This window comes from Arthrobacter burdickii (genome assembly GCF_030433645.1).
Classification (GTDB): domain Bacteria; phylum Actinomycetota; class Actinomycetes; order Actinomycetales; family Micrococcaceae; genus Arthrobacter_D; species Arthrobacter_D burdickii.
The window spans coordinates 285562-398767 of the sequence record NZ_JAROCG010000002.1; the positions used below are offsets into that span (position 1 = coordinate 285562).

Consider the following 113206-nt stretch of genomic DNA (forward strand, 5'->3'; position numbering starts at 1 on the left):
CGTTGTCGTCGCGCTCGGTGTTCGAGTAGACGCCGTACGCGACCGTGAGCAACTGCTTGCCGTTCTTGCGCCCGAAAGCCGGGCCGAAGGTCACGCCGTCGATCCCGCTGCTGCCGTAGCGGTGGTCCGGGGTGTCGGCAATGTTGCCGTCGAAGACGCCGTTGCCGTCCATGTCCGCTGTGAAGTCCTGCACCACCTCGTGGAGGTAGACCGCGGTGACGATGCCGTCCGTCTCGGCGTCCATGTCCATCCCCGTGATCCTGTCCACGTCGAAGATGGCGATGTAGAAGGACTCGGCCGCCTTGTACTCCAGTGACCCGTAGACGCGGCCGTCCTTCTCGTTGAAGTCGAGGTCGCCGAGGTGCCCGGTGAAGCCGGTGACGGTGCCGAGCACAGTCCCGTCGAGGTCGGTCTTCACGAGCATCGAGGTGAAGGAGTAGTAGACGAATTCATTCTCGGTGTCGACGGCGATGCCCTGGACGTGCCCGGCCGGCCAGGCACCGCCGTCGACCGTGGCAGGGAAGTCCTCGACCGCGGGCTTCGCGGCGCCGGTGACCAGGACGGCGGACAGGAGGACGGTGATGGCGCGGACGATTTTTCTCACAGGCGGGCTCCTCGTTCGGCAGCGGTGGTGTCAGTTCCACGGTGTCGAGGGGGAGCCACGGGCGGGTGGCCTGCGCTGGGCCCGGAGGTGAACAGCCCGCGAAGCGTTTCCCTCGCCTTCCACCCGCCGCACCTGATGTACTCGGGATCAGGACTGCCTCCCGAAAGGACACCATGACCATCGACCCCGCCGTCTTCGAGCTCTCCGACGCGCACACCACCGCGATGCACGAGCTCTACCGGCACCTGCACGCGCACCCTGAGCTCTCCATGCAGGAGACCCACACGGCCGCGTTCATCCTCGAGAAGCTCACCCATCTCGGACTCGAGACATTCATGTGTGGCGGCACAGGCGTCGTCGGGATCCTGCGCAACGGCGACGGACCGGTGGTCGGCTACCGCGCCGACACGGACGGCCTGCCCATTGAGGAAAGCACCGGGCTGAAGTACGCGAGCACGACGACGGGCACGCTCGCCGACGGCACGGCCGTGCCGGTCATGCACGGCTGCGGGCACGACACCCACATCACCGTGGGGCTGACCGCCGCACAGCTGCTGACAGAGAGCCGCGACGCATGGTCCGGCACAGTGGTGTTCATCTTCCAGCCGGGCGAGGAGATCGGCGAGGGCGCGGAGGCCATGGTGGAGGACGGGCTGTGGGACAAGGCGCCCATGCCGTCGATCATCTACGGGCAGCACGTCTGGCCCGGACTCGCCGGCACGGTGAACATCAGCAAGGGCACGGCCATGGCGATGGCCGACTCCTGGAGGGTGACGGTCCACGGCAAGCAGGCGCACGGCTCGCAGCCGGAGCAGTCGATCGACCCGATCGTCCTCGGCGCCCATATGGTGGTGCGCATCCAGACGATCGTCTCCCGCGAGGTGCACCCGATGAAGTCGGCCGTCGTCACGGTCGGCACATTCCATGGCGGACTGAAGGAGAACATCATCCCGGCGTCGGCGGAGTTCACACTCAACGTGCGGACGTTCGACGTCGACGTGCGCGAGCGCGTCCTCGGCTCCCTGCGGCGCATCATCAGCGCGGAGGCTGCGGCGTCGGGTGCCCCGGAGCCGACTATCGAGGAGATCTCCAGCTTCCCGCAGTGTTACAACGACCCATCCTCGACGGAGGATCTGATGGCTGTCCTCGGTGGGGTGTTGGGCGAGGACGCCGTCATCGAGGCACCGCCGGTGATGGGTAGCGAGGACTTCGGTCTCCTGGCCGAGGCCATCGGCGTCCCGAGCGTCTACTGGTTCTTCGGCGGGCACCCGCAGGAACTGCTCGACGGAGACCACCCTGTTCCTGGCAACCACTCGCCGTTCTTCGCCCCGATGATCGAGCCGACGCTGACCACCGGTGTCCGGGCGGCGATGACGGCGCTGCTGTCGAAGGTAGGGCCGCGTGAGGGCTGAGCTTCACGAACTGTCCGCCGTCGAACTGACCGGGGCCATCCGCCGTCGTGAGGTGTCAGCCCGCGAAGCACTCGACGCCCACTTCGATCGCATCGACGCCGTCAATGGTTCCATCAACGCCGTCATCACGGAGGACCGGGAGGGCGCTGCAGCGCTCGCGGAGGCTGCTGATCAGTTGACGATGTCGAGCGCGGATCTTCCGCCGCTGCACGGTCTGCCGATGACGCACAAGGACACGCACAATACGAAGGGGCTGCGCACCACGCAGGGCTCGGTGGCGTTCAAGGACTTCGTGCCGACGTTCGACGACCTGATCATCGGCCGCCTCAAGAAGGCCGGCGTCGTGACGACGGGCAAGACGAACGTGCCGGAGTTTGCCGCCGGAGCGCACACCTTCAACGAGCTGTTCGGAACGACTGTCAACCCCTATGACACCTCGCGAAGTGCCGGCGGTAGCAGTGGGGGAGTGGCGGCGTCGATCGCGGCCCGGATCCAGCCGTTGGGCGAAGGTAGCGACATGGGCGGCTCGCTCCGCAACCCGGCGTCATTCTGCAATATCGTCGGGTACCGGCCGTCGATCGGCGTCGTTCCCTCCGTTCCGACCCGCAACGCCTGGGCGTGGCTGAACCGCAACGGGCTGATGGCACGCGACGTCGAGGACATCGCCCTGGGGATGGCAGCGATCGCCGGCGCCGACCCCGCCGTTCCGTACCCCTACCCCGTCGCGGGTTCGTTCACGGCACCGCTCCAGCGGGACCTCACCGGGTTGCGGATCGGGTGGTCGCCCGACTTCGGACTCGGAGTGCCGGTGGATCACGAGGTGCTGCGGGTCCTTGAGGGCCAACTGCAGGTCTTCGCGGACCTCGGTGCCATCGTCGAGGAAGGGGCGCCCGACCTGCGGGGCGCCGATCAGGTATTCGGGACGACGCGTGCCTTCGATTTCGTGCTCGGCCTCGGTGAGCTCGTCAAGAAGCACGGCGATGCGATCAAGCCCGAGATCCGCTGGAACGTGGAGCAGGGGCTGCAGCTGACGGCTCAGGACATGGTCGACGCCGCCCTTGCCCGGACCCGGCTCGACGCCAGCGTGCGGCGCTACTTCGGGAAGTACGACGTCTTCGCGAGTCCGACCGCGCAGGTGCTGCCGTTCGATGCCTCGCAGCGCTACCCGACGTCGGTCAACGGTGTGGAGTTCGAAACGTACCTGGACTGGATGCGTTCGGCCACCCTGATTTCGGCGACCGGTCTCCCTGCGATGTCGGTGCCCGCAGGGTTCAGTGACGACGGCTTGCCGGTGGGGCTGCAACTGGTGATGCCGCATGGCAAGGACATCGAGTTGCTGCAGGTCGCGTATGCGTTCGAGCAGGCAACGGGTTGGGCGAAGCGGGCGCCGGAGCTGCAGTAGCTGACATGCTGAACGGTCGTTGAACGTCCTCACGATGTTTGGAGATTTGGTTGCAGCATAAGAGCTGTTCCGGAACCTGTCTTTAGGGCTTGAAGTCCTCGTGCACGACCACGCGCGACAGTTCGATGACTCCGTCGGAGCACTTCCAGTAGTGCAGCCGCCGGGCTGCCTCGACGCCCAGCTCTATGCTCAGTCGCCAGCAGATCTCCGATCCTCCCGCTCGCGTCACCGCAGGTGCATCACCGGCGGACGAGGTGCGGAGAATATGAGCATCTCGTGCGCGGAGGGTACCGGGCAACGCCGAGAGGAGATCGACGACGGCCTTCAGTGCTTTCTGCTTCTTGTCCGCAGGGAGCACGCTGAGTGAAGCTGCAAATTCGCTGCCGAAGCGGTGCTCGCCGAGCGGGTGCGCCTCCTTCTCCATAGCCGGAACTCGCTCAACCCACGCTACATAGAGATCATGTTCAACCTGCTCCTCAGCAGTAAGGAAGGCCGGGGAAGCCGATTGCCTGCTTCCCTCGGCGCGGGTCGGGCGGCGTTTCCCCCGGAGCCTCGCGAGCTGCTCATTGAGGTGCGAAACTCGTTCCGTCAGCTGCTGATTACGTCGTTCGACGCGGCCCAGCTCGGTCCCGAGGCGAGCGAGAGCTTCGCCATCCACTGCCGCCTGCGTACGGATAGCCGTGCTGTCCGGTGTGTTGCTACTGAGCCTCAGGCGTTCCTCGCGCAGCGTCATGATTTCGGCCCTTGCGCTCTCCAGCGCCAGCTGGGTGTCGCGCAGGGCGGTGCCGCGCCTCACCTTGGAATTCGCCGGTATCAACTCGGTGCTGCCACCAAGATCAGGAGCATGCGCGGGTTCGTCCGGAGCAGGATTGAGGTTGCGACCGAATTCGAGCCAAGGTGTTCCCTCAGCGACAAGAACGGGAGCCGGAACTACCGGTTCATCGTCATCAATATCGAGCATGGTGAGTTGAACCCGACCTGCGTCGCGGCCGATACGAACGACGACGACCTCGCCCGGCGACAGGAGGTCGTCAACAGTGTCCATCTCGTTCGTCGAGACATCCGTGGCGGTCAGGAAAAACGTCATGCCCGGGTAGAGCATGACCTCCGCACCGGTCGTGTTCAGCGATGTCACGAGACCGAGGGCGAGGGAGCCTTCCGGGTAATAGGCAGCAAGGCTGGGGACTTCGAGCAGCTCGCAGCGCATTTGGTTGACTGCGGGGTCGACGACGCCGATTACGCGCTGTCCGGGCGACAACAGCCAGGACACAGGAACTTCCGGTACGAGTTCCTCCTGGCGCACCATGGCTTGACCGCCTCCATCGAGTTCGACAACTGCGCGGGACCCTTCGGCAACGAAAGTCTGCACGGTTCCTGTTCGCACGGTGGTTGTCGTGGCGTCCAGAGCTTCTTGTCTGGACTGGGCCCAGTGCCTCGCGGACGCGAGATCCTCAACCTGTTCAAGGACCCGCGTTACAGCGGGCCGGACGTCCGCAGGCCTCGCCAGAATGTGCAGCGGGCTCTGGTAGGGGTTGTTCAACCACTTCAGGTGCGCAGGATAGACGCGGAGGGCGTCGTTGAAGATCCCTGTCTTGGGTGGTAGCAAATCTGCGAGGGCCATGGTCACCGGTCCGCTCGGCACGATCCACAAATCCGCGTCGTCGCCCAACTTGGCCGCCAGATCCTGGACGTCTACGGCATCCTCGCCCGTGAACTTCCACTGCGAGACGACCACCACCGGACGTTGCCGCTGTGGATCCAGCAAGAGTTCAGCGAGCTCGGCTACGCCGGATGCCTCCGTCAGTAGACGGGTACCAGGGTGGCCCAGCGTCGACGGCGGAGGAAACGTCATGGCTGGTGCACCGCCACTTACGCGATGTCGCTTGCGGGCCGGCATTGCGTCTCCTCTTTTCCAGTCAGGTGAGCTTCACGGGGGTGGCAGTCTCTTCATGAGATGGTGCTGCCCAGTCTGGGCAGGATCTCGTCATCGGTTCGGCGAAGTGTGTTGAGCTACAGTCGCACCGGCGCCGCTGGTCGTCACGGCCCTGGTGGCTGCCGCCGCTACCCCTTCACCCTGACGATGGAAGGATCAGCAGCATCCTTCACTGCAGCTATACCGGCTACGGCCGCCTGCGCCAGGCACCACTTCCCGAGGCTGCCCAGCGCGAGGCTCGCCAGGTTCCTGTCTTTTTCAAGACGCTGCCCCACCAGCGCGCCGAACTGTCCGACATGGACACCGCTCTTGCGCAACTGCCCGTCCTGCAGTGCTGCGAGGAAAGCAGCCCGCACATGATCTGGCCCAGCAGCCGAGGACGGGACGTGCTTGACGACGTGTCGCTTCAGATGTCCATTGCCCGGTGGAACCTTTTTGACCGACCCGGCGACAGGTGGTGCTGTTTTCTGAGTGACGGGTGCAGCGGCGAGCACTACTGCGGAAGACTTGGGTGCAGCTATCGGCTCAACCGTCGAAGGCTTGGAAGGAGCCACCGGCGCTGCTGCCGGCGGCCTGGGCACAAGCTCGGGCGCCAGCGTGGCGAGCGTGACTGCCGTTACAGACCCCTCGTCGAGGAGTGCGGCGAGTTCCAGATGGAGCGCGGCCAGTTCGCGGTGGATGGCCGCGATCCTTCCCTGCGGGCTAGGTACGACGGGAATCGGCGGCGCGATCTTCCTGCGCACCGTTTGGCTGATCGAGCACCGAAAAAGCTCTGCCAACGCCTCGGCGAGATCAACCTGCGCGGTACCCCCGGCGGCAATCAGGGGAACCGTGACTGCCCTGCGCTCGACCATGAGGGCGACTTCGTCGAGCGAACCGTGCACCACGCCGTATCGCAACCGTTCCCGCCGTGTGGCCTCGTTGACCTGCGGGGAGTAGACGCTCGGATACAAGTTGATGGAATGCTGGTCGGCCGACGGGAAGTGCTTCCTGCAGATGCTCAGTCGAAGGGCCCGGCGGACGGCGTCGAGTTGCTTACCGACCTGTTCGACCGGATTAGGTACGAGGGACCCATTTGCCAGAACCCACGGTTCACCCGTATCCGTCACCTGAATGACAGGTGCTGGGAATCGCTTCCATTCGCTCAGGATGAAGGTCCCATTGATCGAGTTGTAGAAGAGCCAATCCACCTCGGCGACCGGCAGCCCTGGTGCGTCGACACGGCAATTGCTGAACGCCCAGACGTGGTTGCACAGCAGTTGGTGCAGGCGGGTCACGTCGGCAGGATCCGCCGTGTGGGCCGCGCTGTTCTTCGAGGGGAAATGGAGCATGGGAATCTTCCGTACAGGGAGTAGGTGGAGCTCGGGTCGGGGAGAGGCAGCTCAGAAGGGCAGGATGCCCGCGGCCGACGCGAAGAATGTCGCGGGCACCGCGAGGAGCCAGCCGATCCGCCGTCGTCGTGCCTGTTCCACCAGCCGGTGCAGTGCCTCGAACGGTTCGACGACATCGGCCGGGTCCCGCAGCACGGGCGCGGAGCGCCGCCACGTCGAGGGCTGAGCTGCGGCCGCTGACAGGAGTGCGACCTGCTGCTCGGAATAGACGACCGGTCGCCGCGTGATCCACCGCAGGAGCTGGTCCTGGCGAAGCACTGCCACGGACCGGTGCTTTTCCTTCACGGTGACCTGACGTGCGCCGACGACGACGATTGCAGCCGAGGCGGGAACACTCTGCAGGACAGCGGCGGAGAGCAGCTTTCCTGCCCGTGCTGCCTCGTGTTCGGAATTGCGGACGTAGGGGTAGCGCGTCCCGGCGACCATAAAGGTGCCCTTCGCCGTCCAGGCGTTCTGGCCGGGATGCCGCTTCGTGTTGATCGTGAAGACGCCAGTCGGACCGATGACCACATGGTCGATGTCGGACGACTTCTCGCCGACCGGAACGGCGTGCAGCACGGTCCACTCCGGTCCCAGTGAGGCGAGGGTGCGACCCACCGCGCGCTCGCCGAGTGCTCCCCAGTACCAGGGAAGACTGCCAGGACTCAGTGGACGGACGCCGAGGACCCGGGCCAGTAGTCCCCGTCGGTCCCTCGCGCCATGGCCGTCGAGCAGCTCCTCCATGACGGACTGACCGGGGACGCGCCGCTTGAGCAGCCCGAGCGTCTCGGGCTCGACGTACGCTTCATCGCCGTCGAGCGGGACAGCCGCGCTCATGTTCCGCTTCCCGACGCCATGCGAGTCCCCCTGGACCTGAAGCCCGGGCGAGCTGAGCCTCGCCCGGGTAGGTCGAATCTACCGGGCGATGCGCAGTGGCACGCTGCTTCGTCCGCCCGGTTGGAGACAGGATTGCCGCAGGATTTACGCACTGCGGGGGAGGCCGGGAGAAGGCCCGCCTGATGGGGGCCGATAGGCTGGGCAGGGCCGCGGACGAGTGGCGACAGCCTGAGGGGGAACAGTGCACGGTCTCAACTTCACCGCGATCGACTTCGAGACGGCCAACAGCAAGCGCGGCTCGGTCTGCGCGGTCGGTCTGGCGAAGGTGCGGAACGGCGTCGTCGTCGATACCGCGTCGTGGCTGATCAAGCCCCCGCGCTCCGTCAGCGAGTTCTCCTCGATGAACATCTCCGTCCATGGCATCGGCCCTGCCGATGTGCGGACGGCACCCTCGTGGGCCGAGAGCCTGCAGCGCATCCTGGCCTTCGCCGGGGACGATCGGTTCGTCGCCCACAATGCCTCCTTCGACCGTTCGGTGCTGCGCGGAGCGTGCGCGGAGTCAGGGCTGGCGGTGCCGGACACTACGTTCCACTGCTCCGTGAAGCTCGCGCAGCGTCTGCTCGACCTGGACTCGAATCGGCTGCCGCACGTCGCGAAAGCCCTGGGGCTGGGGGCATTCCAGCATCACGACGCCGGGAGCGACGCCGAGATCTGCGCGGCCGCCGTCGTCGCCATCGCTCAGAAGTATGCACTCCACTCGCTGGACCTGCTCTGGCCGGCGAAGACGCCGACGTCGTCGGCCGGTTCCCACCGCTATGCCAAAACTCCGACCCTCGCCGAGCTTCCTCGGGCCAATGGTCAGGCCGACCCGTCGAACCCCCTCCATGGCCAGGTCGTGGTGTTCACCGGGGACCTCGCCACGATGACGCGCGAGGAAGCGATGGGCCGGATCGCCGCCCTTGGAGCGACGCCGGCCAACAACGTCACGAAGAAGACCACGATGCTCGTCGTCGGCCAGGAGGATGCCAGCCGGCGCACGGTCTTCCTGACCGCGGGTAGCAACAAGGAGCGGAAGGCGCTCCAGTACATGGGTGCGGGTCAAGCCATCTGCGCCGTCAGCGAGTGCGAGCTGCGCGAGTGGTTCGGCCTGGATCGGCCCGAGGACTCCAGAGAGGAGACACCGGCAGATGTTCTGGGCACGCTCGAGTCGGCGGTCACCGGACTGCTCGCCTGGATCGGACGACGCCGGGTGCAGTAGGCCCTAGGCCGTCGGGGCCTTCAGCAGTGCCATCGCCTGCCGCAACCCCTCCTGCATGCTCACGCCCTTGTCGTAGAGCCACTGGATCTGGATCCCGTCGAACACACCGATGAGCAGACGCCCGGCCCATTCCGGATCGATGTCCGTGCGGTATTCACCCGACCGCTGGCGCTCCGTCACCTCCCGGGCCATCTCGCGTACCAGCATCTCGTAACGCTCACGGAAGTACTGGTGGGACGCGTGGGACGCTTCGTGGGCGGTCGCCGACGCCACCGCATAGAGCGCCGTCAGCCCCGGCTGCTGCTCGTTCCGCTTCGCGACCGCCGGGAGGTGGTCCACGCTGAACTGCGCCTCGCCGATCAGTTCACGCGCCCGCTCGTCGCGCTCGGCCAGGACTGCCTGCTGCAGCTCCTGCTTGCTGCTGAAGTAGTGGAAGAGCGTCGCTTCCCGGACGCCGACGAGCTCTGCCACGTGCTTGAGCGCCGCGCCCTCGAAGCCTTCCGTGGCGAAGACGTCCGTCGCCGTCTGCACGATCGTCCGTCGTCGCTCTTCCCCTTTTGCGTACGGTCCGCGCAGTCCTCGTGTAGTCACCGACCCAGTCTAGGAGCCGAAAGCACACGTCGATGCGTAAAAACCTAGTAACACTCAGTTTTAGCGTGTACTCTCGTTCCAATCCCAACGACGGGTCCTTACAAGGAGGCAATGTGGCCAACCTTCCAACGTTCATCCCCGAAGCAGCACCCACCCAGCGCGCCAGCAAGGCATTCATGGTCGGACTCCCGATCGCCAGCGCAGGCCTGTGGATGGCGGTCCTCGCCCCCGCGCTCGTGGTCCTGGCGATCAAGATCGCAGAACTCACCACCCCCGACACCCGCGCCGGCGCCTACAGCCTCGTCGCGGGCGTCGGCGCCCTGATCGCCCTCCTCGCCAACCCGGTGTTCGGCCGCCTCAGCGACCGGACCACCTCGCGGTTCGGCATGCGGAAGCCCTGGATCATCGGAGGCTCCCTCCTCGGACTGGCCGGCCTGTTCATCCTCGGCTCCGCCACCGGCGTTACGGGCGTGCTGATTGGCTGGATCATCGCCCAGCTCTCCTTCAACGCGGCGCTCGCAGCCCTCGTCGCAGCACTGCCCGACCAGGCGGCGCCCGACCAGCGCGGCAAGCTCTCCGGCCTCGTCGGCATGACACTGCCCATCGGCCTCGTCGCCGCGGCCTTCTTCGCCCAGTTGTTCGACACCGCCTTCCTGATGGCCGTCGTCCCCGGCGCGGTCGGCGTACTCATCGCGCTGGCCTTCGCGTTCACCTTCAAGGACCGCGTGCTCACCGAGAAGCCACGGGACAAGTACACGATCAAGGACTTCCTCGGCTCGTTCTACTTCAACCCCGTCCAGCACCCCGGCCTCGGCTGGGCCTGGTTCACTAAGTTCCTCGTCTACATCGCCTACTGCTGTGGCCTGCTCTACATGCCCTACTTCCTCGGCGACCACCTCGGCGTCGCGCAGGACGACGTCGCCACCCTGGTCTTCCAGCTGACCCTCGTCAGCGCGGCCGGAACCGTCGCCACCAGCTTCCTCGGCGGCTGGATCAGCGACCGCATCGGCAAGCGCAAGAACCTCGTGATCCTCTCCGCCGTCGTCATCATGGCCGGGCTCATCACCATCGCCACCAGCAGCGACTTCAGCCAGGTCCTCCTCGGCCAGGCCATCGCCGGCATCGGCCTCGGCTGCTTCACGGCGGTCGACGTCGCCCTCATCACCGACCTGCTGCCCGCCGACCAGAACGAGAACGCCAAGACCTTCGGCGTCTTCAACATCGCCCAGGCGCTGCCGCAGTCCCTCGTTCCCGCCATCGCCGCACCGGTCATCGCCCTCGCCGGCTACCCCGGCCTGTTCCTCGGAGGAGCGGTGGTCGGTCTCATCGGCGCCGCCCTCGTCACCCGCATCAAAGGAGTTCAGTAAATGACCGTCACCACAACGGCGCCCGTCGCCGTCGACCCCCGTATTCGTGAGCTGGCCGAGAGCCTGACCCTCGAGCAGCAGGTGAGCCTGCTGACCGGCGCGGACGTGTGGAGCACCGTGGCCATCCCCGAGATCGGGCTCGGCCGCGTGGTCCTCAGCGACGGCCCCGCGGGTGTGCGCGGCGAGGACTTCGACGAGCGGCATGACTCGATCAGCCTGCCGTCGTCGTCCTCCCTCTCCGCCGCCTGGTCCGTGAACCTCGCACGCCGTTACGGTCAGGTCCTGGGCCAGGAGGCGCACCGCAAGGGCGTCCACGTGGTCCTCGGGCCCACGATCAACCTGCACCGCTCCCCGCTGGGCGGCCGGCATTTCGAGTGCATGAGCGAGGACCCGGTCCTCACCGCGCAGCTCGCCGCGGGCTATGTAACGGGCGTGCAGTCCATGGGCATCGGCGCGACGCCCAAGCACTTCGTCGCCAACGACGCCGAGACGGACCGCTTCACGGCCGACTCCGTGGTCGCCGAGCGGCCGCTGCGGGAGCTGTACCTCGCGGCGTTCGAGCAGGCCGTCACCGAGGCGAAGGCCTGGCTCGTCATGAGCTCCTACAACTCCATCAACGGCACGACGGCGAGCGAGAACCATTTGCTCGAAACGCCGCTGTCCACCGAGTGGGGCTTCGACGGCGTCGTGGTCTCCGACTGGACCGGCGTGCGCTCCATCGACGCCGCCAAGGCACACCAGGACCTCGAGATGCCCGGCCCCGTCGGCCACTGGGGACCGAAGCTCGTCGCCGCCGTCGAAGCCGGCGAGGTGTCCCGCGAGGCGATCCTCGAGAAGGTCACCCGGATCCTGCGCCTCGCCGCGAGGGTCGGCGTGCTGGAAGGCTTCGAACCCGCCGTGACCGAGATGCCGGACGAGATCGACGGACGCGCGTTCGCCCGCGAAGCCGCCGTCCGCGGCTCGGTGCTCGTGCGCAACGAGAACAACCTCCTGCCCCTGAACGCCGCAGCCCTGACGCGCGTCGCCGTCATCGGACACAACGCGTCCGAGGCCCGCACGCAGGGCGGCGGCAGCGCCACCGTCATGCCGCTGCAGATCGTCTCCCCGCTCGAGGGCCTGCGCGAGGCATTGCCCGACGACGTCGAGCTCACCTACTCGCGCGGTGCGAAGGTCGCGGACGGGCTGCAGGAATTCCCCCGTTCCACGCTCTCCAACCCGGTGTCCGGCGTGCCCGGCCTCCGCGTCTCCTTCTTCGACGCCACCGGCGCGGAGATCTCCGGCGAGGACCGCCTCGCCTCGCACCTCATCTGGTTCGGCGTGGGCATCCCCGAGGGCACCTCGCGCATCCGCATCCAGACCGAGTGGACAGCCCCCGACGACGGCGTGCACCACCTCGGCGTCGGCACCGTCGGCGAGGTGAAGCTCATCCTCGACGGGGACACGGTGTTCGACGGCGAGCTCGTCGACGAGCACGACGTGCTCGGGGCCGCACTGTTCTCCCCGCCGCAGAAGACCTTCCCGGTCTCCACCACGGCCGGTGCGCGGGTGTCCGTGGAGGCGGTCTTCACGATCCCGGCGAGCCAGGTCATCCCGTTCTCCGCCATCCTGCTCGGTGAGGAGGCCGTGGTGGACGACGCCGACGCCGAGATCGCCGCGGCCGTGGAGGCCGCACGCGAGGCCGACGTCGCCGTCGTCGTCGTGGGCACCAGTGCAGCCATCGAATCCGAGGGCTTCGACCGGAAGGACCTGGACCTGCCCGGGCACCAGGACCGCCTCGTCGCCGCGGTCGCGGCCGTGAACCCGCGCACCGTCGTCGTCGTGAACTCCGGCTCGCCCGTGCTGATGCCGTGGCGCAACGAGGTCGACGCGATCCTGCTGGGCTGGTTCGGCGGCCAGGAATTCGGCGCGGCGATCGCCGACGTCCTGCTGGGCGTCGAGGAGCCGGGCGGACGCCTGCCCACCTCTTGGCCCGCGGCACTCGAGGACGTCCCCGTGCTCAACACCACGCCGGTGGAGGGCAAGGTGCACTACGAGGAGGGCATCCACGTCGGCTACCGCGCGTGGCTGAAGCAGGCCGCCGACGGCGGCGCGAGCCCGGCCTACCCGTTCGGCTTCGGCCTCGGGTATACCTCCTTCGACCTGGGCGCCGCCTCCGCGGACGCCTCAGCAGTGGCGGCGGGGGAGGGCCTGACCGTGCGCGTTCCCGTGACGAACACCGGTTCCCGGTCCGGCCGCGAAGTGGTGCAGGTGTACGTCGCGCGCACCGACTCCGCCGTGGAGCGCCCCGTGCGCTGGCTCGCCGGCTTCGGCTCGGTCACCCTCGAGCCCGGCGCAACCGGCACCGTCGAGGTCCCCGTTCCCGGCCGCGCCTTCGCGCACTACGAGGACGGCTGGCAATACGAGGCCGGGCAATTCCAGCTGCTCGTCGGCCGCTCCGCCGAGGACCACTTCCAGGAACTCGCGGTCATCGTCGAGTAGGACAGCGTCGAGTAAGACAGCGAGGAACGGCCCCCGGCACACTGTCGGGGGCCGTTCCTCGTTAATCATTCAGCTCAGGATGTCCTTGGTGCTGAACCGCCCGTAGGCCAGCGTCCCGAAGACGGCGATGTAGCCGAACTGCAGCAGGGCGTTGTCGGCGAACGAGTTCCAGACGATCGGCTGCCGCAGCAGGTCCCCGAAGCCCAGCCAGTAGTTCGTGAACAGCCACGGGTGCAGCCACTCGAGCTGCGGCAGGGCGCCGAGGATCTGCGAGACGGCGGCCAGCGCGGCCGTCGCGGCCATGGCGCCGACCGGAATGGTGGTGAGCGTCGAGATGAAGAGGCCGATGGCGCTGAGGCCCATCAGGGACACCGTCACGTAGAGCGCCAGGAGCAGCAGCCGCACGAAGTAGCCGGGGATGCCCACGGTGTCGCCGGACAGCAGCGTTACGGGCCCGATCGGGAACAGCACTGCCCCGATGATGGCGCCCGTCACGACCACCGTCAGGGTCGCCACGAAGCAGAACAGTGCCGCCCCCGCGTACTTCACGAGGAGCAGCCGGATGCGCCCGGCCGGGGCTACCAGCAGGTAGCGCAGCGTGCCGAGGTTCGCCTCGCCGGCGATCGTGTCGCCCGCGACGACGCCGATGGTCAGCGGCAGGAACAGGGGAATGGCGACGGTCAGGGCCGTCAGCGACACGAACAGCCCGTTCTGGGTGATGCTGTTGAGGAATGCTGGACCGCGTCCGCTCGCCGACTCGTCGGAGGACACCCGGACGACGACGGCGATGAGGATCGGGATCAGCGCCAGGGCCCCGATCATCGCCCAGGTGCGCAGCCTGCGGAACAGGACGCTGATCTCGGAGAGTACGAGTGTCAGTCCGAGGCCTCCCGCGCGGGAGCGGGTCTCGACGGATTCAGCCGGCAACGTCGAACCCCTCTCCGGTCAGGGCGACGAAACGGTCCTCGAGGGAGGCGCCGCTGGCCTCGAACCCTCGCACCCGGACGTCCGCATGCACCAGGGCCGCGTTGACGCTCTCCGGCAGGAGGCCGGGGACGGAGAGCTCCGCGGTGAGGACGTCGTCGCGCCCGTGGCGCTCGGGGGTGAGGCCGAGCCCGGTGAGGACCCGGTGGGCGTCGGAATGGTCGGGCGTCGTCACGCGGACGTGGGCGGTGCCCTCGGCGCGGAGCTCGTCGAGGGTGCCCTGCGCCACGAGGCGCCCGGCGCTCATGATGGCGATTCTGGTGCACATCTGCTCCACCTCGGCGAGCAGGTGGCTGGAGACGAAGACGGTGGTGCCGTCGTCGGACAGGGAACGGATGAGGTTGCGGACCTCGCGCGTGCCCTGGGGGTCGAGCCCGTTGGTGGGCTCGTCGAGGATCAGCAGGTCCCGCGGGGCGAGCAGCGCGTTGGCGATGCCGAGGCGCTGCTTCATGCCGAGCGAATAGGCATGCGCCCGTTTCCTCGCCGCATGGCTGAGGCCCACGCGCTCGAGGGCGGCGTCGACGCGCTTGTCCCGGGTGGCGGGGGAGGTGTGGCGGTCGGCGGCGTCGAACCGCTGGAGGTTCGCCCGGCCGGAGAGGAACGGGTAGATGGCGGGCCCCTCGACGAGGGCGCCCACCCGCGGCAGGACGGCCCGGGCGTCCTTCGGCATATCGCCGTCGAGCAGCCGGATGTCGCCGCTGGAGGCCGACGCGAGGCCGAGGAGCATGCGGATGGTGGTGGTCTTCCCCGACCCGTTGGGGCCGAGGAATCCGAAGACCGTGCCGCGGGGTACTGTGAGGTCGACGTCGTCCACCGCTTTCTGCCGGCCGAAGGCCTTGGTCAGTCCGTGCGTCTCGATCGCGAACTCGCCCGACCGCGGACTCGCGCTGACCCGCGGACCCGCACTCGGCGTGCGGGTCGGGCGGGTGGTCGCGGTCACCGGCGGGACGCGGCGACGAGCTGGTCGGCGCTGACGGCTCCTGCGAGGATGCGTCCGTCGTCGGTGATCAGCACCGAGACGAGTGACGTCTGCAGGGCGCGGCCGCCGTCGACCTCGGTGAGTGCCTGCTCCAGCATGGCCTGGGCGCCGGCGACCTCCTCGGGATCCATGCCGGGCTTGACCTCCATGATGTCGCCCATCCCGGCGGCCTCATCGGTGCCGGGGTTCAGCCCGAGCTGCGCGGCGCTGCCGGCCGGCAGTTCCACGATGGTGCTCCAGCCCTCGCCGATCACCACGGGCTCCTCGGAGGGGGCGGGCTGGTCCTTGCCGTCGACGCGCGCCTTCGCTTCGTCGATGTGGGTCCTCGCCTCGTCGGCGGTGGGTGCCTCCGTGACGGTGGCGCCCTCCGGCGGGGCGAACTGGAAGATGCTCGCATCGGGGGTGCTGAAGTCCACGGCGCTGAAGCCGGCGTTGAACGCGGCCTCGTCCTGGCCCTTGGCCTGCACGGTGACGCTGAGCGGGACGCCGGTCTCGGAGTCGATACTGACGGCGATGGAGCCGATCAGGGTCGCTGCGTCCTCGGGGGTGAGCAGGAGTTCGTAGGCGCTGCGGCCCGCGACGCGGCTGGTGCCGTCGACGGTCACCTCGGTGCTGGGATCGATCGTCGCGAGGAAGGCCTGCGCGAGTTCCGCCGGAGTCCGGGGAATGTTCTGCAGTTCGGGGTGTTCGGCGACCTTCTCCTGCAGCTTCGCCTCGAGCTCGGCCTTCGCGGCGTCCTTGTCGGGCAGGACGGCATGGGCTGCTTCGTTGGCGCTGGAGTCGTAGTACCAGGCGTCGGTCTCATTGATGACGACGCTGCGCTGGGCCAGCTGGTCGAGTACCTGGACCTTGGCTTTGTCCGGCCCGTCGACGTAGACCTGGGCGGAGTGCTCGCCGGTCAGGAGTTCGAGGACCATGGACGTCGGGTCCGAACTGGGGGTGCGGCCCGGGGGAGAGGCGAGGCTCAGGTCCGGCAGGCCGAGGTTGGAGGACTGCTCGACGGTGCCGGAGTAGGCGTCGTCGGTGCTGGTGGCCACAAACTCGAGCAGCTCCTGCGCGGTCCGGGCGGGGAGTTGCGGCTGGGCCTCGGCGACGGCCGAACCGCTCACGGCAGCAGTGACGATGACCACCGGAACGATGCCGGCAGGGAGCCAGCGCCAGTTCTTGTTCATGATTGAGCCTTCCGAACGAATCTTCGCCCCATCTGACGTCAACGCTACACCTGCAAGCTGGGAGGGGTGAGGCGTCTATACCGGGTGAACGAGCGGGAGGGGCGTGGCGTGCCGGACACGCGGGAGGGCGGCGAGCGACGACGTCGGGCACCGGTCCCGACACGCGGAAGGGGCGGCCGAAGCCACCCCTTCCGATGCCGGGAAGTCCTAGCGCCTGACGTGCCGGCGTCCCGCAACGGTCTCGGCGACACCGATCAGCAGTACTGCGGCGATGACGGACACAATGAACCCGAGGAAGTTCAGTTCGAAGATCCGGCCGGTGCCGAGCAGGCTCGCGATCGTGCCGCCGATGATGGAGCCGACGAGGCCCAGCAGCAGCGTGGCGAGCAGGCCGAGGTTCTGCTTGCCCGGCTTGATGAGCCGTGCGAGTGCGCCGATGATGAGGCCGGCGAGGATGAATCCGATCATGGTCAATCTCCTTCTCTGTGCCCGCGGTGTGCGGGAAGTCCCTGATACTGCTGGTGGTACCGCCGCGTCGGTTCTGCCCGTGACGTGCCCAGTGACGCGAAATGCCGTGCTTGGTGCCGTACTTCTGCCGTAAGGCAAACGCCCTGCCCGGAACCGGGCGGGTGTTGCCACCAGCGCTGATCAGTTCAACGATAGAGGAATGCGAAGCCTACTGAGGAATTTTTGATGGCGCGGCCCCCTCGACAACGCAGGACCGGTGCAGTGTTCGCCGGGCGGACCACGCCCCATGGGGCCAGCCGCATCATCGGCCTCATCGTCGGATGGCTTCTGGTGCTGATCGGTCTCGCCGCCCTGGTGCTGCCCGGGCCCGGGCTGCTGGCCCTCGTGGCAGGTCTCGCCGTTCTCGCCCAGCAGTACGAGTGGGCGCGGCGCTGGCTGCAGCCCGTCAAGCGGAAGGCCTTTGCAGCGGCCGCGCAGGGGGTGAAGAGCACACGGAACATCGTGCTCAGCTTCACCGGCGCCCTCATCCTCGTCCTGCTCGGTGTCCTGTGGGGTGTGCACCCTGCCGTGCCGGGGTGGTGGCCGCTCGGCGACCGCTGGTGGCTGCCGGGCGGCTGGAGTGTCGGATCGGGGCTCGTCGTCTCCGGGCTCCTGGCCGCGGCCTTCATCGTGTACAGCATCCGGCGGTTCCGGCCGCAGACCTGACCGCTTCCCGCAGATCCACCTTTCCCGGCACCACCCAACGAGGAGCACGCCATGTCTGACGCCCGCGCCATGCTCGACACCTACCCCCAAGGCCGGAACGGATTCGACAGCGACCTGCTCGCCGAGTGCATCGAGGCCTGTTTCGACTGCGCGCAGGCCTGCACGGCCTGCGCGGACGCCTGCCTCGCAGAGGACATGGTGGCCGAGCTGCGGAAGTGCATCCGGACCGACCTCGACTGCGCGGATATCTGTGACACGACCGGGCGGATCCTGTCCCGCCACACGGGGTACGACTCGAACCTGACGCGCGCCGTGCTCGAAGCCTGCCGGGCCGCGTGCACTGCGTGCGGCGACGAGTGCTCGCAGCATGCCTCCATGCACGAGCACTGCCGCGTCTGTGCGGACGCATGCCGTCGATGCCAGCGTGCCTGCGAGGCCCTGCTCGCGTCACTGGACTAGGCCGCCGTGGCATTCCAGGAGGTCATGGAGGGCGTGGGCCAGGCGGTCGATGCCGCGGGTGTCGCCGCCATCGTCATCGGCGCCGTCATCGCCACCGTCCTGGCGGGATTTGCGCTGCTCCGGCGTCGTACGGAGGACGGCGTCTACCACCGGTACCGTCAGCGGCTGGGCCGCTCGATCCTCCTGGGCCTCGAACTGCTCGTCGCCGCCGACATCATCCGCACCGTGGCCGTGACCCCCACGTTCGAATCGGTCGGAGTGCTGGCCCTGATCGTCATCATCCGGACCTTCCTCAGCTGGTCCCTCGAACTCGAGATCAGCGGCAGGTGGCCCTGGCAGAAGGGCGCCGCGAACCCCGCTACGGACGGACAGTAAAAACAGTATTGACAAAAAGATTTGTCGGCGAGACAGTTGACGCATGGATGATATCCGCGTCATCGAAGACCCCGCAGCCGCCGTCGCGTCCCTGGACCCGACCCGGTCGCGGCTCCTCGACCTGCTCCGCGAGCCCGGCTCGGCGTCGTCGCTCGCGTCCCTGACCGACCTGCCGCGGCAGAAGGTCAACTACCATTTGCGCGCGCTCGAAGCGGTCGGCCTGGTGGAACTGGTCGAGGAGCGGCGGCGCGGCAACATGACCGAGCGGGTGCTGCAGGCGAGTGCCGCGTCGTTCGTGATCTCACCGTCGGCCCTGGCCTCCGTGGCACCGGACCCGCGGCGGTTCACCGACCGGTTCTCTGCGTTCTGGCTGCTGGCGCTCGCAGCGCGCCTCGTCGAGGAGGTCGGCCGGCTCATCACCGGTGCCGCGACGGCGGGGAAGACCCTGCCGACCTTCGCGATCGACGGTGAGGTGACCTTCGCCTCCGCTGCCGACCGTGCGGCCTTCGCGGAGGAGCTCGGCACCGCCGTCGGGCAGCTTGCGGCTCGATACCATCGGCCGGGCGCGGGCGGACGGCGCCACCGGGTCGTCGTCGCGCTCCATCCGACACTGAAGGATGCGCGGGCGGACCGCCCGGCACCGATCGATACCCCAGCTACCAGCCCGGCCACCGGGCCGGCCCTCGAGGAGAAGCAATGAATAAGAACGGGTCCTTCGAGATCGTCGTCGACACCATCGTGGGCGGGGCGCCCGACCGGGTGTGGGAGGCCGTCACCACGGGCACGCCCGCGTGGATGTTCCCCACCGATGACTGGCCCGCCTCCTTCCCGGTGGAGGAGAGGCCGCACCACCTCGTCAGCCGGATGGACGGCGAGGACGGCTGGTTCAACCAGCTCGAGCACGTCCTCGAACCGCTGGGCGACGACCGGACAAGGCTCCACTACGTGCACAGCGGCATCTTCGTGGACGACTGGGACCAGCAGTACGACGGCGCCTCGCTGCACACGCACTTCTATCTCCACACCCTCGACCAGTACCTGCGCTACTTCGACGGCGTGCCCGTCACGTTCACGGACATCCAGGCGCCCGCCTCCTCCGCTGCACCCGACGGCTTCACCCGCCTCATCAGCGCGCTGGAGCTCGACGGCGCGGTGCAGGGGGAGCGCGTCACGGTGATCGGACCCGACGGCGCACCGCTCGACGCCGAGCTCGACTACCTGACGGAGCACTTCCTCGGCCTGCGCACCGGCGACACCCTGTATCGGTTCTTCGGCCGGAATGCGTGGGGTGCCACGGTCGGCATGACGGTGCACGACTTCTCCGGCACCGATCGCGACCAGGCCGGGCCGTGGGGCCGGTACTTCGAGGGCATCTACGCCTGACGGCACCGCTCGATTCGGCGCGCAGGTGATGGCGTCGCGCCGGCGACGGTCGCTCAGGACGACGCCGTGCCCCGGTGGAGGGACACGACGCCGTGCCCCGGTGGAGGGACACGGCGCCGTCGTGGAATGACTACTGCCTGCTGTAGTCCAGGTGGGCGCGGACCAGTGTGCCGTTGGGCTCTTCCGGAACGCTCGGCGCTTCTGGATCGCTCGGTTCTTCTGGATCACTGGGCAGTGCGTTCGTCGTGGCGTAGAGGTACTTGCCGTCGATCTCGACGTCCGCCGGGAGGACTGCCTCCAGGAGCGGGACTGCCTGGTTGGTGCCCGCAGCGATGACCGAGATCCTGCCGGCGAAGAGCTCGGCGATGAAGATGTTGCCCCGTCGGTCCAGTGCGAGGCCGGTCGGTGTCGTGAGGCCGGAGGCGACGACTTCCTGGGTGCCGGTCGCGGGGTTGATGCGGCGCACCGATCCAAGGGTCGGGTCCTCGGGGCCTCCCGGCAGGGATGTCACGTACAGCATGCCGTCCGGGCCGATCTCGATGTCCGTGGGAACGGGCTCGGCGATGAAGGTCTCACCTACAAGGCAGTCGGGCAAGGGTTTCTCCAGGCCGACGCTGAGGGAGGCGACCAGTTCCGCGGTGATCAGCGTCGGCACCGGTTCGAGAACGGCCGCACTCACGGTGTTGCTCCGCGTATCGATGGTCAGCACTGCGTTGGCGCCGGCGTCGGCGACGTACACGTAGCGGCCGGAGTTCGACACCGCCGTCGCGTAGGGGTGCGAGTTGATGTCGCCGGGATACGGGGCGGGCGGAATCTCGGGTGGGAGGTCCGCAGCACAACTAGCCGGAAGATCCTTGAACCCGTACATTGTGCCGGCGTCGTAGTTGTTCGCGGTCTCCAGTGCGGCGAGGTCGGCGAGCATGCGAACCTTACCTTTCTTGATGACGTTGACAGTGGCGACCAGGGGGCCGGGATTCCCGGGGTCTCCGCCGGCACTCCGCGTGAAGTACACCTCGCCGTGGCGGGTGGAGACGCCTCCGATCTCGATGGTGGGTTCGGTGACGAGTGTGGGTGCCTTGCCGGTGCGGGCCACGCTGGTCAGCATCCCGCCGAAGTTCTGCGAGACGTAGGCGGTATTGCCCCGGCCCACGGCGACGCGAAGTGGCCCGACGAGGCCGGTCGCCAGTGTGTCCGGCTCACCGGCGGTGACTGTCCAGCTGTGCTGGGAAGAGCCGGGTGCTGCGGTTGCGGCACCGGCTGTAGAGAGAAGGGCGACCGCGAGTGCGGCCGCGACTATGGGCGTGCTTGTACCCTTCATGAGGCTTGTCCTTCGGGGGTGCGAGAGATCGTCGAGACGCTCTGACCGGCTCCAGCACCGAGCAGCGGCCTGGCCGCTGTGTTCCACGCACTGCCCTGTTGGTCCCCCAAGGAATCGCGTGCTGGGAAAAGCGTAGGACTGCCCTCGGCGAGTGTCTACGGTGTCCCTGAACGTGACGGCCCCCGGTACTGATGAGGCAGGAGGGGGTTCTCAATCAGAGAGCGCCCGCACCTGGTCCATCAGTTCGCGGGCCTTTTCGTCCGCTCCCGCCTCGGAGTAGAGGCGGGCGGCTTCGGACAGGTGGTGCGCGGCCTGTTCGACCGACTTCCTTGCAGCGTGGTACTGGCCGAGGCAGGCTTCGAGCTCGGTGGTGGACTCGAAATCCAGCAGGTCGCGCTGGCCCTGAATCCCGTCGAGCAAGTCCCCCGCCGTATCAAGGTCAGCCGTCAGGACGGCGAGGTGGGCCTTCGCGATGGTCAACTCGAGACGCAGGCCGGGAGTGCCGACAAGACGAAAGCCCTGCTCGGCGTTGCTGAGCGATTCGCGGACGGAGTCGTCGACGACGCCCGCCTGCAGCTTGAAGGTCGCGCTCGCTTTATGGAACTCCGCCCAGGCCCCCAGATCGGCCTGCGGATGCAGGAGTTTGGCGGCAAGTGCGTGCTGCTGACGTCCGAACTCCACTTCGCCACGGCGGAAGGCGACGTTGCCGACCGCCCACGCCCCTCGCGCTACGAGGAGTGAAGGCACGGATGGCGTACCCTCGCAGACACTGAGGGTTCGAGCCACGTCCCACGCCTCATCGAGGTCGCCCTTGACCGAGAGTGCAGCAATGAGGATGAACGCGGCCTGAAGGCGTGCCGGCGATTGCTCGGAGAGTTGTGCTGCGGACTCCACGGACTGCCGGGCGAGGTCAAGTGCCTCGAGCAGGCGCCCCGTGTTGCGCGCGATAGTGGACAGGCGTCCCTGGACGACGGACCGGAGTTCCGGCGTCGCGACCATGAGCGACGAGTTCTCCATCCGCAGCAGGACGGTCTCGGCCTCCTCCAACCGGCGCAGTGCGATCAGAGACTGCGCCTGCAGCATGGACATGTCCCACCACGGCGCGGCGTTGCGCTGCTCGAACGCGATGCTCGCAGCGTACTCAGCCTCGGACGCCGCGAGGGCGTCGTCCTGCATGTCCCGCGCATAGTTGGCTGCGAACATGGCGGTTGCAAGGGCAGGGTGATCGTCTGTAGCCGGCGGCTCGACCCACCAGTTGAGAGTCTGTGCGTCCATACCGAGGCGTATCGCGAAATGCCGCACCATCTCGGAAGTCGGTTGGCGCTGTCCGCGCTCGAGGAGGGAGATGTAGTGGGTGGAATACACCCCTGCACCGAGTTCCTCCTGGGTCAGTCCCTTGGCGCTGCGCGCCTGGCGCAGCATCTCCCCGAATTGCATGTACTCGTGCCCCCAGATACGTAGTCACTACGACCCGCTCCGCTCGCAGGATTCCATTAGTGACTTCCCTTGTCTAACAGATGCTCCGGACAATCTGGAAAACGCAGGAAAGACGCTGTAAAGGGGCATCAGCGGGCAGTGCTCGGTCAGCGGTGACGATACGCAGGGGCGGTTCCTTGAAACCTCTCGAGAACGGCGCCGCTCAGGCCTCGGGCGGCAGGGCCTCGTGGTGCTCCTTGCCCTTGGTGCGGCGGTCTTCCTTCATCTCCGCTTCGAAGAGGTGGCGCTTGCCGTCGGCGAGGGCATCGCGGGTTTCCTTCTCGAAGGTCTTGAACTCCGAGTAGTAGTGGTCGTCGTAGTCCTCCATGATCTGGAACGTCCACCGTCCCTCGATCACGTTGCGGCCGATGATCTCGCTTGCAAGCCTGTCGGCGATGTCGGTGTGGCCCGCTTTGCGGAACAGTTCTTCGGCTTCGGACAGGTTGAGATCCGCCGTGCCGGTGAGCCGGTGGAACCCGTAGAGGAGCCCGCGGGCATGCTCCACGACCTCGAGTGCTTCGGACAGTTTTCCGAGTGCTTCGACCGTGATGTCGGAAACGCCCTCGGGGCGCTGGTGGGTTGCGTCGGGACCGGGAGTATCGAGGGTAGCCATACTTCGTACCGTACCCGGATGGTTCGCCCCTTACACAGGTCTTGCGGAATCACTCCAACGCCCACTCGCAGCTTCGCTTTGTGCGTAAATGCAGAAGTGCTCTGCACTAATCGGCGTTGATCACGCCACCGCCGGGCGAAATACTGCTAACGCTCCGGTGTGCCTTCCCAGTGCGCACCGGCCGGCGGAGGCCGGTCACGGCGAGCCGCGTCACCAAGGACGTGTCAACGAAGACACCGAAGGAGTAGCCCGCATGAGTTCAACGCAGCACACCCCACCGCAGCGGCAGGAGCCCGACGTCGAACAGTCGGGCCTGAAGAAGGTCGTCGTCGCGTCGATGGCCGGCACGGTGGTCGAGTGGTACGAGTTCTTCCTCTACGCGGCGGCGGCGACGCTCGTCTTCGCCAGCGTCTTCTTCCCCAGCGCGGACTCGGAGCTGGATGCGATCATCGCAGGCTTCCTGACCTACGCGGTCGGGTTCGTGGCCCGTCCCATCGGCGGGATCGTCTTCGGACACTTCGGCGACAAGTACGGGCGCAAGCAGCTGCTGCAGGTGAGCATCATCCTGGTGGGCGTCTCGACGTTCCTCATGGGCTGCCTGCCCACGTTCGACCAGGTGGGCTACTGGGCGCCCGGACTCCTCGTGGCGCTGCGCTTCATCCAGGGATTCGCCGTCGGCGGTGAGTGGGGAGGCGCCGTCCTCCTGGTCGCCGAGCACAGCCCGAGCCGCAGCCGCGGCTTCTGGGCCAGCTGGCCCCAGTCCGCCGTGCCCCTGGGCAACCTCCTTGCCACCGGCGTCCTGTTCGGCCTGTCGGCCGTGCTGGACGAGACGGCCTTTCTCGGCTGGGGCTGGCGCGTGGCGTTCTGGCTCTCCGCCGTGATCGTGATCGTCGGGTACTACATCCGCACCAAGGTCAACGACGCCCCGATCTTCCTCGAGGCCCGCAAGGAGGTCGTCGAGGAAGCCAAGGGCTACGGGGTGGCCGAGGTCTTCAAGCGCTACCCCCGCGGCGTCTTCACCGCCATGGGCCTGCGCTTCGCCGAGAACATCCTGTACTACCTCGTGGTCACCTTCAGCATCACGTACCTGAGCACCGTCGTCGGCGAGGACCGCACCCGGATCCTCCTGCTCCTGCTCGTGGCGCACTTCCTGCACTTCTGTGCCGTCCCGGTCGTGGGGCGCTTCTCCGACAGGGTGGGACGCAAGCCGGTGTACCTTGCCGGTGCCGTGCTCGGCGCCACCTGGGGCTTCTTCGCCTTCCCCATGATGGACACCGGCAACGACGCCATCATCCTGGCGGCCGTCAGCATCGGACTGCTGTTCCACGCCCTCATGTACGCCGGGCAGCCCGCCATCATGGCCGAGATGTTCCCGACCCGCATGCGGTACTCGGGCGTCTCCCTGGGCTACCAGGTGACCTCGATCGTCGCCGGTTCCCTCGCGCCGATCATCGCGACGACCCTGCTGCGGGACTACGGGTCCGCGACCCCGGTCGCCATCTACCTGATGCTCTCCTGCTGCGTGACCGTCGTGGCGGTCCTCCTGCTCCGTGAGACCCGCGGGATCTCGCTCCTCGACGTCGACGAGGCCGATGCCCGCGGTACCGCCGACCTCCTCGCCGCAGCGAAGAGGTAGCCGCTCCGACAGCGGACCAGCAGGAACCCGGGAACGACGACGGCGGCGGATGCGCCGTCGTCGTTCCTGTTTCCGCACCGGCTTCCGGGTGAGTTCCGGCTCCTAGGTGAGCTCCGGCTTCGCGATGACGGCGATGTCGTCGTCGCCCGCTCCCGCGCGCTGCGCCTCGGTGAGTGACTGCAGGGCCGCCGTGAGCGCGGGGAGGGGATCGGGGGTGGAGCGCAGCATCAGCCGCACGTCCTTGGCGAGCAGGTCCGCGGAGAACTGGGTGTCCCCGAACGTGCCCCCGGTGATGACCGGGCCCTTCATGCCGGCGATGGCCCCGAGGCCGGTCCCCTGGAGCAGGTCGAGGACGGCTTCGGCGTCGAGTCCGTTCGCCTTGCCCAGGCGCAGCGCCTCGATGAGACCCTGCAGGGTGATGCCGAGCGCGAGGTTGGCGAGCAGCTTCCCGGTCGCGGCGTCCGACGGCGTCGCGACGCGGCGGAGGCGCTCGCTGTCGCCCCACAGGGCGGCGAGCGGTTCGACGACGTCGACATCCTCCGGCGCGCCGCCGAGCAGGACGCCGAGCTGGCCCGCGCGGGCCGGGGCGAGGCTCCCGATGACGGGTCCGTGGACGTAGCGGACCCCGGCTGCGGCCGCGTACTCGGCGAACTCGCGGGCGTCGTCGGGGGAGACGGTCGTGACGTCGAACCAGACGGCCTCGGCGGGCAGTTCCAGCCCGGACAGCACCACCTCGCGCACGGTGTCGGGTCCGAAGAGCACCGTCAGGACGACGTCGGCGTCGCGGACGGCGTCCTCGGGTGAATCGGCCTGTGCGGCCCCGGCGTCGCGGAGGCGTTCGACGGCACCGGCCGTCCGGTTCCAGGCCGTGAGTTGGTGGCCGGCTGCGAGCAGGTGCACGCCGAGTTCGTGGCCCATGCGTCCGACGCCGAGCAGTGCGATCTTCATGAATCCTCCGGTGGTGACGGGTGGGTGGTCGTCCTGCCAGTATCTGCCTTTCCGGAGCGTGCCCCGAATTCGCGCTGTCAGTCGTCAGGCCGGACCATCACGGAACTGACTGCCGCTGAGCCGACCTGCGCACAGTCGTCAGGCCGAGGCGCCGACTATTGCAGAACCGACCGGCGCGACGGATTCCCGGCGGATGAGCCGGGACGGCAACGCCAGGTGCTCGGGCTCGCTACGGTCCCCGCCGATGCGCCGGAGCAGTATTGCAGCCGCAGCGACGCCCTGGTCGTACACGGGCTGGGCGACCACCGTAATGGGCGGCGTCATCAGGCCGGCCCAGGGCAGCTCGTCGAACATGAGGAACGAGACGTCGTCGGGAATGCGGACACCGGCGCGCTGGAGTTCCGCGAGGGCCTCGAGGGCTATCACGCTGTCGGAGGCGACGATGGCGGTGGCCGGATCAGGGCCCGTCACCAATGCCTGCACCAGATCGCCGATGCTGTGCTGCTTGCCCCCCCCGAGCCGGATCAGGTCGGTCGGCAGGGCCACGCCGGCCTCGTCGAAGGCCCGGCGGATGCCCGCGAGCCTCTCCGTGACGGGATTCGTGCCGAGGTCCAGGTCCAGCGTGAACTCGACGCCGCCGACGTCGAGGGAGGAGATGTAGCCGACCCGCGTGTGCCCCTCGTCGAGGAGGTGGCGCGCGGCTTCGTAGGACACCTGCCGCATCTCGGCGACGACGGAGTCCACCGGCAGGCTCGGCAGCTTCCGGTCCAGCAGGACGACGGGGCGTCCCGAGTCGACCACCCGGTTGAGGTGCGTGCTGGAGGATCGAGTGACGGGGGCGACGATCATCCCGTCCACCCGCTTGTCCAGGAGGACATTGACGGCGTCGATCTCGGTGGCGAGGTCCTCGCCCGTGTTGATCAGGATGACGTCGAAGCCGCCGGCCTTCGAGGTGTCGTAGATGCCGCGCATCGCGAGGCTGAAGTAGGGGTTCTCGATGTCCCCGACGACGACGCCGATCGTCTTCGAGCGGCCCGTGTTCATGCTCCGGGCCAGTTCGTTGGGGTGGTACTGCAGCGTCTCGGCAGCGGCCAGGACCCGGGAGCGCACCTCGTCGCTGACGGCGCCGTAGCCGCCGAGGGCGCGGGCCGCCTGGGCTTTCGATACCTGGGCGAGGCGCGCGACATCGGCAACGGTCGTGTAGCGGGATGCTGAAGAAGATTCCATGAAGCCCTTTCCGAAAAGAGTTGACCTACGTCGGAGGGCGGGGTACGTTCTTCACCAACCCGTGTGAGTCCGGTCTCATTCTAGGCAGGTGAGACCGGACTCAACAAGTAAGGCCGAGGCATTGCCGACAGCGAGCATGGGCCACCACCCCCACAAGAAACCTTTGGAGTACCCGGACATGATGCGCACCATCTCCCGCCCCCTCGCCCTGGCTGCGGCCGCACTCGCAGCAACCCTCACCCTGAGCGGCTGCGGCGGCACCGCCGCCTCGAGCGGGGAGGAGAACCCCTACGGCCTGATCGATCCCGGGACCATCCGCGTGGCGAGCCTCGGGGATTCGAAGCCGTACACCTTCACCGACGAGTCGGGGGAATTCACGGGCTTCGACGTCGAACTGTTCACCGACGTCGCCCACCGCATCGGGGTCGACGACGTCGTCTTCACCGGCCAGGACTTCTCCGGACTGCTCTCCGCCGTCGCCAATGAGCAGTTCGACGTCGGAGTGGCAGCGATCGGGATCACCGAGGATCGCCAGCAGACCGTCGACTTCAGCGACGGCTACCTTGCCGGCTACCTGACCCTCATCACCCGCGAGGACTCGGGCATCGGCAGCGAGCAGGACGTGGCTGGCCACCGCCTCGGCGTCGTGCAGGGAACGCTGCAGGAGGCCTACGCGGTGAAGAACTTCACCGAGTCGGACCTCGTGCGGTTCCCCGACAACAACACCGCGATCGCCGCGGTGAACAGCGGCGCCGTCGACGCGCACTTCCTCGACTACGAAGCCGCCCAGGACTACATGGAGAAGTTCGGCCTGGTGTCCGCAGCGGACATCCCCTCCTTCGACGCACCGGCAGGCTTCGCCATCGCCAAGGACAAGGAAGAGTTCAAGGCCGCGCTCAACGAGGCCCTCGGTGACGCGATGGAGGACGGCACGTGGAAGGAACTCTACGAGAAGTGGTTCCCCGGCTCCCCGATGCCCGAGCAGTACCTGCCGAGCGCCGAGCAGACGGCGACCCCGGCTCCCACGAGCAAGTAGCCGGCGCCTTCCCGGTGCCGCACCCAACTAACTGAGAGCCCCTCATGGACTTCCTCGACAACCTCGTCAAGACCTTCTTCGACGTCGACTCGATGCTCACCGTCGCACCACAGCTCCTGACGGTGGGCCTCGTTAACACGCTCGTGATCTCCGCCGCGTCCACCGTCATCGGCCTCGTCCTCGGGATGGTGGTCGCGGTCATGGGCATCTCCACTTCACGCTGGCTGCGGATCCCCGCGCGGATCTACACCGACCTGTTCCGGGGCCTCCCCGCGATCCTGACCATCCTCCTGATCGGCCAGGGCTTCGCGAAGTTCAGCCAGAGCATCTTCGGGCCGTCACCGTACCCGCTGGGCATTATCGCGCTGAGCCTCATCGCCAGCGCCTACATCGGCGAGATCTTCCGCGCCGGCATCCAGAGCGTGGACAAGGGCCAGCTGGAGGCATGCCGCGCCCTCGGCATGAACTACGGGCGGGCCATGGCACTCGTGGTCATCCCGCAGGGCGTCCGGCGGGTGCTGCCGGCACTCGTGAACCAGTTCATCGCGATCGTCAAGGACTCGTCCCTGGTCTACTTCCTGGGACTGCTCGTCTCCGAGCGCGAACTCTTCCGCGTCGGCCAGGACGCCGCAGTGAACACGGGGAATCTCTCGCCGCTCGTGCTGGCGGGCATCTTCTACCTCGTCGTCACCGTCCCGCTCACGCACCTCGTGAACTACTTCGACCAGCGCTTCCGGACCGGCCGCCGCCGGCCCACGGCTCCGACGAGCGGGCTCAAGGAAGTCACAGAACTCGATGCGGTCACTCCGCTCACCACAGGGAGCAACACATGAGCAGCACCACCAGCACCTCCGCCGACCAGCTCACCTTCCGCGGTTCCAGCCTCCAGCTGAAGAACCTGTGCATGGCCTACGGCGACGTCCCGGTCCTCCGCAACGTCAGCCTGGAGATCGCCCCCGGCACCACCACCTGCATCATCGGCCCGTCCGGGTCCGGCAAGTCGACCCTGCTGCGGGGCATCAACCGGCTGCACGAGCCCAGCTCGGGCGACGTCCTGCTCGACGGCGAGGACGCCCTGCGCGTCCGGCCGGACGTGCTGCGCCGCAGGATCGGCATGGTGTTCCAGCACTTCAACCTCTTCCCGGACCACACCGCCCTGGAGAATGTCGCCCTCGCCCTTTGGAAGGTCAAGGGGATGTCGAAGAGCGAGGCGACCGAGCGCGCCCGACGGCGCCTCACCGAGGTGGGGCTGGGGGAGCGCGCCGACCACCGGCCGCGCGACCTGTCCGGCGGACAGCAGCAGCGGGTGGCCATCGCCCGTGCGCTGGCGATGGAACCGGAGGTCATGCTCTTCGACGAAGCCACCTCCGCCCTCGACCCGGAACTCGTCAAGGGAGTCCTCACCCTCATGGCCGGACTGTGCGAACGCGGCATGACCATGGCGGTGGTGACGCACGAGATGGGCTTCGCCCGTCGGGTCGCCGACCAGGTGGTCTTCATGGACGAGGGCGAGGTCGTCGAGGCCGGCCGCCCGGAGGACCTCTTCGACAACCCCCGCAGCGCCCGCCTGCAGCGCTTCCTCTCGGAGGTGCTCTGATGCGCCGGCCCTTCCGCACAGCCATCCTCGGGTTCGGGATCTCCGGCAAGGTCTTCCACGCCCCGCTCGTCGCCGCGAACGGGGACTTCACCCTCGACGTGATCGTCACCGCCGATCCGCAGCGGGCGCAGGACGCCCGGGCGACCTACCCCTCCGCCCGGATCGTCGGCACCCCTGCCGAGCTGTTCGCGCTGATCGACGCCGGGGAGGTCGAGCTGGACGTCGTCGTGCTCGGCACTCCGCCGGGAACGCACGCCGAGCAGGCGCGGCAGGCCTTCGCGCGGGGCATCCATGTCGTCGCCGACAAGCCGTTCGTCCCCACGAGCTCCGAGGGAACGCTCCTCCTGCAGGAGGCGGCCGAGGCCGGAGTGCTGCTGACCGTCTTCCAGAACCGCCGGTGGGACGCGGACTTCCTGACGCTCGGGAAGCTCCTCGCATCGGGCGAGCTGGGGGAGGTCCACACGTTCGAGAGCCGCTTCGAGTGGTGGCGGCCGGGCGGCTTCGGCAACTGGCGTGACACCACGACCGTCGCGGAGGGCGGCGGCATCCTGCACGACCTCGGAGCCCACCTCATCGACCAGGCCATCCGCCTGTTCGGTCCGGTGCAGGAAGCGTACGGCGAACTGGACCGTAGAACGGCCGATGCGGTCGGGGACCAGGACAGCTTCGTCTCCCTGCGCCACGCCTCCGGAGTCCGTTCGCGGCTGTGGATGAGCGGGTTCGCAGCCCTGCCCGGCGCCCGGTTCTCCGTCTCCGGGTCCTCCGGCGCCTACACGAAGTGGGGACTCGACACCCAGGAGCCCGCCCTGGCGGCAGGTGCCGACCCCGCCGCCGAGGAGTACGGCGTCGAACCGGAGGAGGCCTGGGGCACCGTGTCGGACGGGACCTCGGAGTGGCTCATCCGGCCCGAACGCGGGGACTATCCCGCCTTCTACGCCCTCCTGGCACGCGCACTGCGCGGCGAGGGTCCGTTGCCCGTCGACCCGCAGGACTCCATCGACGTCCTGCGGATCATCGAGGACCTGCACAACCGGAGCGGACACCCGGCTCCGGCTCCATCACCTGCACCTATCACGAAGGAAACAATCCATGAGCACGGCTGAACCAACACGACGCGTCGCAGTCCTCGGCGGCGGGATTCTCGGGGTCTCGACGGCGGTGCACCTCCTGCGCGAGGGCGCATCGGTCGTCCTGGTCACCGAGGCGGAGCTCGCGAGCGGCGCCTCGGGCAGGTCCCTGTCCTGGCTGAACAGCGCGGGGGAGCGGACCTCCCCGTACCACCAGCTGCGTGTGTGCGGCATCGACCGGTACCGGACGCTGTTCGCCGCGGACCCGTCCCGCGACTGGCTGCGCTTCGACGGCGGCCTCCACTGGGCCGGCGCCGGCTCGGACCAGGACACGGTGGCGCGCCACGAATACGAGAAGGCCCACGCCTACGACTCCGTCCTGGTGTCTCCTTCCAGCGTGAACGACCACACGCCGGGTATCAGCGAGGACGCGGTCGGCACTGTGTCGATCTTCAACCCGGGTGAGGGCTGGGTGAGCCTGCCGCACCTGATCGACTTCCTGATGGAGGAGTTCAGCGCCCGCGGCGGCGAGCTCGTGACCCACGCCGGTACAGCCCGCGTCCTCGTCGAGGGCGGCCGTGCGGCCGGCATCGAGACCCCGAACGCCGGGTCCTTCCGGGCCGACGACGTCGTCGTCGCCTGCGGACCGCAGACCCCCGCCGTCGTCGCCGAACTGGGCGTGGAGATCGCCGACGCCTCGCCGGTGTCGATGCTCGTGACCACCGCTCCCGTGGAACACCCCGCGAAGACGGTCATGAACACCCCGAGGGCGGCCGTGCGACCCAACCCGGGCAACACCTTCGCGCTCGACCACGACTGGTACGAGGAGAGCATCACGCAGAACGCCGACGGGACGTACTCCATCCCGGAGGAGGTCGTGAACGAGCTCGCCGACGAGGCCGCGAAGCTGCTGGAGGGCGAGCCCCAGCTCACGGCGGCATCCTGGAAGATCGGCCGCAAGCCCATCCCCGGCGACGGGGAACCCGTGTTCGGCGAACTCGAGACCGTGCCGGGATGCTTCGTCGCGTTCACCCACTCCGGCGCCACCCTCGGGCTCATCGGAGGCGAACTGCTGGCGAACGAGATCGTGACCGGCCGCAAGCACCCGATGCTGGAGACCTTCCGGCCCGGACGTTTCGCCTGACCGGGATCCGGTGGGGAGGTGCAGCGCGTCGGCGGGGAGGGCTCAGGCCTTCCCCGCCGGCGCGGCCTGCTGCACCCGGGAGGGCGGCCCGATGGACGAGCGGACCATGAGTTCGGCGGGGAGCATGTGCAGCCGGGGTTCGTACTCCGGCGAGCCGATACGGGACGCGACCTGCTCCACCGCCAGCCGCCCCATCGCGTCCACCGGCTGGGCGATCATCGTGAGCGGCGGCTGCATGACGGTCGCCCAGGACGTGTCGTCGAAGCCCACGAGGGACACGTCCCCCGGGTAGGAGAGCCCCAGGTCCTGGACTGCATGAAGGGCACCGATGAGTGCTTCCGCCTCGGTCGCGAAGAGGGCTGTGGGAGGATCGTCCGACCGCAGCATGGCGGAGGCAGCCTGCGCCGCCGCTGCCTCGGTCTTCGCTCCGGTGGTGATGAGGGCGGGCGAGTAGGGGATGCCCGCGTCCCGGAGCGCGTCCAGGTACCCGCGTAGCCGCTCCGCATCGCTCCACAGGCTGCGGGTGTTGACGGTCAGGAGGTCATCCAGGGTGTCGATCCCGGCGTCGGTCGTCGGGCCCCACAGGAAACCGATCCTCCGATGTCCCGCCTCGATGAGCGTCCGCGTCACGCGCCGGGCCTCCGCCCGGTTGTCGACGACGACCGCGTCGAGGTGCAGCCCCGGGACCAGCCGGTCGATCAGGACCACGGGGGTGCCGCGTCGGGTCGCCTCGGTGAGGTGCTCGGCCTCGGGCGCGCCGACCGCGGCCGAGGACACCACGATGCCGTCCACCTGCTTGTCGAGGAGGACGCCGACGGCGTGGCGCTCGGCTGCCAGGTCCTCGTACGTGCTGATGACGATCACGTCGAGGTTCCTCGCACTCGCCGCGTCCGACGCTCCGCGGATGAGGCCGGAGAAGAACGTGTTCCCGATGTCCGCCACGACGATCCCGAGGGAATTGGTGACGCCCGTGGTCATGCTGCGCGCGAGGATGTTCGACCGGTAGCCCAGGCGCTCGGCGGCGGCCAGGACCCGCTCGCGGGCGACGGCGCTGACCGAGCCGTAGCCGCCCAGGGTGCGCGCCGCCGTCGCGCGCCCCACACCCGCTTCCGCCGCGACGTCTGAGATGGTGGGGGCGCTGATGGGAGGATGCTCGGACGCCATGGGCTAATGGTAACGAGGCAGCGGGACGCTCGGCCCGACCAGCGCGGCCCGCGCCTCGTCGGGATCCGCGTCGGAGAACGGCCAGCCATGCCCGAACGCACCCTCGACCGTGCACTGCTGCGCGGAATAGCGGGCGGCCGCATGCATCGAGGCTGCGACGTCGACCGCATCCGCGCGCCGGTCCCGCGACCAGCCGGCCTGCAGCAGCCGAAGGAGGAATGCCGTCAGGTACGCATCCCCGCAGCCCATCGTGTCGACGACGGACGACGGCGGGACGTACTGCGCACCGTCCTCGTAGAACGTGCCGCCGTCGAGGAACAGGGCGCCCTCGGTGCCGCGGGTCGCCAGGGCGGCGCCGGCACCGTGGCGGATCGCCGTCGAGAGGAGATCGCGTGTCTCCCGATCATCGAGGTCCGCGGAGGAGAACTGCGCCAGGTCGACGGAGGGGCACACCGCGGCGAGGTAGGCGTCGGACCGCCGGTCGTCGTCCGCGGAGAAGTCGAAGCTCACGCGGGGGACAGCGGCATGGACGGCGGGCAGGTGCTCCTCGATGCCGGAATAGACGCTGGAGTGCACGACGTCAAACCCGGCCAGGTACGCGAGGTCCTCGGCGGACGGCCGCAGTGGCTCGGCGAGGGTGATCCCGCCACCGTTCCAGTCCAGGAACTGGCGCTCGCCGGCGTCGAGCCGAATGTTCGTCCAGCCGCTCGGCCCGTTCCTCGTGACCGAGCGTGAGATGTCGACGCACTCCGCGAGGAGGGACTCCTTCAGCAGGTCGCCGAAGCGGTCGTTCCCGAAGACGCCGAGGTATGCAGCATCGGCACCGAGGCGGCGCGCGAAGACGGAGAAGTTGACGCTGTTGCCGCCCGGGTAGGAGGTGCGGCGGTCGATGAAGCGGTCGACGATATTGTCGCCGTAGCCGAGAACGCGCATGGGTGCCTTGCTGCTCGAAGGAGTCCCGGCCGGGTGACGGGCACCCGGCCGGGAACGAGGGACTCGCCGTCCGGTGGGCTCAGTACTCCACGACCCGGTAGTACCGGCGCAGGTCGAGCGAGTGGTCGCGCTGCTTCTCGAGGTGCTTGCTGATCCGGCTGGTGATCGTATCCATCACCAGCGGGCCGAGCAGGCCGCGGAATTCGTCGTCGACCCCCTCCAGCGCGTAGTCCGCGGTGTCGAGGACGGTGGTCGCCTGCGAGTACTTCTCCGAGAACCTCACGACACGCTCCATCAGGGGGCGGGTCTCGTCCTCGCCGACGAAGAGCAGGACGCTGGTGTCGGGCTCGATCAGCTCGAGGGAACCGTGGAAGAACTCCGCACCGTGCACCCTGGTGGTGTGCAGCCACTGCATCTCCTCGAGGATGCACATGGAGTACAGGTAGGCGTGGCCCCAGAGGTTGCCACTGCCCACGACGAAGTGGAAGTCCGTGTCCTTGTGGCGTGCCGCGAAGGCCTCGGCCACGGGCTCTGCCTGGCGGGCCACCTCGACGAGGGCCGCCGGCACGGCCGGCAGCTGGTTGACGAGCTTGTCGTAGCCGGCGAACTCGCCGCGTTCGGACAGGAACCGCGTGGTGAAGAGCAGCAGGCCCAGGTCGAACGGCCAGGCGTCGGGCTCGGTGATGAGTGCGGAGTCGACGGCCTGGGCGATCGGACTGTCGGCGATCCCGGTGAATCCGACGGTGCGGACACCGCGGGCGCGGCAGTACTCGATGGCCTGGATGACATCCTCGGTGGTACCCGAGGCCGAGGCGAAGACGGCGACCGCCCGCTCGGTGAGCAGGGCATCGCCGGAGAGGACCAGTTCCGCCGCGATGGCGGAGCGGACCGGGATCCTGGTGTTGCGGCGCAGAAGGTGCTCGTAGGGCCACATCGCGGCGTAGGTTCCTCCCGACCCGATGAGGAAGACGGCGTCGACGTCGGAGAGGCCGGCGACGATTTCTTCTATTTGCGGCTGGAGGCCCAGGAAGCTCCGGGCGCGGGTGAGGAACTGGTCCTCATCGAACTTCAGCATGATGATCCCTTCGGAAGAGGCGAGGTGGCCGGACTGATACCGGTATCACCGGCACATCGTTGCACGGTGAAATCTGAAGCGTCAACCACTCGCTCTGCTTTTCAGCTCGGTTCGACCGGGGTTGCGAAATATTCGCTCGTCCCTCTGGTACCGGTATCAATCTTGCGCTACTGTGATCCGCACCACGCGGAGATGGACCGGCCCACCGGGCAGTCGTCGATCCGCAGCGGAGGCTTCCGGGCAGGTCCCGGTCAATGAAGGAGGATCGGCCATGAAGAACGTCCGACTGAGGGTATGCGCGGTCACCGCCGCGGCACTGGTGAGCCTCACGGCCTGCGGAGGCGGAGCCGAGGTCGAGGCAGCAGACCTCACCGCTCCGCCCGAATACGAGGGCACCCTGTCCATCCTGACGAAGTTCGGCGGAGAACCGCTGTCCCCCTACTTCGAGGACCTTGCGGCCGAATACACGGCCCTGCACCCGGACGTCGACTTCGAGATCATCCAGGAGACGGACCAGAGCATCAAGGACAAGACGAAGACCCTCGTCGCCTCCTCGGCCCTGCCCGACATCTACTTCTCGTGGACGGGCGACTACGCCGACAAGTTCATCGAGGGCGGCCTGGCCGCGGACCTCAGCGCGGTGCTCGCTCCCGATTCGGAGTGGGGAGGCACGTTCGGGGCGGCGTCGCTGGATGCCTTCGCCCAGGACGGCAAGTACTACGCCGTCCCCCTGTACAACAACGGCAAGTTCATGGGCTACAACAAGGCCCTGTTCGACAAGGCCGGGGTCGCCGTCCCCACTACGTTCGAAGAACTGATCGCCGCCTGCCCGAAGCTCGAGGCGCAGGGCGTGGAGCCGCTGGCCTTCGGCAACAAGGACGGCTGGCCCGGACTGCACTTCCTCCAGCAGCTCTTCGCCTACAACGTGCCGCAGGACGTCCTCGAGAAGGACTTCGTCCCCGCGACCGCCACCTGGGACCACCCGGGCTACGCGAAGTCGCTCGAGGAGTTCCAGGCCGTGGTGCAGGACTGCACCACGACAGGATCGGACTCCAACGGCGTGCTGTACTCGACCGCCCAGCAGGCCCAGTCGGCCGGCCAGGCGGCCATGTACTTCCAGGAGATCCTGGAGTTCGATTCGGTCGTCACGGAGTCCTCGAAGATCACCGCCGACAACTTCGGGATCTTCGCCCTGCCGGCTCCCGAAGGCGCCGAGGGCGACCCCGCCGCACTGGAGGGATCACCCGAGGGCATGATGGTCAACGCCAGGTCCCCGCGCCAGGCGCTCGCCGTCGACTTCCTCAAGTTCGTGACGACCAAGGCGAATGCTGAGAAGCTCGCCGGGGCGCCCTTCAGCCAGCCGAGCACCGTCGTGGGCGCCGTCTCCGGGTCGACGGCGAGCCCCGCCGTGGTCGAGGGCGTCGAGAAGCTCAACGAGGCCAGTTACCTGCTCGGGTGGCTCGACGCCGTCACGGTGCCCGACGTCGCGGATGCCTGGCTCGCCGGCGGCGAGGCGCTGGTGTCCGGATCCGAGACTCCCGAAGAGGTTCTGAGCAGTGTCCGCGCCGCTTCAGACAGCGCCAAGTAGGACCGCACCCGCCGCACCCCTGCTTCCCCGGACCGGGGAAGCAGGGGTGCGGCGGCACCGCAGGACGCGGGGCTGGGCCTGGGTGGCTCCGGCACTCCTGATCCTGGGCGTGTTCGTCTACCTCCCCCTGCTCCAGAATCTGCAGTACAGCGTCATGGAGTGGGACATCTACGGAGGCGGGTCCTCCTTCGTCGGGATGGCCAACTACGAGAAGCTGGTCGGCGATCCGGTGTTCTGGCACGCCCTGCTGAACAACTCCGCCTACGCCGCGGTCTCGCTGGTCTGCCAGGTCTTCGGCGCGCTGCTCCTCGCCGCGCTGGTGGAGGGCCTGCGGTCCGAGCGGTGGCGGCGTGCGCTGCGGGCCATCTACTTCGTTCCGTCCGCGATCTCCCTGACGGTCGCGGGACTGCTGTTCTACTTCATCTACGAGCCGGAGCTCGGCATCCTGAATGCGGCCCTGCGGGGCGTCGGACTCGACTCCCTGACGCAGGCTTGGCTGGGCCAGGAGGGCACGGCCATCTGGGCCGTGATCGCCATGAGCCAGTGGCAGGGCTTCGGCTACTCCACGCTGCTCTTCGCGATCGCCATCCAGCGCATCCCGCAGGACCTCTACGATGCCGCCTCGCTCGACGGCGTCGGCCCGGTCCGCAGGTTCCTCCAAGTCACGGTCCCGCTGACCCGCGAGATGACGGGCCTGATGATCATCGTGACGCTCTCGGGTGCCTTCCAGGTGTTCAACGAGGTCATGGTCATGACCAGCGGAGGTCCCAACAATTCGAGCCAGGTCCTGGTCAGCTGGCTCTACCGGATGGGCTTCGGCCGCAACGACTTCGGCTACGCCGCCGCCATCGCCACGGTGATCTTCCTCCTGACACTGGGCGTCGCGCTCCTGCAGCTGGCCATCACGCGAAAGAGGAGAGTGGAATGGTAACCCGGACAAGTCTTCTGGGCGTCGTCGCGCGTACCTTCGTGGCGTCGTTCCTGCTGGCCCTCGCCGTCGTCGTGATCTATCCCTTGCTGTGGATGGTGCTGAACGGGTTCAAGACCAACAGCGAGCTCTTCGGGAACCCCTTCGCGCTGCCGCTCCAGCTCAGCTGGGACAACTACGTGAAGGCGTGGAACCGCGGCGTCAGCAGCTACCTGGTGACGAGCATCCTGGTCACCGTCACGTCGACCATCGCGACGGTGTTCATCAGCGCGTGGGCCGCGTACGGGCTCACCCGGATGCAGATCCCCTTCAGCCGCACCGTGCTGGCCCTGATCCTCGGTGGCCTCATGCTCGCCCCCGCCGTCGCGCTGATCCCGCTCGTCAAGATGTTCCAGGCGCTCGGGCTCTACAACACGTTCTGGGCGCTGTTGATCCTCTACGTGGCGTTCCGGATCCCGTTCACCACCTTCCTGATCCGCGCCTACATGGTCGACCTCCCGCTGGAGATCGACGAGGCGGCGGCCGTGGACGGGGCCGGCAAGGCGAGGGCGTTCTGGAGCATCATCCTGCCCATGTGCAAGCCGATCCTCGTCTCCAGCGTCATCCTGAACATCCTGTTCACCTGGAACGAGTACCTGTTCGCGATGGTCTTCACGAGCGGCGGAGACCTGCAGACGCTGCCCATCGGGCTGACGAATCTCATGAGCAAGCACGGCACCGAATACCCCGTGGTCTTCGCCGGCATGACGATCGCCGCCGTGCCGGTCATCCTGCTCTTCTTCCTCACGCAGAAGTACTTCGTGCGGGGGCTCGCGGACGGCGTCGGGAAGTAGCGTCAGCGCCACCACAGCGCCATCCCGGGCTGTCCGGGTCCGGGCCTTTCCGGGCTCGGGCCTTTCCGGGCTCGGGACGGCGTGCCGGCGGGTGCTGCTCAGCCCGGAAGGAGAGGACCGCGCGTCGCTGTCGGATCGCCCGACAGGTGCGGCATCAATCTGCGCTGATCTGCCGGCGGAAGGTGTCCCGCCGGGCGTGAAGGTCCCAGAGGACGCCGGCGAGGACGTTGGGGTCCTTCTCCGGATCGCCCTCGACGATCCGGCCGCCGATGATGAGCTGCGATACGTGGATGCCTTCCTCGGCGAGCACCTCGTGCAGCAGCTGGGCGTAGGCGGCCTGGCCCGCGAACGCTACCGAGGTACCGGTGACAGCGCGCCCGGGTCTGACCGCGGAGCCGCCGTTGACGAAGAGGATGGTGCCGCGACTCTGACCGAGGAACCGCATGCCGGGCAGCACCTGGTGCACTGCGGCCACGGACCCGTAGATCGAGAACTCCACCGGACCCTTGAGGTCCGCCGGCGTCGTCTCGAGGACGGGCCGCATGAAGTCCTTCTGGGGGAGAGGGCTGTACTGCAGCACCTCGATCGGTCCGAGCGTCTCGGTCGCGGCTTCGAGGGCGGCTGCGATGGATTCCGGATTCCGGACGTCCGCGGCGAAGCCCCGGGCGTGGATGCCTTCCTTGCCGAGGTCCTCCGCGAGGGCGTCCACCTTGCCCTGGCTCCGGGAGATGAGGGCTACGGAGAACCCCTCCGCCCCGAAACGCCGTGCCATTGCGGCTCCGAGACCGCGTCCTGCTCCGATGATTGCGAGAGTAGTCATACCCGGTGCAATCGATCAGCTGGCTGAATAATTCCGTGACCGCGGGTCCTCACCCGAGTGTCCCGAGGATGGTGCGCTGGATGGCGACGGCGGCGGCGCCACGGGCCCACTGCGCGAAGTCCGTGGGTTGCCGCCTCAACCGGAGGGGCGCTGCCTCCGGGTCGCGGTGGTAGGCGACCGAGTCCTGCAGGGGAGCGGCGGCGACCTCCGCGAGGTCCATGCCCTCGCCCGACAGGATGACGAGGTCCACCATCGTCAGGTTCGCGACGGCGGACACCAGCAGGCCGAGCCTCCAACCAGCCGCCTCGACGATCCCGCACGCAGCGGGGTGTCCCTCCGCTGCGAGCCCGAGGATGTCCTCGTAGGTCCGTTTTTCACCCGTCGCCGCGGTGAACTGCGAGCAGATGGCCGGGATGGTCAGGACCGCCGAGGCGCAGCCTTCGTGGCCATCGGGGCATTCCAGCCCCGAGGCCTCCAGCGGGTAGTGGCCCACGAGGCCGAGTCCGGCGTCCGGGGGTGCGATGACGGAGTCGTTGATGACGAGGCCGTACCCGACGCCGACGCCGATCGTCAGGACGGCGAAGTCCTTCTCGCCCCGCCCGGCGCCGAACCACTGTTCCGCGATGGTGAGGGCTACGACGTCGTTCTCGACCACGACCGGCAGGCCGGTCCGCTGATGCAGGAGGTCGGCGAGGGGTACGTCGCGCCAGCCGAGGAAGGGGGCGCGTACCACCCGGGCACCGGAACCGACCTTGCCGCCGATGCTGATGCCCACGCCGCTGAATGCGTCGAGGGGGCCGAGGTCGGTGATGGCCTCGACGATCGTGCCCACGACGTCGTCCACGCCCTGGCCGGGCAGGACACGCTCGCTCGTGTCGATGACGTCGGACTTGAGGTTCGTCGCCACTGCCGCCGCGCTATGGCCGGTGAGCTTGATGCCGACGAACCGGTGCGCGTCCGGGCTGATCTCCAGGGGGCGCGTCGGCCGGCCGATCGGTGCGGCGACGTGCTCCTCCGATTCGCGGAGCACGCCGGCGTCCAGGAGCGGCTTGCTCAGGCGTGTCAGGCTCGCGATCGACAGGCCGAGGCGGGCGGCGAGGTCGGCGCGGGAGATGGGGCCGCGGACGAGGACTTCCCGCGCCAGGGCGCGGGCGGGGCTGTGAAGCGCTAGCGACCGAACCGCCTCCATCGCAAGTCCTCCTTCAGCTTTTCCGGCCATTGACACGCCTCTTATTTCTATCGTAAAAATAATCTCTGGGTGAATTGCTGGGCGACTCTTTCAGCAGGGCCGCGCCGGCAACCCCAGTGCCCACACTTCCACATCACAGAGGGACGACACCCGTGACATCCACCGTTAATCCCGACGTTGAATCCGCCGTCGATGCCGCTACGGAGCTGTCCGCCGAGGCGCTTGCCGAGCGCATGCAGGATCCCGACTGGTGGCGCCAGGCCACCGTCTACCAGGTCTATCCGCGCAGCTTCGCCGACTCCAACGGCGACGGCATCGGTGACCTCAAGGGCATCACCTCCCGGATTCCGTACCTCACATCCCTCGGCGTCGACGCGGTCTGGCTGAGCCCCTTCTATCCCTCCGCGCTCGCGGACGGCGGGTACGACGTCGACGACTACCGCGATGTCGATCCCAAGCTCGGCACCCTCGAGGACTTCGACGAGATGATCGCCGCACTGCACCGGGCCGGCATCAAGCTCATCGCCGACATCGTGCCCAACCACACCTCCAACCGGCACGCCTGGTTCCAGGAGGCGCTGGCCTCGCCGAAGGGATCCGCAGCCCGCGACCGCTACATCTTCCGCGACGGCAAGGGCCCTGATGGCGACGAGCCGCCGTCGGACTGGGACTCCGTGTTCGGCGGACCGGCATGGGAGCGGGTCGAGGACGGCCAGTGGTACATGCACATCTTCGCCCGGGAGCAGCCCGACCTGAACTGGGACAACCGCGAGGTTCGCGACGACTTCCTGGCGACGCTTCGCTTCTGGTCCGACCGCGGCGTCGACGGCTTCCGCGTGGACGTGGCGCACGCCCTGACCAAGGACATGAGCGAGCCGCTGCCGTCCAAGGCGGACCTCGGCCCCGAGGGTGGGAACCACAACGGAAAGCACCCCTTCTGGGACCGGGACGAGGTACACGAGGTCTTCGCCGAGTGGCGCAGGGTGTTCAACGAGTACACCCCGCCGCGCACCGCCGTCGCCGAGGCCTGGGTGCATGCCGACCGCCGCGCCCGCTACGCCAGCCCCGAGGGACTCGGTCAGGCGTTCAACTTCGACCTGCTGAAGGCGGACTGGGACCCCCACCAGTTCCGCGACACCATCACCAAGAACCTCGTCGAGGCGAAGACCTCCGGTGCGTCGTCGACCTGGGTCTTCTCCAACCACGACGTCGTCCGGCATGCCACGCGCTACGGCCTGCCGCCCGCCGGGCCGGACAGCGTGAGCAAGCCCGGCCAGGGCGGCACGGACAGCCAGGACGGCTCGGCCTGGCTGCTGAGCGGCGGCACCGAACCCGAGCTGGACCGCGAGCTGGGGGAGCGCCGCGCCCGCGCCGTCACGCAGCTCATGCTGGCGCTGCCCGGCTCCGCCTACCTGTACCAGGGGGAGGAGCTCGGCCTGCACGAGGTGGCCGACATCGCCGACGAGGACCGCCAGGACCCCACGTTCTTCCGCAACACCGGTGTGGACGTGGGCCGTGACGGCTGCCGCGTGCCGCTGCCCTGGACCAGGGACGGCGAGTCCTTCGGCTTCGGCTTCGCCGGCGCGCACCTGCCGCAGCCCGAGTGGTTCGGCGAGTACGCCGTGGAGGTGCAGGAGGGCGATCCCGACTCCACCCTCAGCTTCTACCGTCGGGCGCTCCAGCTGCGCCGCGAACTGCAGGGCGAGGAGGACTTCGAGTGGATCGAGGAGCCGTCGCCCGAGGTCCTGCACTTCACGCGTCCGGGCGGCTGGCACTGCGTCACCAACTTCGGTGCGGAGCCCGCTGACCTGCCTGCGGGTTCGGTGCTGCTGAGCAGCTCGCCGCTCGTTGACGGCAAGCTCCCGGCGGACACGACGGCCTGGATCGCCTAGCGCACTAGTGCTGGCCGCTTTTCTGCGGCAGCTTGTTCCGGCTCTGGGTGCTCGCGGCGCGGGCGCCCAGAGCCGTGGCGCGTGTACCCCCGGGATGGGGCCGCCGCGCCGGGTGTGCAGATCTGGGGCAGAGGTAGCGCCGCTGTGTGCGCAGGACGACGAAAGGCGAGCCCGTTCATCCGCCGGAGAACCGGTTGCGAGGGTCGGTGGGACGTCGGAATACTGGAAAGACCGGCACGATCGACCCGGAGGGCAGCGACATCAGCAGGTCCCAGGAGAACGAGGAGCGGCTGCGGAAGGCAGCCCAGTTCCGCGCTGCCCGAGGGGACGCCGGTGATGCGATGGCCGAGCTTGAACGGCAGAACGACGACGGCGACTCCGCCTCCGGCGAGATGGCCCCGCTGCGTGAGGGCGAGGACGAGGTCAAACGCGCACGGCTGATCGTGGACCGGGCCGTGGCACGCGGCGACTTCGACAACCTCGCGCTCGCGGGCAAGCCCATCCCTGGACTGGGGGAGAGCCACGATCCCGACTGGTGGGTCAAGGGCCTGATCCAGCGCGAGAACATCACCGGGCTCGGCCCGCGGGCCATCCTGCTGCGCACGGAGGACGCGGAGCTCGATGACCGCCTCGACCGCCAGTACACCGAGAAGCAGGTGCGCGAGGTCCTCGAGGACTTCAACTACCGCGTAATCGACGCGAGGCGCCAGCTCCTCGGCGGCCCTCCGGTCATCACCAAACTGCGCGATGTCGACGCGGAGGTGGAGCGGTGGCGTGAGCGCCGGGCCGCTGCCCGGCGTGCGGCGGAGGCCGCCGCGCCGCCCGCACCACCGAAGGCCTCCTTCTGGCGGCGCATCTGGCGCGGCGGCACCTGAGCAACGGCTGCAGCGGCAACGCCACCGCCCTGGTGTCCTGCTAGGCGCGCAGCGAAATGGTGGGCATCGACGCCGTCACCAGCGTGCCGTCCGCCCGGCGGGTTCCTTCGATGTCGCGTGTGCTCGGAGTGCCGGTCAGGCGCGGGCCCTGGTGGTCGAGGAGGACCGTGACGGGATGGTCCGCCCCCACGTACACCCGCTCGCCGCGGACGGTGACCGTCGCACTCACGCCTGCTTCGACCGTCAGGGTCATCGCATGCTGGGTCACGTCGGCACGCACCCGCGTACCGTGCAACGTCACTCGGAAGCTCATGCGCGTCCAGGCCTCGGGAAGGCGCGGGTCGAAGGTGATGCTGCCACCATGGTCGCGCATGCCGGCGAACCCGTAGGTGAGGGCGCTCCACACCCCACCGGTCGAGGCCACGTGGATGCCGTCCGACGTGTTGTGGTGGAGGTCGGCGAGGTCCACGAACAGGGCGGACAGGAAGTACTTCATCGCCAGGTCCTGGTACCCGACCTCGGCCGCGATGATCGACTGGACCACCGCGGAGAGGGTGGAGTCCCCGGTCGTCAGGGCTTCGTAGTACTCGAAGTTTGCTCGCTTCTGCTCCGGGGTGAACTCATGGCCCTGCAGGAGGAGGGCGAGAACGACGTCGGCCTGCTTGAGGACCTGGAAGCGGTAGATCACCAGCGGGTGGTAGTGCAGCAGCAGTGGGCGCTTGCTCGCGGGGGTGTGCTCGAGGTCCCACAGTTCCTTCTCCAGGAACGCCTCGTCCTGCGGGTGGATGCCCGCCCGCTTGTCGAAGGGGATGTACATCTTCTCGGCGGCAAGCGCCCATTCGTAGATCTCGTCCTCGTTGAGCTTCAGGCGCGAGACCATCCGCTCGTAGGAGACGGGATCAGCGGACCGCAGCGACTCGACGGCACGCGTCGCCGACTTCAGGTTGGCCCGCGCCATGACGTTCGTATACAGGTTGTCGTTGACGACGGTCGTGTACTCGTCGGGTCCCGTGACCCCATGGATGTGGAAGTAGTCGTCGCCGTTGCTGCGCCAGAAGCCCAGGTCGGCCCACATCCGCGCCGTCTCGACGAGGATGTCGATCGCCCCGCGGACGAGGAAGTCCTTGTCCCCTGTCGCCGCGACGTACTGCATGAGCGCATAGGAGATGTCGGCGTCGATGTGGTACTGGGCGGTGCTGGCGGCGTAGTAGGCCGACGACTCCTGCCCGTTGATCGTGCGCCAGGGGAACAGCGCCCCGCGCTGGTTGAGTTCGACGGCCCGGGCGCGCGCCGGTTCGAGCATGGTCTGGCGGAAGCGGAGGGCATTCCGTGCGACGAGGGGAGCGGTGTAGCTGAGGAAGGGGAGGACATAGACCTCGCTGTCCCAGAAGTAGTGGCCCCCGTAGCCGGAGCCGGACACGCCCTTCGCCGCGATGCCGCCGCCGTCGGTGCGGGCCGTGGACTGGGCCAGCTGGAAGATGTTCCAGCGCACGGCCTGCTGGGTGACGGGCTGCCCCTCCACCTCGACGTCGGAGCGCGACCAGAAATCGGCCAGCCATTCCCGCTGCTTCTGGTACTGCTCCTCGACGGGGACCTCGAGGGCGCGGTCCAGCGTGCGGCCGCAGCGGTCGGCGAGCTCGCGGACGGGCACGCCACGGGAGGTGTGGTACGTGATGGTCTTGACGAGCCGGATGGGCCGACCGGGCTTCGCCTTCACGCGGTAGACGTGCTTGGCGAGGTCGTCCTCGAGATGGGACCGCTGGTCCCACTCGTTGTCGGTGACCAGGTCGTGCTCGACGCCGCACGCTACGGTCATCGACGAATTGGTGGTGCGGTAGCCGAGCAGGTAGCGCGAGCCGTCGACGCGCTTGAGGCGCGGCTGGAGTACCCGATCCTTGAACGAGTCCGCCTTGCGCGGATCGAACGTCGCGCTGTCGGCTGCTGGGAGCACCTGATCCTCGTCGACGCCGTCCTGGCGGTTGAGGATCTGGCTGGAGATGAGGATGGACGCTTCGGCGTCGAGCATCTCCACCTCGTAGTCGACGACGGCCAGGTGGCGGTCCGAGAACGAGACGAGACGGCGCGTCCGCACGAGGACGCGCTTGCCGGAGGGCGTGCGCCACTCGAGCTCCCGCACCAGGACGCCGTCGGCGAAATCGAGGCGCCGCGAGTAGCGCAGGATGTCGGCCTCCGTCAGGACGAACGGTTCGTCGTCGACGTACAGGCGGATGATCCTCGCATCGGGGACGTTGACGATCGTCTGCCCGACCCTGGCGAAGCCGAAGGCCTCCTCCGCGTGCTGGATGGGCCAGGTCTCGTGGAAGCCGTTGATGAAGGTGCCGTAGTGGTGCCCGTCCCGGCCTTCGTCCACGTTGCCGCGAAGGCCGAGGTAGCCGTTGCCGACCGTGAAGAGGGTCTCGGTGCGCCCCTGGAGGGAGACGTCGAATTCCGTCTCGACGAGCGCCCACTCATCGACGGGGAAGTGGTTGCGGTCCAGGGGGTCGGAGGAGATGAGGTTCATGAGGGGAGTTCCTGGGGTACGAGGTGCGCGCTCGGACCGGCGACGGCCGGTCGGGCAGGGAGGAAGGGGATGAGTTCGGCGAGGTCGTCGACGACGGTGTCCGCGCCATGGGCGAGGAGGGTATCGGCGCCGACACCCCGGTCGACGCCGATCACGAGACCGAAGGCGCCGGCGCGGCCGGCAGCGACGCCGGAGTGGGCATCCTCGACGACGGCACATGCAGAGGTGGGGAGGCCGAGCAGTTCGGCGGCGTAGAGGTAGGTGTCGGGAGCAGGTTTGCCTGCGATGCTCCGGCCGGCGGCGAGGACGCCGTCGACGACGACTTCGAAGCGATCACTCAGCCCGGCCGCTGCCAGGACGGGGACGCCGTTGCGGGAACTGGTGACGACTGCGACCTGGATTCCGGCGGCGACGGCGGCGTCGAGGAATGCGAGGGAGCCGGGATAGGGCTTTACTCCCTCCACCTGGAGGGTCTCGTTGAAGGCCTTGTTCTTGCGGTTGCCGAGTCCGCAGACAGTCTCGGCCTCGGGCGGATCCTCGGGCAGGCCCTCGGGCAGCGTGATGCCGCGGGAGGCGAGGAACGCGCGAACGCCGTCGTAGCGGGGGCGACCGTCGATGTAGGTGAAGTAGTCCGCGTCGGTGTAGGCCTGCTCGATCCCCTGTGCCTCGAGGTAGGCGGTGAACAGCCGCGCCCAGGCATGCATGTGCACCTCCGCGGTGGGCGTGAGGACGCCGTCGAGGTCGAAGAGGAGTGCGCTCAGGGACGAGAGGCGCGCGTGGGCGGGGAGGGAGGTCATGGTGCTGATCGCCTTCAGGGGTGGCGGGAGCCGTGAATGGTCATCACGGTGCGGATCGACAGCGGCGGCGTTGATCAGCACTGATCCTGCACCGGGGAGAGCGTGTCCGAGGAAGCTGGCCGGACGGGGTCGTCAACGGCGAGACCAGAACTGGGACGGGCGGGCCTGGACGGCCCAAATCCTGCAGCGCTGCTGCCGGACACGTTAAAGTCTACCGTCAACAAGTCCGTTCCCGCGCCCAGAACGGGCTGGATCGATACGCAGCCCAACGGTTACACTCGCGATCCCCGCCGGCGGTCAGTTCGGGATGATCCCGAACAGGACCTTCCTCTTGACCATCAGCCAGATGGCGAGGGTCACGACGGCGTGGATGACAAGACCCTGCCAGGCGCTCGCGCGGTCCAGCCCGGGGATGTTGGCGACCGCGAGCACGAAGAACACGTGGAGGATGAAGACGTACAGGCTCGCACGTCCCAGCGGGATGTACAGCCAGCCGGTCAGCCTGTTGATGGGCTTCCAGAACGACGTCAGGATCACGTGCGCCGCGACGATGAAGAAGGCCAGGTTCAGGAGCCGGCCGGGTTGCAGGAACACGCGCACGTACGCGGATTCATACAGGGTCTCGTAGAAGCCGGCCGGGATGAAGGGCAGGCCGAGTCCCAGGGCGTAGTTCAGCCAGAGCACTCCCAGGACGAGCGCATATGCGCCGGTGGCGACGCCGACGAGGATCTTCCCCCGCGGGGTGCTGAGCGCGTCGATGATCGTCCGGCGGTGGTAGCCGATGACGACGCCGTGGACGAAGATCACCTGCCACGTGAGTACGGGGAAGACGTCCTGGAACTGCGAGTTGAGGATCCGCAGGGAGAAGGCCGCGTCGAGGGCATAGAGCGCCCAGCTGATGGCCAGCAGCAGCCACCACAGCTTCTTCCGGAGCAGCAGGACCAGCAGTGGAACCGTCAGCGTCAGCACCACGTAGAGGCCCATGATGTTGAAGGCCCATGGTCCCATGTTCAGCAGCAGCAGGTCCCGCACCGCGTACCCTGGCGGCGGGTAGTCGAGCAGCCGCTGGACGTTGGGGTACAGGTCGTACACGCGGCCGGTGGCCCCGATGCCTGCGGCGCCGGTCCCACGGTCCGTGAAGGTGGTGAGGACGGACGCGTCGAGGAAGGGCACCAGGGAGAGCAGGTAGACGGTGAGGACCACGGCCAGGGACGTGAGGTAGAGCTTGACAGCCCGCCTGGTGGTCCCCTTCGCCGCCTCGACGGCCCCGCGGCGCTTGACGGCCATCGGGTGCACCATGCCGAGCACGACGCCGGACAGCATCACGAACAGCTCGGCACCCGTGATGGTCCCGATGAGGTTGCGTGAGATGAAGGACCACGGACCGGCGATCTCTATGTGGGTGACGACCACCGAGGTGATGATCCAGCCGCGCAGCAGGTCGATCCGGCCATCGCGGGGAGCATGCTCGTCCGGATACCGCCACTGCGGGACCACGCGCCTGGCGAGCCCGGCCAGGAGGATCAGGGCGAAGAGTCCGACGACGCACGCGACAAGATAGCCCATCACGGTGCTGACCGGGGCGCCGGCCTGCCACACCTGCTTTGTCGATTCGTTCGCGTCATCCTGGGCGACCACCTGGGTCACCGGCCCGAGCCGGACGCCCCGCGCTGCGTCGAGGGTCTCCCTCAGCGCCGCTTTTGTCGCGTCATCCGCGCCGAGCCTCCAGTCGACGGTGTGGCCCTGTGCTTCGGGCTCGGGGCGCTCCGCCTCGAGCCAGGCCACCATGCCGATCTCGGGGTACTCCTCGGCGATCGCTGGGTCGAACAGCTGGTCGAGCCAGGCGCGCTTGATGTCGGCTTCGGGTGCGCTGTCGGCGTCCTCCGGGTCGTACAGCGCGGCCGTCTGGACGAGGAAGCGCTTGCCCTTCGCCGCCGCGTACTGCTTCGCGAAGTCGATGCGTGGAGCACCGGGGGCCGCACCGTAGGTGCCCGCGAGCTGGTCGGCGAACTTGTCCGGCTCGGGCAGCACGGAGGTGCTGATCGCGCCGGAATACTCGCGGGTGCCGTCAGCATTCCTGGTGGCGCCCTGCTCGTAGCTGCCGTAGTGGTACATCGTCAGGCCCACCCAGTCCACGGCGTCGTCGCCGGGGTAGTAGGGCTCGTAGGGGTCGTCGCCGGTGTCGATCAGGCCGTTGCCGTCAGTGTCCAGTCCGGTGACCGCTCCGGACTCCCGTCCCTCCACCGCGCCGTACGCCTCGGTGAACGGATAGCCGGCCGCGTACGACGGCGACCACACCATGGCTGTGCCGGGCGCTCCGTCGTGGACGGCGTCCGCGACGGTTCGAAACGCACCGATGTACTCGTCGGGCTGCTGCCCCCAGCTGAACCAGGTGCCGTTCATCTCGGGCGCGAAACGGAGGAAGAACGCGGTGCGGAACTCGTCGCTGATGCGCCCGAGCGCGTCGGCGAGGCGCACGGCGTCGTCGTCGGTCAGGTCCTCCAGCGGCTTCGACGGTTCGAGGGTGACCACCGCGAGGGACCCCAGCGGTGCCTCCTGGCGTGCGAGGTCGAAGAGGTCGCGCTCCGCTGCGTCGTCGAGCGGGTAGGGGATCGGACGGCTGAAGAACGACGGTGTGATCCCCGTGCGGTCCGCGTAGGCGCGGGCGTTGTCGGAGGACCAGTCGAGTTCGGGGCCGAAGTATCGGCCGTCCGCAAGGGCGGTGGGGTTTTCGAGGGGCGGTTGGTCCGAGGTGGTCGTGGTCGAGGGCAGGCCGGCTGCCTGCGCGGGAATGCCTCCGGCGAGGAGCCCGACCATCGACGCCACCAGGACCCAGGCCGCCATCCAGGCCCGAGTCCGCGACGTGGTCGCCGTCATCGGGTCGATTCCCGCTGTGCCTTTGCTTTCGCAATGTCGGACTGGTAGTGCTCGTATCCGCGGTAGCGGACAGCCTCGATGATGACGCTGAAGATGACAAGGTCGAAGATCACCCAGACGATGTTCACGGACGTCCCCAGGAGGTCGGCCTGGCCCACGGCCATCCGGATGATCCCGATGATCACCGCCGCCACGAGCAGCCCCATGGCCCACAGCTGGGGCTTCACGAGGTCCCACCGCAGCTGGGCGTCCTGCTGCAGGGTCTTCGGCGTCACCGCGAAGTCGAGGCTCCGCCCGAGGTAGACGTTGCCGAACGCGGAGGTGATCGACCGGATCCAGACGGGGAACAGGGCCAGCGAGTACTGCTGGCCGCGCCAGGTCTTGACGCCCTTGCCGACGACGGCGAACAGCAGCTGGTTGACCAGCAGGAACGGGATCAGCCGGACGAAGAACTCCGTGCTGATCGAGTTGACCGGAAGGATGCCGAAGATCAGGTAGATGATGGGCGCGGCGATATAGACAACGGCGGCGAACCCTGAGAGATAGCTCCACATCGTCGCCCCGTACATGAGCTTCTGCGCGAAGGTCAGCCCCTTCTGCGCGAAGGGGTTCTCCCGGAACATCACCTGGATCGTCCCCTGTGCCCAGCGGAGGCGCTGGGTCAGCATGGAGTTGAGGTCCTCAGGGGCGAGACCGTCAGCCAGCTTCTCGTGGTGGTAGGCGGACTCCCAGCCCAGGGCGTGCAGCCGCATGCAGGTGGCCATGTCCTCCGTGACGGAGATGGTGGCCATGGGCATGACGGCCTGGGCCTCGCCACTCCGGTCCGCATTGACCGATTCGATGAGCACGCGGACGGCCTCGATCGCGGCGAGCGGCGACCAGGAGCGCTGCGCGAGCTGGTCGAGTGCGCTGTCGTCGACGAGGGCGAGGCCGGGGGTGGTTCCGGACGCGTCCTGCGATCCCGACTCCAGGCCTTCGATGTCGAGGTCCGAGAGGGAGGCGAGGTCCTCCTGGAAGGCGGCGATGTCCGCGGCGACCAGATTGCGGGTGACGGCGGCGACGCGCTGCTGGAACTCGTAGGTGACCTCCGAAATGCCGTGGCCCTTCTGCAGCCGGCGCCGGACCCTGCGGAGGTCCTTGGCCACCAGGTCCAGTGCCTCGCCCACGCGTTCGTTCCCCGGGCCCAGGCTCTTCTTGGCTTTCGCGATCACCTTGTTCGAGGTCTTCAGCGCCCTGTAGAGCGCGAGTTCTATCTCCGAGACATATCGGGTGACGCCGAGCTGCATGAGGGCCTCACGGCGGATGATCGCGTTCGATCCGCAGAAGAAGGCGGCGTTCCAGCCGTCTTTGCCCTGCTGGATGGGCCCGTAGAAGAGCGGCGCCTGGCTGCCCAGCGGATCGGAGTCCGGCACGTTGATGAACACCTGCGGGGTCTGCACCAGCGCCATCTTCTCGTTGGTGAAGTACCCGAGGGTCCTGTCCAGCAGGAGCGGATCGGGGATCTGGTCGGCGTCGAGGATGACCAGGAACTCACCGTCCGTGGACATCAGGGCGTTGTTGAGGTTGCCCGCCTTCGCGTGGCGCGGCATGTCCTTCCAGTCGGCGGACCGGGTGATCCAGCCGATGCCCTCGGCCTCGGCGGCCTCGCGCACCTCCGCCCGGTTGCCGTCATCGAGGATCCACGTCTTGTGCGGATAGCGGATGGCCTTCGCGGCACGGGCCGTGGTGAGGACGAGGTCCAGCGGCTCGTTGTAGGTGGTGATGAAGACATCGACGGTGAGTCCCTCGGGGGCCTTCGGCGGCACGCGCTTTTTCAGCTTCCAGACCGTGAAGCCGAACAGGAGGGAATCGATGAGCGAGTACGTCTCGGCGAGCACCAGGGGGATGGCGATCCACCAGGCGTCCCAGTTGATCGAGAACAGCCACCGCCAGACGATGTAGTTCAGCCCCAGGACTGCCGTGACGAGGACGATCGCCCGGATCAGCAGGGTCCGCCCGCCCGAGGTGGCATTCTGGTCGGCGCTTTCCTGATCGCTCTGGAAAGAATCGCTCGGTGACGGCTGCATGCTCCAGCACTCCACTTCCTGCTCGGCGTGCGCGAGGCACTGTTCCGGTGACTTGTGTGCGCCGGGATGGCAGCACGGAGACGCTCACCGGCCCCTGAAGGGCCATGAAGCACTTGAACTAAGGTACCCGGTCCTGCGCGCAGCCGTCCGGCGACACCGGCTGCGGCGATGCCGGGTGATTTCCGTGGGTGATTTCCGTGCTATCGACCAGGAGCGGCAGGTGCGCGGGCGGGAGGGGGAGCCCGATGCATGGCCGGGCGGGAGGGGGAGCCCGATGCATGGCCGGGCCGGGGAACCCGATGACCGGCCGGACGGGGCAGGTCAGGCCATGTCGGCGTATCGCCTGGCCTGCCCGAGCGCCTCGCGCACGCCGTCGGCATCGTGCGCGGCGACGTAGGCCGGGGTGTCCCGCTGGAAGCGCCAGCCCTCCGCAAGAGGCCCCGCGTCCACGGCGTCGAAGCCGAACTCATCGAGAAACTCCACCACGGCCTGCTTGGCGTCCGAATCGTCACCGGCGATGGCCAGCGCACGGCGGTCCGGTGTGCCCGCGGGAGTACCGTCGGTGGTCAGCTGCGCGGCGAGGATGTTGTTGAAGACCTTGACCACCGAGGAACCCGGGAGGTGGCGCTGCAGGAGTTCGCTCGTCGTCGTGCTCTCGTCGTCGAGTTCGGCGATCTGCCCGTCGCGCTGGGGGTAGTAGTTGCAGGTGTCCATCACGAGCTTGCCGACGAGCGGCTCGACGGGAACCGAGCTGATGTCCTTCAGCGGGATGGTGACGACGACGACGTCGCCCTCCCTCGCCGCGTCCTCGACGGACCCGGCACGCGCGGCGTCACCCAGCTCGCCGATCAGGTCCTGCAGCGTCTCCGGGCCGCGGGAGTTGCTCATGACGACGTGGTAGCCGTTCGCAACGGCGAGGCGTGCGAGCTGCGAGCCGATATGGCCGCTCCCGATGAAACCGATCGTGCTACGCGATGCGCCTGTCCGGCCTGCTGTGTTTTCACTCATGCCCAGCACAACCCCCGTTCGCGGGGGTTATTCCTCACCCCCGCTGGGCGCCGTCCGTCCACACATAGAACTTCTCCGGGCGTCCCGCCGAACCGTACTGCGGGACGATCCGCGCCTGCCCCCGCGAGACCAGGAATTCGAGGTACCGCCGGGCGCTGACGCGGGCCATGCCGAGGCGGTCGGCGACGTCGGACGCCGAGGTGCCCCGGCCGTGGCTGCGGAGGTCGAGCATCACGGCGTCGAGCGTGGGGGCTGACAGGCCCTTCGGAGTTGCGATGGTCGCTGCGCGGGGCGACGCAGCCGCACTGCCGGCCCCCGCCGTCGTCCGCAGCAGTTCGTCGATCCTGCCCTGGTCGAGGGACGCGGCACCGTCGGCCCCATGCGTGTCGAGGTTCCGCCGGTACGCCACGTAATGGTCCAGCCGCTGGTTCAGCACCGCCGCGCTGAACGGTTTCACGAGGTAGTGCAGCACCCCGCCCGCCACCGCGGCACGGACGACGTCGAGTTCGCGGGCTGCGGTGATGGCGATGACGTCGAGGGGCTCGCCCGGCCGATTCCGCAGCGCCCGCAGCACGTCGATCCCCGTCATGTCCGGGAGGTGGATGTCCAGCAGGACCAGCCGGGGCTGGAGCTCGTCCGCGAGTTCGAGCGCCCGCGCGCCCGTGTGGGCGGCACCGATGACGTCGAACGCGCCGTGGGCGAGGAGGAAGCCGGTGTGGATCCCGGCGACCTCGTGGTCGTCGTCGACGACCAACGTGGGGATCAGGGGAGGATCCGCCGGGGGACGGGCGGCAGCATTCACGAGAGGCTTCATCGGGACGTTCCGCCGCTCATGGCACCTGCAGGGTGGAACGTGGAGCGTCGATGAGTGACGGCGCGAGCCAGACCGTGAATTCGGCACCGCCGAGCTCGGAATCGTCGACGACGACCTGTCCCGAGCGGCGGCGCGTGATGCGGTCCACGAGCGCCAGGCCGAAGCCGCGCGTACCGGTATGGCCGCCGTCCTTGGTGGAATAGCCGGACGAGAAGATGTCGTCCATGTCCTCTGTGGCGATGCCGGGGCCGTTGTCGGAGACGGTGATGCGGACGGCGTCGTCGGCTGTGTCCAGGTGGACGGCGACCTGCCCGTCGGGGCGTCCGCTGCCCGTGACGGCTTCCATCGCGTTGTCGATGAGGATGCCGAGGACCGTGACGACGTCGGTGGTCCCGTCCGGCTCCAGCGTTGAGGTGTCGTCGATGGACAGGGTGATGCCCTTCTCGGCGGCGATGGTGCTCTTGGTCATGAGCAGGCTGGCGGCGTCCGGATCCTGGATCCCGGGTGCGATGGACCCCGAGACGAGCGAGCCCCCGTGGCCCGACCGGGAGATGAAATCGACCGCCTGCTCGGTGCGGCCGAGCTCGAGCAGCCCGGAGATGGTGTGCATGCGGTTCGCGAACTCGTGCGCCTGGGCCCGCAGCGCCTGGGTGACATCGCGCTCACCGTCGAGGTCCGTGAGCAGCTGGTAGAGCTCCGTGCGGTCGCGCAGGATCATGACGCGGCCCACGCGCCTGCCGTCCACCAGGGCATCGGAGGTCCGGGCGAGGAGCACGCGCTCGCCGGACAGCACGGTCTCGTCGGTGTCGGCGGGATCGGTCAGGAGGCGTGCGAGGGCCGGCTCCATGACGTCCTCCACGAGCCGGCCCGTGGCGGCGTCGTCGAGCGCCAGCAGCCTCTTCGCCTCGTCGTTGAGGAGCGCGATGCGGTGGTTCGCATCGACGGCGACCATGCCCTCGCTGATGCCGTGGATCATGGCGTCGCGGGTCTCGAGGAGCGAGGCGATCTGCTCGGGCTCGAGGCGATAGATGCGCCGCCACACGAGCCGGGAGATCCAGATGGCCCCTGCCGATCCGACGAGCGCCGCCACGATCAGCCAGGCCAGCAGGCGGGGGAGGTCCTCGTAGAGGTCGGCGTCGAGCTCCGATTCGAGGGTGCCCACCGAGGCCGTGCCGATGATGCCGCCGTCGGTGTTGTAGATGGGCACCTTGACGCGCCAGGATTTGCCCAGGGTGCCGGTCTGCGTTCCCACGAAGGTCTCGCCCGAGAGCGGGATCGAGGGGTCGGTGGAGACGGGCTCGCCGATCAGCTCGGGGTTCGGGTGGGAGTAGCGGATGCCGTGCCGGTCCGTGACGACCACATAGGTGACGCCCGTGGACTGGCGGATGAGGTCGGCGATGGGCTGGATGGTGGCGCTGGGATCGGCCTGGTCGAAGGCCTCGACCACCGAGGGCAGCTGCGCCACCGACTGGGCGACCCCGACCATGCGGTCCTCGTACTGCTCACGGATCTGCAGGCGCTGCATCGTGACGGCGGTGGAGCCTGCCACGGCGACGATGACGAGCACGATGGCCAGTTGCAGCAGGAACAGCTGCGATCGAAGCGACATCGTTCGAATCATCCTCTTAGTGTGACACGGCGTGTCGCGTCACATGCGTGCGCCAGGGATCCCGTGACCACAAAGACCAATACGAGCACTACGACCGCATGCTTTACCGCCCGCTCGCGGCCTTCCTACTCTGAAAACAGCAGTGGTGACACGCATCACACATTCCGCAGTACACCTCAAGGAAGAGAACATCACGATGATCGATCGCACAACGGCGCGCCGTTCGACCCTCACAACCCTCGCCCTCGTCTCGGCCCTCGCCCTCTCGGCCTGCAGCTCGATGACGCAGAGCACCACCGCCTCCGACGAGGAGGGAAGCATCGAGAAGCTCAACATCGTGGTTCCCGCCGATCCGGGTGGAGGCTGGGACCAGACCGGCCGGGCCATGGAGACGGACCTCAAGGAGAACGAGCTCGTCGGCAGCGCCTCCGTGGTCAACGTCGGCGGAGCCGGCGGCACCAACGGCCTCGCGAAACTCGCCACCGAGACCGACCCCAACACCCTGATGGTCATGGGGTACGTGATGGTCGGCGCCGTGGAGACCAACAATGCGGCGAACCGCATCGAGGACACGACGCCGATCGCGCGCCTCACCGAGGAGCCCCTCGTGGTCGTGGTTCCCGCGAACTCGCCCTACCAGACCATCGACGACCTGCTGTCGGACATCCAGGCGAAGGGCCAGGGCGTTTCCATCACCGGCGGTTCCGCCGGCGGCGCCGACCACATCCTCGCCGGATCCATCCTGAAGGAAGCCGGCATCGCGCCCGACAACCTCAACTACATCCCCTACTCCGGCGGTGGCGAATCCCTCGCGGCACTCCTCGGCAACAAGGTCAACGCCGGGATCTCCGGCGTCGGCGAGTACGCGGAGCAGGTCGAGTCCGGCAAGCTGCGCGCCCTCGCGGTCTCCGGCGAGGAGGCTGCCCCGCAGCTGCCCGACACCCCGACCCTCACGGACGAGGGCATCGACCTCGTGCTGACCAACTGGCGCGGCGTCGTCGCCCCCGGCAGCATCGACGAGGCGCAGGCCGAGAAGCTCACGGCGCTCGTCACGGACCTCCACGAGACCGACACCTGGAAGGCCACCCTCGAAGAGAACAACTGGTCGGACGCGTTCCTGGCCGGCGAGGAGTTCCAGAGCTTCCTCGACGAGGACATCGCCAGCGTCAAGACCACGCTCACCGACATCGGACTGCTGTAGCCCATGAGTACCTCAGTACAGAACGTCCCCGGGAGCGGCACGGCCGCCGCTCCCGGGAGGCCGATCGGCGAGCTGATCTTCGCGCTCATCATCGTCAGCATCGGCGTTGTCGGATTCGTGGCGGGCGCGGGCATCCAGACCCCGCCCTCGGCCAGCGACATCGGGCCGCGCGCCTTCCCGTTCGCCGTGTCGGCCCTGCTCGTCGTCGTCGGCGCGGGCCTGGTCATCCAGGTCCTGCGCGGCCACCGCGGCTCGGCTGACGAGGGCGAGGACGTCGACCTCGACGCGAGCACCGACTGGCTGACGGTCGGCAAGCTCGCCGGACTGGTCCTGCTGCACGCGTTCCTCATCGTGCCGCTCGGCTGGCCCGTCGCCGCCGCGATCCTGTTCTTCGGAGCAGCCTGGTCCCTCGGCGCCCGCCCATGGTGGCGCAACCTCATCACGGCCATCCTCCTGGCACTGGTGCTGCAATTCGTCTTCGGCGGGCTCCTCGGTGTCTCGCTGCCTCCCGGCTTCCTCGAAGGGTTCGGTGTCTTCGGTGGATAACTTCTTCATGCTGATGCAGGGCTTCGCCACGGCGATGCAGCCCATGTACCTCCTCTTCGCACTCGGCGGCGTGCTCGTCGGGACCGCTGTGGGCGTCCTGCCCGGCATCGGCCCGGCCATGACCGTCGCGCTGCTCATGCCCATCACCTACAGCCTCGAGCCGACGGCCGCGATCATCGTCTTCGCCGGCATCTACTACGGCGGCATGTACGGCGGGTCCACCACGTCCATCCTGCTCAACACACCCGGTGAATCGTCCTCGATCGTCACGGCGCTCGAGGGCAACAAGATGGCCAAGGCCGGCAGGGGAGCGGCGGCGCTGGCCACCGCTGCCGTCGGCTCGTTCGTCGCGGGCACCATCGCCACCGTCCTGCTCAGCTTCCTGGCTCCCTACGTCGCGGCGTTCGCGGTGCAGATCGGTCCGGTCGAGTACGTGGCCCTCATGGTCGTGGCCTTCCTGACCGTCGGCGCGCTCCTCGGCTCGTCCGTGCTGCGTGGCCTCGCATCGCTCGGCCTCGGCCTGTTCATCGCGCTCGTCGGCTTCGACTCGCTCACCGCCCAGCAGCGCTACACCTTCGGCAGTCCCTTCCTGGCGGACGGGATCGACGTCGTCCTCGTCGCCGTCGGTCTCTTCGCCGTCGGCGAGGCACTGTACGTGGCGTCCCGCCTCCGGCACGGACCCATCAAGGTCATCCCGGTGACCGGTGGCTGGACGAGCTGGCTCCGCAAGGACGACCTCCGCCGCTCCTGGAAGCCCTGGCTCCGCGGCACCCTGATCGGCTTCCCGGTGGGTACTATCCCCGCCGGTGGTGCCGACGTCGCGACCTTCCTGTCCTACGCATCCGAGCGCAAGCTCGCGAAGGGCGAGAACAAGAAGCAGTTCGGCAAGGGCGCCATCGAAGGCGTGGCCGGCCCGGAAGCCGCGAACAACGCAGCTGCCGCCGGTGTCCTGGTGCCCCTGCTGACGCTCGGCATCCCGACCACGGCGACCGCCGCCATGATGCTCGTGGCCTTCCAGCGGTACCAGATCCCGGTGGGACCGCAGCTCTTCGAATCGAACAGCGCACTCGTGTGGGCACTCATCGCGAGCCTCTACGTCGGCAACCTGATGCTGCTCGTGCTGAACCTCCCGCTCGTGGGCATCTGGGTCAAGATCCTCCAGATCCCACGGCCCTACCTGTACGCGGGCATCCTGGTGTTCGCAGTGCTGGGCGCGTTCTCGGTGAACTTCACGCCCATCGACGTGATCATCCTGCTGGTCGTCGGCGTCCTCGGGTTCTTCATGCGGCGCTTCGGCTACCCGATCGCGCCGATGGTGGTGGGCCTGATCCTCGGTCCCATCTTCGAGAGCCAGCTCCGCAGGTCGCTCGCGATCTCGCAGGGCGATCCCGTGGCCCTCGTGCAGTCGCCGGTTGCCGCGACGATCTACGTGGTGCTGATCATCATCTTCGCGCTGTCCTTCCTGCTCAAGCGCCGCCAGCGCCAGTTCGAGGCGATGGTCGCGGCGAACGCCGACGCACCCGATGTCGTCCGCGGGTCCGCAGCACCCGAGGCCGCTGTGGCACCCGCCGCGACCGCCGCTGCACCCACCGCGACCGCACCCACCCGAGAGGATACGGACCGATGAGCACCATCGTCGTGGGCTATGTGCCCAACGCCCTGGGCGACGCCGCCGTCACCGAGGCGGTCGAGGAGGCCCGACGGCGGAACGCGGAGCTCGTGGTCATCAACACCACGCGTGCCGACCGGCTCGTCAACCCGGCCTACGCCGACTCGGCGGACGTCTCGAAGCTCGAGGAGATGCTCGACGCCACCGGCGTACGCTACTCCGTGCGGCACAGCATCTCGGAAGCGACCGCGGCCGAGGAGGTCGTGGACACAGCGGAGGAACTGGACGCCGAGCTGATCGTGATCGGCCTGCGGCACCGGACGCCGGTGGGCAAGCTGATCATGGGCTCGACGGCGCAGAACATCCTGCTGTCCGCCCGGTGCAACGTCCTGGCGGTCAAGCTGCCCTGACGGTTCCCTGCACTGCAGGCATCACGACGGCGGGCCACTCCGGAAGGGGTGGCCCGCCGTCGTTCTGCGTGGCGGTGATGCACGGCCGTCGCGCGGGCATCGCGCCCTCAGGCACGGCTCACATCGATGATTAGTGAGTGGTAGCTAGAACGGCGGGTCGTCGGCTGTGGCGGTGTAGGTTCGGCCTGCGATGGACGTCGCGGTGAGCACGCCGGGACGTGCCTGTTCGTAGTGCCAGAGGCCTTCACTCTTGAACATGTGGTGCTTACGGCACAGGTGTGCCAGGTTGTCGTGGTTCGTCCCGCCTCCGTGCGCCCACGGCGTGGTGTGATCGAGCTCGCTGCGCGAGGCGGGGATGTTGCAGCCGGGGTGTCGACACGTACGGTCACGGACGCGCAGCCAGTTCTTGAGGTCGGAGGGTACGGCGTAGGTGGTGCGGCCGACGCTGAGGACGGCGCCGGTTTCCGGGTGCGTCAGGAGCCTCGTGAAGGAGGGGGCATGAGCTGCGATGCGCCTGGCGAGTTCGGCCGGAATCGGCCCGTAGCCCTCCAACTGGGCGGGTGCATCATCGACACCGAGCAGCGACAGGACCGGGACGGTGACGTTGATGTGCGCCCGCAGGCCGTCAGGGAGAGGAGTCGCGGTCAAGGGCTCGGCACCGCCGGTATTCTCGCCGGCGTCCCAGCCAGCATCCTCGCCGTGATCCACGGCCTGCGGGTGTCCCTCACCGGATGCCCTGGGAGCACGCGCACGCGGACCCCTGAATGCTCCCCGGAGTTCTGCATCCGGACCGGGCTGCACCAGCCGGGGGCTGGCTGCAGGAACTGGAAGCAGGAGGTCGACGAAGATGTCGGTGCGCAGCTGAGCCAGCGTGCGGCGCTCGGCGGGCCCCTGCAGCTGCCGGGCTGCGCCGGTCAGGTGGGCGTCGATCGCTGTTGCCGAGGTGGCGGGCAGGTAGACGCTGAGCCAGGCCATGGCGTCGTCGTCCGGTTCCATCTCAACCCGGCGCCGTGCCTCGGCAGACCGGGCACGCTGGTCGATGCTGTCCGGGTGGTATTGGTTCCGGAGCCGACGCGCCTGATAAGCCAGCTTCGTCGTCGTCGTGCGTATCGCCACGGGCAGCAAGGCGGCTTCCACGGCCAGGGCAGTCGCGGCAGGCACCCCGGTGTATTCGTGGATCAGGGTTGTGGCATGGTTCCAGGAGATGCTGCCGTCGCGCAGGGCCGCGAGCGTGGTGGGATGGTAGGTGCAGAGCATCTGGGCCTGCTGAACCAGCCGGAAGGCGCTGCGCTCCGACGTGCGGAGGAGGCAGGCCACCTCGGCCGCGGCCAGCGTGTCGCCCAGGTTGCCGCCGCGGTTCCGCGCCGACTGCAGGAAACGTGCGCTGGCCCTGCGATCGATGAGGCACCGGACCCGCTCCACGGCCACGACGACGCAGGCCTGCAATCGCGCCTTCTCCGCCTCGAGGGAGGAGAGCTCGGCAAGAGCTTCATCGAGCTCATCCGTCAGCTGCGCCACCGCTTCCATGACTCATCATCCCGCGCGCCACCGACAGAATAAGGGTAGAAACGCGCCATTCCGAGTACCCGCCAACGGAAGCGGACTGCCGTCTCTGCAAGGCCAGCACCGCGCCACGGTCAGTGGTGCTGGCTACCCCGGCACTGAACTTTCCTGGGGAACGCTCGAGACGCCTCGGAGCCGGCGGTTAGCCCTTCGGCGCGAAGAGTTCGAGTGCGATGTTGTCCGGATCCCGGAACTCCAGGATGTATGCCGCGCCGATGTCCTTCACTCCGCCATGTCCGATGCCCTTGCCGTCCAGCAGCGCTGCGGCGTCGTCGAGTACCTGCCGTCCGTCGACGCGGAAGGAGAGGTGGTCGAGGCCCACGCGGTTTTCGCTGAAGGTGTCGTCGGCCACTGGCCGGAGCCCGAGCAGGCTGTCTCCGAGCTGGTAGATGACGCCGTCGTACAGGAAACCGAGCTGCTCACGGGTAGCTTCGTCAGCCCCTTCCGGCACCTCGAAGGCGACCGGAAGGGCGAACAGCGAGTCGTAGAACGCACGGGAGGCATCGATGTCGGTGACCGTCAGTCGGACGTGGGCGTAGGCCTTGATGGGGATCGTCATGGCCGAAGTCTTGCATGGCCCTGTGGTCCGTGGTTCCGCCCTCCGACGCGACATGCACGTGCCGCGTAGGTGTGCTAGGTCCTCGTTAGGCTGGCCGGGTGACTGCCATCCGGGACACCCTTGCCGCCCTCGCCCCGACTGCGGGCGCCGTCGTGCTCCTGATGGTGGTCACCGTCGGCGTCCTCACCTGGTCGCGGTCACCCCACCGGTTCGCTCCCGCACTCGCCGTCCTGCGCGGGGCGGTGCAGCTCGGGCTGATCAGCCTCATCCTAGGAGGAGTCATCACGAGTCCGCTCTGGGTGACCTGCGCGCTCCTCGTCATGTTCGCCGTCGCCGCAGCGACAGCGACCCGGCGCATCGGATTCACGGGTCCCCACGCCGCGCTGGTGGTCCTCGGCATGGGGCTGGGCGTGGTCGTGGCCCTCGTCGTCGTGTTCGCCACGGGAGCGATCCTCGCGGAACCGCGCTACCTGCTCGCCCTCGGCGGCATCGTCATCGGCAACACGATGTCCATCGCGACGCTCGCCGGACGCCGTCTTCGGGAATCGACCCTGGAACGCTGGGACGAGGTGGAGGGCTGGCTGGCGCTGGGGGCGCGGCCGCGGCAGGCCACCCTGGACATGGCGCGGGCCGCCGTCCATTCGGCGCTCATCCCGTCCACCGACCAGACGAAGACCACCGGCCTCGTCACGCTCCCGGGTGCCTTCGTCGGTGCCATCTTCGGAGGGATCTCGCCGCTCGAGGCCGGCCGCTTCCAGATCGTCGTGCTCGCGTCGATCATGGCGGCCGGTGCGCTGACCGCCGTCGTGCTGGTGCGCGGGCTCGCCCCTGTGCGCGTCCGGCCGGACCCGCTGAACTAGGCAACCCTGGGCCACGCCGGCGCAGCCGGTGCAACCGCTCGGTACAGCCGGCAGGTACGGCCGGCAGTTACGGGGCTGACCTCGGAGGGGGGAATGCCGGGACGCTCCCCAGCGCTTCACGGGGCATGAAGAAGATCGGTTTCCTGTCATTCGGCCACTACCAGGACGTCCGTGGTTCGCTGGTGCCGACCGCACGCGAGTCCCTGGTGCAGGCCGTCGAGCTCGCGGTGGCAGCGGAGGAACTCGGTGTGGACGGCGCGTACATGCGCGTCCACCACTTCGCGCCGCAGTACTCGGCGCCCTTCCCCCTGCTGGCCGCGATGGCCGCGCGGACGAAGACCATCGAGCTGGGTACCGGCGTGATCGATATGCGCTACGAGAACCCGCTCTACATGGCGGAGGAAGCCGCCGTCACCGACCTCATCAGCAACGGGCGCCTGCAGCTCGGCATCAGCAGGGGATCACCGGAGACCGCGCTCGACGGTTCGCACACGTTCGGTTACCTCCCTGAGGAGGGCTCCACCGACGCCGACCTGGCACGCGACAAGGCCGCGCTGTTCCGACGGGCGATCGCGGGCCACGGCATCGCCGACGCCAACCCGCGCATGACCGGCAGCACCGGAAAGCTGGCGATCGACCCGCTCTCGCCGGGGCTGCCCGAGCGCATCTGGTGGGGCTCCGGCACGAGGGCCACCGCGCAGTGGGCGGGGGAGCAGGGCATGAACCTGATGAGCTCCACGCTCCTGACGGAGGACACGGGAGTACCGTTCGACGAGCTCCAGGCCGAACAGATCGAAGTCTTCCGCAAGGCGTGGGCCGGGGCCGGACACGCGTGGTCGCCGAGGGTCTCGGTGAGCCGCAGCATCCTGCCCATCGTGAGCGAGACCGACGAGTACTATTTCGGCCTCCGCGCACAGCGCGAGTCGACGGATCAGGTCGGGATCCTGGACGGCGCCCGGTCCCGGTTCGGCCGCAGCTACATCGGTCCTCCGGACGTCATAGCGGAGCAGCTCGCGGCCGATGCCGCCGTGCAGGCCGCCGACACGCTCCTGGTGACCATCCCGAACCAGCTCGGCGTCGATTTCAACGCGGCGCTGCTCGGGAACATCGTCTCGCTCGTCGGCCCCGCGGCGGGACTGCGCTGACGACGGCGGGGTGCTGAAACCGTGAAGGTTTCAGCACCCCGCCGAGAAGCGGTGAAGCCGGGAGACAGCGACGCCGAGGTCCAGCACCCGCCGGGCGATAGTGAAGCCGTGAGCGGCGACGCCGGGACGAAGCCGGGACAGCGACGCCGGGACGGGTGGACCAGCGTCAGGAAGCCGCCGTCGACCCTCCGGTCAGCTCCGACGCGACGTCCGCGACCGAGCGCCGGGCCTGTTCGGCGCGTGCCACCAGTTCGCGGAAGGCGCTGCGATCATCGACGCCGAGCTGCGCCATGAGTATGCCCTTCGCCATGCCGATGCGGTCGCGCATCTGCAGGGCGGCCGCCAGCTCGGAGCGGATCTGCTGGGGCGTGTCCGTGGTCTGCACGTGGCTCAGCAGCGCGGCGGCGGGAACCGAGAAGCGGGTGAGGGCACGCTCGGTGGTCTCGTCGAAAGCGCCGGCCTCGGTGGAGTACACCTTCATGGCGCCGATCGTGGTGCGGCCCTGGATCAACGGCACGCTCTGGCAGGACCGTACCGACATCTCGGCCGCGGCGGCAGCCCATCGGGGCCAGCGCTGGTCCGGTGTGGTGGTGTCGTCCGTCCGGACGGGGGCGCTGGTCGACCACGCGCTGAGGCAGGGGCCTTCGGACAGTTCGTACTGCAGTTCGTCTGCACGTCGAACCAAGGTGTCGGTGGCGCCGGTACTCGTCCGCTGTCCATGGTGGATCAGGGAGACGCCTGCTCCGACGGCGCCCGGGATCAGGTCCCGAGCCGCTTCGGCGAGGAGGTCCACGGCATGCTGCACGGTTTCTTCGGTGAGCAGGAGTCCGCGAACGCGACCGAAGACCACTGCGAGTTCGTTGAGGTTGGGCTCAGAATCCAAGATAAGCCTCGAAAAGTCCTGGCGCCGGGTGCACCGGCAATCATCAGCGCCCACTTCTAGACCCATTCAAGATAGTCAACTCGGGCAAGCGAGGCAAATTGCCTCGATTCCGCCGCCGATCGCCGCGGCTGGCGCCAATCGGCGGACTCGCCTGTCGCGGGAGCGCTGGGCTGGCTACCATTGAGTCCAGTTGTTCAGCAGCCAGCAGCTTTCCTTCTCGCCGTGCCTGCCTTGCTCGCACGTAATTCAAGGGGAATGTGCAATGGATGACGGTCTCAGCGTCCGGCCGGAGGTGCAGGCAGGAAGCCTGCTCGAGCACCTGCTGCTCGCCAGCGGAGGTCTCGACGAGTTCCTCGGCGGGCTTGTCGAGGCTGCTGCGCCGGCGCTGTCGGGCGGGCACCTCGAGATCCTCGCCAGCGTGATCCTCCTGCGGCCCCGTACCAAGGCCACGATCGCGGGCACGAGCCAGACCGCGCGTCGCCTGGCAGACATCCAGTGCCGGTTCGACGACGGCCCGTGCATGAAGGCCGCCACTACGGGAAGCGCCGTCGGCGTCGAGGATTCGGGTGTCGACGCCACGTTCCCGCTCTACAGTTCGGCAGCCCTGCAGAAGGGCATCCGTTCGGCCCTGAGTGTTCCGATCCGCCTGGACGGGCCGGAGAAGGCCGTTGTCACCTACTACTCACGCCAGCCGGGCGCTTTCCCCCAGGAGAAAGTCGAACTCGCGGAACGCTTCGCCGGAGAGGCATCGACGCCGCTGCGGCTTGCGATCCGCCTTGCCAGGCTGACGGACAGGGCAGAGCACCTCGCCGCCGCGATGGAGTCCCGCACGACCATCGACCTGGCGGCAGGCGTAATCATGTCCCAGAACCGGTGCAGCCAGGACGAAGCGATCGAGATTCTTCGGGCGGCATCCACTGCCCGCAACATGAAGCTCCGCGACCTCGCCCTGAATGTCCTCACCAGCACCGTGGACGCACCCGTGACCACGCATTTCGACTGACCGTCCGGAGCGGACGGTCAGGACGGTTCAGGACGGTTCAGGACGGTTCAGGACGGTTCAGAACGGACGTCCTAGAGCCGTCTCCCAGGGGGGCGATCGACGCCACAACGTGTTCGGCGACCAACCGCAGCTTCATGTTCCTGCTGCTGGATGCGCGCTGCAGGATCGCGAGAGCCTCGGCCTGCGAACACTTGTTCTGGAACATGATGATCCCGACGGCTGTGTTGATGGTCTGCCGCGAGGCCAGTGCAGCTTCGAGGTTGTGCGCTTCATCGTCCAGCGACGCTGCCCTGATGGCGAACCTGAGGGACGAGGACGCGGTCTCTGCGAGCGCTTCCGCAGCCCTGATGGTCGCCGGCGAGAAGGAGTCGGGCTGTGCGGAGTAGAGATTCAAGGCTGCGTGTCCGCTGTCCTCGAGGGCGAAGGGGACGGCGACGATCGACCGGATCCGCCCGGTGTCCAGGCGCTTGAGGTAACCGGGCCACCGCGAATCCACCAGGGTGTCGGAACAGTACACGGAGTGCTGGGTCACGGCGGCTTCGAGGCACGGGCCCTCCTGGAAGCGGTTCTGGAACTCGTCCGCCGTGCGGGCGATCGCGTCGCTTGCCGCCAGCGTGCCGGCCCTCTTCCGCCGGACCAGGGTGATGGCACAGGACGCCGAATGCTCCCCGGAGAGCCGGTGGGCGGCCGCCACGGCGAACCCGTCGAGGAACTCCTGGATGCCCGCCGTTTCGGTCAGGAGGGAGAACAGCTCGTCATTGACGTCGCTCAGTAGTTCCTGCTCAGTCACAGCTCTTCCCTCGGCCAGGCGGATACAGCTGATGTCCCTCATAGACTACGCCGTGGGCGCGGTGGTGGAGCCGGAATTCCTCAGTCGTCGAGGCTTGCGGCGTCGGATTCCGCGGATTCCTCCTCGTCCTTCGCCTCAGCGACCGAGCGGGTCGCCTCGGACACCTTCCGGTCGAGGGCTGCAGCCTCGGCGTCCAGGTCGGCGAGCTCCCGCCGGAGCGCATCCAGGCGCTCCTCGAGGTCCTCTAGAGAAGCGGTCAGCCCGTCCCTCCGGACGGTGAGGCGCTGCGACTTCCGTAGCAGGTCCGCCGCCGCGTCCTCGGCGGCGGCGCGTGCCTCCCGTGCCGCGGAGAGCCGTGCTTCGGCGTCCCTGCGCTGACGGGCTGTCGTCGGGTGCCCCGCCCGGGTGTCCGGCAGGCCGTCCTCCGTCCCGGTCGTGTCTCCGCCCTGGAGAGGGGGAGTGAAGGGGCCGGCAACGGCGCCTTCGAGGTCCACGGGATCCCAGCCGGTGGCCTCGAGCGTCCGGACGAGCCTCCCCGTGAGCACTGCTGCGGCAGCCGCCGGGTCGGCCAGGGCGGCCCGCAGGGTCTGCTCAACGCCCGGCAGGGCGGCGGGCCCGACGTCGTGCCCCATGTCTGCGGCGGCATCGAGGGACTGACGGGCGACGGCGGCGAGGAGACGCTGGCGCTGCTGGCCGAGCGCATGCAGTTGCGCCCGGTCGAGGCTGGCCTGCGCTTCCTTGAGGGAGGCACCGAGTTCGAGCACCTGCTCCACCTCCTCACGGCGGCGGTCGACGAGCACGTTGACGAGCCATGCGGCCGAAGCAGGTTTGGGCAGTTTGCGCAGTGTTGCGGCGAGTTCCTTGTCGCCATCCTGCGTCGCCTTCTTCGCGGCGGCGTTCCGCTCCTCCGTGAAGCGATCGAGCGGCAGGGCGTAGAGGGCGGCCGCCTGTTCCACCAGGTCCATGTCGTCTGCGTCCTTCCGCGAGGCTCGCCCGATTATAGGCACCGGCACCGAGCGGCGACAGGGGAGGGCGCGCCTGTACCCGGTGGCTGTGCGCGCGTACAGATGGAGGGGAAGCCTGCCGCCCCGCCGCGCCCTAGGAGAACCCGTGTACACCTCGGTTGCAGACCAGACCACCGACGAGCTCGGCGGACCGCTCAGCGTCCTCGTGCGGCAGAAGCGGGACCACGTGAAGCTCAGCGCGCTGCTCGAGAGGCTGCGCGGTACATCCGGCGAGGACCAGGCCGGCGTGCTGCTCGACATCTACCGCCTCGTGTTCCCGCACGCCTTCGCGGAGGAATCCGTCCTGTGGCCCGTTCTGCGCAGGGTACTGCCCGACGGCGGTGAACTCACCCTGGAGGTCGAGCGCGAGCACCAGGAAGTGAACGAACTGGTGAAGAAGCTCGAAGGACTCGAGGACGGCTCCCCGGAACGGGCGGACGTCCTCGGGCGTCTCATGGAGGTGCTCGACGACGACGTGCGCGACGAGGAAGACGCCCTGTTCCCCCGGCTCCAGTCCCGGGTCTCGCGCCGGGAACTGCAGGTGCTGGGCGTCCTCTGGGAGCTGGTACGGCGCATCGCACCCACCCGCGCCCACCCCGTCGTGGCGCGCCGCCCACCCGGGAACGTCGTCGCCGCCCTGCCGCTGTCGGTCCTCGACCGCGGCCGCGACGTCGTGGACTCCGCACTGCTCGGTGCTCCCGACCGCGTCGTCCCCGTGCTCCACCGGGTCAGCTCGACGCTGGCACGGGCGTCACACGCCGTCGAGCTGCTGCCGATCATGCGGTCCGGGGAGGACCCCTCCACGCGGTACATCGCCCGCAAGCCCCCGTTCCCCTGGGGGACCGCCGTCGTGTCCGCGGCGGGGGCCGGCCTGGCCGTGGCCGCGGCCTGGCGCGCGCTCCGCCGAGCGGCCTAGCGTCTGGCCGGCCCGTCCAGTCCGTGCAGCTGTCCCATCATCCGGTGGCGTTCGCCGGGGAGGCCGTGTGTACTGGGACGAGGTGCCGGGTCCGTCGATGGACCAGCCGGACGACCTGAAAGGACACTCGCCATGGAAGCACGTTGCCCGAGCTGCGGTTCAGCGCTGATCGAACTGGGGGAGGACCAGTGGCCTGCCGAGGGGCCGGTTCCCGCCGGAACCCTCGCCGTCTTCCAGTGCGAGGAGAACCACAGGATCACCGTGGGCCAGACCCAGATCCAGGCCTAGCCAGATCCAGGCCTGGCAGACCCGCGCTCAGGCCTCTCGGTCGTCTGCGTCGTTGATGATGCGTGTCAGTTCGTCCCTCAGTGCCACGGCCTCGTCCACGCTGACTTCGAGGCGCTCGCCCTGCTCGACCCACCCGATGCTGATCAGCGGCCGGCCCTGGCCGTCGGCCGAGGAGGAGAGCCCGACCGCTACCGCGCGGCCGCCCGTGTGCGTCACGTCACCGACGATCATCTCGCCGCCGTCATCCCCTGCAACTGCCATGGCTCCTCCTCCGGTCGGTCTGCTCCTCCCATGCTAGGCGCGGGCGGGACTGCGGTGTCCACTCTTTCTTCGGAGCGCAGCGGCTGCAGGCACCGGTCGGACGGCGACCGGTGACGGGTGCACCGGGGGTGGTCCCTACCCGGCGCCTGCCGGCCGGACCGCGAGGTTCGGGTGCAGCAGTTCGAAGCCCTCATCGGTCAGCGCGTCGCGGTCCATGTCGTCCGGGAGCAGCACGGCCGTGACCCTGCTGTCGCGGATCGCGGCACCGGCCGCTCCGCGTTCGAGCGGGGCGCATTCCAGGCCCACGCCGAGACCCTCCTCGACCAGCAGGCAGACCGTGTCCCCGGTCCCGTTCCCCTCCACCGGCCTGGCCGCGAAGTACTCGACGCCGTCGCGTTCGGCAAGGAAGCGGGTGCTGGCGAGGTCGATGCCGTCGAGGTCCGTCTGGATGGTCAGGATGTCCTGCTCGGTCTGTTCCTTCTCGAGGAGACCGAGCGCCGGGCCGCCGGTGCAGCCGGCCAACGCGAGTACCGCCGCGCACAGCCCGGCAGCCAGGGCAAGGGAACTGGGTGGGCGGCGCATGGATCTCCTCGGTATCGACGGGGAACGGTGGCTCCTTTCCAGCCTAGCGAAGGGTGCCGACCGACTCGTACAGCGGCACCGCTGCAGCCGCGGATCGCCGGGCTAGCGGATACCGCTCCGCGCGAGACCCTGCACGAAGTATTTCTGGAATGCGAGGAACATGACGATGATCGGCGTGATGGAGACCAGCGCCAGGGCCATGATGGCTCCATAGTCCGCACCGTACTGTCCCCGCAGGTACAGGAGACCGATGGGCAGCGTGAAGAGCTGGCTGTCCTTGAGGGCGATCAACGGCCACGCAAAGTCGTTCCACTGGTACATCACCGTGAGCAGCACAAGGACCGCGATGAGGGGCTTGCACAGCGGCAGGACGATCTGCAGGAAGATCCGGACGGTGCCCGCCCCGTCGACCTTCGCCGCCTCGATGAGCTCGTCGGGGATCGCGATGATGAACTGCCGTGCGAGGAAGATGCCGAACGCCGAGGCCGCCGACGGGAGGATGACGGCCCAGAACGTTCCGTAGATGCCGAGTTCGGTGACGAGCCGGAACTGCGCCACCATCAGGACCTGCACGGGGATCATCATGGTGCTGAGCACCAGCAGGAAGAGGGTGCCCTTGCCGCGGAAGTCGAGCTTCGCGAAGGCGTAGCCGGCCAGCAGGTTCCCCGTGACGGTGAGGACCGTGACGATGGCGGTGATGACCACGGAGTTGCCGAACCACGTGGCGGTGGGGAAGCTGCTGAAGATGGTGCGGAAGTTGTCGAGCGTCCACGAGGACGGCCAGATGCGCAATTCCCGGCTGAAGACGTCCGCATTCGGTGAGAAGGCGAGGGTGACCATCCAGTACAGCGGGAACATCATGACGAGGCCGACGACGACGGCGGTCACCAGGCGGGCGATGGCGGACACGCGCTGGGCAGGCCGAATCTGCTTCACCCGGGGCGCGAAGCTATCCGGTCCAGTGGAGAGCCCGACGGTCCTGGTGGACGCGCCGTCGCCCCTGTGAGGGAGTGGGTGGGCCATGGGAGTCCTGTCGTGGTGATCGGGGAAGGCTATCCGACGGTGTCGCGCGAGCGGTTGCCGCGCCATTGGATTGCCGTGAAGCTGAGGGTGAGCAGGAAGATCACGATGCCGATCGCCGCAGCATAGCTCTGGTCGCGCGTGACGAATCCGTTCTCGTAGGCGTACGTGACCAGCACCGACGTCGATCGGCCCGGGCCTCCGCCCGTCATCACGAAGATGGTGTCGAAGATCTGGAACGAGTAGATGACGTCCATGATCAGCAGGAAGAAGGTGGAGGGGCCTACGAGCGGCACCGTGAGGTAGCGGAACTGCTGCCAGGAAGTCGCACCCTCGAGCCGTGCAGCTTCATAGAGTTCCGGCGAGATGCCCTGTAACCCGGCCAGGTAGATGACCATGTTGAAGCCCACACGGATCCACAGCGTCACCAGGATGATCGAGGCGAAGGCGGCGGATCCCTGGGATTGCCAGGGGATGCCCGCCAGACCGCCCCCGCGCAGGAGCTTGTTGATGATGCCGGTCGCCTCGTCGAACAGGAGGACGCCCATGAGGGCGGTGGCGACTCCCGAAATGACCATCGGCAGGTAGATGAGGGTGCGGAACAGTCTCCGACCCGGGAGCACGGAATTCATGAGGACGGCGAGGCCGAGTCCGAGGGCCAGGCTCAGCGGGACGGTGAGAAGCGTGAAGGTCGCCGTGTTCAGCGCCGACCGCCAGAACGTGGGGTCGGTGACCAGGCGCCGGTAGTTGTCGAGCCCCACCCAGCCGCTGGCGCCGAATCCGTTGGACTCCTGGAAGCTGATGAGGAAGGCCCACGCCAGTGGCAGGAACAGGAAGACTCCGAGGAGGACGAGATTGGGCGCCAGGAAACCGTAGGCGGCGAGGGTGGCCCGCTGTCGCCGGGATGCCCTCCCCGGCGCCGCTGCAGGGGTGATCGCCGGGGAGGGCGGCGGCCCGGTATCGTCGGTCGACTCCTCGCGGGACGAGGTGCCGGCGGACATCAGCCGGCTGCTCCATCGACGGCGGCAGCGATGTTCGCCAGGGTCTTCCCGACCGGCTGCCCCTGCGTGAACGCGGCCTCCAGCTCGTCCCGGAGCTTCGGGTTGATCGTGGCCATTGCTGGGGCGGTGAGCTGCTCGACGTCACCCGGCTCGAGGGTGGTCGCCTGCTCGACGAAGATGCCCGCGATGTCCGGCCTCGTCTGGTAGTCCAGTTTCGTCCCCACAAGGCTGTTCAGGGTCGGCAGTTCCATGGCCCGTGCACAGAAGTCGGACATCTGCTCCGGTTGTGTCATGAATTTCAGGAAATCGGCCGCGAGGTCCGGATTGCGGGCGTTCTTCGTCGCCACCAGGGCGTTGCCACCCAGATCGCAGGCTCCGCGTTCGTCGCGCGGCAGGTACGTAGCGCTCCACTCGAAGTCGGTGACGGCCTCGTCGAGGCTCGGAAGGACGAAGTTGCCGACGAAGGCCATGGCGGTGGTACCCGCGGAGAACGCGCCGTCGGCGTAGGTGGAGGACTTCACCGAACTGCTCGGAGGAACCAGGCCGTCGGTGAAGAATCCCTGGGTGAAGGAAAGGGCCTTGGTGCCGGCATCGGACTCGATGGCCGATCCCGTGAGGTCGTCATTGAACAGCCGCCCGCCCGCCTGGAACAACCAGCTCAGCCACCGGGTGGAACCGCCCAGCTGCCAGTTGTACACGAAGGGGTAGAGGTCATCGGGAAGGGAGCCCCGGAGCTGCTCGGCCACCTGCCGGAACTCGTCCCACGTCCAGGCCGAATCCAGGCTGTCAGGGACGCTCGTGATACCCGCCTGCTCGAAGAGGTCCGTGCGGTAGACGAGGGCGGAGGTGTCCGTCTGGTGGGGCACGCCGTAGGGCTTGTCGTCGAACTGGACGGCCTGCCACATCGCGGGCAGGAACTCCTCGCCGGCTGCGGTGTCGAAGTAGCTGGAGAGGTCCAGGAGCTGGTCCTGGCTGCTGTACGCGCCGATGGTGCCGTAGTCCACACGGAACAGATCAGGTGCAGTGCCGGCCTGCAACTGCGCGTCGATGTTCTGGAAGATCTGTTCGTAGGGCACGAGGTTGAGCTCGACCTTGACGCCGGAATTGGCGCCTTCGAAGGCCGCGATACCGCGCTTGAAACCCTCCTCCTCCGCAGGACTACCCCAGGTCGTGAACGTGAGGGTGTTATCCCCGCCCTCCCCGCTGTCGCTGTTTCCTCCGCCCGAGAACCCGGAACAGCCATTGAGGGCTGCCGCTGCTGCCAGGAATCCTGCTCCACCGAGAATCTGCCGTCTGGAAATGGTCATCGTGTACCTTCCGGGTCAGGGGTGAACACAACCTACAGCACGGCCCCGACGCTGCACAGGCTGTTGAAGTCCGAACGGACCCGCGCTACGGACCCTGCAACGGTGCCCTTCCGCTCGAAGACCACGCGCCCACCCACGACGGTCAGGTCCGCCCCGACCGTGCGCGGGCCGGCCGGGTCCAGCCCGAAGGGGGCTGCCGACAGCACGGCGAGATCGGCGGGAGTTCCTGCGCGCAGAGTACCTGCCGGCGATCGCGTCAGGCGGGCGGACCCGGCCGTGGGAGCGCCTGCGCGTTGACGGTCACCCCGAGCTCGCCGAAACGCTGAACATTCTGCGGGTGAACGAGCTGCACGTGGGCCATGTTGTGCCGCGGCTGCCAGGAGTACGCCAGCTGCCGGTGGGCCGACCGTGGGTGGCCCGGCCGGGGGACAGCGGCACGTGCAAGCGCGTCGAGCCCCGTCCGCACCGCGCGGTCCCGGATGGCGTGCCGGTCAGAAGCCGACGAGCGCGTGGGGAACGTAGTGCTCCTCCAGGGCGCGGACCTCGTCCTCCGTCAGTTCGAGGTCCAGCGAGGCCAGGGCGTCCTCGAGGTGGCGCGGCTTGCCCACGCCGACGATCGGCGCGGACACCACGGGATTGCGCGACACCCAGGCGAGGGCCACCTGGGCGCGGGGCACACCGCGCGCTTCCGCGACGGCGCCGACGGCGTCCGAGACACGCCGGTCGGAATCCAGCGTGCCGTAGAGGGTCTTGCCGAAGGAGTCCGACTCGGAGCGCGACGTCGTCTCGTCCCACGGCCGGGCGAGCTTGCCGCGCGCGAGCGGGCTCCACGGCAGCACGCCGATGCCCTGGTCCGCGCACAGCCCGTACATCTCGCGCTCTTCCTCGCGGTTGATGAGGTTGTAGTGGTCCTGCATCGTGACGAAGCGGGTCCAGCCGTTGATGCGCTGCAGGTAGAGCGCCTTCGAGAACTGCCAGGCATACATCGACGACGCACCGATGTAGCGGACCTTGCCCGCCTTCACGACGTCGTGCAGCGCTTCGAGGGTCTCCTCCAGGGGTGTTTCGGGGTCGAAGCGGTGGATCTGGTAGAGGTCCACGTAGTCCGTCCCCAGGCGCCGGAGGCTGTTGTCCAGCTCCGCCAGGATCGCCTTCCGCGACAGCCCTGCGCCGTTCGGCCCCTCGTGCATCCGGCCGTGGACCTTCGTCGCGATCACGGTGTCCTCGCGACGCGTGAACTCCGCCAGGGCGCGTCCGACGATCTCCTCGCTGGATCCGTCCGAGTAGACGTTCGCGGTGTCGAAGAAGTTGATGCCGGCGTCGACGGCGGCCCGGATGAGGGGGCGGCTCTCCTCCTCGGGCAGGGTCCATGCGTGGTTCCCGCGGTCGGGGGTGCCGTAGCTCATGCATCCGAGGGCGAGCGGCGAGATGTCGAGGCCTGTGGAGCCGAGTTTCACGTAGCGCATGGATTCCCTTTGCTGGGGTCGGAGGTTTTCCTCCACCCTAGTGCGGCATCCTCCGCGGAGGGGGCCGGTTGCGATATCCGTCGCTCCGGGAACTGCAGCGGGAAAGGCGGGCGCCCCGGGGATGCCGTTAGCACCCGAGGGGAGCCCGCAGGCAGGACCCTTGGGTCCGGCAGGGACCTCCCCCACGGAGCCCCTGCCCTGCCACTTCCCAGCCTAGTCCCGACGGTCACCGAAAAAAACCGTATGACCGGTTTATTCGAGGCCCTTGCGGAAGAGGGCCACGTATCGCGGCACATCGTCCTGCAGATCCCTGGCCACAACTCCCGGCAGCAGCATCTCCCACAGGTCGCCGAGCCGGTCGAGGACGTCCGCCCTGCCGGTAAGGATGTTCGAGACCATCTGCACCCCGGTGTAGGCGCCGACGACCAGACGGGCGAACGCCTCGGCGTCGAGGTCGGGACGCAGGTCGCCGTCCTGGATGGCCGTGCGCGCGAACTCGCTGAACCGGGAGGTCCAGTCGAGGTACGGCTGATGGACATCGTGCCCGAAGGCCGATGCCTCGAACATCAGCCGGACCCCTGCGCGCATGACCGAATGCTCGATGAGCTGCAGCGCGAAAACGCGACCGATCAGGATCATCGTCTCCAGGGCGGGCCGTCCCAGGGCGTGCACCCGGGCGCCCTCCGCCGAGGCGATGGCCTGCTGCTCCCCGATCACGGCCATGGCGAGGTCCTCCTTGGCAGCGAAATGGAAGTACAGCGCCCCCTTGGTGACCCCGGCGCGCGTCGCCACCGTTGCAATGGAGGTGCCGCCGTAGCCATGCTCCTCGAACACAGCGGCAGCCGCGCGGATGATCGCCGACCGGGTGGCCACGGCGCGTTCCTGCGGCGCCACTACGCGCCCCTACGCGAGGGGCTGCACACATCGGTGCAGGTGCGGGATCGCCGGGACGGAACCGGGAAGGTGCCCCGTGCGGGGGAGGGCCGGACGGGTAGTGCTGCTCGCCTCATGCCCCCATTGTGCGACAGGCGGTCCCGGTGTCGGATGGGAGCGCGCCGGACGGCGGGAGCCCACTTCGCCATCGTTCGGCGGGGCAGGGCGCACCGCCGTCCGTCCGGCGGGGGCGGGGCACGCAAGCGCCCTCCCCGCCCTCCCTGCAGGCGCGGGGCGTCCCGGACTAGGGCAGGATGGCTACGTGACACGCGCGAACTCCCCTGACACCTCTCCAGCCGCAGTCCGCCCCCGGCGGTGGAGGCCGCGCGCCGCGCCGGGCGCCACCGAATCGCACGGCTCCTCGGTGGCCCGCCGCTTCCGGCCCCACGCCTTCTCTGACGGGCTCAGAGTCAGTGCCGCGTGGACGGGACGCAGCATCGTCGTCCTCGCGGGCCTGGTGATCCTCTGGTACCTCACCCGGGCGCTGTGGTCGATCATCCTGCCGACGCTGTTCGCGCTGCTGCTGGCCTCGGTCCTCTGGCCGGTCAACCGGTTCCTCCGCAGGGGCCTCCCGAAGGTCCTCGCCGCGCTCGTGACGCTGTTCGGGTTCATCGGCATCGTCGTCGGGATCGGTGCTCTGACCGTCCCGTCCATCGCGAGCGGTATCACCGATCTCTCGGGTCTGGCCCGGGACAACGTCGCTGACCTCATCGACTTCATCGCGCGTCCGCCGCTGAACCTGGATGCGGCGAACCTCGACGGCATCGTCGACACCGCCCTGGGGCAACTGCAGGCGAATGTCGGGAACGTCGTCACCGGCATCACCACGGGCCTGAGCGAATTGACCTCGGGAACCGTCGTCGTGCTGCTGGCACTCGTCTTCACGTTCTTCTGCCTCAAGGACGGGGACCGCTTCCTGCCGTGGGCGTCCCGCTGGACCAACTCCACGGCCTACGCCCATGCCTCCACGATCGCGAGCGGCTCCTGGAAGACGCTGTCCTCCTACATCTTCGCGCAGGCGACCGTCGCGCTGGTGGACGCCGTGTTCATCGGGCTGGGCCTCGTCCTGCTGCACATCCCGCTCGCCATCCCGCTGGCCGTGCTGGTGTTCTTCTCCGCATTCATCCCGGTGGTCGGAGCCATCGTCTCCGGCCTCGTCGCGACCCTCGTGGCCTTCCTCGCCTACGGGTGGCTCACGGCCCTGATCGTGCTCGGGCTGGTGGTGCTCGTGCAGCAGCTCGAGAGCAACTTCATCCAGCCCCTGCTCGTGGGGCGGACGCTCGAGATCCACCCGGCGGTCGTCCTGGCGTCCGTCACGGCGGGCGGCACGCTGTTCGGCATCATCGGGGCGTTCCTCGCCGTCCCGACGACCGCGGTGGCCATCGTGGTGCTTCGGTACCTGCGCGACCTGTCCATCGAAAACCGGCCGGAGACCGGCGTCGCCTCCGGGAATCCCGATGCGGTCCCCGCCAACCCGTCGGACGACACGGCAGCCGGACGCATGCCGGATGCCGCCCTGCCGACCAGCGGGGCCGTGGGGCACCGATCGGAGCAGGCCGGTGACTAGGCGGCCCGTGGTGGCGGTGCTCGAGGGCGAACGGCCGGTGCGGGGACTCGAGCGCGTCGCGGAACTCGCCGACGTGCGGGTGGCGCAGGCGCCGACACTGGACAGGGCCCTCGACGGCGCCGACGTGCTCTACCTCTGGGACTACTTCTCCGGGGCCCTGCCCGCCGCGTGGCATGCGGCCGGTTCCCTGCGCTGGCTGCACGTGGCCGCAGCCGGGGTGGACAAGCTCCTCTTCCCGGAACTCGTGGCGTCCGACGTCGTGGTGACCAACGCGCACGGCATCTTCGACCAGCCCATGGCGGAGTACGTCCTCGGCGCCATGCTGTACGCCGCGAAAGGCTTCGGTCCGCTGCACGACCAGCAGCGGGACGCCCGGTGGGTGTGGCGCGAGGGCCGCAACATCGCCGGCTCCCGGGCCCTGGTCGTGGGGACGGGCAGCATCGGCCGGCACACCGCGCGGCTCCTGAAGGCCGTGGGGGTGCACGTCGAGGGGGCGGGGCGGACGGCGGCGGAGCACGACGACGATTTCGGCTCCGTGCACGCTTCCGCCGACCTGGCCTCCGTGGTCGGCGGCTTCGACTGGGTCGTCCTCGTGGCGCCGCTGACCCCTGCCACCGAGAACCTCGTGAGCGCCGCCGTGATCGGGGCGATGAAGCCTTCCGCCGTCCTCATCAACGTGGGCCGCGGCCGGCTCGTGGATGAGGCGGCCCTCGTGGACAGCCTGCAGACCGGGACGCTGGCGGGCGCTGTCCTCGACACCGTCGCCGTCGAGCCGCTGCCCCCGGACCATCCGCTGTGGTCCCTGCCGACGGTGCTCGTCACCCCGCACATGGCGAGCAATGCCGATTCCTGGCTGGACGACCTCGCCGTGCAGTTCGAGCGGAACTTCCTGCTCTGGGTGGAGGGGCGGCCCCTGCCCGGCGTCGTCGACAAGGTCCTCGGGTACGTACCGTCCCGGCCCGGGCAGGGTTCCTAGGCGGCGGCCGGCTCACCGCGCCACCACTGCACCGTCTCCGCGACGGCGGTATCCAGCGGAGTGGGTGACAGGCCCAGCACCCGCTCCGATGCCGAGGAGTCCAGGACGAACGGCCGGTCGAACTGGTAGGACAGCTCGCCCAGCTCCCGCATGGACGGCATCACGACGCCGAGTGCACGCACCAGCCGGCCCGGCGTGCCGGTCAGCCGGGGCGCGCCGATCCCGGCGGTGGTCGCGACCGCCTCGGCGAGCGCGCGCTGGGTGAGTGCGGGAAGGGTCGGGGCATGCAGCACCCGGTTCCGCGTACGCGGCAGGTCCGCGGCCGCGATCATGGCGGCCGCAAGATCCGGGACGTAGGTGAACGAGTGCGGGGCATCGGGGTTGCCGATGACCTGGATCCGCTTCCCGCCCAGTACGGCGGGCACCATCCGCTCACCGGCGTGCGCCATCCGGACCCGGGGGCCGAAGAAGTCGGACGCGACCACGGAGACGGTGTCGGTCGAGGACGCCGCCCTCGCGGCCAGGAGGGCGGTACGGACTCCGCGCTTGCCGCCCGCGGCTGAACGCTCACTGTCCTCCGTCATGACGCTCTCGGGGTGGCTGTACGAGTACAGGCTCTCGGGGAACACGACGACGGCGCCCTGCCGGCCTGCTGCCTCGAGCACCACGGCCTCGGCTGTGGGGAGTTCGCGCTTCCAGGTGTCGGCGCTGTAGGAGCTGCCGTGGACGCAGTGGAAGATGGCGGAGGCTCCGGCGATGGCGGACGCGAGGAGGGCTGCGTCGGACACGTCGACTCGACGCCTCTCGATGAGCGGATGATCGGGGCCGCTGCCGGACCGCGTGAGGATGCGTACCGAATCACCCCGTGCCGCGAGTTGCTCGGCGACGGTCCATCCGACCGGTCCTGCTCCGGTGACGATGTAGGTGGTCATGACGTGCCTTTCGGGAGGAGGAGTGAGAGCAGTGCTCTCAGGTCCAAGCGTGCGCCCGGTTGCGGTCTACCGCTACGTCACCAACCGCGACGAGCCCGCGTCGTCACGCTGCTCGCACGCATCCTGGACGATGCCGGACGGCAGGCGACCTCGAGGGCGGACCTGCCGGGGCGCCCCCGGAGCTCGCTGGGTCTTCGGTCGGACGCAACCTGAGAGGTGTCCCATCCGGGAATTAGCGGAGGCACCGCCGTGAATGAGAGACTTGCCGCTGCCGCCACCCCGCCGACCAGGAGCTCCCGTGCGCATCCGCCTGCCCCATCCGGAGACCCGCAACCGTGCGCGCTCGGTCTGGCTGTTCTTCGCCCTTCTCCATGTGGGGTTCCTCGCGCGGCTGCTGCCCTTCATCCTCGGCGGCGACGTGCTCAGTGACCTCCGGTTCTACCGTGAGTGGGCGGACCAGGCCCTGAACGACGGCGTCTGGCAGGGCATCGACACCGCCTGGGTCTATCCCGTGGGTGCCCTCGTGCCGATGGTCGTGGCGACGGTCTTCGGCTCCTCCCTGTACCAGCTCGCCTGGTTCCTCCTCTTCGCCGGCCTCAACGCCGTCGGCACCGCGGCCCTGATCCGGCAGCGCACGCCGTCGTCGTTCACCGCCGCGTACTGGTGGCTTGCGGCCACGGCGCTCCTCGGGCCGGTGGCGGTCGGAAGGATCGACGGCCTGACCGCGCCCCTGGTGGTGGCCGCACTGCTCATCGTCGCCGCACGCCCGTTCGTGGCATCACTCGTGCTCAGCGCGGCGACGTGGATGAAGGTGTGGCCAGCCGCCGTCGTGCTCGCGTCGCTCGTCACCCTCCGGCGGGGGCGGCTCCGCATCCTCGGCGCCGGCGTCGCGCTCACCGCGGGCATCGCGGGCGTCGTCGCGGCCTTGGGCGACATCCGCAACCTCACCGGCTTCCTCAGCGCCCAGGGCGCGCGCGGCATGCAGCTGGAGGCTCCGCTGAGCACTCCCGGGGTGTGGCAGGCGATCACCGGAACGTCGGGCGCCTACTTCTTCGAGGACGAGGTCATCAACACCATGGAGGTGCGGGGTGCGCTGAGCGGGCTGGTCGGGGGCCTGATGACGCCGTTGCTCGCCCTGACCGTCGTCCTGGTCGCCGCATTCCTCGCGATCGCGCTCCACCGCGGCGCTCGGGCCGACGCCCTGCTCGCCACCGGGTCACTGGCCCTCGTGAGTACGCTCGTGGTCTTCAACAAGGTCGGCTCGCCGCAGTTCATGCTGTGGATCGCGGCCGTGATCGCCGCCGGACTCGTGCTCGACCGCGCGGCCGAATGGCGCTACCCGGCGATCGCGATGCTGGTGACCGCCGGCCTGACCACCCTCGTCTATCCGGTCTTCTACGACGCCCTGCGCTACGAGCTCAACCCGGCCGTCGCCGTCCTGCTCACCCTCCGCAACCTGCTGGTGGTCAGCATCTTCCTCTGGTCCCTGGTACGGCTGGGACGCCTGACGGCGAAGGCGGGCGTGCCTGCGGTCGCCGGCCCGACTACGGGTGCCTGACGCCCTTTCCTGCCAGCACCGCCCGGTAACCCTCCCGGTAGGTCGGGTAGGCGAAGGAGAAACCGGTGGACCGCAGGAGGCTGCTGTCCATGCGGCGGGCCCCACCCCGCGTGGACGACGTCTCGCCGGATGGCGGCTCCGGCAGGCCGAGTTCGGCGGCGAGGAACTGCAGCACCTCGCCGAGGTCCACGGGCTGTTCGTCGCTGCCGACGTAGACTGGCGCGGGATCGTCGAGTTCCATGGTCAGGTGCACGATCGCCGCCGCCGCGTCGTCGCGATGGATCCTGTTGGTCCACTGGGCTTCGGCGGGCAGGACTGCCGTTCCGCCCTTCACCTGGTCGATCAGGCGCGTGCGGCCCGGACCGTAGATGCCGGACAGTCGAAGGACCGTGCCGCGGTCCGAGCGGCGGAGGAGTACCTGCTCGGCCTCACGGACGAGGCGGGCAGTCGGGGCGGCGCTCTCCGCCGGTGACTCCTCGGTGACCCAGCCGCCGTCGAAATCCCCGTACACCGCGGTGGAGGACACGAAGAGGATGCGGCGCGGCCGGACGCCGTCGCGCTCGAGGGCATCCAGCACGTTCCCGGTCGCGTCCACGTAGGCGCTGCGGTAGGCAGCCTCGCTGCGGTCCCCGGCCGCGGTGGCGATCACCACGACGTCGGTGTCCTGCGGGATCGGTGGCAGCGGCTGCGTCAGGTCGGCGGCTCTACCCTCGATGCCTTCGGGGATGCGTTCGGGTGAGCGGCGCCATCCGATCACCCGCTCGCCGCGAGCTGCCAGCCGCAGCCCCACTTCGGTGCCCAGGTCCCCGCAGCCCGCTATCAGCACCGTCATCGCATGTCCGTCCTCACTCCACCGGCCCGTCCTGGTGGCCGGGCCAAACGCCAGTCTAGGTGCCTTGCGTGGTTCTGCCGTGCGGGGTGGAGATCGACCTCAGCAAACCGTTGAAGGACAAGCAGGAGGAGATTCCTTCCCTCCAGTTCTTCGATGCGGTCCTCGATTTTGTACTTGGTGAAGATGTCACGGACGTTGTCGGAGAACGCGTTGATGTAGGCGAGGAGATTCTCGCGCAGGTTTCACCGGCCCCTCTGCTTACGCGACAGGGTGGCAAGACAGGGCCCGCGACCGTAAGGCTGCTGGATCTGGACCGCCGCCGCCGCCGTCGCCGACGACGGCTGCGGGCGGTTCTGGGTCACCCGGGACGGCGAGCAACGCACCCTGCGGCCGCAACGCCACGCCTACGAACACCTCACCGAAGAAATCCTGCACCCCGGCAACCCTCTCATGCACGTCTGCGACGTGCCCTTGTGTGTCCACGCCAGTCAGCTGCGGTGACGCTTGTACCGGTGGTGGCGCAGCGGTAAGCGTGGAAGCGCCGGTCGGGTGGTTACGGAGGTGATCGATTCGGTGATACCAGCCGCAAACATGGTGACGCTCACGATTCGCCTCCTTTCAGATATGGGACTGTGGGGCCACCACACGGCAGCCCCACAGGTAGTTGGACTACTGGCGGGAACCGCTATCGGTTCCTGTGCCGCCATGTACACCTACGAACCGCCATGTGTACGAGCCGTTATCGTTCAGGCTCATACGCAGGTGACCCCACGTATCGCTGAAACGCTTCTGGACGTACGCCGGGCTGGACGTGAACGCCCTCAGACCGATACCACCCGTGGATACCTGAAACTGCTGCATCCCATCGGTGGTGCACTGGTCAGCGTTGTTGACCGGGCACGTGCGCTCGTAGTTGTGCTGGCTACCCGAGAGCAGGACCTTCACCCTGTTCTTGTGGAACACGTCGATCCAAGGCTTGGCCTCCGTGAAGCGGCTGTGTGAGGCCGTGTTCGACGTGAAGTACGGGTCGTGGTAGACGACTGCCAGGTGCTTCCCCCGAGCCTTGGCGGCTGCAAGGTTGGCGTCAATCTCGGCTGTCATCGCCTGAGCACGTGTGGCGTTGTAGCTCCACGCTCCGGTGGGGGCGAACAGGATGTGCCAGTTGCCCCTGTCTACCGAGTACCACTCGTGAGCGGCCTGAAAACCTGCTGCCGTGCCTGAGCCCTTAGCGTTGGTGCGGGTCGGGTCAGTGCTGGTGGCCGACTTGGCGGTGCTTCCACATGCACCGTCCATCCACTTGTCGAACTCGGCGTTACGTCCGGGCTGGTGGTCGTGGTTCGGTCCAGCCGTCCACAGGGTCTTCGCCTTTACGGGACCCCATCCTGCGGCTTCCCACTTGGCGAACGTGTCACCCGTGTAGCTGCTGTTCGTGCAGTTGCCGGCGCTGTACTGGAAGTCACCGATACCGATGAAGTTGTCGAGCGTCCCATCGGCCAGTCCCGCCTTGATGCTGCTGGCGTTCTTGCCCGAAGCTGAGGTCGTTGATGTGTTGCCTGACGGATTCATGTCACCCACGGCGGCGAAGTCGAACGACCCTCCTGTCGAAGGAGGCGGCGTCGGGGTAGGCGTAGGAGTCGGCTGCGTGATGGTTGCAGGGTTGTGGACGCGGACCCAATCGACCCGCATTTCACCTGCACCGTTGGCGGAGCTGTTCGGGAACCAGTCAAGCTGCAGAGTCTGGTGCATCGGGCCGGGAGGCTGATGGCCGGGCGTCTTGTCCTCGAACCACTTCACACCATCCACGTATCCGACGATCCCGGCTGGGGACCAATCGACCGCGTAGTTGTGGAACTGGCTGACATCGAGGGCCTTCGACCCTGAGGTCTGCAGGTTGTCACACGAGTAGTGGTTGAAGAACTTGATGACGTTCCAGTCGCCGGTTGTCTCAGCGAAATCAACCTCACCGTCGCACGGCCAGTTCCCACTGTCAGGCCAGAGGATGCTGACCATGTGGTACTCGTCGTCGCCTGAGCCTGCGGCCCTGACTTCCCAACGCCCGTACATCTGGTTGGCGAACTTCGCGCTCATCCCGGCTGTCGTACCATCCGGGGTGCCAGTCAGGACTGCCTTCGTCCCGTCGACGGTGACCTGCGCTGGGCTGCGGAGCCCCTTACCTGCGTGACCAGCCGAGTTGTAGACACTCCATTTAGCGGCGTCAGGCGCTCCTGTGTAGTTGAACTCGTCCCCAGCTACCACTGGACCCCAGTTCTGGGTGGAAGCAGCTGTCGTACCATCACCCGTTAGGGGATGAGGAGGCGTTGTCGGGGTGGTCCCGGTCGGCTCTGTGGTGATGACGAGCTTCGGGCGGAGAGCGGGGTCAGGGGACTCGTCGGACTTGAACCCGATCCACTTCTGGGCACCCGATTCGAGCTTGAAGTTGTTCGCCCCAGCCACCGTAGCGGCTGTCACGTCCCACTCCACCCACGAGCTACCTGCGAAGCCACCAGCCTTGCCCAGCCACGTCCCACTGGCGGGTGCGTTGTTCCACGTAACACCCGTCTCGGTCCAGTCGCCGGTCGTCTTGTGCACGTTAACGAACTCAGTGGCCGTTGCGCTCGCCTCTGAGTAGGCCCGGAGCCTGGCGGACACGATCCGCTCTCCTGCCGGTACGACCACATTGAACTTGAGGAGGGCGTTGCGCCGCATGGAGTTGCGGCCCTCTGTGCTCCAACGGACGCTGTTGCCGTAGTTCGTGGTCGGGAAATCAGCCTGAACGTACGTGTCCGCTACCGGAGCGATGGAGACTGGTGCGCTTACCGCTGCACGAGTCCCTTCAAATGTTGGTGCTGAGCACCCTGTGGCAACCAACGCCGACAGGGCGACCACGGTCAATAACTTCCTCATAGAGAGGACCGATCAAGTAGAGCGCTTGTTGATTTTTTAATGACGTTCACTTTCTGATGGGCATGGCTGAGAAGGCCACGCGAACAAGCTGACGCCTCCCCAGACGACACAGCACCATGAAGGGCCCCGGAGCGTTGTTCCACGAGTGAGTGAGACCGCAGCGCCGGGCTTTCAGAACTAGGTGATTGAGATGTGACCAGTGTTACCCGTGGTCCTGGAGTGAAGAGACACTCAGACGGCCAGGAGAGCCAATATTGTGCAGATACTGCGTCCGCCTTTGACAAACGAAAGGGCGGCCCCCGTACGCGTGGCCGCCCTGCTGTACATCACGAGCCGAGGGGCTACGGGCTTCCGCCCACGCTGTCCTCGCTGTTATTGGTGACGACCCGCAACAAGTCGGTCAGCGCACCCCAATCCGCCTCGAGGTTATTCACCTGCTCCTCATCCACCGCTATCTCGGCATGCAAGTTGGTCGAGCCCGACCTGATGAGGACATGCGCGCGTTCGCCCGGCTTGGATGGTCCATGCCGAGTTCAGCGCTTGCCCCGTTCGGGGTCATCTTGGATATGTCGTTCGACAGTGGTTCCCGGCTCGGTGACATCCCGGGCGTGACCGTGGTGCGGGTACCGATGGCCATGATGCCGGAATTCGAGCTCACCGGGGGTGAGAAAGGTTGGTCGTTGTCGAGGCCGGCAGTGGTTACGCATTCCAGGAGCGAGCAGATAGATGACTGGAATCGACATTCCGCGACTGCCGAGCGAATTAGTTCTTGGCTCTCTGAACACAACCGCGAACTCATCGGCGGCGTTGGATGGAGTAGCACGGGTGCAGGCGACATGTCGGCAGGGTCCGCGCGCTCGACGGACTCGACCTCGAGGTCCGCCGCGGCGAGATCCACGGATTCCTCGGGCCCAACGGTGCGGGCAAGTCCCTCACCCTCCGAATCCTGCTGGGCCTGGCCAGGGCCACGGCCGGCACGGCCCGCGTCTTCGGTCTCGACCCATGGGCGCAGTCAGTGCAGGTGCACCGCCGCCTGGCCTACGTCCCCGGTGACGTGCGGCTGTGGCCCAATCTCTCCAGCGGCGAAACCTAGGTAGCTCGCCAGCCATCGCATCCGGCCAACGGAGGCGGCAAGCAGTAGTTCCGCGGTGCCGCCCGCCTCCTCCTGGCGCAGCCGGAGGATCGCCTTGGTGCTGGGAGCGGCCTCGGTGGTGCTGATCATGGTCCTGACGGCATTCGGCGCCTGGGTCTCCCTGACCGTCTCGCACGACACCTCCGTGGAGGGGTGGACCGTGTGGGAGACAGCCGCGGCCCAGCTTCCCGCAGCACTCATCTACCTCGCCGTCCCCGCGCTGGTGTTCGTCCTCCGACCCTCGGCCACCATCGCGATGGGCTGGGCACTCCTAGGAGCCGGCATCGTCCTCGGCATCTTCGGTGGGATGGTGGGCCTGGACAAGGATGTCCGGAACATCTTCCCGTTCTCCCACACCCCTGTGCCGGACGGTACGACGACGGGCTGGACCGGTGCGTGGTGGATGCTCGGCATCGCTGTCCTTGCCGCTCTCACGTCCCTACTCGGCATGAAGCGGCGGGAGATCACGACGGCATGAGGGCGGCAGGAGGCAAAGGTCGCTAAGAGGTCCCGGGATGGTGAATCTCCTGCGGACCGAGTGGCCCTGGGCCTCGCGCTACTGCTTACCGTACTTCCGGTGGACTGCCTGCTTGCTCACCCCGAGGCACTGGGCGATGGCCTCCCATGACAATCCGGCCTGACGGGCGCTCCGGACGAGGCCGGCCTCTGCACGCCCTACCTCCCGGTGCAGTTCAGCAATGATCTGCAGGGATTCAGCGGGCCCCTTACCATCCATCGATCCAACGAGTGTCTTCAATCCCTTCACCTCCATTCGTCAACACTAGTTGACACTCGGGGAAGAGGCAAGGGCTCGTGGTCCGGTCCGGCTTCTGTGCACTGCGACCCCTTAGTCGCGTCCGGGGTCGGAGCCGTCCGCTCTAGTCGCGGATCCGCACCGCGGTCTCCCGCAGGTACAGGTCCACGCGCGTGTAGGCGTCACGGGTCAGGGCCTTCCAGAGTTCGACGGCGAGCCGCGGGTCTTCCTTCTCGACGGTCCGGATGGCCTGTGCGGTCAGCACCTTCACGTGCACGCTGTCCAGCGCCTTCACTGTGGTCTCCTGCCGGTTGTCGCTGCCCAGCGCCAGTTCACCGAAGGTCATCCCGGCACTCAGGGTGGTGAGCTTGAGGCGCTCACCGGAGGGCCCGGGGACGGAGGTCACGATCTTGCCCGAGAGGATGAAGAAGACGCCCCCGAAGGACTGCCCGACCCGGCGCACCACGTGGCCCTTCTCGTAGGTGCGGTCCTCCATCCGGTGCGTGAGCGCCTCGACATCTTCGTCACTGAGGGGGCTCAGCGCAGGGCACTGCGCCACCTCCACCTCCGACGGGAGGATGAGGTCACCGCCGTACCGCGTGATGAGCTCGTTCTCACACCATTCGACGGCGGCGGTGCGCGTATCGAAGGTGGGCACGGGGCGATCGACGTCCCGGAAGGTCTCCGCCAGCGTGCCCTCGCCGTCGATCAGGACCAGCTCGCGGTCCACCTTCGCCAGGTTCTCCCGGCACTGGCCCAGCAGGCGGAGGGAGACGTCGGCCACCTCGTCCACCCGGCGCAGGTCGAGGATGACGAAGTCGACGTCGTCGTCCAGGCTGCTGAGTGCACGCACCATGGACTCGGTGCCGGCGAACAGGAGGTCCCCGTTGAGTTCGATCACCATGGCGCGGTGCCCCTGGTCGCGGAGGACCTCCATCGCCTCGTCGGTCCGACGGATGCCCGAGGGTGCGGCCGTGATGTCATAAGTGGCCCGGATCGCGGACCGGCCGGCCCGCGCCGCACGCACGAAGTGCAGTTCCATGTCGCGGGACAGCCGCTGGCTCGTGGCCATGCCCCGCACGCTGCTGCCGTGCTCGTCGAGCGGTGGCGAGTACACGGCGAGGCCCACCTGCCCAGGCAGGACGGCGATGGTCCCGCCGCCCACTCCGCTCTTGGCCGGCATGCCCACGGTGCTGATCCATGATCCGGCGTCGTCGTACATGCCGCAGGTGGTCATCACGGACAGGACTCTCTCGACGGCCAGCAGGTCCATCGCCTCGACACCCGTGAGAGGGTTGCGCCCGGAGTTGGCGAGCGTCGCCGCCATGACGGAGAGGTCGATGCAGTTCACCATCACGGAGCACTGCCGGAAGTAGTCCTCGATGACGGGCGTGGGGTCGTCCTCGATGATGTCGAAGGACCGCAGGAGGTAGGCCAGGGCACGGTTGCGGTGGCCGTGCTCGACTTCTGACCGGAAGATCTCCTCGTTGACGCCCAGCTGCCGGCCCGCGAACTGCGAGTAGGTGTTCACGATGCGCCGGAAGCGCGTGTTGCCGCCCCGGGACTGGACGAGTGAGGTCGCCGTCAGGGCACCGGCGTTGATCATCGCATTCGAGGGGCGTCCGCTGCCCGGTGCCAGCGAGATCTCGTTGAAGGAGTCGCCCGAGGGCTCGACGTCGACCTTCGCGTCGACCGCCTCCATCCCCAGGTCGGACAGGGCCAGCCCATACGTGAACGGCTTGGAGATCGACTGGATTGTGAACTCCTCCCGGGTGTCACCGATCTCGTACATGTACCCGTCGACGGTGGTCAGGCAGATGCCGAAGTTGTCGGGATCGACGTTCGCCATCGCCGGGATGGTGCTGTAGGGCTTCCCGTCCCGCAGATCGGAGATCTCCCGGTGGATGGTCCTGAGGTAGCTTTCGATCGGCGATTCCATGCTGTCCACCCTACGGGGACGGCAGCCCCGCCTCCCCGTGCACCGGCCGTCAGCGGGTGCGCAGCGTGTGGCGGTTGGAGAGCACGAAGAGCTGGGCGACGGCAGTGGCGACGCCGAGGAAGATCAGGGGCGGGGCGGCCGCGACCGTGTAGTTGAACCAGGGGTTGCTGTAGGGCGTGCTCATCTGTCCCAGGGTGAGCTGATCCACGTACTGCTGCTCGTGGATCATCGGGGCCGAGAGGAAGTACACCCCGAGGGCCACGAGCGCGGCCGCGACGACCCAGGCCCAGACATCGAAGGGATTGCGGGGCGGCAGGCTGGGCTCTGGTGGCCGGGGTGCCTCGGATCCCACCTCGCGGATCACCGAGGGGGTAGCGGTGTCCTCTGTCGGCCAGTGCAGTGCTGGTGCGCGCGGCGCGGGGGACACCGCGCTGGATGCGGCCCCCGTAGGATTCCCGCGCTGGTAGATCCCGTCGTAGCGCGGGTCGTGAGTGTTCTGCATGCGGTCGCTGACCATCCGTTTTCCCCCCTGGAATGACGAATGCCAGTAAAGCACGGGCGGAGCCCGTACACGCTCAGCGCAGCAGCGCCGGGTGGCGGCCGCACCGGACGGCGCAGCTAGACTGGCGAGCCGGTGCAGTCGCACCGATGACGGATGTATGACGTGATTCCACGACGGAGGGACCATGGCCAGGAAAGCACTGGCGAGCGCCACGAACGCCCCGCGACTGTCCCTGCGGGAACCGCGGGACGTCACGCGGGTCGAGGAGCCGCACCTGCTCGACGGCGACCACCGGGAAGGGGAGCTGTATGAACGCGCCTCCTTCGACGGTGAGGAGCTCGCCGGGATCACGCTGCAGGAATGCGTCCTGCAGGGAGTGTCACTCAACGACGCCGAGCTGCGCGGCGCGCGGTTCATCGAATGCGCCTTCGAGGACCTGTTCGCCCCGGTCTTCCGCGCTCCGCGGAGCAGCTGGCGTGAGACGTCGCTGCGGAGCACGCGGTGGGGTTCGGCGGAGCTTTACGACAGCCGGCTCGACGGCGTGCACCTCGACGGGGGCAAGCTCGACTACGTGAATTTCCGCAGCGCCCGGCTGACGGACGTGCTCGTGAGCGGGTGCATCATCGGAGAACTGGATCTCACGGGCGTGCGGGCAACCCGGCTGGCCCTGCAGGACTGCACGATCGGCACACTCACGCTCGACGGCGCCCAGCTGAAGGACGCCGACCTCCGCACCAGCAGCTTCCGGGGCATCAGCGGCCTCGACGGCCTGCGCGGCGCCACGATCGATGAGTACCAGCTGCAGCTGCTGGCCCCTTTCCTCGCCGACAGCATGGGCCTGCGCGTCGAGGGCTGACAGGCGACAGGCCGGCGGGCTCTACCGTTCCGGGGTCTACCGTTCCTGGTCCTACCATTCCTGGTCCTACCGTTTCCGGCGAACACCCTTCCCGGCCAGTGCCGTTGCGGGTCATCCCGCTGCGGGATACCCCGGGCCGGTGGGATGCGACGTCCCTGAAGGATGCCCTGGTCCCGGCGGATGTGCAGGGCCGGTGGGGTGGCGGTCTGCGCCGTCGTCCCGCCTGGCCGGGTGCGACCCTGCCGCCGGGCGCTGCGATTCGAGGGGCGCGGGGGCTCCCGATGGCACGGGTCCAGCGGATGGCACGGGTTCGGCCCACGCGTCGGACGAGGGGGCCGGCCGGCCGACGACGGTGTCTCCCATACTCCGCGCCGGTTGGGCGGGGCGCGGCGCGGGGTGCGGCGCGGCAGCGGGCGAAGGTGTGGGCCGGGCAGTGGGGACAGTCGGTGCCGGAACCGGCCCGACGCCCGCGGGCTGCTGCGCGTACCGCGCGCGGTCGTACTGCGACGGGTCGTAGCCGCCCGGCTGCTCCTGGGACAGTTCCTGTGCCCAGGGGTTGCGAACCGGTGCTTCCTGGTACCCGTACGGCGCACTCCCGCCCACCGGAAGGGCGTACGAGGGGTAGGCGTGCTCGAGCGGGGCCTGCGGAACGACCGTGCGGGTCCGGTCGATGCCGCGGCGGTTCGCGAGGCGGACGATGACGCCGGCGGTCACCGCCATGGTCGCCACGGACACGAGGAGCCCGCTCACGGACCCCTCGCTGGAGTTCACGTCGACCAGGCCGAAGGCACCGAGCACGAAGATGGTCATGTTGTTGATCGCATGCACCGCAATGGCCGCTTCCAGGCCGCCGGTGCGCCAGGTGATCCAGCCGGCGACGACGGCGAAGATCGCGACGTCGGCCTGGCCGAGCGGATCGTAGAGGTGACCGAGGACGAACAGCGGCACGGGCAGCAGGATCGCGAAGGCGGGGTGGCGGAGCCAGCCGCCGACGGCCTGCATCAGGAAGCCGCGGAACACGTACTCCTCGGCCGCAGCCTGGAACGGGACGGCAAGGAGGGAGAGGGCCAGCAGGACGACCAGGGTGGACGTGTCCTGCTGCACGGGCGCCGCGGCGGCCTCCTCCGGGAAGAGGAATCCGATGAGGGTGGAAATGCCCAGGCTCACCAGGAACACGGCCAGCGCTGCGGCGGCGCACAGGGCCAGCCAGCGCCAGCGGATGCGGCCGGCCACGGACGAGAGCAGGCCGAAGGGCCGCGGGCCGGTGACCAGCACAGCGAGTGCGAGGGCCGGGATCATGAGGATCAGGGAGATCAGGGTGAAGGCGAAGATCACCGGGTCGCTCAGGTCGATCGCCGCCGCTGCGTCGAGGTACTGCGAGACGTCCGCCGATGTGCTGAGTGCCGCGACCGCTCCGGCGATCAGCAGGACCACCGTGAAGACCACGTAGAGGGCGACTCCGAGCAGCGCCGTGAGGAGCGGCTTCCACCACCGGTACTGCGGCCACGAGCGGGCCAGGCGGTGGAATTCGAACTGCTGGTCGACCTGTTCCATGCTTCTACCGTAGTGCGGTTTCCTTGGCGCTTCCTGCGACGGCTGCCTTGCGGTCCCGACGGTGGCGGAGGTGGCCCAGGAGGGTGACGACGGCGGAGAGCAGTGCGGAGACGGCCACGCCGAGCCAGAGGTCCACCTTCAGCGTGAGGGCGCCGACGACGGCGCCGGCCATGATCAGGGCGATCGCGGAGGAACGGCGCGCCCAGAAGGGACTCTTGCCGCCGGCGAGCCGGGAGTCCGACGCCAGGCCCGTGATGGTGGACGTGACCACGACGGTGGTGATCTCGGCGACCTTCAGGCGTTTGGCCGTCGCTGCCTGGATGCCCATCATCGTCGCGAGCACCGAGGTGGTGATGCTGCCGAGCACCTCCTCGGCCTGCACGTCGACGAGCGCGACGTACACCGCGAGGGCGGTCAGCCCGAGGGCCACCGTGAGGAGCGTGCCCGTCGTCCGCCCGGACCACCCCTCCGGTCCCTTCCGCAGGACGCGGCCGGCGAGTGCCGCGCCGACCATGAAGAAGGCGAGGGCGAGCGCGGGCCGGAGGACGGGCAGACCGGTGCCACCCGTGAAGGCCATGCCGAGAAGAACGACGTTGCCCGTCATGTTGCCCGTGAACACGCGGTCGAGGCCGAGGTAGCCGACGGCGTCGATGACGCCGGTCGAGAACGTCAGGCCGAGCATGAGCCAGAGATGGAGCCTGTCCGTTGCCACGCGGTTCTTCACGATGATGTCCCTCGTCTGCAGTCTTGCCGTGAATGTATACGACGCCTAGGGTCGTACCGTTGATTGTATTCAATCCGCACCGGCCCCTGAGAACGCCCCCGCCGCTGCGCACGATCGCCCTGGGCGCTCCCGTCGAAAGGCAGCCGATGACGTACACCTCCCCTCCCTCCTTCACCACGCGACCTACCCTGCAGGGCACCTTCGGCATGAGTGCATCGACGCACTGGCTGGCCACGGCATCGGCGCAGGCCGTGCTGGAACGCGGCGGCAACGCGTTCGACGCCGCCGTCGCCGGGGCGTTCGTCCTGCACGTCGTCGAACCCCACCTCAACGGACCGGGAGGCGACATGACCGGCGTCTTCGCCACCGCCGAGGAGCCCGGCAGGCCCGTCGTGCTCATGGGCCAGGGCCCTGCGCCGGCCGCCGCGAGCCGCGAGCACTACCTCGCCGAGGGACTCGAACTCGTCCCGGGTGCGGGCGCGCTCGCCGCTGCGGTCCCGGCCGCCGTCGACGCCTGGCTGGTCCTGCTGCGCGACCACGGAACGTGGGAGCTCCGGGACGTCCTGGCCTTCGCGATCGGCTATGCCCGCGACGGCCACCCCGTCCTCGGCCGCGTCGGAGCGACCATCGCCGCCGTGGCGGACCTTTTCACCGAACACTGGCCCACGTCGGCGGCCCTCTGGATGCCCGAGGGCAGGCCGCCACGCGAGGGCGAGATCATCCGCAACGAGGCATACGCCCGTGTCCTCGGGTCCCTGGCCGACGCGGCGGCCGACGGCGCCACGCGGGCCGAACGCATCGACGCCGCCCGCCTCGAGTGGCGCACCGGACTCGTGGCCCAGACGGCCGCCGGGTTCGTCCGGACGCCCCACCGGCACTCCTCGGGGCTGGACCACGCGGGTGTCCTCACCGTCGAGGACTTCGCCGGCTTCGAAGCCGGGTACGAGGAGGCGACGACCCTCCAGTTCCGCGGCCACACCATCGCCAAGACCGGGCCCTGGGGTCAGGGCCCGGCGCTGCTGCAGACCCTCGCCATCCTCGACGGGTTCGACGACGAGCGGCTCGACCCGTCCACCGCGATCGGCGCGCACACCATCCTCGAGGCGCAGAAGCTCGCCATCGCCGACCGGGAGGCGTACTACGGCGACGCCGACGTCCCGTTGGACTACCTGCTCTCCCCGGAGTACGCCGCCGAGCGGCGTGCCCTCATCGGGGACGAGGCGTCGCTCGAGTTCCGGCCCGGGAGGGTCCCGGGTGTCGAACCCTTCACCCCTCCGCTCCGGGTCGACTACACCCCGCCCGCCCTCGCCGGCGGCAGCGGGTTCGCCGGGGTGGGTGAACCGACGGTCTCGCGCAGCGGGGAGACGCGCGGCGACACGTGCCACATCGATGTCGTCGACGCGCAGGGCAACATGGTCTCCGCGACGCCGAGCGGGGGATGGCTGCAGTCCTCACCCGCCATCCCCGAGCTCGGATTCTGTCTCGGCTCCCGGTTGCAGATGACCTGGCTGGAGGACGGGGCACCGTCCACCCTGCAGCCGGGCAAGCGGCCCCGCACCACACTCACCCCGACACTCATCCTCAAGGACGGCAAGCCCGTCGTCGCCCTCGGATCACCCGGCGGCGACCAGCAGGACCAGTGGCAACTGCTCTACATCCTCCGCACCATCGTCGGAGGCTACACGCCGCAGCAGGCCATCGACGCACCGTCCCTCCACACCACGTCCATTCCCGGCTCCTTCTGGCCGCGCACCTGGGAACCGGGCGGCGCCGTCGTCGAGGACCGGCTGGGCGAGGACGTGATCGCCGACCTGGAACGCCGGGGCCATGTCATCACCCGGGCGGGGGACTGGGCCCTCGGTCGGCTGTCCTGCGTCACCCGAGACTCCCACACCGGCGTGCTGTCCGCCGCCGCCAACCCGCGGGGAGCACAGGGCTATGCCGCAGGACGCTGAGCACCAGACGGGCGCGGCGGATGCGGCCTGAGCAGGACGCCTCAGCGCCGCAGCGTGTCCTCGACGCCATCCGCCGCGGCATCATCCTCGGTGAGCTGCCGCCCGGGGCCCGCGTCACGGAGGCGGCGCTCGCCGCTCGGTACGGTGTCTCCCGCGTGCCCGTGCGGGAGGCACTGCGTGCGCTGGAGGCGGAGGGCTTCGTCGAGTCGAAACCCTACGCCGGCTCCACCGTGGCGAAGATCCCGCTCGACGACGCCGAGGACCTCTTCGCCGTCCGGCGCGCCATCGAAGCGACCATCGCACGCCGCGCGGCACGCCGGGCGGCAGAGCAGTTTGCGGCCGATGCACCGAGCACGGGTTGGTTCCCTGCGAGGCGTGCTCTCGCGGACATCCTCGACTACGGCGACCGCGCCGTGGCGGCCGACGCCCTCGCGGACCTGCCCGAACTGAACATCCGCTTCCACCTGGGGGTCGCCGAACTCAGCGGCAGCGCATCGCTCGCCGCGCTCCTCCGGCAGATCTCGGGGAAGATCGAGTGGCTCTATGCAGCCGACGTCGACAACCGCGGGAAGCAGTCCTGGAGCGAGCACCGGCTGATTCTCGCGGCGATCGACGCGGGGAACGGGGACGAGGCGGAGCGGCTCATGGCCGGGCACGTGGAATCCTCCCAGCACGGATACCTGGAGCGGTTCTCCGCGCCGGGTCGGACGGCGTCCGGTGCTACAGGAACGGGCGCAGCGGAGCGAGGATGAGTTCGCTGACCCTGGCCACGACGTGGCGGCTCTCCCATTCCTCCCGGCTGAGCCGCCGGCAGTTGGAGGAGTCCACCGCGAAGATCTCCTCCATGGTGGCCGCGAGTGCGCGGTCGAAGATCTCCAGGTTGATCTCGTAGTTCCCGGTCAGGCTGAGACGGTCGATGTTGGCGGTGCCGATGGTGCTCCACTCGCCGTCGACCGTCGCCGTCTTCGCGTGGATCATCGAGTTCTGGTACAGCAGGATCTGGACCCCGGCGCCGATCAGCGCCGAGTAGAAGCCTCGGGACAGCCAGTCGGAGACCACGTGGTTCGAGTCCTCGGGCAGGATCACGCGCACGTCGACGCCCCGGCGGCTCGCCCGTAGGAGGGCGTCGAGGATCTGCCGGTCGGGGATGAAATACGCCATCGTGATGAAGATGTGCCGGTCGGCCCGGTTGATCGCGTCGAGGTAGACGCCGCGGATCGGGAACACGAGGTTGGCCGGGATGTTGTTCACCGCACGGATGCGCGGCTCCCAGAAGGAGGCGCTGAGATCGGGGAGTTCGGGCCGGCGGGGGATGGCGCGGAAGTTCCAGAAACTGACGAACGCCTCCCGGAGCTCCCACACCGACGGCCCACGGATCTCGAGGTGGGTATCGCGCCATTTCGTCGCGTAGTCCGAGCCGATGTTGTATCCGCCGACGAACCCGACTTCGTCGTCGACCACGAGGACCTTGCGGTGGTCGAAGCCCGTTCCACGGATGTTCGTGAAGACGATCGACGGGCGGACGACCGGGAAGCGGTAGATGTTGACGAGCGGGTGGAACCTGTAGAAGAAGGGGTTGACCACGAGGTTGGCGAAACCGTCGTAGATGACGAAGACCTTCACGCCACGCTCCGCAGCACGGTTCACGGCGTCCCGGAACCGGGTGCCGACATGGTCGCCCTTCCAGATGTAGGTCTCGAGCAGGACCTGGTGTTCGGCCCTGTCGATCGCCGCGATCATGGCGTCGTAGAGGTCCTCGCCATAGGTGTAGACCGTGGTGTCCGTATCGGCGATCGTCGTCCTGAAGGTCCCCGGCTGGGGGAAGCCGTCCCGCTTGGTGCGCTGACGCTTCTGGTACGTATCGACGCCGACGAGTCCTACGATGACCACCGCCTGCGCCGAGAAGAGCGCGATCGCTGCACGCTTGACCGTGCTCCGGGCGAAGCCCATAACCGTTTGATGCTTCAGCCAGCCCATGCGCCCAGCGTATCGCCCCCGGCCGCGCCGGGTGTCGCCACGAGGAGCGCGCCTAGTGGCCGCCGACTGCGATAGCCTGCGCCACAGCGGTGTCCACGCCGGCGCTCCAGGGGAAGCCGTGTCCCGGCAGCACGGTCCGGGCCCCGGTGGAGCGCAGCCCCTCGAGGGAGCGCAGGGCCGTCGCGGTGTCGGCGGTCGCCGCGCGCGCGACGACCTGCGGGCCGGGATGGCCGGTGTAGGGATCGAGCGTCACCAGCGCGTCCCCGCTGATCACGGACTCGCGGTCGGGGAAGTGCAGGGCGCAGTGGCCCTTCGTGTGCCCGGGGGTCGGGACCAGGAGCGGCGAACCGGGCAGGGCCGCGGCGGCCTCGGGAGTGAGCGGGAGGGTGTCCGGAACCCCCTTGACGGCAAGTGCTCCCGCGGCGCTCATACGCAGCAGGCCGGGGATGGCGCGCGGATACCGCACCGGATACAGGAACGGGGAACGCTCGTGCTCGTAGCTGTACGGGTGGGCGGCGATGAAGGCGTCGTCGGGGTGGCAGTACACGGGGATGCCGTACTTCGTCCGGAGGTGCTCCGCCGTGCCCACGTGGTCGAAGTGACCGTGGGTCAGGACGACGGCGCGGATGTCCTGGATGGACCTCCCGATGCGGGAGAGTGCCTGCAGCAGCAGGGCCTTCGAGCGGGGCAGGCCGGTGTCCACCAGCAGGACGCCGTCGTCGTCCTCCACCAGGTAGACGTTGGTCCGCGCATGCTCCAGGTAATGGATCCCCGGGGCGATATCCGTCCTGATCATGCCTCTCCTTCCGTCGTCACCTGCGTCCGACCCTAGGCGCGGTGGAGCGCTGCAACAAGGGAGCACCCGTGCGGCCCCGCGGACTTCCCTTATTCCGCGCGCGTCGCTAGCTTGGGAGCCGGATGGACAGGACACGACGACGGTGCCGCTTCGGACGCGCGTCCGAAGCGTTCCCGGAAGGCACGGAGATGACGACGGGCATGGGTGAACACGAGCAGCGGCGCGGTACGTGCGCTGCTTTCCGCTCGACGGACCTGAGCCTCTACGATCTCTGGCTGCGGTACTTCAGCCTCGGCGGCAACGCGGGGGAGGAGGAGATCGACGCCTACCTCTACAGCTCCCTGTTGCTCCCGCCGTTCGAACGGGACATCCTCGCGCTCGCCGTCAACGAGTACATCGCCGACCTGCCGCCGGCTCCCCGGGCGACGTTCAGCGCGGAAAGGGCAGGACCCGGAGCCGAGCTGACCTGACATCGCGCAAGCCGCCCGGACCGAACCGGACCCGGAGCCGAACTGACCTGACATTGCGCGATCCGCCTGCAACGCGATCCGCCCGGCGCCAGATCCGCCCGGAGCTAGAGGAGCATCTGCTGCTCGCCGTCGGCCGTCACGTCTCCCGGGAGGGGCTCGATGAGATCCGGGCCGTTGTTCCGCACCGAGCCGACACGGGTCCCCACGCGGCGGGGGACGAGGTGCGGATCGGGGATGGCGTCGAGCAGTTCCTGGACGGCGGGGCGGGAGTCATTGCGCGGATCGAGCCAGTCGCCGCGCAGCACGGGCGGCACGATCACGGGTGTGCGGTCGTGGATCTCGCCGAGGGCATCGCTCGCCGGGCGGGTGATGATGGTGCAGCTCACCACCCAGGACCCCTGCGGGTGCTCCTCCGACGCCGTCCCCGGATCACGCCAGAACTCGTACAGGCCGGCGAAGCCGAGGGCGGCACCGTCGGGGTCGTGCAGGTAGAGGGGGGTCTTGGAGCCGTCGTCGTTCTTCCGCCACTCGTAGTACCCGTCCGCAGGGACGATCCCGCGGCGCTTGAGCGCGGCCGCCCGGAAGGACGGCTTCTCCAGGACGGTCTCGCTGCGGGCGTTGATCATGCGTGCGCCCACCGCTGCGGACTTCGCCCAGGAGGGGATCAGCCCCCAGCGCGCGGGTTCGAGCCGCCGCGTGAGCTCCCCGGTGTCCGGATCGAGCCGCTCGACGACGAGCTGGACGGTGTTCGTGGGTGCGACGTTCCACGAGGGTTCGACCTCGTCCACCAGCGCTTCATCGACGTCGAACGCGTCGATGAGGTCGGCCTTGTTCCCCGCGATGACGAAGCGTCCGCACATACCGAGGTCTCCTGTCTCCCTACGGAAGGAAGTAGCGTGGCCCTGCCGGCGGCAGGGCCACGACGGGCCTACTTCTTCTTGCTGTCGAGCAGGAGCGACAGTGCGACGCCCACGAGCCAGACGTCCTTCGCCACGGACGTGCCGTCCTGCGTCGGGCGGATGCCATCCTCCTGCGTGAGCTCCGGAGTCCTGAGGTACATGGTCATCATCCCCGTCGAGAAGGCGAGCAGGGCGAGGCCGGCCAGCTTGCTCGGGATGAACGGGGCAAGCAGCGCCGAGCCGATGGCGATCTCGGAGGCCGCCAGCGCCTTGCCGAACTGCTGCGCCTGGAGCTGGCCGATCTGCGGGAAGGCCTTGGCCGCCATGGCCTGCATGTATCCCGCGGACCCCTCGTCCAGGTTGGTCTTCCCGAGTCCGGAGTTGAGGATGAAGGCCCCCGTGGTGAGGCGGAGGGGGATGTGGCTGGGCCGGAATGCCATGATGCTTCCTTTCGCTGCGCGGTTGGTGCTTTGAGTGGAAGCCTACGACGCGTGCTGCCGCCCCGCCAGCGCTCCTGGGCGCCACGGCGGCCCTTGGCAATCGGTCCCGGGCCGGGTGCACGCCGGAGGAGGCGGGCGTCCCGCGAGGGCGCCGGTAGAAGTTTCCCTGATGTTCGCCGACCTGCCGGGGCGGGTTCAGGTGATCGGCAGGTGCCTCTGCTGGAATGGTGGGAGTCTGACCAACAGCTAGCGGAGTAGGTTCCCATGCACCCCCGGACAGCAGAACACCCCCGGCCACAGCACTTCCTCCTGCACCTGAGCGACACGCACCTCGTCGGCAGTGACGGCACGCTGTACGGGGCGGTGGACAGCGAGCAGCGCCTCCGGGAGCTGTTCGAGGACCTCGAGGCGTCGGGCGCGCGGCCGCAGGCGATCGTCTTCACCGGGGACCTCGCAGACAAGGGGGATCCGGGGGCATACGCGAAACTGCGGGCCATCGTCGATCCGGCAGCCGCCCGGCTTGGCGCCCGCGTCATCTGGGCCATGGGAAACCACGACGACCGCGCCGCCTTCCGGGCAGGCCTCCTCGACGGACAGCCCTCCTCCGCCCGTCCCGATGAGCCGGTGGACGCCGTCCACTTCGTCGACGGCCTGCGCATCATCGCCATGGACTCCACAGTCCCAGGGCACCACCACGGCGAGTTCACGACCGGCCAGCTGCGCTGGCTTGCCCATGAACTTTCGGTCCCGGCGCCCCACGGGACCATCCTCGCCCTGCACCACCCTCCCGTCCCCAGCGTCCAGGAGCTCGCCGCGCTGGTGGAACTGCGTGACCAGCGCTCGCTCGCCGACGTCGTCCGCGGCTCCGACGTGAGGACGATCCTCGCCGGCCACCTCCACTACTCGACGACGGCGATGTTCGCCGGCGTCCCCGTCTCGGTGGCGAGCGCCACCTGCTACACGCAGGACCTCCTGTTCGAGGCGGGCGGCACCCGCGGACAGGACGGCGCCCAGTCCTACAACCTGGTGCACGTGTACGAGGAGACCATCGTCCACTCGGTGGTCCCCGCCGGCCAGCACAGGTCCGTCGGAGAGGTGGTCCCACGGGAGGAAGCCCGGCGCCGGCTCGCGGCCCACAGCGTGACCATCGACGACGGAAGCAGGGCCCGCCGCCGGCTCACGTCGGCCGGAGGCCCCGGGTAGGAGGCCGGGCGTCAAGGCACCAGCGACCCGGGCAGGCCGACGGGGAAGAGCGTCCTCGGGTCCTGCAGCAGCGCGGGCGGGTCGAAATCGGAGCGCCGCAGCCAGCCGTGCAGCCGGGCCGGCCGCAGCAGTCCGTCCTCGTGCATGAGTACCGGGCCTACCCGCCCGGTGCGGAAGCGCTCGCCGTCGGGATCGGCGATCGCTACGGCGTCCCCCTCCTCGATGGCCTCCTCGAACGTATGGAGCTGCCGCTCCCACTTCGGGGCCGCGCGCCCGCTGGGCGGCTCGGGCGGCATGAGCAGCGTGGCGTCACCCTCCGGTGGATGCGACGCCGCCCGCCAGACCCACAGGCGCGGTCCCTCCGGCTCCGCGGGGATGCGCTCCTGCTCGGGGGAGGGCCAGTAGTACGGCAGGTCCTCGGGGACGCCCGGGAACCTGCTCCGGTAGATCTCCGGCGCCTTCTGGATCAGGTTGGACTGGTGGCTCACGTGGAAGGCCGGATCACCGAGCCAGGGCGGCATCGGCACGGCGGGATCGTCCAGGACGTGCGGGGCGAACTCCAGGATCTGCCGGTTCGTCGAGTCCGCATGGCCGCGGGAGACCCACTCGGCGACCATGGCCAGCCCGTAGACGGTCAGGGCGGGGACGTAGCCCATCCACATGCGGATCGCCGGGTGCTGCCGCCAGCCGTAGTCGGGGATCACGAGGGCGCGCAGAGCCTGCAGGGTCTCCACCCGCTGCTTGCCGAGCCTCGCCTGGTCCAGGACCGCGGCGCTCGCCGCGAAGTCGGGGTAGGGCAGGAAGGTCTGCATGCGGCCAGTCTTGCACGCGCCGCCGCAGCCGGCCCGGGAGGCTCAGATCTCCCAGGGGGCCTTGACCGGGAAGTACTTCTCGAGGAATTCGGTCACCAGGTGCGCCCGCTCCTCGGCCGGTACCTCGGGGAAGCTCCCGTCGTTCAGGCAGAAGAAGTCGTGGTTCCGCTTGTCGAGCAGCTTGTTGAGGCTCTTGAGCCCGGAGCGCATCGTCGTGTCCACGTACTTCACCCTCGCCATCTCCTGCGTCACCGCGCGGCCCGTCAGCAGGGCGTAGTAGTGGTACAGCGAGTTGGTGACCGAGATGTTGTCCTTGGCGCGGAAGCGGGATGCGGCGGTGGCGGCGAAATCGGCGGCGAACTCCGCCTCCATCTCGAGCAGGACGCTCTTCCGCAGGGGCGCCGCGGTGTGTTCGAGGTGCCGCGTTGTGATGCGGCCGAACCGCGCATGCAGCAGGCGCCGGTTGACGCGCGCCGCGTTCTCGAAACCGCTCCGCTCGGCGTCGTTCTCACCCAGACCGATGCGGGTGTCCGCCTCGATGAACTTGGTGATCCCGCCGGGGGAGAAGAACATGTCCGGTGCCACGGGACGCCCGAAGAACATGTCGTCGTTCGAGTAGAGGAAGTACTCGGACAGTCCGGGGATGTGCTGGAGCTGGGCTTCGACGGCCTGCGAGTTGTGCGTGGGCAGGACGGAGGGATCCCGGAAATGCTCATCCGACGGTACGAGCGTCACGGACGGGTGGTCGGCGAGCCACGCCGGGCGCTCGGAGTCGGTGGCGATGAAGATCCGGCGGATCCACGGCGCGAACATGTAGACCGAGCGCAGCGCGTACTTGAGTTCGTTGATCTGGCGGAAGCGGGCTTCGTGGTCGTCGCCTTCGCCCACCACCACGCCCTGCATCCGGGCGGCGCGGGCGGCACGGTACTCGGGGCTGCTGCCGTCCACCCACGAGAAGACGAGGTCGACCTCGAAGTCGATGTCCGTGGCGTGGTCGGCGAACATGTTGTCGATCGTGGGCCAGGTGAGGCCGTGGCGCTCGACCTTGCCGCGGACCACTTCGGCCGCCGGCAGCGCACGCCGGGTCAGGGAGTTCTCCACGGGCAGTTCGATCGTGGTCCCGCCGAGCGCCCAGAGTTCGATCTGCACACCGGCCGACGGTCCGTAGGTGAGGCCTCCCACCGGCTCGATGCGGGGGCGGAACAGGCGGAAAATGCGGGCCTTGCCGCTATGGGTGAGTTCCCCGTCACTGACCAGCAGTGTTGTCCGGCGCTTCGTGTCGACCGTGCGGGAGTAGAAGGGCTCGTCACGGCACGCCTCGACGAGCGCGGCGCGGAGGGCTTCACGGTCCTTGAGGTCGACGGCGATGACGGGGCGCTCGTCATTGCCGCGGACCAGGAGGAACCCGATGCCGGCCGTGTCCAGTGCCGAGCGGATGAACAGGAGGTCCTCCACCATCGCCTGGTGCGGTGTGCGGTCGGAGTTGATGAGGGTGAAGCGTCCCTTGACGGTCGTGATATCGGATCGGCCTTCGAGACGGGCTACCGCGGCGCGAGACGCAGATTCAAGGATCTCGGCTTCATTCTCCGGCTCTGGTGCACCGAAATAAATGTCGTGTTGGGTAACCAGGTCTGTAATCGGAGCCTCCGGAAATGTAGGTGGGTTTCTTTCCCATGATAGGGCCTGCAGGGACGCCGGGAATGCGAAGACGAACGATACCGCCTTGGCGCGATACAGTCCAGACCTCCGGCCGACAGGTTAGAGGTTGCGGCAAGCGGGGCGCACACTAACCTCGATCCTGACCCCTTCGGGCGGAGGGGAGGCCACCACCGGATGGAGGGCCGGTGAACGCCAGGCGAAATCCGGCCCGGTGCCCGCTACTCCTGGCTGCTACTCCTGTCCCGGGCGTCCCGGATGGGAGCCGTGGGCCAGTTGCCGCGTGAGGGTGTCGATCTGCAGGCTCACGCTCTTCAGCTGGTCCTGCATTCGGGCGTCCGATTCCGCGGTCTTCGCCTCCGCAGCGCGAGCCGTGGCGACGTTCTCGACCAGCCACGAGGCGAACGCCGCCGTCACGGCGCTCAGCACGCCGATGCCGCCGATCATCAGCCCGGCCGCCACGAGCCGTCCTGCACCCGTCACCGGGTAGTAGTCGCCGTAGCCGACCGAGGTCACGGTGGTCAGCGCCCACCAGAGCGCGTCCGGAAGGGTGAGGATGGTCGCGCCGGGGGCGTCCTGCTCGACGTCGAGCACCGCGAGCGCGCCCGCATAGCCGAGCACCGTCATGGCGCCGATGACGTACAGGACGATGTGCCCCCGCAGGGCGTTGCCGCCGGAGCGGTTGAGGATGCGCAGCAGCGGGAGGAGCCGCAGCAGCCGCAGGGGCCGCAGCATGGGCAGCAGCAGGATGACGAGTTCGTGCAGGTGCCGGACGAACCAGCGGCCGCGCTCCGGTGCGGACAGGAGGCTCACGAGGTAGTCGACGAGGAAGAGGGCCCAGACGCCCCAGATGATGCCCTCGAGGGCGCGGCCCAGGGCGGGCCCGGGCTGCAGCGTGACCTGCACCGAGTAGGCCACGAGATAGACGACGGCCGCGACGATCAGCGGCACCTCGGTGCGGCGCTGCCACTGGAGCTGCTTCATGGGACCCTGCTCATCGTTCCGTGCCCATTCCTGGGTGCTTGTGCGGTCAGTACTCACGGTAGAGCTCACCGACCGGGACGTCGTCCACGAGTCGGTTGTCCGGACCCGGCAGGGGGCAGGCCCACTCCTCGTCGTAGGCGCACGACGGGTTGTAGGCGAAGTTGAGGTCGACGACGAGACTGCCGGCAGCACGTCCCTCCCCGAGGTGCGCGCCCTTGACGGTGTCCAGGACGTAGCGCCCACCGCCATAGGTGCCGCCGGCTCTTCCTGCCGTTCCGTCCCGCAGCGGCAGGAAGAGCCCGCCCCCGTAGGAGGCGAGCCTCCACAGCGCGAGCTGTCCGAGCCCTGGCAGCAGGAGGGTGCCGAGGCGACGGAACGGCACGACGCCGTCCGTGCCGGTCCCCACGTCCATCACCTCGCCGGCTCCGTCGTCGTTCAGGACCGCCTCGAAGCGGAACGCCGGATCGTAGGGTGCGATCGCCAGTCCCGCGAAGGATGCCCTGGCGTCTTCCCGCAGGGCGGATGCCGGATGGTCGCGGAACAGCTCGTCGCGGCCCACCCTCCACAGGGCGTGGGCGGCTTCGGGCGACTCGGACACCGCACGGTCGCGGACGGCACTGTAGAGGCCGAAGACGCGCTGGCGCCAGTCTGCCGTAGCGAGGGCGGTGGTGAGGGCCGTCATGGGTTCAGGCTACCGCCGGTGCCGCCGTCCGCGGCAGGGCAGGGAGGGAGGCGGGGTTGCGTACTGTAGCTGGGGTGACTCTCGGCATCTTCTGCATCGTGCTGGCCTCCATCCTCGTGGGGGCCGTCGCGCAGCGCATCGCAGGCCTCGGCTTCGCCCTGCTGATCGCCCCGTTCCTCGTGATCATCCTCGGACCGCACGCAGGGGTCCTCCTCGTGAACATCTGCGGCGTCGTCTCCTCGAGCATCATCGTGGGCCGTGTCTGGAGGGACATCGACTGGAGCATGTTCCGCTGGCTCGTGGTCCCCTCCCTGTTCGGGTCGATTCCCGGCTCGATCCTCGCCGTGTCCGTCCCGTCGGCGCCCCTGTCGGTCACCGTCGGTGCCGTCGTGCTCGTGGCGCTCACCATCTCCCTGGTGCTCCAGCGGTCCGACGTCGTGGTGCGCGGCAACGTCCCGAAGGCCGTGGCGGGATTCACGGCCGGGGTCACGAACTCGATGGCAGGCGTGGGCGGTCCCGCCGTGAGCGCCTACGCCCTGCTGGCTCGGTGGCCGCAGCGGCCGTTCGCGGCCACGCTCCAGCCCTTCTTCGTCTGCATCGGCACCGTGACGCTGGTCGCGAAGCTGCTCCTCGACCCGTCCCAGGCCCCGGTCCTGGCGCCGTGGATGTGGATCGCGATCGGTGGAGCCATCGTGACCGGCATCTTCACGGGTGAGAAGCTCGCGCGGTTCGTCCGGGACGCCCAGGCGCGGCTCTTCGTCGTCGTGATCGCGTTCATCGGTGCAGGCCTGGCCGTCGTCAAGGGCCTCGCCGACATCCTGGGGTGACGGGCACCACGGTGCAGGGTCCGGCTCCGGCCCCGCGTCGCTCGGCTCCGACGGCGGCTGCCGATGGCACCATGGAAGGGATGAAACTCCCTCCCAAACCCCGTGCCCTTCCCATGCCCCTGTGGCTGCAGGGGGTGCTCGAGCTCGGCCAGTCCGCCGTGATCTCGGCACTGCTCGTAGCCGTCCCGGTAGCCGCGGTATGGCTGACCGGCGGGTTCGCGGACCGCGCGCCGGAGTCCGCCGCGCGCCTGGCCGGCCAGGCGTGGCTCGTCATGCACGGAGTACCGCTCGTCCTCCAGTTCCCGGCAGGCGTGGCCGGGGCCGACGCCGCGTCGGGCCTGCTCCACGTCCTTCCGCTCGGACTGATCCTGGTGCCGCTGCTGCTCGCCTGGCGGGCAGGACGCCGGCTCGCCCGGGCCTCCTACACGGACCAGCTGTGGCAGGCGTTCCTCGGCGCGATGGTGGCCTATGCCGCGATCGGTGCAGCCGTGGCCTACGCGTCCACCACCCCTGATGCCTCCGCTCCGCTGGCCGCCGGGGCCCTGATCCCGCCGGTGTCCGCGGCCATCGGCCTGATCACCGGTGCCTACCGCGAAGCGGGGGCCTGGAGCAGGCTGGTCGGCGTCGACTTCGCCGCCTGGGTGGGCCGCACGAGCCAGCACTCGCGGTGGGCAGGGTCCTACGCCTGGTCGATCCTCCGCTCGGGCTTTCTCGCGGTGATGGTCGCCGCATGCCTGTCGGCAGTGCTGCTCGCCGTCGCGATCGGGCTGAACTGGGCGGGTATCGCGGCGATCTACGAGCGGATCGACGGCGGGATCGCGGGTGCCACGATGGTGACCCTGTTCCAGCTCGGGCTCCTGCCCAACCTTGCGGTCTGGACGATGGCCTGGTCCACCGGGGCGGGATTCGCCCTCGGCACGGGCAGCTCGCTGACGCCGCTCGCCAGCACCGTGGGTCCGCTGCCGGCGCTGCCCATCCTGGGAGCCTTGCCGGCAGGGACGCTCGACTACGGCTACGCCGCGCTGGCCATCCCCGTCCTCGCCGGCCTCCTCGCAGGGTGGTGGTTCTTCCGGGACGGGGAGAACCACTTCGACGAGTGGCTCGTCCTCCGCAGCAGCCACCGGTGGCTGACCTCGACGGCCTCCACCCTGGCCCTCGCAGTGCTCATCGGCATCGCCGCGGGACTGGGCGGCGTCGTCGTCGCCCTCATCTCACGCGCCTCGCTCGGTCTCGGGCGCTTCACCGACCTCGGGCCGAATCCGCTGGCAGTCGGTCTGTGGCTCGCACTGGAGGTAGCCGTGGGCGCTGTCCTGGGCCACGCCGTCGGACCGCTGCTCGAGCGGGAGCCCCGGCGCCGCTGATCCCGCCGCTGATCCCGTCCGCCAGCGGGTGCGAGGTGCCGCCTGTACCCGGTGTTACCGCTGTTACCGGCCGACGTTCCCCTGCCCGAAGCCCTCGAGCCTTTGCAGGCCCTCCTGACAGTCGTCCCGCGCCTGCAGCGTCAGGGCCCGGGACATGCAGTCCTCGTAGTTCTGCGTGACAGGCCACAGGAGCACCGAGACGCCCGTGCCGGCCGTGAGGAACAGGGCGGCAGCCAGACCCAGGGATGTCGAGAGCACCACGAGCCGGGACAGCTTCGCGCCGATCGCCTTGACGAGGGCGACGACGCCGGCAGCCAGGGCGAACAGCGCCAGCACGAGCCCGAGAACCTTCCAGGGCAGCATCAGGCTGCTCGCCAGCGCTCCGCCGAAGAACGACAGCAGGAACAGGCGCAGCCACAATCCTGCGGACGCGATCCGCGCGCCCGCGGCGTCATCGGGGGCCTTGCGCCTGGTCTCCGCACTGCGCGACCCACCCGGTCCGGTGCCCTGCTCCCTCATCGTTCGTCCCTCGGCATGGTTCAACCCTAGGCGAGGCGAGACCCTAAGGTTGAACCATGCGCATCGTAGTCCTCGTCTCCGGAAGCGGATCGAACCTCCAGGCCGTGATCGACGCCGTCGCCGACGGCAGCCTCCCCGTGGCCATCGCCGCCGTCGGCGCCGACCGGCCCGGAACCGGCGGGGTGGAGCGGGCGCGGAACGCGGGGATCGCGTCCTTCGAGGTCGACTTCCGGCAGTACGACGACCGGGCGGACTGGAACCGGGCCCTCACCGAGGCCGTCGCCGCGCACAAGCCGGACTACGTGGTGTCCTCCGGGTTCATGCGGATCGTCGACCAGCACTTCCTCGACCGGTTCCCGAACCGCTACCTGAACACGCACCCCGCGCTGCTGCCCAGCTTTCCCGGCGCGCACGGCGTCCGCGACGCCCTGGCCTACGGCGTCAAGGTGACCGGCTGCACCGTCATGATCGCGGACGCCGGCGTGGACACCGGCCCCATCCTCGCCCAGGCTCCTGTCGCCGTCCTGCCGCACGACACGGAGGAGACCCTGCACGAGCGCATCAAGGTCGAGGAGCGCAGGCTCCTGATCGCGACCCTCGGATCGCTCGCCGCCGCCGGAACAGGCGCTGCCTGACATGCCCCTCGTCGCGAACGCCGTCTACGTCGCCGGGGAGAAGCGCATCCCCGAGACGCTCGACCAGACCTTCGAGATCATGCGCGAGAGCGGCGGCATGGGCTGGATCGGCCTGTACCGTCCCGAACGCGAGGAGATCCACGCCGTCGAGGAGGAGTTCGGGCTGCATCCCCTCGCCGTGGAGGACGCCACCAACGGACACCAGCGCGCCAAGCTCGAACGCTACGGGGACACGCTCTTCGTGGTGCTGCGGCCCGCCCGCTACCTCGACGCCGAGGAGAAGGTGGAGTTCGGTGAGCTGCACCTCTTCATCGGGAGCGACTTCGTCGTGACGATCCGGCATGCCGAGTCACCGGACCTCGGCATCGTGCGGAGGAGGCTCGAGGCCGATCCTGAGCTGCTCCACACCGGGCCGCAGGCCGTCCTGTACGCTCTGCTCGACCAGGTGGTCGACGAGTATGGGCCCGTGGTCCAGGGGCTCGAGAACGACATCGACGAGATCGAGGACGAGCTGTTCGGGGGAGCTCCCGACGTGTCGCGCAGGATCTACGAGCTGCACCGCGAGGTCATGGAGTTCCAGCGCGCCGCCCAGCCCCTGCAGGCCATGATGGAGGCGCTCCTGCTCGGGTCCGAGAAGTATCGGATGGACCCCGAACTGGCCCGCAGCCTCCGCGACGTCCAGGACCACGTGATCCGCGTCGTCGAGCGCGTCAACACGTTCCGTGCGCTGCTGCAGAACGCCCTGACCGTCCACACCACGCTCGTGGCGCAGCGCCAGAACGAGGAGATGACGCGCCTGACGGAGACGTCCCTGACGCAGGGCGAGGAAGTGAAGCGCATCTCCTCGTGGGCCGCGATCCTCTTCGCGCCCACCCTCATCGCCTCGATCTACGGCATGAACTTCGACGTGATGCCCGAGCTGCACTGGGCTCTGGGGTACCCGTTCGCCCTCCTCCTCATGGTGGGCATGGGTCTGGGCCTCTATGGGATCTTCAAGCGCAACGACTGGCTCTAGGACGCTCCCGCCATAAGTTGCCTCGGGCACCGGTAAGGTGGGGGAGGCCTTTGGCCACCTCTGCTCTCGAACACCGTTGGGACCCCCATGAACTCTCTCCGCATCGCGGCCACCGCCGCCCTCGCCCTGCTGGCACTCACCTCCTGTGCCGGCACCTCCGAATCCCCGGCAGCCGCCCCCTCGCCCGCCGCGCCCTCGCCCGCGAGTTCGTCGTCGGCCGCCGTCAACATCCAGCAGCCGCCGAGCAACGACCTCGTCGGCGACGTCAGCCCTGAAGGAGCCCGTGCGTTCCTCTACTACTACTTCGACCTGAAGGCCTACGTCCTCCAGACCGGAGATGCGCCCGCGATGCTCGAGGTCCTTGACGGGGCTGCGGGCGAGCAGGCCGAAGCGGAACGGCTCCAGGCCGTGTACGACGGCGGCGGCTGGGTGCTCGGCGGGCAGCCGAAGGTGGAGAACGTCTACCTCACCACGCCGGAGGAGGAGGTCGCGGAGGGCGTCGACGTCACCGCCCTGATTCCCGTCAACCCGGACGCGTACACCGAGTTCTCCGAGGACGGTTCGATCACCGAGCAGCGTCCCTTCTCCCCGAACGGGACCATCTACAGCGCCACGATCCGTTACGCCGACGGGGCCTGGAAGGTCACTGCGCTTGAGGAGACCCCGGACGCGGAACTGCCCGAGGCCTGATGCCCGGTACGATCCCGGCGAAATGACGAAAGAGGTGCCACCGTGGTGGCACCTCTTTCGTCGTCGTACGGGTCAGCGCAGCTTGGCGCTCCGCGTCTCCGGCGCATTGAAGGCCATGAAGACGACCGCGAGGACCACGAGCGCGCCGGTCAGGGCGAAGGTGAGCGGGAGGCCGAGGGCGGGCCACAGCAGGGTGCCGAAGATCAGCGGCACGAGGCCCGCGCCGATCCGCGAGATGGTCGACGCCCAGCCGAAGCCGCTGCCCCGCAGTTCTGTCGGGTACAGCTCCGACACGTAGGTGTACAGGACGGGGATGGCCACCTGCACCACGAAGCCGAAGCCCAGCAGCCAGGCCGTTGCGACGGCCGGCAGGTCGAGCATGAGCGCGAAGACCACCAGGATGGCTGCAGACGCCGGACCCGTGATGGCCAGGAGCCACTTGCGGCCCACGCGCTCCACGAGGAGCGCCGCGGCGATCACGCCGAGGAAGCCGACGCCGGTCATGAACGTCGTCGTGATGAACGCGACCGACTGCGCGTAGCCGGAGGCGATCAGGATGCGCGGCATCCACGTGAGCGCCCCGTAGTACACGAGCAGGATGGTCAGGAACAGGCTCCACGCGGTCAGGGTGATACGCCAGTTGTAGCGCCACAGCCCTGTGAGCTGGCCCGAGATGCTGCCGAGGGACAGCCGTGGCGTCTCCTCCGGATCCGGCAGCCGCCAGGCGCGCTGCTCACCACCCGTCCTAGCCACGAGGTCGTCGATGACGGCCCGGGCCTCCTCCCGCCGGCCGCGCTGCACGAGGTAGAGCGGCGATTCGGGGACCCCGCGCCGCACCCAGAACACGAGGAGTGCGGGAAGGACCATCACGAGCATCGCGTAGCGCCAGTCGCCGAACTGCGCGACGACCGCCGTCGTGACCGCCCCGCACAGGAAGGCGCCCACCGGCCACCAGGCGTCCATCGCCGTGAGGACCCGGCCGCGCTGGCGGCGCGGCGTGAACTCGCCCACGAGCGCGTAATCCACGGGGATGCACCCGCCGAGGCCGAATCCGGCGAGGAACCGGAAAATGCAGAACCAGACGATGTCGGGTGAGAACGCCCCGAGCACCGTGAAGACCGAGAAGACGAGCAGGGTGAGGGTGAACGCCCTCTTGCGCCCGATGATGTCCGCGACAGACCCCCAGGCGAAGGCGCCGACGGCCATGCCGATGAGGTTCGATGTCGCGATCGACCCCGCCTGTCCGGGGGACAGCCCCCAGTCGCCGATCAGCAGCGGGATCAGGTAGGCGTTGAGGGTGACGTCCCAGGCGTCGAACATGAAGCCGAGGCCGCCGATGAGGAAGATCCTTCCCTGGACCTTCCATCGCCACGGGAGGTCCTGCACCACCTGGTCGCCGGTGGGGAGCTGGGTATTGATGCTCATGATGCCTTTGAAGAGGGGCCGGGTACTGCGAGAACTGTACCGCCAGCGCGCCCGCCCGCCGAAAGGACAGAAATGACCACCAAAGGGCTCATCCACCAGTATTTTCTGTCGTCTCGACGCGAATGGCCGTGCTGCTCCTGTGGAGAACATCGAGGTACCTCAGGAACCGCCCACGATGAGGTGATGCAACCGGATCCCCACGACGCGGCCCTGATGCGTCTGACCGCACAGCGGTGTTTTTCCGTGGAGGCCGCCAGGGACCTCGGCCTGCCCGACCACATCCTGCGTCGTGCGCTGTACCGGCGATCATCCCGGAGCCTCCGCTTCCTCGATGCTGCTCCGGCGGAGCTGTCCGACATCGTGGCATGCCTCGGGTCGCTGACACCGGGCACGGCCGCGAGCCACGAGACGGCGGCACTGCTGTGGGGGCTGCCTCTACCGCTTCGGCCCGACGATGCCCCACTTCATCTCACGCGGCCCGTTGGAGCTTCTCGGCCCCGGCGGGCAGGCGTCGTCGGTCACGTCTCCGCGTTGCGCGACGGCGACGTCGTGATGGTCTATGGCGTGCCGCTCACCTCTCCGGCACGCACATGGTGCGACCTCTCTGCGCACCTGGCGCTTCCCGACCTCGTCGCCGCGGGTGACGCGTTGCTCCGGCGCCCCGATGCACCCCGGCGGCCGGCCGCCATCAACCTGCCGGATCCGCTGTGCAGCGTTGCTGCGCTCACCGCGGCACTGCTTCCCCGGGCTGGAGCTCGTGGCATGGCCACGGCTCACGCCGCGCTGCCGCTTCTTCGGGCGGGAGTCGATTCCGCGCCGGAAAGCCTGCTCCGCCTGCTCATCGTCGCTGCCGGGCTGCCGGAGCCGGAGGTCAATGAGTGGATCACGGACGACGCCGGTCGCCGGGTCTCGCGGCCGGACCTCCAGTACCGCGTCCAGCGCCTAGCCCTCGAGTACGAAGGGGAGCACCACCTCACGGATCCGCGGCAATGGGCGCGGGACATCGATCGGGACGACCGGCTCCGTGCACTGGGCTGGACCGTCCTGCGCTTCACGAAGCGTCATCTGGGTGCAGGGAGGGAGGATGCCCTGGCACGGATCAGCCAGGCGCTGACTCGTTGTGCCGTACCCGATCAGACGTGAGCTTTGTGGGCGGCGCTCCTCCTGCTTCCGCCGAGAGGACAGAAATGACCTCCGGATCGCCTATTCGCCGGTCTTTTCTGTCCTCTCGAGCGTCCCGGGGCCCAGGAGGCCTCACAGCACGACAAACACCACACCTATAGACTTGCAGCGACCCCCAGCGAAGCGACCTGACGGAGATCTGCGTGAGCCTCACCCACCTTGACCGTGTCCCCATCCGTCGAGCACTCATCTCGGTGTTCGACAAGACCGGCCTGGAGGAGCTGGCGCAGGGCCTGCACCGCGCAGGCGTCTCCATCGTCTCGACGGGCTCGACCGCGCAGCGGATCGCCGCCGCAGGCGTGCCGGTGACCGAGGTCTCCGAGGTGACAGGGTTCTCCGAGACCCTCGACGGCCGGGTGAAGACCCTTCACCCCAAGGTCCACGCGGGCATCCTCGCCGACCGCCGGCGTCAGGAGCACATCGACCAGCTCGCCGAACTCGAGATCGAGGCCTTCGACCTCGTGGTCGTGAACCTCTACCCCTTCGTCGAGACGGTGCGGTCGGGCGCGGAGCCGGACGCCGTCGTCGAGCAGATCGACATCGGCGGGCCCGCGATGGTCCGGTCAGCGGCCAAGAACCACCCGTCGGTCGCCGTCGTCGTCGATCCCGGCGCATACCCCGACGTGGTCACGGCTGCCGCGGAAGGCGGGTTCGACCTGAAGGCACGACGCCGGTTGGCTGCGCTCGCCTTCGCGCACACCGCCGCCTACGACACCGCGGTGGCGTCCTGGACTGCCGAGCAGTTCGAGACGGACGACGACGCCTTCGCCTGGCCCGGCTACGCGGGCCTCGCACTCGAGCGTTCCGAGGTGCTGCGCTACGGCGAGAACCCCCACCAGCAGGCGGCGCTGTACGTGGAGAAGGGCGCGACGCCAGGCATCGCCCAGGCGGACCAGCTCCACGGCAAGGCGATGAGCTACAACAACTTCGTCGACGCCGACGCGGCCCTCCGCGCGGCCTTCGACTTCGACGAACCCGCCGTCGCGATCATCAAGCACGCCAACCCCTGCGGCGTCGCCGTCGGCTCCGCCGATGCGGAGGATCCCATCGCGGACGCCCACGCCAAGGCCCACGCCTGCGACCCGGTGTCCGCGTTCGGCGGCGTCATCGCCGCGAACCGGGAGGTCACCGCGGGCATGGCCACGACGGTGAAGGACATCTTCACGGAGGTCGTGATCGCGCCGTCGTTCTCGGCCGAGGCGGTCGAGATCCTCTCGCAGAAGAAGAACATCCGCCTGCTGACCCTGCCCGAGGGCTACGGGCGGAACCCCGTAGAATTCCGCCAGGTCTCCGGGGGTGTGCTGATGCAGGTCGCCGACAGGCTCGACGCCGACGGCGACGACCCCGCCGGCTGGACGCTCGCGGCCGGAGACGCGGCCGACGACGCCACGCTCGCCGACCTCAGCTTTGCCTGGAAGGCGTGCCGCGCTGCGAAGTCCAACGCCATCCTGCTGGCGCGCGACGGTGCGTCCGTCGGCGTCGGCATGGGCCAGGTCAACCGTGTCGACTCCTGCCGCCTCGCCGTCGAGCGGGCCAACACCCTCGCCGACACCGAGCGCGCGCGGGGCTCCGTCGCGGCGTCCGATGCCTTCTTCCCCTTCGCCGACGGACTCCAGATCCTGGTCGACGCCGGCGTCCGCGCCGTCGTCCAGCCGGGCGGTTCGGTGCGCGACCAGGAAGTGATCGACGCGGCGAACGCGGCCGGCGTGACGCTGTACCTCACCGGGGCCCGCCACTTCTTCCACTGATGATTCCCGCAGGACGCCGGGCGGCCCGTCCGGCCGGCGTCCTGCGAAACCCGCCCGTCAACGCCGTCGTTCCCTGCCTGCCCGCCGTTAGGCGAAGCCCGGAGACCTCGGTAAGTTAGAGCCGATGGGCAACGCCCAACCGACCGCACAACGTCAGAGCACCAGGGAGACGCCAACCCATGGCCAAGATCATCTACACCCACACCGACGAAGCGCCGATGCTGGCTACCTATTCGTTCCTGCCGATCATCGAGGCGTTCGCGTCCACGGCGGGTGTCGAGGTGGAGACCCGGGACATCTCGCTGTCGGGACGCATCATCGCGCTCTTCAACGACCGCCTCACCGAGGACCAGCAGATGGCGGACGCGCTCGCCGAACTCGGAGCGCTGGCGAAGACGCCGGAAGCCAACATCATCAAGCTGCCCAACATCAGTGCGTCCATCCCGCAGCTCAAGGCGGCCATCGCCGAGCTCCAGGGCCAGGGCTATGCCCTGCCGGATTACCCCGACCACCCGTCCACGGACGAGGAGAAGGACATCCGCGCCCGCTATGACAAGGTCAAGGGCAGCGCCGTGAACCCCGTCCTCCGCGAGGGCAACTCGGACCGCCGCGCTCCCGCGTCGGTCAAGAACTACGCGCGCCAGAACCCGCACAGCATGGGTGCCTGGACGCCTGAGTCCAAGACGAACGTCGCCTCCATGACCAGCGACGATTTCCGCTCCAACGAGCAGTCCGTGGTCATCCCCGCGGACGGCACCATCTCGATCCAGCATGTCGCCGCCGACGGCTCCGTGAGCGTCCTCAAGGACTCCTTCCCGGTCCTCGCCGGCGAGGTCGTCGACGGAACCGTCATGCGCGCCGACGCCCTCAACGACTTCCTCAAGGCCCAGGTCGCCCGGGCCAAGGAGGAGGACGTGCTGTTCTCGGCCCACCTGAAGGCCACCATGATGAAGGTCTCCGACCCCATCATCTTCGGACACGTGGTCCGTGCCTTCCTCCCCGAGCTCTTCGAGACGTACGGCGAGCAGCTGACCGCCGCCGGCCTGAGCCCCAACAACGGCCTGGCCTCGATCCTCGGCGGTCTCGACAAGCTTCCCGAGGACGTCCGCGAGGGAGTGCAGCAGGCCATCACGAAGGGCATGGAGGACGGCCCCGCGATCGCCATGGTGGACTCCGACAAGGGCATCACCAACCTGCACGTGCCGAGCGACGTCATCGTCGACGCGTCGATGCCCGCAATGATCCGTTCGTCCGGCCACATGTGGGGACCGGACGGTAAGGAAGCCGACACGCTCGCCGTCATCCCCGACAGCAGCTACGCCGGCATCTACCAGGTCGTCCTCGACGACTGCCGTGCCAACGGCGCGTTCGACCCGACGACCATGGGCACCGTACCGAACGTCGGGCTCATGGCGCAGGCGGCCGAGGAGTACGGCAGCCACGACAAGACCTTCGAGATTCCCGCCGCAGGCAAGGTGCAGGTAATCGACGCCGATGGCACCGTGCTCATCGAGCACGACGTCGC

General features: G+C 68.5%; 105 protein-coding genes and 1 pseudogene (2 of these 106 running past the window's edge). 48 read left to right on the forward strand and 58 right to left on the reverse strand.

Annotated elements, in window-relative coordinates; genetic code table 11:
- On the reverse strand, nt 1-604 hold the 5' portion of the coding sequence (locus P5G52_RS15900; RefSeq protein WP_301229314.1) for a hypothetical protein. The gene continues 524 nt to the left of window position 1, outside the view; only the first 604 of its 1128 coding nucleotides appear in the window; its start codon is at nt 602-604; the stop codon falls past the left edge of the window.
- A 173-nt stretch (nt 605-777) separates the two neighbouring features.
- Here P5G52_RS15900 and P5G52_RS15905 point away from each other — a divergent pair, with 173 nt between their 5' ends.
- Together P5G52_RS15905 and P5G52_RS15910 are read left to right on the forward strand one after the other, a co-directional pair.
- Nucleotides 778-2016, forward strand: a complete 1239-nt coding sequence (locus tag P5G52_RS15905; RefSeq protein ID WP_301229316.1) for an amidohydrolase — start codon at nt 778-780, stop codon at nt 2014-2016.
- The gene (locus P5G52_RS15910; RefSeq protein ID WP_301229318.1) at nt 2006-3418 is read left to right on the forward strand and encodes an amidase; all 1413 of its coding nucleotides are present in this window, start codon (nt 2006-2008) and stop codon (nt 3416-3418) included. Before P5G52_RS15905 ends, P5G52_RS15910 begins: the two co-directional genes overlap by 11 nt.
- An 82-nt stretch (nt 3419-3500) precedes the next feature.
- On the opposite strand, the gene P5G52_RS15915 is transcribed toward P5G52_RS15910, so the two are convergent.
- From P5G52_RS15915 to P5G52_RS15925, 3 genes are all read right to left on the reverse strand, one after another.
- Nucleotides 3501-5315, reverse strand: coding sequence for a S1 domain-containing protein (locus P5G52_RS15915; protein ID WP_301229320.1), 1815 nt, complete (start codon nt 5313-5315; stop codon nt 3501-3503).
- A gap of 164 nt (nt 5316-5479) precedes the next feature.
- Nucleotides 5480-6682, reverse strand: a complete 1203-nt coding sequence (locus P5G52_RS15920) for a hypothetical protein (protein ID WP_301229322.1) — start codon at nt 6680-6682, stop codon at nt 5480-5482.
- A gap of 51 nt (nt 6683-6733) precedes the next feature.
- Complete coding sequence (locus P5G52_RS15925) at nt 6734-7558, reverse strand: nuclease-related domain-containing protein (RefSeq protein WP_301229324.1); 825 nt, start codon at nt 7556-7558, stop codon at nt 6734-6736.
- Between the two features lie 241 nt (nt 7559-7799).
- Between P5G52_RS15925 and P5G52_RS15930 the strand changes: the two genes are divergently transcribed.
- Entirely contained in the window at nt 7800-8816 is a 1017-nt protein-coding gene (locus tag P5G52_RS15930; RefSeq protein WP_301229326.1) for an exonuclease domain-containing protein, read from the forward strand.
- Between the two features lie 3 nt (nt 8817-8819).
- Here the strand turns inward: P5G52_RS15930 and P5G52_RS15935 are convergent, their stop codons facing one another.
- Nucleotides 8820-9407: a TetR/AcrR family transcriptional regulator gene (locus P5G52_RS15935; RefSeq protein WP_301229328.1), complete on the reverse strand. Its 588-nt coding sequence runs from the start codon at nt 9405-9407 to the stop codon at nt 8820-8822.
- 113 nt (nt 9408-9520) lie between these two features.
- On the opposite strand from P5G52_RS15935, the gene P5G52_RS15940 reads away from it, so the two are divergent.
- Nucleotides 9521-10774, forward strand: a complete 1254-nt coding sequence (locus tag P5G52_RS15940) for an MFS transporter (protein WP_301229330.1) — start codon at nt 9521-9523, stop codon at nt 10772-10774.
- Nucleotides 10775-13252, forward strand: a complete 2478-nt coding sequence (locus P5G52_RS15945; RefSeq protein WP_301229332.1) for a beta-glucosidase — start codon at nt 10775-10777, stop codon at nt 13250-13252.
- A 69-nt stretch (nt 13253-13321) separates the two neighbouring features.
- On the opposite strand, the gene P5G52_RS15950 is transcribed toward P5G52_RS15945, so the two are convergent.
- The 4 genes from P5G52_RS15950 to P5G52_RS15965 form a co-directional block, all read right to left on the reverse strand.
- Complete coding sequence (locus tag P5G52_RS15950) at nt 13322-14179, reverse strand: ABC transporter permease (protein ID WP_301229334.1); 858 nt, start codon at nt 14177-14179, stop codon at nt 13322-13324.
- Entirely contained in the window at nt 14169-15176 is a 1008-nt protein-coding gene (locus P5G52_RS15955) for an ABC transporter ATP-binding protein (RefSeq protein WP_435868708.1), read from the reverse strand. The genes P5G52_RS15950 and P5G52_RS15955 overlap by 11 nt, the downstream gene beginning before the upstream one ends.
- The gene (locus tag P5G52_RS15960) at nt 15173-16387 is read right to left on the reverse strand and encodes a LolA family protein (protein ID WP_301229336.1); all 1215 of its coding nucleotides are present in this window, start codon (nt 16385-16387) and stop codon (nt 15173-15175) included. Before P5G52_RS15960 ends, P5G52_RS15955 begins: the two co-directional genes overlap by 4 nt.
- Nucleotides 16388-16594: 207 nt before the next feature.
- Nucleotides 16595-16855, reverse strand: a complete 261-nt coding sequence (locus tag P5G52_RS15965; protein WP_301229338.1) for a GlsB/YeaQ/YmgE family stress response membrane protein — start codon at nt 16853-16855, stop codon at nt 16595-16597.
- Nucleotides 16856-17080: 225 nt separating this feature from the next.
- On the opposite strand from P5G52_RS15965, the gene P5G52_RS15970 reads away from it, so the two are divergent.
- From P5G52_RS15970 to P5G52_RS15990, 5 genes are read left to right on the forward strand one after another with little or no spacing between them, the layout of a single operon-like run.
- Nucleotides 17081-17560 carry a PGPGW domain-containing protein gene (locus tag P5G52_RS15970; RefSeq protein ID WP_301229340.1) on the forward strand — a complete coding sequence of 160 codons (480 nt, stop codon included), beginning with the start codon at nt 17081-17083 and terminating at the stop codon, nt 17558-17560.
- A gap of 51 nt (nt 17561-17611) precedes the next feature.
- On the forward strand, nt 17612-18019 hold the full coding sequence (locus P5G52_RS15975) for a four-helix bundle copper-binding protein (RefSeq protein ID WP_301229342.1): 408 nt from the start codon (nt 17612-17614) through the stop codon (nt 18017-18019).
- 6 nt (nt 18020-18025) lie between these two features.
- Entirely contained in the window at nt 18026-18394 is a 369-nt protein-coding gene (locus P5G52_RS15980) for a DUF1622 domain-containing protein (RefSeq protein WP_301229344.1), read from the forward strand.
- A 43-nt stretch (nt 18395-18437) separates the two neighbouring features.
- Nucleotides 18438-19094 carry an ArsR/SmtB family transcription factor gene (locus tag P5G52_RS15985; RefSeq protein ID WP_301229346.1) on the forward strand — a complete coding sequence of 219 codons (657 nt, stop codon included), beginning with the start codon at nt 18438-18440 and terminating at the stop codon, nt 19092-19094.
- Complete coding sequence (locus tag P5G52_RS15990; protein ID WP_301229348.1) at nt 19091-19777, forward strand: SRPBCC family protein; 687 nt, start codon at nt 19091-19093, stop codon at nt 19775-19777. The genes P5G52_RS15985 and P5G52_RS15990 overlap by 4 nt, the downstream gene beginning before the upstream one ends.
- Nucleotides 19778-19907: 130 nt before the next feature.
- Here P5G52_RS15990 and P5G52_RS15995 read toward each other — a convergent pair whose 3' ends face one another.
- The 3 genes from P5G52_RS15995 to P5G52_RS16005 form a co-directional block, all read right to left on the reverse strand.
- Nucleotides 19908-21095, reverse strand: coding sequence for a ScyD/ScyE family protein (locus tag P5G52_RS15995; protein WP_301229351.1), 1188 nt, complete (start codon nt 21093-21095; stop codon nt 19908-19910).
- Between the two features lie 210 nt (nt 21096-21305).
- Nucleotides 21306-22532, reverse strand: a complete 1227-nt coding sequence (locus tag P5G52_RS16000) for a helix-turn-helix domain-containing protein (protein ID WP_301229353.1) — start codon at nt 22530-22532, stop codon at nt 21306-21308.
- Nucleotides 22533-22734: 202 nt separating this feature from the next.
- Entirely contained in the window at nt 22735-23184 is a 450-nt protein-coding gene (locus P5G52_RS16005) for a hypothetical protein (RefSeq protein ID WP_301229355.1), read from the reverse strand.
- A 253-nt stretch (nt 23185-23437) separates the two neighbouring features.
- On the opposite strand from P5G52_RS16005, the gene P5G52_RS16010 reads away from it, so the two are divergent.
- On the forward strand, nt 23438-24820 hold the full coding sequence (locus P5G52_RS16010) for an MFS transporter (RefSeq protein WP_301229357.1): 1383 nt from the start codon (nt 23438-23440) through the stop codon (nt 24818-24820).
- Nucleotides 24821-24922: 102 nt separating this feature from the next.
- On the opposite strand, the gene P5G52_RS16015 is transcribed toward P5G52_RS16010, so the two are convergent.
- Both P5G52_RS16015 and P5G52_RS16020 read right to left on the reverse strand, forming a co-directional pair.
- On the reverse strand, nt 24923-25849 hold the full coding sequence (locus P5G52_RS16015; RefSeq protein WP_363321922.1) for an NAD(P)-dependent oxidoreductase: 927 nt from the start codon (nt 25847-25849) through the stop codon (nt 24923-24925).
- 57 nt (nt 25850-25906) lie between these two features.
- A complete protein-coding gene (locus tag P5G52_RS16020) occupies nt 25907-26995 on the reverse strand; it encodes a LacI family DNA-binding transcriptional regulator (RefSeq protein WP_301229361.1) in 1089 nt (362 codons plus the stop codon).
- A 178-nt stretch (nt 26996-27173) separates the two neighbouring features.
- On the opposite strand from P5G52_RS16020, the gene P5G52_RS16025 reads away from it, so the two are divergent.
- Genes P5G52_RS16025 through P5G52_RS16045 form a run of 5 tightly spaced genes read left to right on the forward strand, consistent with a single transcriptional unit; the run spans nt 27174 to nt 31839 of the window.
- Nucleotides 27174-28031, forward strand: a complete 858-nt coding sequence (locus P5G52_RS16025; RefSeq protein WP_301230161.1) for an ABC transporter substrate-binding protein — start codon at nt 27174-27176, stop codon at nt 28029-28031.
- Nucleotides 28032-28075: 44 nt separating this feature from the next.
- Nucleotides 28076-28864, forward strand: coding sequence for an amino acid ABC transporter permease (locus P5G52_RS16030; protein WP_301229363.1), 789 nt, complete (start codon nt 28076-28078; stop codon nt 28862-28864).
- On the forward strand, nt 28861-29628 hold the full coding sequence (locus P5G52_RS16035; protein WP_301229366.1) for an amino acid ABC transporter ATP-binding protein: 768 nt from the start codon (nt 28861-28863) through the stop codon (nt 29626-29628). Before P5G52_RS16030 ends, P5G52_RS16035 begins: the two co-directional genes overlap by 4 nt.
- Nucleotides 29628-30731, forward strand: coding sequence for a Gfo/Idh/MocA family protein (locus P5G52_RS16040; protein ID WP_301229368.1), 1104 nt, complete (start codon nt 29628-29630; stop codon nt 30729-30731). Before P5G52_RS16035 ends, P5G52_RS16040 begins: the two co-directional genes overlap by 1 nt.
- The gene (locus P5G52_RS16045) at nt 30718-31839 is read left to right on the forward strand and encodes an NAD(P)/FAD-dependent oxidoreductase (protein WP_301229370.1); all 1122 of its coding nucleotides are present in this window, start codon (nt 30718-30720) and stop codon (nt 31837-31839) included. Before P5G52_RS16040 ends, P5G52_RS16045 begins: the two co-directional genes overlap by 14 nt.
- 42 nt (nt 31840-31881) lie before the next feature.
- Here the strand turns inward: P5G52_RS16045 and P5G52_RS16050 are convergent, their stop codons facing one another.
- The 3 genes from P5G52_RS16050 to P5G52_RS16060 all read right to left on the reverse strand — a co-directional run bounded on the left by P5G52_RS16050 (nt 31882) and on the right by P5G52_RS16060 (nt 35011).
- Nucleotides 31882-33003, reverse strand: a complete 1122-nt coding sequence (locus tag P5G52_RS16050; protein ID WP_301229372.1) for a LacI family DNA-binding transcriptional regulator — start codon at nt 33001-33003, stop codon at nt 31882-31884.
- Nucleotides 33004-33006: 3 nt separating this feature from the next.
- Nucleotides 33007-33936 carry a PfkB family carbohydrate kinase gene (locus P5G52_RS16055; protein ID WP_301229374.1) on the reverse strand — a complete coding sequence of 310 codons (930 nt, stop codon included), beginning with the start codon at nt 33934-33936 and terminating at the stop codon, nt 33007-33009.
- 79 nt (nt 33937-34015) lie between these two features.
- The gene (locus tag P5G52_RS16060; protein ID WP_301229376.1) at nt 34016-35011 is read right to left on the reverse strand and encodes an SIS domain-containing protein; all 996 of its coding nucleotides are present in this window, start codon (nt 35009-35011) and stop codon (nt 34016-34018) included.
- Nucleotides 35012-35282: 271 nt separating this feature from the next.
- Here P5G52_RS16060 and P5G52_RS16065 point away from each other — a divergent pair, with 271 nt between their 5' ends.
- Genes P5G52_RS16065 through P5G52_RS16075 form a run of 3 tightly spaced genes read left to right on the forward strand, consistent with a single transcriptional unit; the run spans nt 35283 to nt 38360 of the window.
- Complete coding sequence (locus tag P5G52_RS16065) at nt 35283-36599, forward strand: ABC transporter substrate-binding protein (RefSeq protein ID WP_301229378.1); 1317 nt, start codon at nt 35283-35285, stop codon at nt 36597-36599.
- A gap of 46 nt (nt 36600-36645) precedes the next feature.
- Entirely contained in the window at nt 36646-37530 is an 885-nt protein-coding gene (locus tag P5G52_RS16070; RefSeq protein ID WP_301229380.1) for a carbohydrate ABC transporter permease, read from the forward strand.
- Nucleotides 37524-38360 (forward strand): carbohydrate ABC transporter permease, encoded by an 837-nt coding sequence (locus P5G52_RS16075; protein ID WP_301229382.1) that lies wholly within the window; start codon nt 37524-37526, stop codon nt 38358-38360. Before P5G52_RS16070 ends, P5G52_RS16075 begins: the two co-directional genes overlap by 7 nt.
- Nucleotides 38361-38514: 154 nt before the next feature.
- Here P5G52_RS16075 and P5G52_RS16080 read toward each other — a convergent pair whose 3' ends face one another.
- Nucleotides 38515-39180, reverse strand: a complete 666-nt coding sequence (locus P5G52_RS16080; protein WP_301229383.1) for an SDR family NAD(P)-dependent oxidoreductase — start codon at nt 39178-39180, stop codon at nt 38515-38517.
- 49 nt (nt 39181-39229) lie between these two features.
- On the reverse strand, nt 39230-40369 hold the full coding sequence (locus P5G52_RS16085; protein ID WP_301229384.1) for an ROK family transcriptional regulator: 1140 nt from the start codon (nt 40367-40369) through the stop codon (nt 39230-39232).
- Between the two features lie 233 nt (nt 40370-40602).
- On the opposite strand from P5G52_RS16085, the gene P5G52_RS16090 reads away from it, so the two are divergent.
- Both P5G52_RS16090 and P5G52_RS16095 read left to right on the forward strand, forming a co-directional pair.
- The gene (locus P5G52_RS16090) at nt 40603-42261 is read left to right on the forward strand and encodes a glycoside hydrolase family 13 protein (protein ID WP_301230163.1); all 1659 of its coding nucleotides are present in this window, start codon (nt 40603-40605) and stop codon (nt 42259-42261) included.
- A 206-nt stretch (nt 42262-42467) separates the two neighbouring features.
- Entirely contained in the window at nt 42468-43136 is a 669-nt protein-coding gene (locus P5G52_RS16095) for a DnaJ family domain-containing protein (RefSeq protein ID WP_435868709.1), read from the forward strand.
- Nucleotides 43137-43176: 40 nt separating this feature from the next.
- Here P5G52_RS16095 and P5G52_RS16100 read toward each other — a convergent pair whose 3' ends face one another.
- The 7 genes from P5G52_RS16100 to P5G52_RS16130 form a co-directional block, all read right to left on the reverse strand.
- The gene (locus P5G52_RS16100) at nt 43177-45657 is read right to left on the reverse strand and encodes a glycoside hydrolase family 65 protein (RefSeq protein ID WP_301229386.1); all 2481 of its coding nucleotides are present in this window, start codon (nt 45655-45657) and stop codon (nt 43177-43179) included.
- Nucleotides 45654-46454, reverse strand: a complete 801-nt coding sequence (locus P5G52_RS16105; RefSeq protein ID WP_301230167.1) for an HAD family hydrolase — start codon at nt 46452-46454, stop codon at nt 45654-45656. The genes P5G52_RS16100 and P5G52_RS16105 overlap by 4 nt, the downstream gene beginning before the upstream one ends.
- A gap of 297 nt (nt 46455-46751) precedes the next feature.
- Nucleotides 46752-49331, reverse strand: a complete 2580-nt coding sequence (gene opgC / locus P5G52_RS16110; RefSeq protein WP_301229388.1) for an OpgC domain-containing protein — start codon at nt 49329-49331, stop codon at nt 46752-46754.
- A complete protein-coding gene (locus P5G52_RS16115) occupies nt 49328-51397 on the reverse strand; it encodes a glycosyltransferase (protein ID WP_301229390.1) in 2070 nt (689 codons plus the stop codon). Before P5G52_RS16115 ends, opgC begins: the two co-directional genes overlap by 4 nt.
- A gap of 321 nt (nt 51398-51718) precedes the next feature.
- Complete coding sequence (locus P5G52_RS16120; protein WP_301229392.1) at nt 51719-52405, reverse strand: NADPH-dependent F420 reductase; 687 nt, start codon at nt 52403-52405, stop codon at nt 51719-51721.
- 34 nt (nt 52406-52439) lie between these two features.
- Nucleotides 52440-53219, reverse strand: a complete 780-nt coding sequence (locus tag P5G52_RS16125; RefSeq protein ID WP_301229394.1) for a response regulator — start codon at nt 53217-53219, stop codon at nt 52440-52442.
- 16 nt (nt 53220-53235) lie between these two features.
- The gene (locus P5G52_RS16130; protein ID WP_301229396.1) at nt 53236-54828 is read right to left on the reverse strand and encodes an ATP-binding protein; all 1593 of its coding nucleotides are present in this window, start codon (nt 54826-54828) and stop codon (nt 53236-53238) included.
- 145 nt (nt 54829-54973) lie between these two features.
- On the opposite strand from P5G52_RS16130, the gene P5G52_RS16135 reads away from it, so the two are divergent.
- The 4 genes from P5G52_RS16135 to P5G52_RS16150 are packed head-to-tail and all read left to right on the forward strand — an operon-like array spanning nt 54974 to nt 58594.
- The gene (locus P5G52_RS16135; protein WP_301229398.1) at nt 54974-56029 is read left to right on the forward strand and encodes a Bug family tripartite tricarboxylate transporter substrate binding protein; all 1056 of its coding nucleotides are present in this window, start codon (nt 54974-54976) and stop codon (nt 56027-56029) included.
- Between the two features lie 3 nt (nt 56030-56032).
- Nucleotides 56033-56575 carry a tripartite tricarboxylate transporter TctB family protein gene (locus P5G52_RS16140; protein ID WP_301229400.1) on the forward strand — a complete coding sequence of 181 codons (543 nt, stop codon included), beginning with the start codon at nt 56033-56035 and terminating at the stop codon, nt 56573-56575.
- Entirely contained in the window at nt 56568-58202 is a 1635-nt protein-coding gene (locus tag P5G52_RS16145; protein WP_301230169.1) for a tripartite tricarboxylate transporter permease, read from the forward strand. Before P5G52_RS16140 ends, P5G52_RS16145 begins: the two co-directional genes overlap by 8 nt.
- The gene (locus tag P5G52_RS16150) at nt 58199-58594 is read left to right on the forward strand and encodes a universal stress protein (protein ID WP_301229402.1); all 396 of its coding nucleotides are present in this window, start codon (nt 58199-58201) and stop codon (nt 58592-58594) included. Before P5G52_RS16145 ends, P5G52_RS16150 begins: the two co-directional genes overlap by 4 nt.
- A 144-nt stretch (nt 58595-58738) precedes the next feature.
- Here the strand turns inward: P5G52_RS16150 and P5G52_RS16155 are convergent, their stop codons facing one another.
- Nucleotides 58739-60112, reverse strand: a complete 1374-nt coding sequence (locus P5G52_RS16155; protein ID WP_301229404.1) for an HNH endonuclease — start codon at nt 60110-60112, stop codon at nt 58739-58741.
- 187 nt (nt 60113-60299) lie between these two features.
- Entirely contained in the window at nt 60300-60716 is a 417-nt protein-coding gene (locus P5G52_RS16160; RefSeq protein ID WP_301229406.1) for a VOC family protein, read from the reverse strand.
- 161 nt (nt 60717-60877) lie between these two features.
- On the opposite strand from P5G52_RS16160, the gene P5G52_RS16165 reads away from it, so the two are divergent.
- Nucleotides 60878-61576: an ABC transporter permease gene (locus tag P5G52_RS16165; protein WP_435868723.1), complete on the forward strand. Its 699-nt coding sequence runs from the start codon at nt 60878-60880 to the stop codon at nt 61574-61576.
- A 125-nt stretch (nt 61577-61701) separates the two neighbouring features.
- Nucleotides 61702-62721, forward strand: a complete 1020-nt coding sequence (locus P5G52_RS16170) for an LLM class flavin-dependent oxidoreductase (RefSeq protein WP_301229410.1) — start codon at nt 61702-61704, stop codon at nt 62719-62721.
- A gap of 166 nt (nt 62722-62887) precedes the next feature.
- On the opposite strand, the gene P5G52_RS16175 is transcribed toward P5G52_RS16170, so the two are convergent.
- The gene (locus P5G52_RS16175) at nt 62888-63604 is read right to left on the reverse strand and encodes a GAF and ANTAR domain-containing protein (RefSeq protein ID WP_301229412.1); all 717 of its coding nucleotides are present in this window, start codon (nt 63602-63604) and stop codon (nt 62888-62890) included.
- Nucleotides 63605-63866: 262 nt separating this feature from the next.
- Here P5G52_RS16175 and P5G52_RS16180 point away from each other — a divergent pair, with 262 nt between their 5' ends.
- On the forward strand, nt 63867-64607 hold the full coding sequence (locus P5G52_RS16180) for a GAF and ANTAR domain-containing protein (RefSeq protein WP_301229414.1): 741 nt from the start codon (nt 63867-63869) through the stop codon (nt 64605-64607).
- A gap of 37 nt (nt 64608-64644) precedes the next feature.
- On the opposite strand, the gene P5G52_RS16185 is transcribed toward P5G52_RS16180, so the two are convergent.
- Both P5G52_RS16185 and P5G52_RS16190 read right to left on the reverse strand, forming a co-directional pair.
- The gene (locus tag P5G52_RS16185; RefSeq protein ID WP_301229417.1) at nt 64645-65397 is read right to left on the reverse strand and encodes a GAF and ANTAR domain-containing protein; all 753 of its coding nucleotides are present in this window, start codon (nt 65395-65397) and stop codon (nt 64645-64647) included.
- A gap of 80 nt (nt 65398-65477) precedes the next feature.
- Complete coding sequence (locus P5G52_RS16190) at nt 65478-66362, reverse strand: transposase (protein ID WP_301229419.1); 885 nt, start codon at nt 66360-66362, stop codon at nt 65478-65480.
- Nucleotides 66363-66507: 145 nt separating this feature from the next.
- On the opposite strand from P5G52_RS16190, the gene P5G52_RS16195 reads away from it, so the two are divergent.
- Both P5G52_RS16195 and P5G52_RS16200 read left to right on the forward strand, forming a co-directional pair.
- Nucleotides 66508-67317 (forward strand): hemerythrin domain-containing protein, encoded by an 810-nt coding sequence (locus P5G52_RS16195; RefSeq protein WP_301229421.1) that lies wholly within the window; start codon nt 66508-66510, stop codon nt 67315-67317.
- Nucleotides 67318-67449: 132 nt separating this feature from the next.
- A complete protein-coding gene (locus P5G52_RS16200) occupies nt 67450-67605 on the forward strand; it encodes a hypothetical protein (RefSeq protein WP_167133955.1) in 156 nt (51 codons plus the stop codon).
- 27 nt (nt 67606-67632) lie between these two features.
- On the opposite strand, the gene P5G52_RS16205 is transcribed toward P5G52_RS16200, so the two are convergent.
- The 8 genes from P5G52_RS16205 to P5G52_RS16240 all read right to left on the reverse strand — a co-directional run bounded on the left by P5G52_RS16205 (nt 67633) and on the right by P5G52_RS16240 (nt 74136).
- A complete protein-coding gene (locus P5G52_RS16205; protein ID WP_301229424.1) occupies nt 67633-67866 on the reverse strand; it encodes a hypothetical protein in 234 nt (77 codons plus the stop codon).
- A 135-nt stretch (nt 67867-68001) separates the two neighbouring features.
- Nucleotides 68002-68448 (reverse strand): hypothetical protein, encoded by a 447-nt coding sequence (locus P5G52_RS16210; RefSeq protein ID WP_301229426.1) that lies wholly within the window; start codon nt 68446-68448, stop codon nt 68002-68004.
- 102 nt (nt 68449-68550) lie between these two features.
- On the reverse strand, nt 68551-69384 hold the full coding sequence (locus tag P5G52_RS16215) for a carbohydrate ABC transporter permease (protein WP_301229428.1): 834 nt from the start codon (nt 69382-69384) through the stop codon (nt 68551-68553).
- Between the two features lie 116 nt (nt 69385-69500).
- Nucleotides 69501-70469, reverse strand: coding sequence for a carbohydrate ABC transporter permease (locus P5G52_RS16220; protein ID WP_301229430.1), 969 nt, complete (start codon nt 70467-70469; stop codon nt 69501-69503).
- Complete coding sequence (locus P5G52_RS16225; RefSeq protein WP_301229432.1) at nt 70469-71776, reverse strand: ABC transporter substrate-binding protein; 1308 nt, start codon at nt 71774-71776, stop codon at nt 70469-70471. Before P5G52_RS16225 ends, P5G52_RS16220 begins: the two co-directional genes overlap by 1 nt.
- A gap of 32 nt (nt 71777-71808) precedes the next feature.
- Nucleotides 71809-72156, reverse strand: a complete 348-nt coding sequence (locus P5G52_RS16230) for an amidohydrolase family protein (RefSeq protein ID WP_301230171.1) — start codon at nt 72154-72156, stop codon at nt 71809-71811.
- A 111-nt stretch (nt 72157-72267) separates the two neighbouring features.
- Nucleotides 72268-73242, reverse strand: a complete 975-nt coding sequence (locus P5G52_RS16235) for an aldo/keto reductase (protein ID WP_301229434.1) — start codon at nt 73240-73242, stop codon at nt 72268-72270.
- 252 nt (nt 73243-73494) lie between these two features.
- Nucleotides 73495-74136 (reverse strand): ScbR family autoregulator-binding transcription factor, encoded by a 642-nt coding sequence (locus tag P5G52_RS16240; protein WP_301229436.1) that lies wholly within the window; start codon nt 74134-74136, stop codon nt 73495-73497.
- 301 nt (nt 74137-74437) lie between these two features.
- Between P5G52_RS16240 and P5G52_RS16245 the strand changes: the two genes are divergently transcribed.
- Entirely contained in the window at nt 74438-75742 is a 1305-nt protein-coding gene (locus P5G52_RS16245) for an AI-2E family transporter (protein ID WP_301229438.1), read from the forward strand.
- Entirely contained in the window at nt 75735-76718 is a 984-nt protein-coding gene (locus tag P5G52_RS16250; protein ID WP_301229440.1) for a D-2-hydroxyacid dehydrogenase, read from the forward strand. Before P5G52_RS16245 ends, P5G52_RS16250 begins: the two co-directional genes overlap by 8 nt.
- Here the strand turns inward: P5G52_RS16250 and P5G52_RS16255 are convergent.
- Nucleotides 76715-77650: an NAD-dependent epimerase/dehydratase family protein gene (locus P5G52_RS16255; RefSeq protein WP_301229442.1), complete on the reverse strand. Its 936-nt coding sequence runs from the start codon at nt 77648-77650 to the stop codon at nt 76715-76717. The genes P5G52_RS16250 and P5G52_RS16255 overlap by 4 nt on opposite strands.
- Nucleotides 77651-77948: 298 nt before the next feature.
- Here P5G52_RS16255 and P5G52_RS16260 point away from each other — a divergent pair, with 298 nt between their 5' ends.
- Nucleotides 77949-79208 (forward strand): glycosyltransferase 87 family protein, encoded by a 1260-nt coding sequence (locus tag P5G52_RS16260; protein WP_301229444.1) that lies wholly within the window; start codon nt 77949-77951, stop codon nt 79206-79208.
- Here P5G52_RS16260 and P5G52_RS16265 read toward each other — a convergent pair.
- A complete protein-coding gene (locus P5G52_RS16265) occupies nt 79195-80040 on the reverse strand; it encodes an SDR family oxidoreductase (protein ID WP_301229446.1) in 846 nt (281 codons plus the stop codon). The genes P5G52_RS16260 and P5G52_RS16265 overlap by 14 nt on opposite strands.
- 669 nt (nt 80041-80709) lie before the next feature.
- Nucleotides 80710-82944 carry a DNRLRE domain-containing protein gene (locus P5G52_RS16270; protein WP_301229448.1) on the reverse strand — a complete coding sequence of 745 codons (2235 nt, stop codon included), beginning with the start codon at nt 82942-82944 and terminating at the stop codon, nt 80710-80712.
- 838 nt (nt 82945-83782) lie between these two features.
- On the opposite strand from P5G52_RS16270, the pseudogene P5G52_RS16275 reads away from it, so the two are divergent.
- A pseudogene (locus tag P5G52_RS16275) lies at nt 83783-84031 on the forward strand (ATP-binding cassette domain-containing protein); the annotation flags it as partial.
- On the opposite strand, the gene P5G52_RS16280 reads toward P5G52_RS16275, so the two are convergent.
- On the reverse strand, nt 83957-84166 hold the full coding sequence (locus P5G52_RS16280; RefSeq protein WP_301229450.1) for a hypothetical protein: 210 nt from the start codon (nt 84164-84166) through the stop codon (nt 83957-83959). The pseudogene P5G52_RS16275 and the gene P5G52_RS16280 overlap by 75 nt on opposite strands.
- Between P5G52_RS16280 and P5G52_RS16285 the strand changes: the two genes are divergently transcribed.
- Nucleotides 84165-84554, forward strand: a complete 390-nt coding sequence (locus P5G52_RS16285) for a hypothetical protein (protein WP_301229452.1) — start codon at nt 84165-84167, stop codon at nt 84552-84554. The two genes, P5G52_RS16280 and P5G52_RS16285, sit on opposite strands and share 2 nt — an antisense overlap.
- Nucleotides 84555-84632: 78 nt before the next feature.
- Here the strand turns inward: P5G52_RS16285 and P5G52_RS16290 are convergent, their stop codons facing one another.
- From P5G52_RS16290 to P5G52_RS16300, 3 genes are all read right to left on the reverse strand, one after another.
- Nucleotides 84633-84848, reverse strand: a complete 216-nt coding sequence (locus P5G52_RS16290) for an AsnC family protein (protein ID WP_301229453.1) — start codon at nt 84846-84848, stop codon at nt 84633-84635.
- A 106-nt stretch (nt 84849-84954) separates the two neighbouring features.
- Entirely contained in the window at nt 84955-86769 is a 1815-nt protein-coding gene (gene glsA, locus P5G52_RS16295) for a glutaminase A (RefSeq protein ID WP_301229455.1), read from the reverse strand.
- A gap of 49 nt (nt 86770-86818) precedes the next feature.
- Nucleotides 86819-87286, reverse strand: coding sequence for a hypothetical protein (locus P5G52_RS16300; protein ID WP_301229457.1), 468 nt, complete (start codon nt 87284-87286; stop codon nt 86819-86821).
- A gap of 169 nt (nt 87287-87455) precedes the next feature.
- Here P5G52_RS16300 and P5G52_RS16305 point away from each other — a divergent pair, with 169 nt between their 5' ends.
- On the forward strand, nt 87456-88127 hold the full coding sequence (locus P5G52_RS16305) for a pentapeptide repeat-containing protein (protein ID WP_301229459.1): 672 nt from the start codon (nt 87456-87458) through the stop codon (nt 88125-88127).
- Nucleotides 88128-88238: 111 nt separating this feature from the next.
- On the opposite strand, the gene P5G52_RS16310 is transcribed toward P5G52_RS16305, so the two are convergent.
- Nucleotides 88239-89681 carry a CPBP family intramembrane glutamic endopeptidase gene (locus P5G52_RS16310; protein ID WP_301229461.1) on the reverse strand — a complete coding sequence of 481 codons (1443 nt, stop codon included), beginning with the start codon at nt 89679-89681 and terminating at the stop codon, nt 88239-88241.
- Nucleotides 89682-89685: 4 nt separating this feature from the next.
- Nucleotides 89686-90405: a YoaK family protein gene (locus tag P5G52_RS16315; protein ID WP_363321914.1), complete on the reverse strand. Its 720-nt coding sequence runs from the start codon at nt 90403-90405 to the stop codon at nt 89686-89688.
- A gap of 146 nt (nt 90406-90551) precedes the next feature.
- On the opposite strand from P5G52_RS16315, the gene P5G52_RS16320 reads away from it, so the two are divergent.
- Complete coding sequence (locus P5G52_RS16320; RefSeq protein ID WP_301229463.1) at nt 90552-92360, forward strand: gamma-glutamyltransferase family protein; 1809 nt, start codon at nt 90552-90554, stop codon at nt 92358-92360.
- 20 nt (nt 92361-92380) lie between these two features.
- Nucleotides 92381-93112, forward strand: coding sequence for a GntR family transcriptional regulator (locus P5G52_RS16325; protein ID WP_301229464.1), 732 nt, complete (start codon nt 92381-92383; stop codon nt 93110-93112).
- On the opposite strand, the gene P5G52_RS16330 is transcribed toward P5G52_RS16325, so the two are convergent.
- Nucleotides 93081-94337, reverse strand: a complete 1257-nt coding sequence (locus tag P5G52_RS16330; RefSeq protein WP_301229466.1) for a phospholipase D-like domain-containing protein — start codon at nt 94335-94337, stop codon at nt 93081-93083. The genes P5G52_RS16325 and P5G52_RS16330 overlap by 32 nt on opposite strands.
- A gap of 52 nt (nt 94338-94389) precedes the next feature.
- On the reverse strand, nt 94390-95133 hold the full coding sequence (locus tag P5G52_RS16335; protein WP_301229468.1) for an MBL fold metallo-hydrolase: 744 nt from the start codon (nt 95131-95133) through the stop codon (nt 94390-94392).
- Nucleotides 95134-95321: 188 nt separating this feature from the next.
- Here P5G52_RS16335 and P5G52_RS16340 point away from each other — a divergent pair, with 188 nt between their 5' ends.
- Nucleotides 95322-95603, forward strand: a complete 282-nt coding sequence (locus P5G52_RS16340; protein WP_301229470.1) for a hypothetical protein — start codon at nt 95322-95324, stop codon at nt 95601-95603.
- Nucleotides 95604-95707: 104 nt separating this feature from the next.
- On the opposite strand, the gene P5G52_RS16345 is transcribed toward P5G52_RS16340, so the two are convergent.
- A complete protein-coding gene (locus P5G52_RS16345) occupies nt 95708-96463 on the reverse strand; it encodes an SOS response-associated peptidase (RefSeq protein WP_301229472.1) in 756 nt (251 codons plus the stop codon).
- A 68-nt stretch (nt 96464-96531) separates the two neighbouring features.
- A complete protein-coding gene (locus P5G52_RS16350) occupies nt 96532-96942 on the reverse strand; it encodes a hypothetical protein (protein WP_301229474.1) in 411 nt (136 codons plus the stop codon).
- A gap of 264 nt (nt 96943-97206) precedes the next feature.
- Between P5G52_RS16350 and P5G52_RS16355 the strand changes: the two genes are divergently transcribed.
- Entirely contained in the window at nt 97207-98145 is a 939-nt protein-coding gene (locus P5G52_RS16355; protein WP_301229476.1) for a phosphodiesterase, read from the forward strand.
- An 11-nt stretch (nt 98146-98156) separates the two neighbouring features.
- Here the strand turns inward: P5G52_RS16355 and P5G52_RS16360 are convergent, their stop codons facing one another.
- The 4 genes from P5G52_RS16360 to P5G52_RS16375 all read right to left on the reverse strand — a co-directional run bounded on the left by P5G52_RS16360 (nt 98157) and on the right by P5G52_RS16375 (nt 102279).
- The gene (locus tag P5G52_RS16360) at nt 98157-98957 is read right to left on the reverse strand and encodes an MSMEG_6728 family protein (protein ID WP_301229478.1); all 801 of its coding nucleotides are present in this window, start codon (nt 98955-98957) and stop codon (nt 98157-98159) included.
- A gap of 42 nt (nt 98958-98999) precedes the next feature.
- Complete coding sequence (locus P5G52_RS16365) at nt 99000-100415, reverse strand: stealth family protein (protein WP_435868710.1); 1416 nt, start codon at nt 100413-100415, stop codon at nt 99000-99002.
- Nucleotides 100416-100847: 432 nt separating this feature from the next.
- The gene (locus tag P5G52_RS16370; RefSeq protein WP_301229480.1) at nt 100848-101597 is read right to left on the reverse strand and encodes a potassium channel family protein; all 750 of its coding nucleotides are present in this window, start codon (nt 101595-101597) and stop codon (nt 100848-100850) included.
- A 46-nt stretch (nt 101598-101643) separates the two neighbouring features.
- Complete coding sequence (locus P5G52_RS16375) at nt 101644-102279, reverse strand: DUF1684 domain-containing protein (protein ID WP_301229482.1); 636 nt, start codon at nt 102277-102279, stop codon at nt 101644-101646.
- 74 nt (nt 102280-102353) lie between these two features.
- Between P5G52_RS16375 and P5G52_RS16380 the strand changes: the two genes are divergently transcribed.
- Both P5G52_RS16380 and P5G52_RS16385 read left to right on the forward strand, forming a co-directional pair.
- Nucleotides 102354-103106: a sulfite exporter TauE/SafE family protein gene (locus P5G52_RS16380; protein ID WP_301229484.1), complete on the forward strand. Its 753-nt coding sequence runs from the start codon at nt 102354-102356 to the stop codon at nt 103104-103106.
- Between the two features lie 80 nt (nt 103107-103186).
- Nucleotides 103187-104467 carry a cell division protein PerM gene (locus P5G52_RS16385; protein ID WP_301229486.1) on the forward strand — a complete coding sequence of 427 codons (1281 nt, stop codon included), beginning with the start codon at nt 103187-103189 and terminating at the stop codon, nt 104465-104467.
- A gap of 63 nt (nt 104468-104530) precedes the next feature.
- On the opposite strand, the gene P5G52_RS16390 is transcribed toward P5G52_RS16385, so the two are convergent.
- Nucleotides 104531-104986 (reverse strand): hypothetical protein, encoded by a 456-nt coding sequence (locus P5G52_RS16390; protein WP_301229488.1) that lies wholly within the window; start codon nt 104984-104986, stop codon nt 104531-104533.
- Nucleotides 104987-105042: 56 nt separating this feature from the next.
- Here P5G52_RS16390 and purN point away from each other — a divergent pair, with 56 nt between their 5' ends.
- The 3 genes from purN (at nt 105043) to P5G52_RS16405 (ending at nt 107326) form a co-directional block, all read left to right on the forward strand.
- Nucleotides 105043-105621 (forward strand): phosphoribosylglycinamide formyltransferase, encoded by a 579-nt coding sequence (gene purN / locus P5G52_RS16395; RefSeq protein WP_301229490.1) that lies wholly within the window; start codon nt 105043-105045, stop codon nt 105619-105621.
- A gap of 1 nt (nt 105622) precedes the next feature.
- On the forward strand, nt 105623-106636 hold the full coding sequence (gene corA / locus P5G52_RS16400) for a magnesium/cobalt transporter CorA (RefSeq protein ID WP_301229492.1): 1014 nt from the start codon (nt 105623-105625) through the stop codon (nt 106634-106636).
- Between the two features lie 87 nt (nt 106637-106723).
- Nucleotides 106724-107326: a DUF6318 family protein gene (locus P5G52_RS16405; protein ID WP_301229494.1), complete on the forward strand. Its 603-nt coding sequence runs from the start codon at nt 106724-106726 to the stop codon at nt 107324-107326.
- Nucleotides 107327-107398: 72 nt separating this feature from the next.
- Here the strand turns inward: P5G52_RS16405 and P5G52_RS16410 are convergent, their stop codons facing one another.
- Nucleotides 107399-108751 (reverse strand): MFS transporter, encoded by a 1353-nt coding sequence (locus P5G52_RS16410; RefSeq protein ID WP_301229496.1) that lies wholly within the window; start codon nt 108749-108751, stop codon nt 107399-107401.
- Between the two features lie 183 nt (nt 108752-108934).
- On the opposite strand from P5G52_RS16410, the gene P5G52_RS16415 reads away from it, so the two are divergent.
- The 3 genes from P5G52_RS16415 to P5G52_RS16425 all read left to right on the forward strand — a co-directional run.
- Nucleotides 108935-109894, forward strand: coding sequence for a DUF559 domain-containing protein (locus P5G52_RS16415; RefSeq protein ID WP_301229498.1), 960 nt, complete (start codon nt 108935-108937; stop codon nt 109892-109894).
- Between the two features lie 182 nt (nt 109895-110076).
- Nucleotides 110077-111681, forward strand: coding sequence for a bifunctional phosphoribosylaminoimidazolecarboxamide formyltransferase/IMP cyclohydrolase (gene purH, locus P5G52_RS16420; RefSeq protein ID WP_301229500.1), 1605 nt, complete (start codon nt 110077-110079; stop codon nt 111679-111681).
- Between the two features lie 179 nt (nt 111682-111860).
- Nucleotides 111861-113206: the 5' portion of an NADP-dependent isocitrate dehydrogenase gene (locus P5G52_RS16425; RefSeq protein ID WP_301229502.1), read on the forward strand. It continues 877 nt past the right edge of the window; 1346 of the gene's 2223 nt are visible here — the first part of the coding sequence; it begins with the start codon at nt 111861-111863; its stop codon lies off the right edge, out of view.

Excerpts from the sequence above, each read along its gene's own strand:
- P5G52_RS16365 (WP_435868710.1), bottom strand. The coding sequence starts at position 100,415 with ATGGTGGAGGACCTCCTGTTCATCCGCTCGGCACTGGACACGGCCGGC.
- P5G52_RS15970 (WP_301229340.1), top strand. The coding sequence starts at position 17,081 with ATGGCGCGGCCCCCTCGACAACGCAGGACCGGTGCAGTGTTCGCCGGG.
- P5G52_RS16180 (WP_301229414.1), top strand. The coding sequence starts at position 63,867 with ATGGATGACGGTCTCAGCGTCCGGCCGGAGGTGCAGGCAGGAAGCCTG.
- P5G52_RS16090 (WP_301230163.1), top strand. The coding sequence starts at position 40,603 with ATGCAGGATCCCGACTGGTGGCGCCAGGCCACCGTCTACCAGGTCTAT.
- P5G52_RS16300 (WP_301229457.1), bottom strand. The coding sequence starts at position 87,286 with ATGGTCAGCGACCGCATGCAGAACACTCACGACCCGCGCTACGACGGG.
- P5G52_RS16140 (WP_301229400.1), top strand. The coding sequence starts at position 56,033 with ATGAGTACCTCAGTACAGAACGTCCCCGGGAGCGGCACGGCCGCCGCT.
- P5G52_RS16160 (WP_301229406.1), bottom strand. The coding sequence starts at position 60,716 with ATGACGATCCCCATCAAGGCCTACGCCCACGTCCGACTGACGGTCACC.
- P5G52_RS16220 (WP_301229430.1), bottom strand. The coding sequence starts at position 70,469 with ATGTCCGCCGGCACCTCGTCCCGCGAGGAGTCGACCGACGATACCGGG.
- P5G52_RS16355 (WP_301229476.1), top strand. The coding sequence starts at position 97,207 with ATGCACCCCCGGACAGCAGAACACCCCCGGCCACAGCACTTCCTCCTG.
- P5G52_RS16370 (WP_301229480.1), bottom strand. The coding sequence starts at position 101,597 with ATGAAGCAGCTCCAGTGGCAGCGCCGCACCGAGGTGCCGCTGATCGTC.
- purN (WP_301229490.1), top strand. The coding sequence starts at position 105,043 with ATGCGCATCGTAGTCCTCGTCTCCGGAAGCGGATCGAACCTCCAGGCC.
- P5G52_RS16410 (WP_301229496.1), bottom strand. The coding sequence starts at position 108,751 with ATGAGCATCAATACCCAGCTCCCCACCGGCGACCAGGTGGTGCAGGAC.
- P5G52_RS16360 (WP_301229478.1), bottom strand. The coding sequence starts at position 98,957 with ATGCAGACCTTCCTGCCCTACCCCGACTTCGCGGCGAGCGCCGCGGTC.
- P5G52_RS16305 (WP_301229459.1), top strand. The coding sequence starts at position 87,456 with ATGGCCAGGAAAGCACTGGCGAGCGCCACGAACGCCCCGCGACTGTCC.
- P5G52_RS16005 (WP_301229355.1), bottom strand. The coding sequence starts at position 23,184 with ATGGCTACCCTCGATACTCCCGGTCCCGACGCAACCCACCAGCGCCCC.
- P5G52_RS16325 (WP_301229464.1), top strand. The coding sequence starts at position 92,381 with ATGCGGCCTGAGCAGGACGCCTCAGCGCCGCAGCGTGTCCTCGACGCC.
- P5G52_RS16375 (WP_301229482.1), bottom strand. The coding sequence starts at position 102,279 with ATGACGGCCCTCACCACCGCCCTCGCTACGGCAGACTGGCGCCAGCGC.
- P5G52_RS16130 (WP_301229396.1), bottom strand. The coding sequence starts at position 54,828 with ATGTCGCTTCGATCGCAGCTGTTCCTGCTGCAACTGGCCATCGTGCTC.
- P5G52_RS15920 (WP_301229322.1), bottom strand. The coding sequence starts at position 6,682 with ATGCTCCATTTCCCCTCGAAGAACAGCGCGGCCCACACGGCGGATCCT.
- P5G52_RS15905 (WP_301229316.1), top strand. The coding sequence starts at position 778 with ATGACCATCGACCCCGCCGTCTTCGAGCTCTCCGACGCGCACACCACC.
- P5G52_RS16165 (WP_435868723.1), top strand. The coding sequence starts at position 60,878 with ATGGTGGTCACCGTCGGCGTCCTCACCTGGTCGCGGTCACCCCACCGG.
- P5G52_RS16020 (WP_301229361.1), bottom strand. The coding sequence starts at position 26,995 with ATGGAATCTTCTTCAGCATCCCGCTACACGACCGTTGCCGATGTCGCG.
- P5G52_RS15990 (WP_301229348.1), top strand. The coding sequence starts at position 19,091 with ATGAATAAGAACGGGTCCTTCGAGATCGTCGTCGACACCATCGTGGGC.
- P5G52_RS16285 (WP_301229452.1), top strand. The coding sequence starts at position 84,165 with ATGGTCCTGACGGCATTCGGCGCCTGGGTCTCCCTGACCGTCTCGCAC.
- P5G52_RS16415 (WP_301229498.1), top strand. The coding sequence starts at position 108,935 with ATGCAACCGGATCCCCACGACGCGGCCCTGATGCGTCTGACCGCACAG.
- P5G52_RS15915 (WP_301229320.1), bottom strand. The coding sequence starts at position 5,315 with ATGCCGGCCCGCAAGCGACATCGCGTAAGTGGCGGTGCACCAGCCATG.
- P5G52_RS16060 (WP_301229376.1), bottom strand. The coding sequence starts at position 35,011 with ATGCTGAAGTTCGATGAGGACCAGTTCCTCACCCGCGCCCGGAGCTTC.
- P5G52_RS16190 (WP_301229419.1), bottom strand. The coding sequence starts at position 66,362 with ATGGACCTGGTGGAACAGGCGGCCGCCCTCTACGCCCTGCCGCTCGAT.
- P5G52_RS16335 (WP_301229468.1), bottom strand. The coding sequence starts at position 95,133 with ATGATCAGGACGGATATCGCCCCGGGGATCCATTACCTGGAGCATGCG.
- P5G52_RS16040 (WP_301229368.1), top strand. The coding sequence starts at position 29,628 with ATGCGCCGGCCCTTCCGCACAGCCATCCTCGGGTTCGGGATCTCCGGC.
- P5G52_RS15945 (WP_301229332.1), top strand. The coding sequence starts at position 10,775 with ATGACCGTCACCACAACGGCGCCCGTCGCCGTCGACCCCCGTATTCGT.
- P5G52_RS16280 (WP_301229450.1), bottom strand. The coding sequence starts at position 84,166 with ATGATCAGCACCACCGAGGCCGCTCCCAGCACCAAGGCGATCCTCCGG.
- P5G52_RS15975 (WP_301229342.1), top strand. The coding sequence starts at position 17,612 with ATGTCTGACGCCCGCGCCATGCTCGACACCTACCCCCAAGGCCGGAAC.
- corA (WP_301229492.1), top strand. The coding sequence starts at position 105,623 with ATGCCCCTCGTCGCGAACGCCGTCTACGTCGCCGGGGAGAAGCGCATC.
- P5G52_RS15960 (WP_301229336.1), bottom strand. The coding sequence starts at position 16,387 with ATGAACAAGAACTGGCGCTGGCTCCCTGCCGGCATCGTTCCGGTGGTC.
- P5G52_RS16125 (WP_301229394.1), bottom strand. The coding sequence starts at position 53,219 with ATGAAGCCTCTCGTGAATGCTGCCGCCCGTCCCCCGGCGGATCCTCCC.
- P5G52_RS16025 (WP_301230161.1), top strand. The coding sequence starts at position 27,174 with ATGATGCGCACCATCTCCCGCCCCCTCGCCCTGGCTGCGGCCGCACTC.
- P5G52_RS16310 (WP_301229461.1), bottom strand. The coding sequence starts at position 89,681 with ATGGAACAGGTCGACCAGCAGTTCGAATTCCACCGCCTGGCCCGCTCG.
- P5G52_RS16085 (WP_301229384.1), bottom strand. The coding sequence starts at position 40,369 with ATGGAGGCGGTTCGGTCGCTAGCGCTTCACAGCCCCGCCCGCGCCCTG.
- P5G52_RS16035 (WP_301229366.1), top strand. The coding sequence starts at position 28,861 with ATGAGCAGCACCACCAGCACCTCCGCCGACCAGCTCACCTTCCGCGGT.
- P5G52_RS16120 (WP_301229392.1), bottom strand. The coding sequence starts at position 52,405 with ATGAGTGAAAACACAGCAGGCCGGACAGGCGCATCGCGTAGCACGATC.
- P5G52_RS16065 (WP_301229378.1), top strand. The coding sequence starts at position 35,283 with ATGAAGAACGTCCGACTGAGGGTATGCGCGGTCACCGCCGCGGCACTG.
- P5G52_RS16080 (WP_301229383.1), bottom strand. The coding sequence starts at position 39,180 with ATGACTACTCTCGCAATCATCGGAGCAGGACGCGGTCTCGGAGCCGCA.
- opgC (WP_301229388.1), bottom strand. The coding sequence starts at position 49,331 with ATGACGGCGACCACGTCGCGGACTCGGGCCTGGATGGCGGCCTGGGTC.
- P5G52_RS16405 (WP_301229494.1), top strand. The coding sequence starts at position 106,724 with ATGAACTCTCTCCGCATCGCGGCCACCGCCGCCCTCGCCCTGCTGGCA.
- P5G52_RS16105 (WP_301230167.1), bottom strand. The coding sequence starts at position 46,454 with ATGACCTCCCTCCCCGCCCACGCGCGCCTCTCGTCCCTGAGCGCACTC.
- P5G52_RS16205 (WP_301229424.1), bottom strand. The coding sequence starts at position 67,866 with ATGGCAGTTGCAGGGGATGACGGCGGCGAGATGATCGTCGGTGACGTG.
- P5G52_RS16255 (WP_301229442.1), bottom strand. The coding sequence starts at position 77,650 with ATGACCACCTACATCGTCACCGGAGCAGGACCGGTCGGATGGACCGTC.
- P5G52_RS16265 (WP_301229446.1), bottom strand. The coding sequence starts at position 80,040 with ATGACGGTGCTGATAGCGGGCTGCGGGGACCTGGGCACCGAAGTGGGG.
- P5G52_RS16030 (WP_301229363.1), top strand. The coding sequence starts at position 28,076 with ATGGACTTCCTCGACAACCTCGTCAAGACCTTCTTCGACGTCGACTCG.
- P5G52_RS16290 (WP_301229453.1), bottom strand. The coding sequence starts at position 84,848 with ATGGAGGTGAAGGGATTGAAGACACTCGTTGGATCGATGGATGGTAAG.
- P5G52_RS16010 (WP_301229357.1), top strand. The coding sequence starts at position 23,438 with ATGAGTTCAACGCAGCACACCCCACCGCAGCGGCAGGAGCCCGACGTC.
- P5G52_RS16345 (WP_301229472.1), bottom strand. The coding sequence starts at position 96,463 with ATGTGCGGACGCTTCGTCATCGCGGGGAACAAGGCCGACCTCATCGAC.
- P5G52_RS15965 (WP_301229338.1), bottom strand. The coding sequence starts at position 16,855 with ATGATCGGATTCATCCTCGCCGGCCTCATCATCGGCGCACTCGCACGG.
- P5G52_RS16270 (WP_301229448.1), bottom strand. The coding sequence starts at position 82,944 with ATGAGGAAGTTATTGACCGTGGTCGCCCTGTCGGCGTTGGTTGCCACA.
- P5G52_RS16350 (WP_301229474.1), bottom strand. The coding sequence starts at position 96,942 with ATGGCATTCCGGCCCAGCCACATCCCCCTCCGCCTCACCACGGGGGCC.
- P5G52_RS16225 (WP_301229432.1), bottom strand. The coding sequence starts at position 71,776 with ATGACCATTTCCAGACGGCAGATTCTCGGTGGAGCAGGATTCCTGGCA.
- P5G52_RS15925 (WP_301229324.1), bottom strand. The coding sequence starts at position 7,558 with ATGAGCGCGGCTGTCCCGCTCGACGGCGATGAAGCGTACGTCGAGCCC.
- P5G52_RS16200 (WP_167133955.1), top strand. The coding sequence starts at position 67,450 with ATGGAAGCACGTTGCCCGAGCTGCGGTTCAGCGCTGATCGAACTGGGG.
- P5G52_RS16320 (WP_301229463.1), top strand. The coding sequence starts at position 90,552 with ATGACGTACACCTCCCCTCCCTCCTTCACCACGCGACCTACCCTGCAG.
- P5G52_RS16000 (WP_301229353.1), bottom strand. The coding sequence starts at position 22,532 with ATGCAATTCGGGGAGATGCTGCGCCAGGCGCGCAGCGCCAAGGGACTG.
- P5G52_RS16210 (WP_301229426.1), bottom strand. The coding sequence starts at position 68,448 with ATGCGCCGCCCACCCAGTTCCCTTGCCCTGGCTGCCGGGCTGTGCGCG.
- P5G52_RS16385 (WP_301229486.1), top strand. The coding sequence starts at position 103,187 with ATGAAACTCCCTCCCAAACCCCGTGCCCTTCCCATGCCCCTGTGGCTG.
- P5G52_RS15985 (WP_301229346.1), top strand. The coding sequence starts at position 18,438 with ATGGATGATATCCGCGTCATCGAAGACCCCGCAGCCGCCGTCGCGTCC.
- glsA (WP_301229455.1), bottom strand. The coding sequence starts at position 86,769 with ATGGAATCGCCGATCGAAAGCTACCTCAGGACCATCCACCGGGAGATC.
- P5G52_RS16235 (WP_301229434.1), bottom strand. The coding sequence starts at position 73,242 with ATGCGCTACGTGAAACTCGGCTCCACAGGCCTCGACATCTCGCCGCTC.
- P5G52_RS16055 (WP_301229374.1), bottom strand. The coding sequence starts at position 33,936 with ATGCGCGTTCTCGGCTACGGCGACAATATCGTCGACCGCTTCATCGAC.
- P5G52_RS16050 (WP_301229372.1), bottom strand. The coding sequence starts at position 33,003 with ATGGCGTCCGAGCATCCTCCCATCAGCGCCCCCACCATCTCAGACGTC.
- P5G52_RS15995 (WP_301229351.1), bottom strand. The coding sequence starts at position 21,095 with ATGAAGGGTACAAGCACGCCCATAGTCGCGGCCGCACTCGCGGTCGCC.
- P5G52_RS16100 (WP_301229386.1), bottom strand. The coding sequence starts at position 45,657 with ATGAACCTCATCTCCTCCGACCCCCTGGACCGCAACCACTTCCCCGTC.
- P5G52_RS16340 (WP_301229470.1), top strand. The coding sequence starts at position 95,322 with ATGACGACGGGCATGGGTGAACACGAGCAGCGGCGCGGTACGTGCGCT.
- P5G52_RS16330 (WP_301229466.1), bottom strand. The coding sequence starts at position 94,337 with ATGGGCTGGCTGAAGCATCAAACGGTTATGGGCTTCGCCCGGAGCACG.
- P5G52_RS16170 (WP_301229410.1), top strand. The coding sequence starts at position 61,702 with ATGAAGAAGATCGGTTTCCTGTCATTCGGCCACTACCAGGACGTCCGT.
- P5G52_RS16150 (WP_301229402.1), top strand. The coding sequence starts at position 58,199 with ATGAGCACCATCGTCGTGGGCTATGTGCCCAACGCCCTGGGCGACGCC.
- P5G52_RS16045 (WP_301229370.1), top strand. The coding sequence starts at position 30,718 with ATGAGCACGGCTGAACCAACACGACGCGTCGCAGTCCTCGGCGGCGGG.
- P5G52_RS16390 (WP_301229488.1), bottom strand. The coding sequence starts at position 104,986 with ATGAGGGAGCAGGGCACCGGACCGGGTGGGTCGCGCAGTGCGGAGACC.
- P5G52_RS16075 (WP_301229382.1), top strand. The coding sequence starts at position 37,524 with ATGGTAACCCGGACAAGTCTTCTGGGCGTCGTCGCGCGTACCTTCGTG.
- P5G52_RS16115 (WP_301229390.1), bottom strand. The coding sequence starts at position 51,397 with ATGCAGCCGTCACCGAGCGATTCTTTCCAGAGCGATCAGGAAAGCGCC.